The organism is Pyruvatibacter mobilis (assembly GCF_012848855.1).
In the GTDB taxonomy this organism is placed as follows: Bacteria; Pseudomonadota; Alphaproteobacteria; order CGMCC-115125; family CGMCC-115125; genus Pyruvatibacter; species Pyruvatibacter mobilis.
Genome location: NZ_CP051630.1, coordinates 2,445,317 through 2,560,659, shown reverse-complemented (window position 1 = coordinate 2,560,659; position 115,343 = coordinate 2,445,317). Strand labels below are relative to the sequence as shown.

The 115,343-nt window shown below is 62.8% G+C and carries 95 protein-coding genes, 1 tRNA gene, 3 pseudogenes and 1 riboswitch (2 of these 100 running past the window's edge); of the genes and pseudogenes, 56 read left to right on the top strand and 43 right to left on the bottom strand.

What is annotated here, in order from left to right:
• Positions 1 to 62 carry the final stretch of a ParB/RepB/Spo0J family partition protein gene (locus HG718_RS11870; protein WP_045694940.1) on the top strand. 1,711 nt of this gene lie to the left of the window's left edge, so 62 of the gene's 1,773 nt are visible here — the last part of the coding sequence; the start codon falls outside the window, past its left edge; it ends in the stop codon at positions 60 to 62.
• 121 nt (positions 63 to 183) lie between these two features.
• Here HG718_RS11870 and HG718_RS11865 read toward each other — a convergent pair whose 3' ends face one another.
• Together HG718_RS11865 and HG718_RS11860 are read right to left on the bottom strand one after the other, a co-directional pair.
• Positions 184 to 999, bottom strand: coding sequence for a hypothetical protein (locus tag HG718_RS11865; RefSeq protein ID WP_160589040.1), 816 nt, complete (start codon positions 997 to 999; stop codon positions 184 to 186).
• 51 nt (positions 1,000 to 1,050) lie between these two features.
• A complete protein-coding gene (locus HG718_RS11860; protein ID WP_160589039.1) occupies positions 1,051 to 1,524 on the bottom strand; it encodes a hypothetical protein in 474 nt (157 codons plus the stop codon).
• A 361-nt stretch (positions 1,525 to 1,885) separates the two neighbouring features.
• Here HG718_RS11860 and HG718_RS11855 point away from each other — a divergent pair, with 361 nt between their 5' ends.
• The 6 genes and pseudogenes from HG718_RS11855 (at position 1,886) to HG718_RS11835 (ending at position 6,138) form a co-directional block, all read left to right on the top strand.
• Entirely contained in the window at positions 1,886 to 2,209 is a 324-nt protein-coding gene (locus tag HG718_RS11855) for a DUF736 domain-containing protein (protein ID WP_045694945.1), read from the top strand.
• Between the two features lie 150 nt (positions 2,210 to 2,359).
• Positions 2,360 to 2,458: pseudogene (locus HG718_RS15755) on the top strand (transcriptional regulator domain-containing protein); the annotation flags it as partial.
• 45 nt (positions 2,459 to 2,503) lie between these two features.
• The gene (locus HG718_RS11850) at positions 2,504 to 3,199 is read left to right on the top strand and encodes a DUF2285 domain-containing protein (RefSeq protein WP_160589038.1); all 696 of its coding nucleotides are present in this window, start codon (positions 2,504 to 2,506) and stop codon (positions 3,197 to 3,199) included.
• A gap of 74 nt (positions 3,200 to 3,273) precedes the next feature.
• A complete protein-coding gene (locus HG718_RS11845; protein ID WP_045694949.1) occupies positions 3,274 to 3,501 on the top strand; it encodes a helix-turn-helix transcriptional regulator in 228 nt (75 codons plus the stop codon).
• Between the two features lie 41 nt (positions 3,502 to 3,542).
• A complete protein-coding gene (locus HG718_RS11840; protein ID WP_045694967.1) occupies positions 3,543 to 3,998 on the top strand; it encodes a S26 family signal peptidase in 456 nt (151 codons plus the stop codon).
• Positions 3,999 to 4,353: 355 nt separating this feature from the next.
• Complete coding sequence (locus HG718_RS11835; RefSeq protein ID WP_160589037.1) at positions 4,354 to 6,138, top strand: DUF3363 domain-containing protein; 1,785 nt, start codon at positions 4,354 to 4,356, stop codon at positions 6,136 to 6,138.
• A 25-nt stretch (positions 6,139 to 6,163) separates the two neighbouring features.
• Here the strand turns inward: HG718_RS11835 and HG718_RS11830 are convergent, their stop codons facing one another.
• From HG718_RS11830 to HG718_RS11800, 7 genes are read right to left on the bottom strand one after another with little or no spacing between them, the layout of a single operon-like run.
• On the bottom strand, positions 6,164 to 6,922 hold the full coding sequence (locus HG718_RS11830; RefSeq protein ID WP_045694951.1) for an HNH endonuclease: 759 nt from the start codon (positions 6,920 to 6,922) through the stop codon (positions 6,164 to 6,166).
• Positions 6,922 to 8,712, bottom strand: coding sequence for a DUF262 domain-containing protein (locus tag HG718_RS11825; protein ID WP_170080208.1), 1,791 nt, complete (start codon positions 8,710 to 8,712; stop codon positions 6,922 to 6,924). The genes HG718_RS11830 and HG718_RS11825 overlap by 1 nt, the downstream gene beginning before the upstream one ends.
• A 47-nt stretch (positions 8,713 to 8,759) precedes the next feature.
• Complete coding sequence (locus HG718_RS11820) at positions 8,760 to 10,700, bottom strand: coiled-coil domain-containing protein (protein ID WP_244617825.1); 1,941 nt, start codon at positions 10,698 to 10,700, stop codon at positions 8,760 to 8,762.
• 19 nt (positions 10,701 to 10,719) lie between these two features.
• Entirely contained in the window at positions 10,720 to 15,201 is a 4,482-nt protein-coding gene (locus tag HG718_RS11815; RefSeq protein WP_045694954.1) for an Eco57I restriction-modification methylase domain-containing protein, read from the bottom strand.
• A gap of 2 nt (positions 15,202 to 15,203) precedes the next feature.
• Positions 15,204 to 17,969 (bottom strand): DEAD/DEAH box helicase, encoded by a 2,766-nt coding sequence (locus HG718_RS11810; RefSeq protein WP_045694956.1) that lies wholly within the window; start codon positions 17,967 to 17,969, stop codon positions 15,204 to 15,206.
• Positions 17,966 to 23,152: a DEAD/DEAH box helicase gene (locus tag HG718_RS11805; RefSeq protein ID WP_160589035.1), complete on the bottom strand. Its 5,187-nt coding sequence runs from the start codon at positions 23,150 to 23,152 to the stop codon at positions 17,966 to 17,968. Before HG718_RS11805 ends, HG718_RS11810 begins: the two co-directional genes overlap by 4 nt.
• Before the next feature lie 10 nt (positions 23,153 to 23,162).
• Positions 23,163 to 24,029, bottom strand: a complete 867-nt coding sequence (locus tag HG718_RS11800; protein ID WP_160589034.1) for a BrxR family helix-turn-helix transcriptional regulator — start codon at positions 24,027 to 24,029, stop codon at positions 23,163 to 23,165.
• 230 nt (positions 24,030 to 24,259) lie between these two features.
• On the opposite strand from HG718_RS11800, the gene HG718_RS11795 reads away from it, so the two are divergent.
• The 13 genes from HG718_RS11795 (at position 24,260) to HG718_RS11735 (ending at position 36,500) form a co-directional block, all read left to right on the top strand.
• Complete coding sequence (locus tag HG718_RS11795) at positions 24,260 to 26,221, top strand: conjugal transfer protein TraG (protein ID WP_045694970.1); 1,962 nt, start codon at positions 24,260 to 24,262, stop codon at positions 26,219 to 26,221.
• A gap of 2 nt (positions 26,222 to 26,223) precedes the next feature.
• A complete protein-coding gene (locus HG718_RS11790; RefSeq protein ID WP_045694959.1) occupies positions 26,224 to 26,643 on the top strand; it encodes a ribbon-helix-helix domain-containing protein in 420 nt (139 codons plus the stop codon).
• Between the two features lie 203 nt (positions 26,644 to 26,846).
• Complete coding sequence (gene trbB / locus HG718_RS11785) at positions 26,847 to 27,842, top strand: P-type conjugative transfer ATPase TrbB (RefSeq protein WP_045694960.1); 996 nt, start codon at positions 26,847 to 26,849, stop codon at positions 27,840 to 27,842.
• Positions 27,839 to 28,174, top strand: coding sequence for a TrbC/VirB2 family type IV secretion system protein (locus HG718_RS11780; RefSeq protein WP_045694962.1), 336 nt, complete (start codon positions 27,839 to 27,841; stop codon positions 28,172 to 28,174). The genes trbB and HG718_RS11780 overlap by 4 nt, the downstream gene beginning before the upstream one ends.
• A complete protein-coding gene (locus HG718_RS11775; RefSeq protein WP_045694963.1) occupies positions 28,174 to 28,431 on the top strand; it encodes a VirB3 family type IV secretion system protein in 258 nt (85 codons plus the stop codon). Before HG718_RS11780 ends, HG718_RS11775 begins: the two co-directional genes overlap by 1 nt.
• Positions 28,425 to 30,896, top strand: a complete 2,472-nt coding sequence (gene trbE, locus HG718_RS11770) for a conjugal transfer protein TrbE (RefSeq protein WP_160589033.1) — start codon at positions 28,425 to 28,427, stop codon at positions 30,894 to 30,896. Before HG718_RS11775 ends, trbE begins: the two co-directional genes overlap by 7 nt.
• A gap of 9 nt (positions 30,897 to 30,905) precedes the next feature.
• A complete protein-coding gene (gene trbJ, locus HG718_RS11765) occupies positions 30,906 to 31,604 on the top strand; it encodes a P-type conjugative transfer protein TrbJ (RefSeq protein WP_160589032.1) in 699 nt (232 codons plus the stop codon).
• A 6-nt stretch (positions 31,605 to 31,610) separates the two neighbouring features.
• Positions 31,611 to 32,927: a P-type conjugative transfer protein TrbL gene (trbL, locus tag HG718_RS11760; RefSeq protein WP_160589031.1), complete on the top strand. Its 1,317-nt coding sequence runs from the start codon at positions 31,611 to 31,613 to the stop codon at positions 32,925 to 32,927.
• Positions 32,928 to 32,930: 3 nt separating this feature from the next.
• Entirely contained in the window at positions 32,931 to 33,623 is a 693-nt protein-coding gene (gene trbF / locus HG718_RS11755) for a conjugal transfer protein TrbF (RefSeq protein ID WP_045694922.1), read from the top strand.
• A gap of 5 nt (positions 33,624 to 33,628) precedes the next feature.
• A complete protein-coding gene (gene trbG / locus HG718_RS11750) occupies positions 33,629 to 34,666 on the top strand; it encodes a P-type conjugative transfer protein TrbG (RefSeq protein ID WP_045694921.1) in 1,038 nt (345 codons plus the stop codon).
• Between the two features lie 4 nt (positions 34,667 to 34,670).
• Positions 34,671 to 35,948: a TraB/TrbI/VirB10 family type IV secretion system protein gene (locus tag HG718_RS11745; RefSeq protein ID WP_045694919.1), complete on the top strand. Its 1,278-nt coding sequence runs from the start codon at positions 34,671 to 34,673 to the stop codon at positions 35,946 to 35,948.
• On the top strand, positions 35,945 to 36,181 hold the full coding sequence (locus HG718_RS11740) for a DUF2274 domain-containing protein (RefSeq protein WP_045694918.1): 237 nt from the start codon (positions 35,945 to 35,947) through the stop codon (positions 36,179 to 36,181). Before HG718_RS11745 ends, HG718_RS11740 begins: the two co-directional genes overlap by 4 nt.
• A gap of 4 nt (positions 36,182 to 36,185) precedes the next feature.
• A complete protein-coding gene (locus tag HG718_RS11735; protein WP_045694916.1) occupies positions 36,186 to 36,500 on the top strand; it encodes a DUF736 domain-containing protein in 315 nt (104 codons plus the stop codon).
• Between the two features lie 64 nt (positions 36,501 to 36,564).
• On the opposite strand, the gene HG718_RS11730 is transcribed toward HG718_RS11735, so the two are convergent.
• From HG718_RS11730 to HG718_RS11720, 3 genes are all read right to left on the bottom strand, one after another.
• Positions 36,565 to 39,075: an AAA family ATPase gene (locus HG718_RS11730; protein ID WP_244617824.1), complete on the bottom strand. Its 2,511-nt coding sequence runs from the start codon at positions 39,073 to 39,075 to the stop codon at positions 36,565 to 36,567.
• Positions 39,076 to 39,331: 256 nt separating this feature from the next.
• Entirely contained in the window at positions 39,332 to 42,403 is a 3,072-nt protein-coding gene (locus HG718_RS11725) for an AAA family ATPase (protein WP_045694913.1), read from the bottom strand.
• On the bottom strand, positions 42,400 to 43,542 hold the full coding sequence (locus HG718_RS11720) for an exonuclease SbcCD subunit D (protein ID WP_045694912.1): 1,143 nt from the start codon (positions 43,540 to 43,542) through the stop codon (positions 42,400 to 42,402). The genes HG718_RS11725 and HG718_RS11720 overlap by 4 nt, the downstream gene beginning before the upstream one ends.
• 74 nt (positions 43,543 to 43,616) lie before the next feature.
• Between HG718_RS11720 and HG718_RS11715 the strand changes: the two genes are divergently transcribed.
• On the top strand, positions 43,617 to 44,420 hold the full coding sequence (locus HG718_RS11715) for a BrxR family transcriptional regulator (RefSeq protein WP_045694911.1): 804 nt from the start codon (positions 43,617 to 43,619) through the stop codon (positions 44,418 to 44,420).
• A gap of 110 nt (positions 44,421 to 44,530) precedes the next feature.
• Here the strand turns inward: HG718_RS11715 and HG718_RS11710 are convergent, their stop codons facing one another.
• The 3 genes from HG718_RS11710 to HG718_RS11700 are packed head-to-tail and all read right to left on the bottom strand — an operon-like array spanning position 44,531 to position 47,635.
• Positions 44,531 to 45,445, bottom strand: coding sequence for a nucleotidyl transferase AbiEii/AbiGii toxin family protein (locus HG718_RS11710; RefSeq protein WP_045694909.1), 915 nt, complete (start codon positions 45,443 to 45,445; stop codon positions 44,531 to 44,533).
• Positions 45,435 to 46,370 carry a type IV toxin-antitoxin system AbiEi family antitoxin domain-containing protein gene (locus tag HG718_RS11705; RefSeq protein ID WP_244617830.1) on the bottom strand — a complete coding sequence of 312 codons (936 nt, stop codon included), beginning with the start codon at positions 46,368 to 46,370 and terminating at the stop codon, positions 45,435 to 45,437. The genes HG718_RS11710 and HG718_RS11705 overlap by 11 nt, the downstream gene beginning before the upstream one ends.
• Positions 46,370 to 47,635, bottom strand: a complete 1,266-nt coding sequence (locus HG718_RS11700) for a site-specific integrase (RefSeq protein WP_045694906.1) — start codon at positions 47,633 to 47,635, stop codon at positions 46,370 to 46,372. Before HG718_RS11700 ends, HG718_RS11705 begins: the two co-directional genes overlap by 1 nt.
• A 580-nt stretch (positions 47,636 to 48,215) precedes the next feature.
• Here HG718_RS11700 and HG718_RS15750 point away from each other — a divergent pair.
• Both HG718_RS15750 and HG718_RS11690 read left to right on the top strand, forming a co-directional pair.
• Positions 48,216 to 48,536, top strand: a complete 321-nt coding sequence (locus HG718_RS15750; RefSeq protein ID WP_160586893.1) for an HNH endonuclease signature motif containing protein — start codon at positions 48,216 to 48,218, stop codon at positions 48,534 to 48,536.
• A gap of 220 nt (positions 48,537 to 48,756) precedes the next feature.
• A complete protein-coding gene (locus tag HG718_RS11690; RefSeq protein ID WP_160586892.1) occupies positions 48,757 to 49,539 on the top strand; it encodes a DUF6602 domain-containing protein in 783 nt (260 codons plus the stop codon).
• 185 nt (positions 49,540 to 49,724) lie between these two features.
• Here HG718_RS11690 and HG718_RS11685 read toward each other — a convergent pair whose 3' ends face one another.
• Together HG718_RS11685 and HG718_RS11680 are read right to left on the bottom strand one after the other, a co-directional pair.
• Complete coding sequence (locus tag HG718_RS11685) at positions 49,725 to 50,210, bottom strand: YHS domain-containing (seleno)protein (protein ID WP_160586891.1); 486 nt, start codon at positions 50,208 to 50,210, stop codon at positions 49,725 to 49,727.
• A gap of 336 nt (positions 50,211 to 50,546) precedes the next feature.
• Positions 50,547 to 51,386 (bottom strand): isochorismatase family protein, encoded by an 840-nt coding sequence (locus HG718_RS11680; protein ID WP_160586890.1) that lies wholly within the window; start codon positions 51,384 to 51,386, stop codon positions 50,547 to 50,549.
• 249 nt (positions 51,387 to 51,635) lie between these two features.
• On the opposite strand from HG718_RS11680, the gene HG718_RS11675 reads away from it, so the two are divergent.
• Positions 51,636 to 52,739 carry an AraC family transcriptional regulator gene (locus tag HG718_RS11675; protein ID WP_160586889.1) on the top strand — a complete coding sequence of 368 codons (1,104 nt, stop codon included), beginning with the start codon at positions 51,636 to 51,638 and terminating at the stop codon, positions 52,737 to 52,739.
• An 11-nt stretch (positions 52,740 to 52,750) separates the two neighbouring features.
• Here the strand turns inward: HG718_RS11675 and HG718_RS11670 are convergent, their stop codons facing one another.
• The 4 genes from HG718_RS11670 to HG718_RS11655 all read right to left on the bottom strand — a co-directional run bounded on the left by HG718_RS11670 (position 52,751) and on the right by HG718_RS11655 (position 58,794).
• Entirely contained in the window at positions 52,751 to 55,420 is a 2,670-nt protein-coding gene (locus HG718_RS11670) for an autotransporter outer membrane beta-barrel domain-containing protein (RefSeq protein ID WP_160586888.1), read from the bottom strand.
• A 322-nt stretch (positions 55,421 to 55,742) separates the two neighbouring features.
• On the bottom strand, positions 55,743 to 56,783 hold the full coding sequence (locus HG718_RS11665) for an AraC family transcriptional regulator (RefSeq protein ID WP_160586887.1): 1,041 nt from the start codon (positions 56,781 to 56,783) through the stop codon (positions 55,743 to 55,745).
• A gap of 95 nt (positions 56,784 to 56,878) precedes the next feature.
• Entirely contained in the window at positions 56,879 to 57,661 is a 783-nt protein-coding gene (phnX, locus tag HG718_RS11660) for a phosphonoacetaldehyde hydrolase (RefSeq protein ID WP_160586886.1), read from the bottom strand.
• Positions 57,658 to 58,794: a TIGR03364 family FAD-dependent oxidoreductase gene (locus HG718_RS11655; RefSeq protein ID WP_160586885.1), complete on the bottom strand. Its 1,137-nt coding sequence runs from the start codon at positions 58,792 to 58,794 to the stop codon at positions 57,658 to 57,660. Before HG718_RS11655 ends, phnX begins: the two co-directional genes overlap by 4 nt.
• A 177-nt stretch (positions 58,795 to 58,971) precedes the next feature.
• On the opposite strand from HG718_RS11655, the gene HG718_RS11650 reads away from it, so the two are divergent.
• Both HG718_RS11650 and HG718_RS11645 read left to right on the top strand, forming a co-directional pair.
• Positions 58,972 to 60,057, top strand: a complete 1,086-nt coding sequence (locus tag HG718_RS11650) for an NADH:flavin oxidoreductase (RefSeq protein ID WP_160586884.1) — start codon at positions 58,972 to 58,974, stop codon at positions 60,055 to 60,057.
• Positions 60,058 to 60,248: 191 nt separating this feature from the next.
• The gene (locus HG718_RS11645; RefSeq protein ID WP_160586883.1) at positions 60,249 to 60,848 is read left to right on the top strand and encodes a PAS domain-containing protein; all 600 of its coding nucleotides are present in this window, start codon (positions 60,249 to 60,251) and stop codon (positions 60,846 to 60,848) included.
• 34 nt (positions 60,849 to 60,882) lie between these two features.
• Here HG718_RS11645 and HG718_RS11640 read toward each other — a convergent pair whose 3' ends face one another.
• Positions 60,883 to 61,512: an invasion associated locus B family protein gene (locus HG718_RS11640; protein WP_160586882.1), complete on the bottom strand. Its 630-nt coding sequence runs from the start codon at positions 61,510 to 61,512 to the stop codon at positions 60,883 to 60,885.
• Positions 61,513 to 61,515: 3 nt separating this feature from the next.
• The gene (locus tag HG718_RS11635) at positions 61,516 to 62,448 is read right to left on the bottom strand and encodes a pirin family protein (RefSeq protein WP_160586881.1); all 933 of its coding nucleotides are present in this window, start codon (positions 62,446 to 62,448) and stop codon (positions 61,516 to 61,518) included.
• Between the two features lie 259 nt (positions 62,449 to 62,707).
• Here HG718_RS11635 and HG718_RS11630 point away from each other — a divergent pair, with 259 nt between their 5' ends.
• On the top strand, positions 62,708 to 63,565 hold the full coding sequence (locus tag HG718_RS11630) for a helix-turn-helix domain-containing protein (protein ID WP_160586880.1): 858 nt from the start codon (positions 62,708 to 62,710) through the stop codon (positions 63,563 to 63,565).
• On the opposite strand, the gene HG718_RS11625 is transcribed toward HG718_RS11630, so the two are convergent.
• On the bottom strand, positions 63,562 to 64,095 hold the full coding sequence (locus tag HG718_RS11625) for a styrene oxide isomerase (RefSeq protein ID WP_205345628.1): 534 nt from the start codon (positions 64,093 to 64,095) through the stop codon (positions 63,562 to 63,564). The genes HG718_RS11630 and HG718_RS11625 overlap by 4 nt on opposite strands.
• Before the next feature lie 30 nt (positions 64,096 to 64,125).
• A complete protein-coding gene (locus tag HG718_RS11620; RefSeq protein WP_160586879.1) occupies positions 64,126 to 65,091 on the bottom strand; it encodes a metal-dependent hydrolase in 966 nt (321 codons plus the stop codon).
• Positions 65,092 to 65,190: 99 nt separating this feature from the next.
• Between HG718_RS11620 and HG718_RS11615 the strand changes: the two genes are divergently transcribed.
• Positions 65,191 to 65,856 (top strand): TetR/AcrR family transcriptional regulator, encoded by a 666-nt coding sequence (locus HG718_RS11615; protein ID WP_160586878.1) that lies wholly within the window; start codon positions 65,191 to 65,193, stop codon positions 65,854 to 65,856.
• Here HG718_RS11615 and HG718_RS11610 read toward each other — a convergent pair.
• Both HG718_RS11610 and HG718_RS11605 read right to left on the bottom strand, forming a co-directional pair.
• Positions 65,853 to 66,587: an epoxyqueuosine reductase QueH gene (locus HG718_RS11610; protein WP_160586877.1), complete on the bottom strand. Its 735-nt coding sequence runs from the start codon at positions 66,585 to 66,587 to the stop codon at positions 65,853 to 65,855. The two genes, HG718_RS11615 and HG718_RS11610, sit on opposite strands and share 4 nt — an antisense overlap.
• Before the next feature lie 271 nt (positions 66,588 to 66,858).
• Entirely contained in the window at positions 66,859 to 67,695 is an 837-nt protein-coding gene (locus HG718_RS11605; RefSeq protein ID WP_027840870.1) for an SDR family NAD(P)-dependent oxidoreductase, read from the bottom strand.
• Positions 67,696 to 67,937: 242 nt separating this feature from the next.
• On the opposite strand from HG718_RS11605, the gene HG718_RS11600 reads away from it, so the two are divergent.
• The 10 genes and pseudogenes from HG718_RS11600 (at position 67,938) to phoB (ending at position 79,393) form a co-directional block, all read left to right on the top strand.
• Entirely contained in the window at positions 67,938 to 68,930 is a 993-nt protein-coding gene (locus HG718_RS11600) for a hypothetical protein (RefSeq protein ID WP_160586876.1), read from the top strand.
• Positions 68,931 to 68,952: 22 nt separating this feature from the next.
• Positions 68,953 to 70,173, top strand: coding sequence for an acyl-CoA dehydrogenase family protein (locus HG718_RS11595; protein WP_160586875.1), 1,221 nt, complete (start codon positions 68,953 to 68,955; stop codon positions 70,171 to 70,173).
• Positions 70,174 to 70,528: 355 nt separating this feature from the next.
• The gene (locus tag HG718_RS11590) at positions 70,529 to 72,079 is read left to right on the top strand and encodes an ATP-binding protein (protein ID WP_160586874.1); all 1,551 of its coding nucleotides are present in this window, start codon (positions 70,529 to 70,531) and stop codon (positions 72,077 to 72,079) included.
• Positions 72,080 to 72,379: 300 nt separating this feature from the next.
• Positions 72,380 to 73,414, top strand: coding sequence for a PstS family phosphate ABC transporter substrate-binding protein (locus HG718_RS11585; protein ID WP_160586873.1), 1,035 nt, complete (start codon positions 72,380 to 72,382; stop codon positions 73,412 to 73,414).
• A gap of 275 nt (positions 73,415 to 73,689) precedes the next feature.
• Positions 73,690 to 75,075 carry a phosphate ABC transporter permease subunit PstC gene (gene pstC, locus HG718_RS11580; protein WP_160586872.1) on the top strand — a complete coding sequence of 462 codons (1,386 nt, stop codon included), beginning with the start codon at positions 73,690 to 73,692 and terminating at the stop codon, positions 75,073 to 75,075.
• Positions 75,068 to 75,532: pseudogene (locus tag HG718_RS15665) on the top strand (DUF3333 domain-containing protein); the annotation flags it as partial. The gene pstC and the pseudogene HG718_RS15665, both read left to right, overlap by 8 nt.
• A gap of 444 nt (positions 75,533 to 75,976) precedes the next feature.
• Positions 75,977 to 76,879 (top strand): annotated as a pseudogene (gene pstA / locus HG718_RS15660) (phosphate ABC transporter permease PstA); the annotation flags it as partial.
• Between the two features lie 90 nt (positions 76,880 to 76,969).
• Positions 76,970 to 77,716 carry a phosphate ABC transporter ATP-binding protein PstB gene (pstB, locus tag HG718_RS11570; protein WP_244617617.1) on the top strand — a complete coding sequence of 249 codons (747 nt, stop codon included), beginning with the start codon at positions 76,970 to 76,972 and terminating at the stop codon, positions 77,714 to 77,716.
• 172 nt (positions 77,717 to 77,888) lie between these two features.
• Positions 77,889 to 78,632 carry a phosphate signaling complex protein PhoU gene (gene phoU, locus HG718_RS11565; RefSeq protein WP_027843891.1) on the top strand — a complete coding sequence of 248 codons (744 nt, stop codon included), beginning with the start codon at positions 77,889 to 77,891 and terminating at the stop codon, positions 78,630 to 78,632.
• A gap of 59 nt (positions 78,633 to 78,691) precedes the next feature.
• Positions 78,692 to 79,393 carry a phosphate regulon transcriptional regulator PhoB gene (phoB, locus tag HG718_RS11560; RefSeq protein WP_027843890.1) on the top strand — a complete coding sequence of 234 codons (702 nt, stop codon included), beginning with the start codon at positions 78,692 to 78,694 and terminating at the stop codon, positions 79,391 to 79,393.
• Positions 79,394 to 79,521: 128 nt separating this feature from the next.
• Here the strand turns inward: phoB and HG718_RS11555 are convergent, their stop codons facing one another.
• Positions 79,522 to 80,046, bottom strand: a complete 525-nt coding sequence (locus HG718_RS11555) for a GcrA family cell cycle regulator (protein ID WP_027843889.1) — start codon at positions 80,044 to 80,046, stop codon at positions 79,522 to 79,524.
• Positions 80,047 to 80,475: 429 nt separating this feature from the next.
• Between HG718_RS11555 and HG718_RS11550 the strand changes: the two genes are divergently transcribed.
• The 5 genes from HG718_RS11550 to HG718_RS11530 all read left to right on the top strand — a co-directional run bounded on the left by HG718_RS11550 (position 80,476) and on the right by HG718_RS11530 (position 85,421).
• Positions 80,476 to 81,282 (top strand): ABC transporter permease, encoded by an 807-nt coding sequence (locus tag HG718_RS11550; RefSeq protein ID WP_160586870.1) that lies wholly within the window; start codon positions 80,476 to 80,478, stop codon positions 81,280 to 81,282.
• Positions 81,283 to 81,551: 269 nt separating this feature from the next.
• Positions 81,552 to 82,781 (top strand): aspartate aminotransferase family protein, encoded by a 1,230-nt coding sequence (locus HG718_RS11545; RefSeq protein WP_244624794.1) that lies wholly within the window; start codon positions 81,552 to 81,554, stop codon positions 82,779 to 82,781.
• Between the two features lie 13 nt (positions 82,782 to 82,794).
• A complete protein-coding gene (gene argF, locus HG718_RS11540; protein WP_027843885.1) occupies positions 82,795 to 83,718 on the top strand; it encodes an ornithine carbamoyltransferase in 924 nt (307 codons plus the stop codon).
• A 97-nt stretch (positions 83,719 to 83,815) separates the two neighbouring features.
• Positions 83,816 to 84,817, top strand: coding sequence for an Hsp33 family molecular chaperone (locus HG718_RS11535; RefSeq protein WP_244624793.1), 1,002 nt, complete (start codon positions 83,816 to 83,818; stop codon positions 84,815 to 84,817).
• Positions 84,762 to 85,421: a hypothetical protein gene (locus HG718_RS11530; RefSeq protein ID WP_160586869.1), complete on the top strand. Its 660-nt coding sequence runs from the start codon at positions 84,762 to 84,764 to the stop codon at positions 85,419 to 85,421. Before HG718_RS11535 ends, HG718_RS11530 begins: the two co-directional genes overlap by 56 nt.
• Here the strand turns inward: HG718_RS11530 and argE are convergent.
• Both argE and HG718_RS11520 read right to left on the bottom strand, forming a co-directional pair.
• The gene (gene argE / locus HG718_RS11525; protein WP_160586868.1) at positions 85,408 to 86,583 is read right to left on the bottom strand and encodes an acetylornithine deacetylase; all 1,176 of its coding nucleotides are present in this window, start codon (positions 86,581 to 86,583) and stop codon (positions 85,408 to 85,410) included. The genes HG718_RS11530 and argE overlap by 14 nt on opposite strands.
• A 73-nt stretch (positions 86,584 to 86,656) precedes the next feature.
• Entirely contained in the window at positions 86,657 to 86,860 is a 204-nt protein-coding gene (locus HG718_RS11520) for a hypothetical protein (protein ID WP_160586867.1), read from the bottom strand.
• Between the two features lie 47 nt (positions 86,861 to 86,907).
• On the opposite strand from HG718_RS11520, the gene HG718_RS11515 reads away from it, so the two are divergent.
• The gene (locus HG718_RS11515) at positions 86,908 to 88,275 is read left to right on the top strand and encodes an efflux RND transporter periplasmic adaptor subunit (RefSeq protein WP_160586866.1); all 1,368 of its coding nucleotides are present in this window, start codon (positions 86,908 to 86,910) and stop codon (positions 88,273 to 88,275) included.
• A gap of 5 nt (positions 88,276 to 88,280) precedes the next feature.
• Positions 88,281 to 91,523 (top strand): efflux RND transporter permease subunit, encoded by a 3,243-nt coding sequence (locus tag HG718_RS11510; protein WP_160586865.1) that lies wholly within the window; start codon positions 88,281 to 88,283, stop codon positions 91,521 to 91,523.
• 30 nt (positions 91,524 to 91,553) lie between these two features.
• Here the strand turns inward: HG718_RS11510 and HG718_RS11505 are convergent, their stop codons facing one another.
• From HG718_RS11505 to HG718_RS11490, 4 genes are all read right to left on the bottom strand, one after another.
• Positions 91,554 to 93,569 carry an SDR family oxidoreductase gene (locus HG718_RS11505; protein WP_160586864.1) on the bottom strand — a complete coding sequence of 672 codons (2,016 nt, stop codon included), beginning with the start codon at positions 93,567 to 93,569 and terminating at the stop codon, positions 91,554 to 91,556.
• Positions 93,570 to 93,872: 303 nt separating this feature from the next.
• On the bottom strand, positions 93,873 to 95,363 hold the full coding sequence (locus HG718_RS11500; RefSeq protein WP_205345627.1) for a TrkH family potassium uptake protein: 1,491 nt from the start codon (positions 95,361 to 95,363) through the stop codon (positions 93,873 to 93,875).
• Between the two features lie 99 nt (positions 95,364 to 95,462).
• A complete protein-coding gene (gene apaG, locus HG718_RS11495) occupies positions 95,463 to 95,906 on the bottom strand; it encodes a Co2+/Mg2+ efflux protein ApaG (protein WP_160586899.1) in 444 nt (147 codons plus the stop codon).
• A 76-nt stretch (positions 95,907 to 95,982) separates the two neighbouring features.
• On the bottom strand, positions 95,983 to 97,188 hold the full coding sequence (locus HG718_RS11490) for an O-succinylhomoserine sulfhydrylase (protein WP_160586862.1): 1,206 nt from the start codon (positions 97,186 to 97,188) through the stop codon (positions 95,983 to 95,985).
• 77 nt (positions 97,189 to 97,265) lie between these two features.
• A riboswitch (SAM riboswitch) is annotated at positions 97,266 to 97,345 on the bottom strand.
• Between the two features lie 182 nt (positions 97,346 to 97,527).
• Between HG718_RS11490 and HG718_RS11485 the strand changes: the two genes are divergently transcribed.
• The 7 genes from HG718_RS11485 to HG718_RS11455 all read left to right on the top strand — a co-directional run bounded on the left by HG718_RS11485 (position 97,528) and on the right by HG718_RS11455 (position 103,428).
• Positions 97,528 to 98,676 (top strand): 2'-deoxycytidine 5'-triphosphate deaminase, encoded by a 1,149-nt coding sequence (locus HG718_RS11485; protein ID WP_160586861.1) that lies wholly within the window; start codon positions 97,528 to 97,530, stop codon positions 98,674 to 98,676.
• Positions 98,673 to 99,056 carry a CidA/LrgA family protein gene (locus HG718_RS11480; protein WP_244624792.1) on the top strand — a complete coding sequence of 128 codons (384 nt, stop codon included), beginning with the start codon at positions 98,673 to 98,675 and terminating at the stop codon, positions 99,054 to 99,056. Before HG718_RS11485 ends, HG718_RS11480 begins: the two co-directional genes overlap by 4 nt.
• Positions 99,053 to 99,736, top strand: coding sequence for an LrgB family protein (locus tag HG718_RS11475; RefSeq protein WP_160586860.1), 684 nt, complete (start codon positions 99,053 to 99,055; stop codon positions 99,734 to 99,736). Before HG718_RS11480 ends, HG718_RS11475 begins: the two co-directional genes overlap by 4 nt.
• Before the next feature lie 24 nt (positions 99,737 to 99,760).
• Entirely contained in the window at positions 99,761 to 100,780 is a 1,020-nt protein-coding gene (locus HG718_RS11470; protein WP_160586859.1) for an amidoligase family protein, read from the top strand.
• Positions 100,780 to 101,556, top strand: a complete 777-nt coding sequence (locus tag HG718_RS11465; RefSeq protein ID WP_160586858.1) for a gamma-glutamyl-gamma-aminobutyrate hydrolase family protein — start codon at positions 100,780 to 100,782, stop codon at positions 101,554 to 101,556. Before HG718_RS11470 ends, HG718_RS11465 begins: the two co-directional genes overlap by 1 nt.
• A 46-nt stretch (positions 101,557 to 101,602) precedes the next feature.
• Positions 101,603 to 101,676 (top strand) — tRNA-Gly (locus HG718_RS11460).
• Between the two features lie 174 nt (positions 101,677 to 101,850).
• Complete coding sequence (locus HG718_RS11455) at positions 101,851 to 103,428, top strand: VWA domain-containing protein (protein ID WP_160586857.1); 1,578 nt, start codon at positions 101,851 to 101,853, stop codon at positions 103,426 to 103,428.
• On the opposite strand, the gene HG718_RS11450 is transcribed toward HG718_RS11455, so the two are convergent.
• The 7 genes from HG718_RS11450 to HG718_RS11420 form a co-directional block, all read right to left on the bottom strand.
• A complete protein-coding gene (locus HG718_RS11450; RefSeq protein WP_160586856.1) occupies positions 103,425 to 105,386 on the bottom strand; it encodes a glycosyltransferase family 2 protein in 1,962 nt (653 codons plus the stop codon). The genes HG718_RS11455 and HG718_RS11450 overlap by 4 nt on opposite strands.
• A gap of 181 nt (positions 105,387 to 105,567) precedes the next feature.
• Positions 105,568 to 106,092 (bottom strand): hypothetical protein, encoded by a 525-nt coding sequence (locus tag HG718_RS11445; protein ID WP_160586855.1) that lies wholly within the window; start codon positions 106,090 to 106,092, stop codon positions 105,568 to 105,570.
• 85 nt (positions 106,093 to 106,177) lie between these two features.
• Positions 106,178 to 107,152, bottom strand: coding sequence for an NADPH:quinone oxidoreductase family protein (locus HG718_RS11440; RefSeq protein WP_160586897.1), 975 nt, complete (start codon positions 107,150 to 107,152; stop codon positions 106,178 to 106,180).
• 23 nt (positions 107,153 to 107,175) lie between these two features.
• Positions 107,176 to 108,273 carry an alpha/beta hydrolase gene (locus HG718_RS11435; protein WP_160586854.1) on the bottom strand — a complete coding sequence of 366 codons (1,098 nt, stop codon included), beginning with the start codon at positions 108,271 to 108,273 and terminating at the stop codon, positions 107,176 to 107,178.
• Positions 108,274 to 108,318: 45 nt separating this feature from the next.
• Positions 108,319 to 109,029 (bottom strand): TetR/AcrR family transcriptional regulator, encoded by a 711-nt coding sequence (locus HG718_RS11430; protein WP_244624791.1) that lies wholly within the window; start codon positions 109,027 to 109,029, stop codon positions 108,319 to 108,321.
• A gap of 236 nt (positions 109,030 to 109,265) precedes the next feature.
• On the bottom strand, positions 109,266 to 110,660 hold the full coding sequence (locus tag HG718_RS11425) for a flavin-containing monooxygenase (protein WP_160586853.1): 1,395 nt from the start codon (positions 110,658 to 110,660) through the stop codon (positions 109,266 to 109,268).
• A 41-nt stretch (positions 110,661 to 110,701) separates the two neighbouring features.
• Positions 110,702 to 111,538, bottom strand: a complete 837-nt coding sequence (locus tag HG718_RS11420; protein ID WP_160586852.1) for a crotonase/enoyl-CoA hydratase family protein — start codon at positions 111,536 to 111,538, stop codon at positions 110,702 to 110,704.
• A gap of 118 nt (positions 111,539 to 111,656) precedes the next feature.
• Here HG718_RS11420 and HG718_RS11415 point away from each other — a divergent pair, with 118 nt between their 5' ends.
• The 4 genes from HG718_RS11415 to HG718_RS11400 are packed head-to-tail and all read left to right on the top strand — an operon-like array spanning position 111,657 to position 114,626.
• Positions 111,657 to 112,184, top strand: a complete 528-nt coding sequence (locus tag HG718_RS11415) for a PaaI family thioesterase (RefSeq protein WP_160586851.1) — start codon at positions 111,657 to 111,659, stop codon at positions 112,182 to 112,184.
• Between the two features lie 3 nt (positions 112,185 to 112,187).
• On the top strand, positions 112,188 to 112,637 hold the full coding sequence (locus HG718_RS11410) for a PaaI family thioesterase (protein WP_036265105.1): 450 nt from the start codon (positions 112,188 to 112,190) through the stop codon (positions 112,635 to 112,637).
• A 21-nt stretch (positions 112,638 to 112,658) separates the two neighbouring features.
• Positions 112,659 to 113,255 carry a 2-hydroxychromene-2-carboxylate isomerase gene (locus tag HG718_RS11405; RefSeq protein WP_160586850.1) on the top strand — a complete coding sequence of 199 codons (597 nt, stop codon included), beginning with the start codon at positions 112,659 to 112,661 and terminating at the stop codon, positions 113,253 to 113,255.
• Positions 113,256 to 114,626: an MATE family efflux transporter gene (locus HG718_RS11400; protein ID WP_160586849.1), complete on the top strand. Its 1,371-nt coding sequence runs from the start codon at positions 113,256 to 113,258 to the stop codon at positions 114,624 to 114,626.
• Here HG718_RS11400 and arsC read toward each other — a convergent pair.
• On the bottom strand, positions 114,623 to 114,970 hold the full coding sequence (gene arsC / locus HG718_RS11395; RefSeq protein WP_160586848.1) for an arsenate reductase (glutaredoxin): 348 nt from the start codon (positions 114,968 to 114,970) through the stop codon (positions 114,623 to 114,625). The genes HG718_RS11400 and arsC overlap by 4 nt on opposite strands.
• A gap of 38 nt (positions 114,971 to 115,008) precedes the next feature.
• Positions 115,009 to 115,343 carry the 3' portion of a quinone-dependent dihydroorotate dehydrogenase gene (locus HG718_RS11390; protein ID WP_160586847.1) on the bottom strand. Its footprint extends 730 nt past the window's final position, so the window shows 335 of its 1,065 coding nt (coding positions 731-1,065); its start codon lies off the right edge, out of view; the stop codon is at positions 115,009 to 115,011.

The window sequence follows — 115,343 nt, the reverse complement described above, 5'->3', positions numbered from 1 at the left end:
AGCGCGGAGAACACATTGATGGAGCCGGGACGCAAGCCTTCGATCAGCCACACGCCGCCTGACCTTTCAGTCTCCTCGTCAGGCGGCTCTTCAATTTTGTCCTGAGACAGCAATCGGCTGACAGTTGGACGTGCTACTGAACGCGCGCCAATCCCAAAGTCACTTAATGAAGAGAAAGCCAAATCATCCAACGTAGTCGCCGCGTTGAATTGTTTTGTTTTTGATTAGGTATTCGTAGGCGTCTTTCGTCACTCCACGGCATTCTGAACTCAATCCCGTGGAGCCATAGTCGGCAGTGAGCAATGCGTCGTGCATACGATAGAGGATGTATTCGCGAAGCTGACACATTCGCTTTTGGTCGTACGAACAGAGGAAGCCGTGCAGCATTAACTCAGCCTTTTTGTAAGCATCGTCATCTATCGGCACACTGATCTTCTGCTGAATGAAATCAGCCGGATAGAGTTGCAAATACTCTCTTGCAGTCGGGTAGTTTTCGAGTTCATCGAAGAGCCTAATATTATCAAGTTCATTGAAAAAATGGAACTCAAACAGCGGATTGGCACCAAGCGCAAAGCCCCAACTGCCTTCTGGAAGACCAAATGAAACCTCCACAATTCGCATAGCGATATCATGCTCATCGCTTCTCCGGTCGAAGTCAGCTATGAGCTTTTCTCGGATGCCATTTCGATAGTTCCCAGTCATAGCTTCAGCGAAGACAATCTCTTGATCGATCTCGTCCCGAATGAATAGGCGGTCTTTTTCCAAGTCCAAGTCTCTCGCCACCAGAAGGTCTTGGAGTCCCTCCCAGTAGCGGATCCTTTTGAACAATATGCGGGCGCGATTCAGATAAGGTGAAGGATCGCCACGCTCCGCGATGGATTGGGTGTAGAACGTAAATGCTGTTTTGAAATCGCCGTTGTTTGCAGCATGAACCCCTTGCTCAAACAATTCTTTTCCCTTGTGGTAGTCACGAACCTTGCGCTTGATGAACTTATCCAACCACATCATTTCCCCCTAAATCCACCGGCACACTGCCATAAACTAGCCTACTTATTTCTCGACTATTTTTCCATCTGTGGTAATCCACATTCCGTCACTTAAATATACCGCCTCATCATTCTCACTAACCGAAAATTTGTCGTATAGCGCAAGCATTTCCGCCAGAGCCAAGACTTGAACATCGGTTATGCCCAGGGTGAGCAGAACGGTTGATGCCAGATGAACCAGTTCTTCGCGGTCAACGCGATCAAGTGGAATGGGTGTTTCGATGTAGGATCGTTGGGCGTGATCCTCTTTAAGTGTGGGATGGAGCCCCGCATCTTCTAGAACTCTAGCTGTCGCGGCGGTCAGTGTTTTTTGGTCCTCGAACGCCCTGTAACCGCCGCAGTTTTCAGACGCCGTCGCGGTCATAAGCCTTGCTCCGTGCTTATCGAAGATCAAGCGAAAGAAGACATAAGGCTTTGAGCAAATCCGGTATTCTTCCTGATCTGCTGAGAGCTTTCGAGAAGGCTCAATATCTGGCATGTGCATTCCATTGAATTACTTTAGGTCCCAATCAAGCTACATCGCCTTTTGTGTTACGTCGAGCTATCCAGAACGTCGGCCAGCGCCGCTTCATCCGTTTCCACCTGATGCACTCCGAACCCCTTGTTCCCGTCTCATGCCGTGTGACCTGGACGACGCCTGTCGGGCCTTGAAACCGGCCATTCAAGAAAACTTCCCCGCCGCTGCGCGGCTCCTCGCGGACCAAGTTTTCTTGCCTGTCCGGTGCTCCACTACGTTTCGCCCGCGAGCGGTTCAGGCCCGCCCTGCGCCGTCCTTTCGGTCCGGCGTCGACGGGGACAAGGGGTCCTCTCAGACACATGGAAACGAAAGGAACCACACCATGGCCAACGCACTCGGATATGTCTCTGAGACCAAGACCGGCTTCGAAGGCGCTCTTGCAATGATGAACCTCTCGGCTGCCATCCGCATCGAGAAGAATGCGGAGAAAGCCGCCGACGGACAGCCCGACTACCGCATCTTCGCCGGCGAAACCTCGACCGAAATCGGCGGCGGGTGGCTTCGCAAAGCCAAGGCTTCAGGCCGCGAATATGTCTCGATCACGCTCGCAGACCCGCAGATCGGCCCGCGCAAGATTTACGCGAACCTCGCCCCCGTGAAAGGCAAAAAGGGCCGTCACGTGATCCTCTGGAACCCGCGGGATTAGGGGTCCGATCCATCGCCAATGAGCCGCTCCGGAGATCACCTTCGGGGCGGTTTTTGTGTTTGCTTTCATGCCAACAGCTCCTCGCCTAGCCCGCGTGTTGGCACGCATTTTGCTCTTGAAGATTGAAGAAGGCCCAAGGATTTTCAGCGTTTGAATGCAGACGACTACGCCTATCTCAAGAACGTGACGCTGGGCAGCTGGGCCTGGGAATTCGCCCGCCGCTGGCCCGATTATGCAAACGCGCATGCCGATCATTGCGACGGCGCTTTGACGCGAACGAGCCGACCCTGCGGCATGGAAATCCTTGAGCTCTCGAGGCCCGAACCGGATGCGGCGCGTTTTGGTCTTTCCTTCTTCGTCAGCCCCCGACGCAGCTGTCTCGATGCCCCGATCTTCTGGACCGAAGAGGCCAATCATCGGGTGACCACTGTGGATGTCCGCGCGGTTGAACCGAGCCTTCGGGATCGCTGCCTTGAGGGCCTGTTCAACCTTTCGCGGCTGACCTGTCGCCGGTCGCTCTTCATCGATCATGACGGCACGCAGCACCTTCGGATCGTCTATTGCAAGCGCACAATCCAGCTGCGCTGCGAGGGCGACAGCTTGCTTCTGGGCGATGTTGATTTGCGTTTCATGCTGCGATTTTTCGGGCCCGTTGACGCGAAGGTGGAGACGCTTCGCAGGCTGAAAATGGTCTATGAAGGCTTCCTTCCCGAGCCGCCTGCAGGCCCGCAATGGACCAGCACCGCCCTTGGCTTGCGTGATGCCTTGATCGCCCTCGATGTTCACCTTGAAGGCGGCTCCCATCGTGACGCGGCGATGGTGATTTACGGCGAAGAGGATGGGAGCGAGCGTTATAAATCGCCTGATGAGAGCGTGCGAAACCGCATGCGCAGGCTCCGCAAGAAAGGCCTCTCCCTGATGCAGGGCGGCTATCTCGATCTGATGACTCCAGCCCGGTCTGAAGGGGGATCGCTGGCCGCCACCGGCTGAACGATCCCCCTGAAATCTTGCAAGCTGTGCTGATCTTTCCCCGGTCCCGAAGCGACCGGAAAGGACAGATCACAATGACAGACACACATGAAAATGGCGGGCGCAAGAGCCCGTTCTTACGCGCTCAGGAAGCCGCAGATTATCTCGGGCTGACCCGTTCAACTCTTGAGCATTATCGCTGGATCGGAGGCGGGCCGAGCTACCGCAAACATGGTGGACTCGTCTTCTATCACATCGATGATCTCATCGAATGGTCCGAGCGCAGAAAGTTCAAGGATAGCGCGACACGGGTGCGGCCGTGAGGCGAAGATCGGCTCTTATCCTCACGGGCCTCGCCATCGCGATGATGGGTGCAGCAAGCGTTCTGGTCGATCAGAACCGGCTCATCTGGAACCGCACGGAAAGCGCGCCTATTGGCCTCTACTGGCGGAGCGACGGCCCGCTCACCCTGAACGGGTGGGCCGTCGTCTCTGCCAGCTCAGAGGCCGCAAGATGGACTTCTGAAAACGGATTTACAGGCACGGACTGGCCATTGGTGAAGCGGATTGCAGCGCTTCCCGGCGATGAAATCTGCCGCGAAAACGAGACCATCCTGATCAATCAGACGCAAGTTGCCGAAGTGATTTTGCACGCGCCCGGCGGCCTCAGTTTACCGCGCTGGCAGGGCTGTCATGTGCTCCAGGACGGCGAGGTTTTTCTCCTTAATGAGCATCCCCGATCCCTCGATGGGCGCTATTTCGGGATCATGCAGGACAGCGATCTCGAGGGTGTGGCGACCCTGCTGTGGAAACAGCGATGACCGGCGATCTCGCAAGCGCTTGCAAGGATTGGCAAGGAATGGATGTGCGGACCCGGAGGGCAAGATTAAAGGGTTGGCGCCCTCGGCCCCTTAACCCCTTGTCTGCACATCATTTTTTTGGCGCCTCTTGCAAAACCTTGTGGCGCCCTCTTTTTAGAAAAACCCATATATCACAAGGGGTTGAGAGGGCGCCAGAGGCGTTTTCGCCATGAGCGGGGAGGATGAATTCACCCCGCGCCTTGGGCGCCTGCGCGATGCTGGAGCCACAGGCGGCAGGCGGTTCAGGGCCGAGCTCAAACGCGCCGCGCGGCGACTGTCTTCAAGGCCCGGCAAGTCCGCTTTCAGCGGGGCTCAGATGGCCCGTGGCAGCGGCGCGGGACGGGCAAGCCAGTTTCGCCAGACGCCGCACCCGAAATTTCGCATGCGGCGCGTCGTGGTGAAACTCCACATAGCACGCGCTGGGCAAGGCCTCGGCCAGGCCGCCTTCAGAGCCCATCTTCGATACATCCAGCGCGACGGTGTCGACCGGGACGGCGAAGGCGGTGAACTCTATGGCCGGGACGCAAACAGAATGGACGGGTCCCTGTTCGAAGAGCGCAGCGCCGCTGACCGCCATCAGTTTCGCTTCATCGTGTCGCCCGAGGACGCCTCAGAACTCGGCGACATGAAAGAGACCGTGCGCGCCCTGATGGCGCAGGCCGAAAAGGATCTCGGCACAAGGCTCGACTGGGTCGCCGTCGATCACCACAATACCGGCCATCCCCACACCCATATCGTCGTGCGCGGCAAGGATCAGATGGGACGCGATCTGGTCATCGCCCGCGATTATCTGACCGAGGGCCTTCGCGAGCGCGCCAGCGCGATCGTGTCAGATGAACTCGGCCCCCGCCGCGATCTCGAGATTGCCCGCGCTCAGGAACGCGACGTCACAGCGGGCCGGCTGACACGGCTCGATAGGAAGATCGAACGGCTTGCGCGAAACGGCGACATGACACGGCCTGAGGCCTTTAAGAAACTGAGCCGGTTTGAGCGTGCGCTGATCCAGCGAAGGCTGAAGCATTTGCGAGGGCTGGGACTTGCGTCCGCGCGCGGCGATGGAGCCTTCGCGCTTGAAGAGGGCTGGAAGGACCGGCTTCAGGCCATTGGCCGCGACGGTGACCGCATCCGTGAAATCGCCGCCGCCTTCAATACAGGCGACGGCCTCTCTGGCAGGGTCTATGATCCGGGCCATGAACATACCCGCGCGGTTGTCGGACGGGTCGTCACCGACGGCCCCGAGGACGAACCTCGCAATCGCCGCTATCTCATCCTCGAAGCCCTCGATGGCGAGCGCTGGCATGTCAGCCTCGGTGAGACCCTGCCGGGCGCCGTGCCGCCGAAAGATGCTGTGGTGGAGATTTCGCCCGCAGCCGGGGCCGCGCGCGCCTCCGACAGGACCATTGCCCGCATCGCCGCGTTGAATGGAGGGATGTATTCTGAAGCGTCGCACGAGGCTTTCGATCCCGCATCACGGCCAGACTATCGCCTTGCCCATATCCGCCGCCTCGAAGCTATGCGGCGGGCAGGCCTCGTGACCCGTGATCCAGACGGTCGTTTTGCGATTGGTGCCGATTATCTGGCCAAGGCCGCAAGCTTCGAAACCGCACGCACCGGCGGCGTGCGGCTGGAGGTGAAATCCTGGCTGTCTGTTGAAGCGCAGATCGAGCGGCACGCACCTGTCTGGCTGGACGGCGTGGATCACGGAAGTCTGACGGGCAAAGGGTTTGGCCAGGAAACCGCATCAGCGCTCAGCGCGAGGCGCGCCTTTCTGGAGCGTGAAGGCTGGCTCGGAGAGGATGGTCAATTGAAGCCCGGCATGAGGGACCGTCTCGCCGCCGAAGAACTGAAATCCGCCGCTAATGGAATTGAAGGCAAAGGCGCATTCCTGAAACTCGAAGACGGCATGGCTATCAGCGGTGTCTATGAGCGTCCCGTGGACCTTGCCCAGGGCCGGTTCGCTCTGGTGGTGCGCGCGAAGGAATTTACCCTCGTCCCCTGGCGACCTGAACTGGAGCGCTATCGCGGCGCGGAAATCAGCGTGAAAGCCCGCGCAGGCGGCCTCGACTGGAGCGTGGGCCGTGCGAGGGGGATTGGGCGGTGAGGCCCGCCAATCTACCCAGCATCATTCAGCCGGTAACGAAGACATTGCTCCTATGCCATGCCAGCCGGACAGTGTGGCTTTGGGTCAACGCAATCGGCGTTGTCCAATTGAGATTTTCCCGCGCAGACCATCCAAGGATCGAAGAGTATTGAGGCTCTCCACCGTCATCGAAGGTCACCAGACCTCTGTCGAAGGCTGCGTCCCAAAGCGCCGAAAGCAGAAGACCGTTGTGCACATCGAGGCGCTCAGCATCTGACGCACAGTCTTTCCAGGGAATGATGTGAGAGGCGCGCAGCAAGGCAGCATCATCGATCCCAGTGAGAGGGCATTTCCCATCCCAGTATTCCAGCAAGCTCTCGCGGAACACACCCTGTCCGATCCGCTGAACGACGAGTCGCTCGGCTTCCGTCGATCTGGGAAGGCCTTCAATCTCCTTCTCGAAAACCCGAAGCGGCGCATCCGGAAGGCTTGCGGCGAGCGCATAGATACGAGGTAGCACGGCATAGAGTTCCCGGAGCGACTCGAACCTGAAACGCGCTTTGCCCGGGCCATTCACAGCCGCCGTTGCAAGACCTGCTTCAGCGATCACACCGGAATGATCCAGCGCCAAGTACCATGGCCCCGGTGCCCCTTCGGCGGCGAGCCAGATTGTCCCTTGCGCCGTTGTCGACTGGAACGCCGCCCACCCGTCTGTTTCGCCAAGTCGACGACGAAAACCGTTCTGTTCGGCAGCCTTGCTGCACTCGGTTGAAACGACGAAGGATTGGGGCGCGACGATACTCATTATGCCGACGGTCTTGCCCAGATACTTTTCGCATAATCAAAAAGGGTTTTGGCCCGATCGGATATCTGGGTCTCTGTCCACGTTTCTTCTTCACAAAGCTCCCGGTTGAGCGCGAGGGTTGTGTGCTTTTTTAGGTTCTCTCTTTTTCCAACACTTTGCGGAGCTGACAGGTCTTCGCCTACGCAGTCCCATGGTCGATTAGACTGGTATGTGTTGAACTTACCATTCAACAACGTCAGATTTCCAATCGTGTGAATTCTCACATCGCGTTCGTCTGCGCGAACGTTTGATAACACTGCCCAGTTTTCGCGCCAGCCTTGCGGCATGACGTGCTCGACCGTCAGATTCCTCGGAGCCCTATCTGTTTCCGCAAATCCAGTACGGGCGGCCTCCTCCATCGCCTCAAGAAGCATTCTGATCCTTGGGCGCGTCAAGTTTTGATAAAGAGGGTTGGAAGTCCACGCTCGTTCGAACTCTTCGTCTGTCGGGAAGCGATCAACTTCAGCTGTACCATCAAGCAACTCCGCACGAATAGCTGCTTGAATATCGGCATCTGCACTTTTGACGATGCCCGCCAGTTTTGAAAATGCGCTGCCGTAGCCTCTGGTGCTCAAACGACATACCATTCGACGGACCAGATAGCTCTCCAGATCGATGAGTACATTTTTGACGGTGGCTGGCCTGTCCTCGTACTTCTCGTACAGAGCCAAAATAAACGGCCAAGCAGTCACGACGTCTAGGACGCCAAGGCGGTAGAAGAAGTCCGATAGACGGCGATCATATTGAGGTTGTTGAAGTTTGTAAAAGATGTCGCCCAGACGTTTGAACCTGGCCAACATATCCTTGGCGCTTCCTGCTTCTTCAGTGGCAGCGAAATCACGATATGCGTTGTACAAGTGACCAGCACTTACCGCTTCGCCCGTCATCAGCGTCAATGCGTTTTGCAGAAAGGTCTCTATTCGTGCTCTCTGTGCGTGGCCACGGCCGATGAGTTTGCGCCAGAAAGCACCGTTCGCATCAAAGCTCTGCCAGTACATCCGATAGGCGTCCTCCGCCTCGGAAGGCGACAAGTCGCTCAGCAGAGAGTTCTTCACAAGGTCCGCTGACAATAAGGGAGCTCCTCGCGCATTCAGCGTTTCGAAGATCGCCTGGGCGTCGTCCTTATCGTCCAAATCTATCACGACGAGCCTCAGACGGTCGCGGATCGCGCCATATAGTCCCTTCAGACGTTCCTCGATGTTCCCCTCGGAGGCTTCGACCCAGGAAACGATCTCACGGTAAAAGAACAGGTAAGCGTTAGCGATCGCGTGATTTTCCAGAGGATAGGACTGTTCCGGCTTCCCAAGTGCTAGCAACAACCCTGAAGGAGAATGCGCGTCCATCACTTGCTGATAGTCTGACTGATCGGCGCGAGTTGGCCAAAGTTTTTGCTTCTTGGCGTTGTCAACGATCAGTGGGTCCCGGTTTCGAACGAGAGGTAATACGGCATCGCCATAGTTTGGATGGCCCAAGGCAACGGCAACGTCGCGAAATGCTTTTAGAAGTATCTGAAGCGTTGTCATCCGCTGTTGGCCGTCAATAACGCGGCGGACTTCAGTGGTGCCAGCCGGAACCGGGATCACTTCCTGTACCGACGCGCCCAGGAAGTGAGCGCGCCCCTCTTTTCCTTGCGCGACCATATCGGCGAGAGGGCACAAATCATCCCATAGTGGCCGCCACTGTTCTTCTTCGTTCCAGACATAAGGGCGCTGATAGAGCGGGACGGCGTAGTGTACCTCGCGATCAAACAATCTCTGTACTGACAATATTCCAGTTTGCATGGGTTGAGTTCCGTTTTTTACAAATTGCGCCGGAGCAAGCGTTGATCGCCCGGCTCGCCTCGCAATACCTCGCGACGCCACGGCAGTTGATTGAGCGATACTGGGGGCTTCGTTGTGGTCGTGATCACATATTGAAATACTGCACCGGCAAGTCGCTCTTCGATATCGAGCAGTATCTGGAAATATCTTTCGTAGATGGTCTGACCGAGATCTGCTTCGCGTGGGCTGTCATGGATGAAGAATGCGGGGATCCGCGTTCGGCCCTCAATACTTAGACAGAGACAAGCGAGGTCGAACGCAAGAACCTTGAGCGATTGAATAGCAGCCGTCCGGCGGTCTCCTCCGACGTCAACCGTTAAGTCGATACCCTTGCCAGTGAGACGAACGGTGCCTTTCGCCTCTTCCCCGAGTAGCAATCGGATTATCGCAGAGAATTTCTCAGATATCGCATGAATTGCTTTGGCCTGCTTACCTTCGAAGCCCCGAAGCTGTTCGCGCGCGCGCTGCAGGTCGCCATCAAGAGCGCTGATACCGACTTTTGCTTTCTCCAGTTCGTCGACCAGGTCAGCGGAACGCTGGACGTCATCGACGTATCTTGTCGCAGAGCGCCAAGTTGAGTTTCGGGCATCAGCCGCCTGCTCGAGCCGACGAACCCTATCTTCCGCCTGTTGCCTCGCCTGCTGCGCTATAGCGATTTGAGGCTTGCTAGCCTCGATCTCTGATCTCAGGCCATCGATCTTGGCTTGCTGATCACTTGCCTCTCGACGTTGCGCTTCCCAGCGCGCTCGACATTCAGCTTCGTCATGCAGTTTGTGAGACAGTTTACAGCCGTCAGCGAGAACCTTATCGATAGGCACCTCACAGATTGGGCAGACAGGGGTCGCGGCGGTTTGAGCGGCAGCTGAAAGGCCTGGTAGCGCGCTGTTGATTTGTGCCAGGAGTTTCTCTTCGACTGGCTTTTGTGCATTCAGACGTTCGAGTTTCAGTTCGAGTTCTCGCAGCTGGGTGCTTGCGTTCTGAAGATCACGGCGGGCCGCAGCCAACTCACCCTTATCACCCGCGGGCAACTTCGCAGCAGCTGCAAGGCGTTCTTCTGCAACCGACTTTAAGGAGTCTATGAGCAACGGCATCTCTGGAAGGGACTCTCCGTCCAATCCCAGATCACGAATGAGTCGCTCAATCCGGCGTTGTTGATCCCATTCCAGGAAGGACTTCTGCCGCTTCGAATTCTCAAGCTCACTGGCAGTCTGTTGTTCGCGGCTTCGTGCGGCCTGCTCGTCTTCAGTAATCGCGTTAACAAATGCGCGTAGCGCGAGCAGTCGGGGGCCTTTGGCTTCGCCGCTTGCGGGTTGTGGCGCGTCCGACTCCGACGAAGGCGACCGCCATTCGAGTACATTGTTGAACCGGCACTCCTGATCCCGTGAGGCCCAGGCCAGAGCCACTGGCCAAGCTTTTTGCCCTGATGGTAGCCGCGCGAGCTGGGCCGTTTGGTTCCCAAGGATGTTGTTCTCAATGGCGTCCAGTAAAGGTTCGATACCAGATGCGGTACCTTCCATCGAGGCAACGGTATCCAGGTCACCCCCCTCGATCGCAAAGTGTTTTCTGTTAACGCCGAGAGGTCGGGCGACGGCCCAGCAGATACCGTCCAGCATGACTTCAGCGCCGACAACGCCATTCAGGAACGCCGTGGAGATTGCGTCGCGTTGCACCTCATCGGCAAATCGGGTCTCCCCGAGGCAGTAGCGGAGCAGCCGACAGAGCAGTGTCTTGCCGCTGCCGTGGCCAATACCGGCTTGGGACCCAACGGGATCATCACCTCCGTCCGGAGACCAGATGATATTTAATCCGGGCCGAAGCTCGATATCACGGATGACTTCGCCGCCAGGTTCGGCCCAGATCTTCAGACGCCGCACCCAAAGCCTCGGTTGCGTGAGGCCAGCTGGAACCTCAACGCTCAATGGCGGCTCTGGGAAGAGGTCATCCGGCTGCGGCATTGGCGATCCAGTCCCGCACTTCATCAGGTGCTGAGCTTACTGTGACGTCGATATCGAGTGCGCTGAGAGCTGTGAGAACAAATTCCGCGCGACCGTCTGGCCAACCTGCTGTATCGAAACCTTCAAGCCCCGCTCCAGCCGCCCAGGTCCCTGCCGCGCGATCCTCAATCAGTCTTCCATTGCCGCGATGGTTTGTAAGCGCGGTATTCCAACCCGGTGTGGTCCGCGCAGCAAAGCCAATGACATTTCCGGAATGGGGTTCGGCTTCCGGGCCAACGAGGCGGCGCCATTGCGCTTGCTGATCGGTGGCGAGCAGCGGGGTGAGAAGATGAGGCTCCAGCATCATAACTGCAACCAATCTCACCGTCCTAATGGGCGTCGGCTCGTCAAGCGACTTCAGGATTGCAGCCAGTGCGGCTGTCGGATCATGCTGGGGAGACGGCGCGGCACGCGCCCATGCGCCATCCGGCAAGGTAACGAGTGGCGGGAGTTGGATGGGTTGTTGGGCAGGCGTTGCGACCCCGTCGGCAAGGCCGAGTTCGGCGAAGGTGCCGTTCGCTTCCATCCGGTCCCAGGCTTCGAGGACGAGGCGGCGGGTGCGGTATTCGCCGTGGAGGCGGATTTCCTTTTCCATCAGGACACGGAAGGTTTCGGACGGGTAGTCCTCGCCCATGACGTCTGCGGGATCGAGAATGTAGCGCAGCTCGTCGCGGGTCAGGCCGTAGGCGCGGGCGTAGAAGGCGTCGAGATCGGCGCGTAAGGCCGCGCGGCGGTCCTCATCCCAGCCAAAGGGCGGGCCGTCATGGCCCAGATCGCGGGCGAAGGGGGCGAGGCTGTGAGAGGTGTAGGTGAGTTCCAGCACGCGCGGGGTGATGAAGGCGAGGCGGGGGTCGGTGTAGAAGTTCGGAGGGAATACAGGCAGTTGAAATAAGTATTGGAAAGTCAGATTCGTGCCGCCGAGCTTTCTTCGCTCTGCATAGTCCAATGGCAAAGAAGAAAGGTTCGCGATTAGCCCCGGAACCAGTTCGGTTCTTTCGGCTGACAATGCGAGCGGCAGGGAATCGCCAGCCGCGGAACGTGGAAAGACGGCTGAGATAAGGGTTCGCTCATTCGTGGTGTTCGTAATTTTTCGCCATCCATATAGCCACTCACGTCGCCAGCCCTGACGTTCAAGGCGTGTAGCAACTTCTGAGTGTGGAACCCAATATCGTGGAATTGGATCAGTCTCAGGGTCTGCCTTCTGTTCCTTCGTCAACTCCGTCGCTGCATCGTCGGTCATGCCATAACTCGACCATCGATGATCGTAGATGTGCATCATCTTGGCCTCGTAGAGCGGCACATAACGGTTTCCGATGTCGGCTGGATCAATCCAGTCAGCCCCATCTTTGACAAGGCCAAGATTAGCTAAATCATGAGCGGTTCGAAACCACTCAGAGTCTTCGGCCATATGCCATATTCGAGTATAGAATGCAGCTTCCCATGGGTTTCCATCCGGGCCGCTTGACTCATTCAAAAACACATCTGTTGCGGAGTAGAATTTTGATATCAATTCGGCGTCCGCCCGGGACCTCACAACCGGCGCAGTTTTTGTATTCGGATTCAATTTTCCGATGGTTTCCGCAGAGAGTGAGAAGTTTCTCGCCTCATCAATTATTTGGCTTGGATCGGTCAGGAAAAATGCGAAGACCGCTTCTTTTTCCTTTCGCCCCAAGGTCAGAAGCGTGAACTTGAAGCTTCTGTGGACGCCTGAAAAAATCGGCGCTGAGTTCTCGAAATCTATCAACCGCGCAAGTCGCTGAGCCTCAACCAGATGTGCAAAGAATGGCGCGGTCGTCGCATCCGTGGCGATTCCAGTTGGTACAATCACCCCGGCGCGCTTCCGCGAAAGGTTGGCGAACAGTTCCGCGAATAGCGCGTAGGTATTCACGTCGCCCCGTCCGGTCAGGGCGAAACGCCCTCCATCCTCACCCGGCACGCGAGCGAACTCGCTGCTCGCCTCAGCCTCACGCTTGGCCATGGTGAAGGCATCGAACAGCGTGCGATCGGGGGTGCCCGGCTCGGCCTTCTCCAACGCCTTGATCAGCTTTTCCCGCGCGGCTTTGTTCGCTGCGCTTGCAATCTCGGGCGACAGTGTCGCAAAGAACTCCTGCTCCTGTAGCTTGATCCGCTCCCACGGTGGATTCCCCAGCACGACATCAAAACCGCCGCCCGCCATGACATCCGGAAACTCAAGCGGCCAGTGGAAGGCGCGGGCCTTGCGGGCGGCGTCGATGCTGCTGCCGAAAAGCGGGCCGAACAGTTGCACCCCGCGCAGCCATTCCCAGATCGCGCCGGAGGTCGGCACAGTTTCAGTGCCCCGGCGCGGCAGGCCGTCCGGTCCAGCATGGGGGTCTTCTTTTGTTTTGGGCAGGAGGAAGGCCGAGACATAGAGATCGCAGGCGGTCTCCAGCGTCCAGGCTGTCGCGCCTTCCGCCGTCAGTCCACGCAGCTTTTCGGCCTTTGCCTCGATCTGCCGCACCGTGTCTTCCGGCATGGCGCGCAGGCGCGCAAACTCGCGCATGAAATCCTGCTGGCGATTGAAGCCGAAGCCGGTTGCGATCCGGTCCCGCTCCGCCACCTCGCGCTTGTTCTTCTCGCGGTAGTATTTGGCGACGTCCTTATCATCGCCGGTCAGCGGCTTGTAGGCCGCATCCGGAATACCCTCTTCCAGAACGGCCAGATCAAACACGCCGAGCAGCGCATCGCCGCAGCGGATCTGCGCATCGAAGAAGCCCAGCGGCAGGCCGGGATCGACGGTCTCGATCCAGAGCGCGACCTTGGTCAGCTCCACCGCCATCGGGTTGCGATCCACCCCGTGGATGCAGGACCGCGCGACATCGCGGAGGGCATGACGGAAATCCTCCTGCGCCGGTGTGCCATCCGCACGGATACGGGCGACGCGCGTCGCAATCCGTCTTGCCGCCGCGAGCAGGAAGTGACCCGAGCCGCAGGCAGGGTCGATGACGGACAGACTGAGGAGCGCGGCTTCCGGGTCGTCCGCTTCGGCTTCTGTCTTGTCGAGGACGGGATCGAGGGCGGTATCGAGCAGCGCCTGCACGAGGCTGTCGGGCGTGTAGTAGGAGCCGGTGGTCTTGCGCTGATTGCCCTTCTGCTCGGCCGCATCGGAGGCAAAGACGAGCGACTTGCCGTCATCGCCGAGCTGGGGCTGGAGTTCGAGCAGCGATTCATAGACCGACCCCAGTTCCTCGGTCTCCATGGCGCGCCAGTTGACCGGCGCCATGCCGGTTTTGCCCTGCAGCCATGACAGGCGATAGAGCGCCTCCATGAAGGCGCGGTTACGCAGCTTCGCCGTTTCAAGGCTTGGCAGCATGTTTGGCGCAAAGAGCCCGCCAAGCGCGGGCAGCGCCAGGGCTTCCTGTCCGCCCGCCAGTGAGCGGAAGACGATCTTGACCCCTTCATAGCGGTCATGGTGGCGATCCCAGGTCGCCCCGCGAAAACACTGGGCGCGAAGATGGGCGAGGCTGTAGCCATCGGCGTAGAGCTTGCGGGCCTCGGCGCGGGAAACCTCCGGGTGCAGAAGGTTTCGGTCTTCGGCCACCATCAGGAAGATCAGCCGGTAGACGAGACGCAGCAACTCGTTGAACCACTCGGTGAGGTTTTGCTCGCCTGACTTAAGCTTGGCCGCAAGCGCCGGATTGGCCTCAAGGAAGCCCGAACCCAGAATGTTGAGGGCGAGTTTGACCTGCGCCGCGAGCCGGTCACGCGCAACCTCGCCTTCCTTCGTGCCCGTTTCCCGCCAGCGCTCCAGCGCACAGTCTGTCGCGGGGGCACCTGTATTTCCGAAGCGGCTGCGATGAATGAGCAGCCAGAGCAGACCGAACGACGCAGCGTCTTCGTTGGTGAATATCTGGGCAAGGTCGGCTTCTATGAATGCGGGGCGCGTCAGAGAGGCGTTGTCCCGCATCAGGCGGATGACAGTGCCATTGGTCGCGAGGCCCCAGAGCGCGTCATCCTCGTCGTTGAGATAGTCCTGCAACGCAAAGGCAGGCGAGCGGGAGCGCTCGACCGAGAGCGTCGCGCTGCGCCGGTCGAGCCGGTCTTCATCCGGCGGCACGACGATGACAGGAATGCGATGACCACCAGCAGAGAGCGCGATCAGCCCTCCGCCATCCTCGATATCATCAAACCCAAACGTCTCTTTCAGGAAGGCCTTCATGAAGCGGCGCGTTGCGTCGGCAGACGGATTGCTCAGCTTGCTGAAGGCATCGAAATGCGACTGGCCGACCCGGAAGGCGGTGGAGATTTCCTCGCGAAGCGTCAGACCCTTGCGGACGCTATAGTCTTCCGGGCTCTGTTCAGGCGCGGCGCGTTCATCGATCCGCGCCAGCATGGCGGGCGCAATCAGATTGCCTTCGAGGCTGATCGATGGCCAGGCGGAAAGGTCGGTGACAGGACGACGGGCCATGATTAAACCCCGTCCGGGATGAGAACAAAGAGCCCGATCACATCCGGCGGCAGCACGGCTTCGACGCTAACTCTGGACGCTGACCCTGCAGCGGCGCGCAGACGGGCATGATCTTCCACGAGTTCCTCCGCTCGTTGCCTGATAAAGTCCGCAAGCGGACCTTCAAGCATCGCAGGAAGCTCAGCCTTGGCAGCGTCAGACAGGCGTTTACGCGCAATGTCTGCGAGGTCAGCAGTCGCCGGCGTGCCGAGCCAGTCGCGCACCGTGTTGCCGGACGCAACGAGGGTCTGGCCTTGTAGCGCGACAAGCGCAGCTTCCTCCGCAAGAAGAAGCCTTTCCTTCCGCGCATGAATAGTCAGCTTGTACCGGATCCGCAGCAAAGCAATGCGCGTTATGACCGACACCGCTGGCGTCGGCCAGGCGCCGACGCGGCCGATCCCAAGATCGGGCAATGATTCAGGTTCGAGAGAGGCTTCGAGCAGGCTTTCCGCCAGCGAAGATGTCAAGGGATGGGTCCGCGTCAGAAGACTGGTTCCCGAAGGCGCCGGTTCGGCAGTGGCAAGCCTCACTGATCCCTTGAGTCCGCGCTGATCCAGTTTCTCTTTCAGGCTCGGCTGCAATGCGTGGACATGGGCGAGATGGACCGCGCCCTTCTTCTCGAGCGGTACGCCGAATTTCCTCATGGTCAGATCAACAAATACCCTGGCATCATCCGGCGAGCCGAGCAGGTCTTTCACCTTATTCCATTCCGGTGCGACTTCACTCGGCTTCATGGCGTTCTGGGCAAACCGTGCGCGTGATTTCTTTTCATTTTCACTGGCATCGCGCCACCGCGCCTCGATGGCGCGCGTGCCGTCATCGAGGCGCAAATCCAGAGCAAGCTGTTGCTGTCCGCCGCGACGCAGCATCATCGACGCCATTAGGGCGTCTGTGACCGCTCCGCGTTCTTCCGGTAGCGGAACAGTGACGCCGGTTGCTTTCCTGATCTCTTCTGCCTTTCGCAAGATGACGTCCAAAACCGCGCCGTCGATTGCGCTGTCAGGCGAGAACATCATGATTGACCGAACCAGTTCAGCAGGCTGCCCAAAGCGGTCAACGCGACCCTCTCGCTGCTGGTGGCGTGTCGGGTTCCACGAAAGATCGTAGTGAACCACGGTGTCGAAGAGTTGCTGGAGGTTGATGCCCTCAGACAGGCAATCGGTGGCCACAAGAATGCGCTGGGTTTGCTTTTGTGAATCTTCGGACGCCATTTCGGCAACCCGATCACGGCGCTCATCGGGTGTCAGTTCACCGGTGACCGCTTCCACAGTGACCTTGTTGAACGCCTTGCGGAGCCGTTCCTTCACATATTCCGCAGTTGCCAGATAGCGGCAAAACACGACCGGGTTTGCCCCGTCTTTGATAAGAGGTTTCAAGGCACTGACGAGCGCGTCAATTTTCGGGTCTGTCTCGGTTGTGAGCCCTGATGCTTTATCAAGCAGCGCTAGCAGTTCAGGGTCCGACGTGAAGACCGTGCCCGGCTCGAGGTCCACTGCATCTTCGTCATCGCCGTCTTCATCGTATATCTGGGGTTCGAGGCGCTCAGTCTCATTGCTGGCGCGGTTCCTCAGGGCACTGAGCGCCGCGGCCGGTGACGACCCAACGCAGCGCATAAGCGCGAGCGTTCCCCAGAACGCCAACCTTTGATCGCGCCGCTGACTTCCCGCGCGTGACACCACGCCAAGGCAGTAGTCGATAACCGCCTCCTGAAAGTCCAGGTGCGGTCCCGTCAGCCGGTAGGAAAACTCCGTGGTCTCATGTTTTGGAAAGGACCGCGTCTCATCCCAGTCACCTTCAATCAGGTCCACGCGTCGGCGCTGAACAAAATGCCGCGCGAGGCGCTCCCGATAGCGCACATTGTCAAAGTCTGCGCTGGCGAATTCACCATCGATGAGTGATAGGAGCCGCGCGAAAGCCTCTTCATCGCCCGAATGCGGCGTTGCAGTCAGCATGATCAGGCGACGACTGACGTCTTTTGCAAGCCCCTGAAGGAGATCAAAGCGCTGCTGTTTGCCCTTGTGAGTGCCGACGCAGGCGTGAGCCTCATCCACAATAACGAAATCGGGGCAAGCTCTTGCAAACCCATCCCGGCGCTTCTCAGCTTTGATGTAGTCAAGACTGACAACGGTAAAGGGAAATGCGTCAAACAGCGTCTGGGCCAGGGGCAGATTGCGTTCAAGACGGGCTGCTGTTCCCGAGGTCACCGGAACCGCATCAATCCCGAACCGGTCCTTGAGCTCAATGATCCATTGATCCACGAGGTGCGGCGGGCAGAGTACAGAAAACGAGTCTACCTCGCCCCGGTCCATGAACTCTCGGAGGATTAGTCCGGCTTCGATGGTTTTCCCAATCCCCACATCGTCAGCAATGAGAAGTCTCGGAACCTGAAGCCTCAGAGCCATTAGCAAGGGCACAAGTTGATAAGTACGAGGCTCGAAGGCCAGATGAGCCGCCGACCTGAACGGGCCGGCGCCGCGACGCAGTGTAAGTCTCAGCGCGTCGCTGAGCAGGGCCGCCTTCGATTGAACAGTTGGCACCGCATCGGTTGGCAGATCGAAACGAGCAGGCTCCACTGTCGTCAGTTCGAGTTCGGGGTTGAGCAGAACGATGTCGTTTTCGTTCCCAGAAAGCGGACGTAGTGCCAGAACGTCACTATCAGGTGCAGGGAGTGCGACCCACTCCCGTCCTCTTGCCCGGACAAGATCTCCCGGTGATACGTTGAAACTCATGCGTCGCCCCCCAACAGTGTCACCAGCTGAGATGGGAGGCCATCGTCAGGACTAGAGGGCAGAGAGACGATCTCCCAACCCTTTTCCAGGGCCTCGCCTGCCAGCTCATTTGTCACCGCTTGCAGAGTTGCCGCGACACGATGTGTTTTCCAGCCAAACTCGATCGTCGAGTCACCGAGTTCAAGATGCAACGCATCTGGTTTAGGCAGATTGGCTGCGGCAAAGGCATTGAGCCATAAATGCGCCCCCGCATCCGGCTTTATCCTTTGCAGAACAATTGTTTCGCCACGGGCAAGGTCAATCAGAAACTGCTTCACTTCATCGCTCGCCCGATCAATCTGCTCGTGATCGGGCTGGTTGAAATATGAGAGCAGGCACCGATAGCAGCCTCTGACGCAGGCCTCATGGTCTGCGTCAGCGAGCAACGCGGCATCACCTGCGCCAATCGCCTTGTCGATATTTTGAAAGTGCATCAGCTCAAGCGCCGTCTTGGCCACCAGCGCGATTGCCTTTGGGTCATCGATAAGGCGCGTCAGAACGCCCGCGCCGCCTTCGGTCGCTTCATAAGCAAGGATTGCCCGGCGATTGTCCCGTGCGGGCAAGGGCTCGCCCAATACTTCACCTTCCTCCAGCTGGTAGACGACCTCAATGCCCCTGAGCAGGGCATGCTGCAGGGTGGTGATTGTTTCAGGAGTATAGGCTTGCGGATCTGTGATCCGGAGCAAAAGCGCATTCTTGTGGTCCCTGACGATCGGCACAATCCGCACGGGCCTCACAACGTCCGGCGCCGCGTCAGTCTCTGCGTCTTCATCCTCGGATTTGGCCCAATACCCTGTTCTTGGATCAATATAAAAGCCGAAGACGGTTTGATCCCGTCGGCGCTTGAGACCCTTGTTCAAACGACTGATCTCGGCACTGTTGGCATACTGCAGCGCCAACAGACTTTTCTCACCACACCGGAAATCAGCATCGGTGACCTGAATCTGTCCTTCCTTGCGAGGCCAGGAGAAGACCGTCTGAATGTCAAAACCCTGACGCACCCGCTCTTCATCATTTGCCGAAATGCGCTCGGTGGGCATGGCCTCGACATTGTCGATCCGCAGTGTCTTCTTGATCGGCACTTCACCTGCCATGTGCGCGTTGCAGCCATGACAACGTTCCACCTCATTTTCATGGCAAGCGCCACAATCCTGGCAGATAAAGATATCCTTAGTTGCAAGCTCCGAACCGTCACCACTTCGTGCTTCCGGGGGCAGCTTCGCTTTCATGACACGATAGGCGCGGCCCTCATGATAAATCAGACTCCGTGGGCCGAACTCGGAAATCGCCAGGAACCGAGCTCGTGATAAAAACGATCCGGTTTTGTCTTCACCCGGAATAAAAGCGTAAAGTGGCAGTCGTGGAAAATTATATCCCGGCAAAAAGCCCTCAGTTGCCAGATACCGATATGAGTAGAAATCCGAACCATTCGATGCCTTGCCTTGCTCAAGGATGGCGATCTGATCACTCGCCTGAATTTGCGCCGACTTGATCTTCCGTCGATCAGCTCCTGAGAGTCCCGTTATCTCTGATCGAGCATTGGCCTCTGACAGTTGGCTGCGCGCTGACTTATAGAGGTCCCGCCATCGACCAAACGCCTGGTCAAACGACCTCGGCGCTTCCATGGCCACGCTGAGGACGAAGTCATCGGCATCATCCATCCATGTTGGGAGCGCTCCGCCATCAGCCGCCAGAATGGCATGAAATACGCGCTTCATGGGGACCATTGCGGAGGAAACCAGCGATGGTTTGCTAATGGCGCTCAGGATGTCGTCTTTGAGCGGGAATTTCTCCGCTTGCAAATCGAGTATTTCTGGGATGTCCGGAGACAGGGCCAGCTTGGATTCTGCAAGCCAGACAGCATGAAGATGGGAGCGAACGAGTTCTTCATTTGTGATGTCGAGAGCTGGCGGCCTCACAACACCGGCAACCATATCGTTGCGGCGATCAAAGAAATACTGATCGTGTGGCGACCCTGAAGCACAATACGCGACCACCACCGCAGCCTGACCAGAGCGCCCGGCACGTCCAGCGCGTTGCGCATAGTTGGCCGGCGTTGGCGGCACGTTGCGTAGGTAAACGGCGTTCAGTGCTGAGATATCAACACCGAGTTCCATTGTCGGTGAACAAAAGAGCGCCGGAAGGAACTGGTCTGACTCACCTGTCGCCTTTATCTCGGTCCTGTATTCAGAACCCTGCAGATTGCTCTGGTCGTCGCTTTCGAACCGGAAGCGCCATTCGCGCCACTCGCGCTGTTTTTGAGATACCTGTGCGGTGTGCTCCCGGCCTTCCAACCCCCAATATGCGCTCCGCCCCAAGGCGAGATCATTCGCAATGGAGAGATACAGGTTATGGAAATACTCATTTCCCCGCGCAGCCACGTCCCGTAGCGCTGCCCCTGGCACGAGCCTGACAGCCGACGGCGTAAGCCGCCAGCCCATGACATTTGTGTCGATCTCGACGGGGACAACGAGACCTTCATCGGAAAGAAGTTCGAGAAGGCGCCCGAGAAAATCCAGGTAGTCATTTTTGCCCAGTTTTGTTCCGATGACGCTATTCTTGTTGATCAGTCTGGCGATACGAGAATTATGACCCGCGCGGAGTAGCGTTTGTTCTTCGCGTAGGCTGACCACGCCCTTGCCGGGTGCGCGCTGAACCAGCGCAGACCTCCCGCGAGGCTTTTCCTTACTGTCGATGGCCCAGGGCGAACGGAGCAGCGATCTGGATTTCTGCGCCACGCCGTCGAGCACCGCGAGGTCGAGAGACTCTGTGTTGACCGCAAGACCAGCGAGCATTGCGCTCAGCAGTTCCTTGATGAGTTGTTGACGTTGGTCGGCGGAGACTTCTCCCAACTCCGGCAGCACAGCCATCATTCGTTCGCGGTCGTTGGCAATTTCCTCAAGACCAACAAATCGCACATCAATCAGATTGAGAACTGACAGGCTGGGATTCGTGTAACGCCACCCGCGACGGAGATCTGTCCAGACTCGATGGGCAAGCACTTTGGCGAGGGCGCGCTGCGCATCCTCACGAATGACGGCGCCCGCAGATGGATCCAGCATCCAATGAACCCGCGCGCCAGCATTGGATGAGACGAAGCCAAGCGCCTTGACGACTCTGAGGCCGAATTCATCCTCACTCAGGCCGTCATGGCCATCGTCAAGTATTGCCCGCAATATGGCGCCGCGCAAAAGACTGACGAAAAGAAAATCATTGAAATGACCGGACTGAAGCGCCGCGTCCTGGCGGTTATCCGTAAATCCGAGAAGCTTTCGCTTCGTATCCGGAACGCCACTCTCGGCCGAATTCATCCATTCAAGGGTGCTCGACACCAATAGCGTTGTCGCCGAACTCCGGCCTTCGCCCGATAAGCCAGCAAGTTTGCTGCGTTCCCGCATGCCCTGATTAGGTTCATCCTGACAGCAAAGGCAGAACGCGAATTTGCCCGGCACAAAGAAGAACTCCCGGCCGCCTGAACTGTGACGTCCATCGGGTTCAACAAAAAACGAAACAGGTGCACGCGCTCTGCGATAGGACCGCAACCGCTCCATGCCATTGCGTTCCTCAAGCCAGCTCTCGGGAAACGTGCTCAGGTCTCCGTTGAATACAAAATCGGCGTCGCCTTCTGGCACGGGGCAGAGATAACCAGCGACCTCAGAACCGTCTTCGGACTCAAGTGGTGTATCGTCGATTCCTCGCGGCAGAAATCTGGTATGGCCGTCATCGTCAGTCTTCGTAACGACATGATATTCGTGACCGCAGTTTCTGCAGAAGCGTGTTGGATACAGTCGGTTTCCGGGCGCGTTTGGATCCTCCAGCTGCCCTTCGAACAGGACGGTTCGCGGATGTTTTGTCAGCGTCGTGAAGACCTCACCAGCGCCGGAGATGAAGCGGTGAAGTTTGAACGCAAGAAATGCCCGTTCTCCGCTTCCGCCTCTGTCACTCTCCGGGAGGCTGACCTTGGTCAGGAAATCCTGAAGAACCCGTTTGCAAACTTCAGAGCTTGAACCGCTGTCTGCAACGAGCCGATCGACAGCACTTTGGAAAGGAACCGGCTTTTGCCGTTTGAGCTCGAGCCCATCGTCAAGGCCAAGAGCAAGCTCCGTCCAGACCGCTAATGGATGCGTTCTGAGTGTCTGATCGTCCAAAACATTCGGAACGCCCTCGGCAAGAGCGGATGGCAAGGCAGAAATAGCTTCTGCCAAACTGATATTGTCATCCGTAGCTCGCTGAAGAGACTCATCAATGACGGCATCGGGACCGATATCCGCGCCGAACAGACGGGAGGCGACTTTTGCCACGGCAACAGCTCTGCTTTCATCTGATCCCTCGGATGCCATCGTGGCCGAAGTACCGATGCATACAGGCGCCCCGTCGGGCGCGCATCTGTCCCGAAGTCGCCGGACAAGAACGGCCACGTCTGCGCCTTGTCGCCCCCGGTAGGTATGCAGCTCATCCAGAATAATGAATTCCAAGCTGCTCGCATTCTCGACCACCTGCGCGTCCAGCTTATCCTGACGCGTCAGAAGGAGCTCAGCCATCATATAGTTTGTCAGAAGTATATCCGGTGGATTCGCTGCGATCTTCTGGCGCTCTTCCTGACTTTCCTGTCCGGTATATCGCTTGATCACTGGGCGCATCTTGTCCGGAAGGTCCGACTGGCTGATGAATTTATCAATCTCCTTCAACTGGCTATTAGCCAGCGCGTTCATTGGATAAACGATGATCGCCCTGGTTTTTCTTGGTTTTCCTGCGCGTAAGGCCCGGATAATCGCGTCCACCACCGGCACAAAAAAGCACATGGATTTTCCTGATCCCGTGCCGGTCGTAACGACGAAACTCTTACCCGCTTTCGCCTTGGCGATGGCTTCGGCTTGGTGCCGATAAAACGTCATCGGGACGTCACCAAAGCGGAAAACCTTGCCAGTGGCGCTATCCAGATCGCCCGACGCTACAAGTTCATCGATATTCTTGTCCGACCGATAGCGGGGATTCAGTGACAACAATGCCTCAGGCCAAAAACGCCCTTCGTCATACTGGCGATCAATTTCAGATCGCAGGTCATTTGACCGAATGGAGGTGAAGGAACGCGAGAACCGTTCATAGGCCGTGATCAAATGCTGGTCGAATTCAAAAGCTTTCATTGCATTTCACTCACGACAGATTGGTGTTTGCCGAATCAAGGACCCGACTGCGGTTTTGCAAAATTATGTGCTGATCCTGGGGTTTGCGGGCGTCGGGATCAGTGTCCAGTCCCAGGCGGCGGAGTGTGTAGTAAAGCATAGCGCCTCTGACCAAGAGACTGGCGCTGCCATTGGTCATGCCATAGTCGAGCGCGATTGCGGCCCGCTGGGCTTCGGACAGGGCCGGATGCGGGACGACCTCCAACTCGACTTTCCTGTGCCAGTCGAGGTCAGCCTGCGGATCTATTTCTGAAGGTTTGCGCCTTCGTTCCTTGAGCATGCGCGAAAGCACAAAGTCCTTGAACACCTCGTCCTTCAGGCACCAGGCCCGGGCATGCCAGCGGAACCCGTCAAAACCGAGCGCATGTGGCGCGATCCAGCGCCAGACGGGATCCGGGTTTGACATGGACCGATATCGCACCTCGATCGCTTCGCTGTTTTCGATGGCCTTGAGAATTGAACGAAGGATCGGGGCCTCGACCCCGCGGGCTGGTGTTGGCGACGCTTCAAATTCCGGGAGATGGCCCAGCCAGGCATCGGACCGCTCCAAGATCCCCTGATCAAGCAAATGAAGCTGTGAAAGATAACGACCCGCATCCGGTTGTAGAAATTTCGGCGAGAAGTGATCGCCGCGCACATAAGTGCGTTCGCTCTTATCGTAGAGCATGTTGCCCGGCGCGAGCTCCAGATAACGGTTGAGATCGGTCGAAGCCTGATTCACCGAGACGCCAAAAACTTCCATCAGATCGCCGCGGTTCACATGCCCCTCCCAGTACAGCCGGAACTCGATAAACTCGAGACGCCGCTCGACGCCCCAGCGAAGCTCCGACTTGTTCATTGCGCCCATGTCCTCCTGCCGACATGATTGATCCAGTAACTTTGCTCACACAGAAACTGGTTGCACGCAGACCGTAGTCGGGTTGTTCGATTCCCGCAATCCGGAAAATGACGCTCCGGAGTTGAAAAGGTCCAATCTCGGATTTGCGAATTCTTGCGCCTTTCCCGTCTGGGCGAGGGCTTCGCTTTGGCTGATGCTTGAGCGCTCCCCTTGTCTGTTCGGACCGCATGATGACCGGCACAAAAGTTCTTATCGGCACCTTCTGTCTGGTCTGCCTGATCATCCTGTTCTCGATGTGGGGCGCGACCCAGTGGACCGCAGAGGCGCTTGGCTTCCAGCCGGGGCTTGGGCGACCCTGGTTCATGCTTGGCGATACGCCGGTCTATCGGCCCTGGCGTTTGTTCCAGTGGTGGTACGCTTACGAAGCCTATGCGCCGGGCGTGTTTGCGCGCGGCGGACTGATTGCCGCTGGTGGCGGGTTTTTGGGGGCGGTGGTCGCCGTGATCGGCTCGCTCTTGCGGGCGCGATCGAAGAAGCATCTGACAACTTATGGGTCGGCGCGCTGGGCCAGTGCGCATGATGTCCGCAAGGCCGGACTTCTGGTCGAGGATGGTGTCTTTCTCGGGCGCTGGAAATCCGCCTATCTGCGCCATGACGGCCCGGAACATGTCATGGCCTTCGCGCCGACCCGCTCCGGCAAGGGCGTGGGGCTCGTTGTGCCAACCCTTCTCGGCTGGACCGGCAGCGCGGTCATTCATGACATCAAGGGCGAGAACTGGGACCTGACCTCAGGCTGGCGGTCACGCTTTTCCCATTGCCTGCGCTTTGAGCCGACGGATACAGGTTCGGTTCGGTTCAATCCGCTCATGGAGGTGAGGCGCGGCGACAATGAAGTGCGCGACGTGCAGAACATCGCCGACATCCTGGTCGATCCCGAGGGCTCGCTGGAACGCCGCAATCACTGGGAGAAGACCGGGCATGCGCTCCTGGTCGGTGTCATCCTGCACGTGCTCTATGCCGAAACAGACAAGACGCTGGCCGGTTGTGCGCGGTTTCTGTCTGACCCGGACCGCAGCTTCGAGGCGACCCTGTCCGCCATGATGAATACCCCACATCTGGGCAGCGCGGTGCACCCGATCGTCGCGCAGGCTGCCCGCGAACTCCTGAACAAGTCCGAGAATGAGCGATCCGGCGTACTTTCCACCGCCATGAGTTTTCTGGGGCTGTACCGCGACCCGGTCATTGCCAGCGCCACCAGCGCCAGTGACTGGCGGATCGCCGATCTGATCGAGGGCAAGCGGCCATGCTCGCTCTATCTGGTCATCCCGCCATCAGACATTTCACGGACAAAACCGCTGGTGCGGCTGATCCTCAATCAGATCGGACGCAGGCTGACCGAGGACCTGCCACGCAAGGGAGAGCGGCGTCGCAAAGTGTTGCTGATGCTGGACGAGTTTCCGGCGCTCGGGCGGCTCGATTTCTTCGAGAGCGCGCTCGCCTTCATGGCGGGCTATGGCATGCGCGCCTATCTGATCGCCCAGTCCCTGAACCAGATCGAAAAGGCCTATGGGCCAAACAATGCCATTCTCGACAATTGCCATGTGCGCATCGCCTTTGCGACCAATGATGAGCGCACAGCGAAACGAATTTCCGACGCCCTCGGAACAACCACCCAGCAACGCGCCCAGCGCAACTATGCCGGCCACCGCCTCGCGCCCTGGCTCTCCCACGTCATGGTCTCGGCCCAGGAAACCCAGCGGCCCCTTCTGACGCCGGGCGAGGTGATGCAGCTGCCCTCTGACGAAGAACTCGTCATGGTCTCCGGCGCGCGGCCCTTGAAGGCGAAGAAACTCCGCTATTTCGAAGACCGGAATTTCACCGCGCGGGTTCTGCCGCCGCCAACCAATCCGTTTCTTCCGGAGAGGCGGGGTCATGACTGGGATGGCGTATTGGCCAGCGTGGAGCCTGTGCCGCCAACTGTCAGCCCGACCGGGTCAGACGAGGGCGGACTGCAACACAGCCAGACGCCGAGCCTCGATCCGCCAGAAAAAGAAACGCCCGCACGCGAGGAGGTGCCTGACCTGCCGAAAGAGGATGGGGAACTTGATGCGGCAGCTGTGAAATCCCTCAAGCCAGCCCAGCGCGCCCTTGGCATGGACCGCGCGGACGGCGACTTCTTTCCGAAATTCTGATCATGAAGCCACGCGTCAATATCCGCCTCTCCCATGAGTTGCATCGCAAGCTGGACGAGATGGTCCTTGCGCCCGGCGCAACAAAATCCGCGATCATGGAAGATGCGCTACGGGCCTATCTCGATCCGCAGCGGACCGCGGCGCGCGATGACATTCTGTTGCAGCGCCTCGACCGGATCGAGGCGCGCCAGAACGCCATGGAGCGAGACCTCGCCCTATGCCTAGAAACCCTCGGCCAGTTCGTCCTTTACTGGCTCACTCGGACAGACCCGATCCCAGAAGCCGAACGTGACGCCGCCCAGCTCCTCGGCCAGCGCCGTTTTGAATTCTTCATCGATCAGGTCGCCAGGCGCGTGGCCTCGGATGAACCGCTATCGAAGCGGGCTTTGTCTGCCTCGGCTGCCGACGACCTTAATGATTGAGTTTTGACGCATACAGCGCATTTTCCAGGGCTATTGAGTGATATCCGACGCATTAGTGCTGCATCTTTTATGCAGCCCTTAGACGGCCCGATCTTGCAAGACCTCTCGATCCGTTCCGACCGTTTGCGACTTTCCCAGCTATCAGAAACTGGCGTTAAATCAGAGGATTGGACCTGTCAGCAACTACAGGAGCCTTTCCCCCGATGTCCGCACCCGCCCGAACGCTTGAGACCGACCAACGACGCGTATCCATGCTGCGGTCTGCCTGCGAAGGCGCGGTGCGGGCAGCGCTGGAAGCTGACGACGTCATCGAAATCCTCGCCAACCCTGACGGCTCGATCTGGATCGAGCGGGCGGGGCGAGGGGTCGAGGTCAGTCCCGAAATCATTTCAGCCACCGCGCGCGAACGGATCATCCGCCTTGTCGCGAGCAGCATAGGCGAGGCCTTTGATCGGTCCGCCCCGATTGTTTCTGCCGAACTCCCAGGTAGCGGCGAGCGGTTTGAGGGGCTTCTCCCACCTGTCTCGACCAGCCCATGCTTTTCGATCCGCAAGCCTGCGACAACGCCGTTTGAACTCGGTGACTATGTCACCCAGGGCGTGCTCGCGCCTGCGCTGGCTACGGCGCTGAAAGACGCGATTGCGAGTCATGCGAACATATTGATCGCGGGCGGCACGTCCTCCGGCAAGACGACCTTCACCAACGCGCTGCTCGCCGAACCCTCCCTGCGTGGTGACCGCATCGTCATCCTCGAAGACACGCGCGAGCTTCGCTGCGCCGCGCCCAATGTGGTGCAGCTTCGCACCCATCGCGGCAGCACCAGCCTGCAGGACCTTGTGCGCTCGACGCTGCGGCTGCGGCCAGACCGGATCATTGTCGGCGAGGTGCGCGGGGCTGAAGCACTCGACCTGCTAAAAGCCTGGAACACCGGCCATCCGGGCGGGATCACGACGCTGCACGCCAACTCGGCACACGGCGCGCTGGCGCGGCTTGAACAGTTGACACTGGAAGCCACACCGCGCGCGCCCTTCGACCTCATCGCTGAAGCGATTGACGTGGTCGTGTTCATGAGCCGCGCAGGCGGCCAGCGCCGCGTTGAAGAGGCGCTACGCGTCACAGGTTTTGACGGCGAGGGGTATCAGACCGCCCCGCTCGTCTCCCGTTCCCTGTCCCTCGTCCAACATGGAGAAACCCAATGACGCTCTATAATCACCTCCAGACGGTGAACCGAACGGTCCAGGTCGCGGCCTGTATCGGTATCGGCCTCATGATCGCCGGTCCGGCCCATGCAGCAGGCTCCGGCATGCCCTGGGAAGGCCCGCTCGATCAGATCCTGACCTCGATTGAGGGTCCGGTCGCGCGCATCGTTGCGGTGATCATCATCACGATTACCGGCCTGACGCTGGCCTTTGGCGAGACCTCCGGCGGCATGCGCAAGCTGATCCAGATCGTATTCGGGCTGTCCATCGCCTTTGCCGCGACAAGCTTCTTCCTGACCTTCTTCAGCTTCGGCGGCGGAGCGCTCATCTGATGTCTGCCGAAGGCTATGAGATCCCGCTCCACCGGTCCCTGACCGAGCCGATCCTGATGGCGGGCGCGCCGCGCACGGCCGCCATCGCCATCGGGACGCTCGCTGCCGCGGTGGGCCTTGGCCTGCAGCTCTGGATACCGGGCCTCGTGCTCTGGGCCGTCGGGCATTCGGCAGCGGTGTTCATGGCCAGAAGCGATCCGGATTTCATGGCCGTCGCGGGCCGCTCGACGCGCCACAAGGAGCATCTGACATGCTGAACCTCAAAGAATACGCAGAAACCCCGGTCCTCCTCGCGGATTACCTGCCCTGGGCCTGTCTCGTCGCGCCGGGCGTGGTGCTCAACAAGGATGGCAGTTTCCAGACGACATTCAAATATCGCGGCCCTGACCTCGAAAGCTCCACCGAGGAAGAACTCGTTTCGATCAATGCCCGTGTGAACAATGTGCTTCGCCGGTTCGGCTCGGGCTGGGCGCTCTTCTTCGAAGCGCAGCGCCATGACGTGCATGACTATCCGGAGGCGGAGTTCCCCGATGCGCTGTCCTGGCTTGTCGATCAGGAACGGGCATTACAAGCCGAAGAATCCGGAACCCGCTTTGAGAGTGCTTACTTCCTGACCCTGCTCTGGCTGCCGCCCGCCGACGCCACAGGCCGTGCCGAAAAGGCCCTGATCCAGCGTGCCGAAACGGAAGACGCCGCGACCTGGCGTCACCGGCTGGAGACCTTCCAGCAGCATGCGTCTCGCGTTTTCGATCTCCTCTCCACCTGCCTCGCCGAGATCGCAAAGCTCACTGACGACGAGACGCTGACCTATCTGCATTCGACGATATCGACCAAGCGCCATCCTGTGGTGACGCCGGAACTGCCCGTCTTCCTCGACGCCATACTTGCCGATGAACCCTTCGCCGGCGGGCTCGAACCCATGATCGGCGAGGCTCACCTTCGCACACTGACCATTCTCGGCTTCCCGGCCTCGACCCTGCCGGGCATTCTTGATGAGCTCAATCGCCAAGGGTTTGCCTATCGCTGGGCGACCCGGTTCATCGCCATGGACAAGGCGCAGGCCGAGAAGGTGCTCGGCAAAAAGCGCCGCCACTGGTTCGCCAAGCGCAAATCCATCGGCACGGTGCTGCGCGAGACAATGTTCAACGAGCCCGCCGCGCTCGTTGACAATGACGCCGACAACAAGGCCGCCGATGCCGATGCGGCGCTGCAGGAGCTTGGCAGTGATCTTGTTTCCTATGGCTATGTCACCACGACCATCACGGTTGCCGATCCCGACCGGCGGGCGGTTGACGAGCACATCCGCGTGGCCGAGCGCATCGTCAATGGCCGCGGCTTTACAGCGATCCGCGAGACCCTCAATGCCGTGGATGCCTGGCTCGGCTCATTGCCCGGTCACCCCTATGCCAATGTCCGCCAGCCGATCCTGCACACGCTGAACCTTGCCCATATGGTGCCGCTCTCGGCGGTCTGGGCGGGCGAGGAGACGAACCGGCACCTGGGCGCCCCCGCGCTCATTCAGGCGCAGACCGACGGCACAACACCGTTCCGCCTAAATCTCCACATTGGCGATGTTGGTCATACGCTTGTCGTCGGTCCCACCGGCGCGGGCAAGTCCGTGCTCCTGTCCCTGCTCGCCCTGCAATGGAAGCGCTACACAAACGCCCAGGTCTTCATCTTCGACAAGGGCCGGTCCGCGCGCGCTGCAACGCTTTGCATGGGCGGCGCGCATATCGACCTTGGCAGTTCGAACGCCCCAAGCCTCCAGCCCCTGAAGGACATCGACACCGAACATGGCGCGAGTTTCGCCGCTGACTGGCTGACAGGTCTCTGCACAAATGAAGGCGTCAGCATGACGCCGGACCTGAAAGCCCGGCTCTGGGAAGCGATCCAGTCTCTCAGCTCAGCGCCTGAAAACGAACGCACGCTGACAGGCCTCAGCCTGATGCTGCAGGACGACACGCTCAAATCGGCGCTCCACCCGTTCACGCTGGAAGGCCCGCATGGCCGCCTTCTCGATGCCGATCAGGAGAGCCTCGCCCTCGCCGATACAGTCTGTTTCGAGATGGAAGAGCTGATGCACGCGAAAGGCGCGGTCGCCCCCGTCATCACTTACCTGTTCCACCGACTTGAAGCCCGGTTCACCGGCAAACCAACGCTGCTCATCCTAGATGAAGCCTGGCTGTTCCTCGATGATCCGATGTTCGCGGCGCGCATTCGCGAATGGCTCAAAACCCTGCGCAAGAAGAACGTGTCTGTCGTGTTCGCAACACAAAGCCTGGCCGACATCGCGAACTCAAGCATCGCGCCTGCACTCGTCGAGTCCTGTCCGACACGGATCTTCCTCCCGAATGAACGCGCGCAGGAACCGCAATCGAAAGAGACCTATGAGCGCTTCGGACTCAATACCCGCCAGATCGAACTGATCTCAAGAGCCACGCCCAAGCGCGATTATTATTACCAGTCGCCGCTGGCCGCGCGCGTCTTCGATCTTGGCCTCGGCCCCATCGCCCTCTCAGTTTGCGGCGCGTCATCGCCGGAAGACCAGGCCCGCATGGATCGCATCTGGGCCGAGACGGAAGGCGACGGCTTTGCCGCCTGCTGGCTCATCGAGAAAGGCCTGCCCTGGGCGGCGGAATTGCTCGCCCGCTGGCCCGGCGATGCGCCGGAACCCGAGGCGAAAACTTCCTTCCATCCCGCCCAATTCCTCGCCGCCGAATAGGAGCCCCCGATGAAATGTTTCCTTGCCTCCGCCCTCATCTGCGCCGCGCCGCTTTCCATCCTCATCGCACCACCCGCAACCGCCCAATGGACGGTCTACGACCCCGCCAACCATATCCAGAACATCTACCAGGCCATCCGCTCGCTTCAGGAGGTGAACCAGCAGATCCAGCAACTCACCCATGAAATTGAGATGCTGGAGAACATGGCCCGCGATCTCGAAGCCCTGCCGGACAGTATCGCCGACGACATATTGCGCCGTATGCGCCGCATCGAATACCTGATGCGCGAAGCCGAAGGCATCGGCTACCGCGTCGAAGAAATCGAGCGCGAGTATGAAGAGGTCTACCCGGAAGACTATGGCGCCGAACCGCCGCGTCAGGCCGTCCTCGTCGAAGAGGCCCGCGCCCGCTGGCGTCAGTCCCGCACGGCTTACCGGGAAAGCCTCACCGTCACGGCGCAGGTCGTCTCAACCGCGCGCGCTGACAGTGACAGCCTCGACCGGCTGATCGCAGACAGCCAGTCCGCCGTCGGCAATCTCCAGGTCGCGCAGGCGGGCAATCAGATCGAGGCCCTGCAGACTGAGCAGCTGATGCAGATGGAAGCGATGATGGCGGCCCATTACCGCGCCGAGGCGCTGGAGCGCGCCCGCCAACTCGCCGAGGCCGAACGTGGCCGCGCCCGTACCCGGGCCTTTCTCGGAGAGTAGCGGGCCATGGACGTGATCGACACCTTCCTCGCGACCTTTATCGCTTACATAGACAGCGGGTTCGGCCTGCTGGCGGGCGATGTCGCTTACCTGTCGACCACGCTCATCGCCATCGACATCACCCTGGCGGGCCTGTTCTGGGCGCTGTCTCAGAACACCGACGTCATCGCGGGGCTCCTCAAAAAGGTGCTCTATGTCGGTTTCTTCGCCTTCGTGATCGGCAACTTTTCGCTCCTTGCAGGCATCGTCTTCGACAGTTTCGCCGAACTCGGCGTGACCGCAGGCGGCGGCACGATGACCGCCGATGATCTCCTGCGCCCCGGCTTCATCGCCAGTGTCGGCCTCGATGCCGGTCAGCCGCTTCTGGAAGAGATCGGCGACATGCTGGGGCCAATCTCTTTCTTCCATAACTTCATCATGATCGCGGTGATGTTCATCGCCTGGGCCATCATCATGGTCGCCTTCTTCGTGCTCGCCGTGCAGCTCTTCATCACGATCCTGGAGTTCAAGCTGACGACGCTGGCCGGGTTCGTGCTCGTGCCGTTCGCGCTCTGGAACAAGACGACGTTTCTGGCTGAACGCGTGCTCGGCAATGTCATCACCTCCGGCATCAAGCTCATGGTGCTCGCCGTCATCATCGGTATCGGCTCGACGCTCTTCTCGTCTGTCACCGACGCATTCCGCACCGGCGATGATGTCACGCTCGCTCAGGTCATGGGCACGGTGCTGGCCGCGATTGTCTTCTTCTGGATGGGCATCTTTGCGCCCGGCATTGCCTCCGGCCTCATTACCGGCGCGCCGCAGCTTGGCGCAGGCTCCGCTGCAGGCGCGGCGGCCGGTGTCGCTGCCGGGACGTATGTCGCCGGGATGGGCGGGCGCGCCGCCGTCGGCGCTGTGGCAGGCGGTGCTTCAAGCGCCGTCAAGGCCGGTGCGAGCATGGCGGGCGCGGCGCGCACCTCCTATACGCTGGGCTCTGTCGCCTCCGGCGCATCCGGCGCGGCGGGTGTCGCCGCAGGCCTTGCCGGTGTCGCCCGCGCTGGCGGGGACGCCATGCGCCGCGCAGCAAGCCGTCCCGCCCAGTCCATGCGTGAGGCCTACCAGCGCGGCAGTCAAGGCGCCTGGCGCGCCACCGGCGGTTCGCCGACCGCATCCATGCAAAACCCTGCCTCCGCATCATCCTCTGCCCAAAGCCCCGGCTGGGCGCGGCGCATGCAGACCAGCCAGCGCATGGGACAGGCAGGGCAGATGGCCGCGCACTCGATCCGCGACGGTGATCGCGGCGCTTCGGGCGCGAACCCCACCCTCAAAGACAAGGACGATTAGACAATGGCTTTCAGGCGATCTTCCTCCAGCTATGGGCCAAGCCCGTTCCCCGAAACGCCTTATCAGAAGGCCGGACAGGTATGGGACGAAAGAATTGGTTCCGCCCGCGTGCAGGCGAAAAACTGGCGGCTCATGGCGATCGGCTGTCTCGGGCTTTGCTTCGTCACCTCCGGCGCGCTGGTCTGGCGCTCGATGCAGTCCACCGTCACGCCCTATGTCGTGGAAGTCGATGAGACCGGCGCGGCCCGCGCCGTTGCTCCGGCGACGGAACGCTATACGCCGACCGATGCCCAGATCGCCCATCACCTTGCCAACTTCATTGAACATGTCCGGGGCCTTTCCGTCGATCCTGTCGTCGTGCGCGAGAACTGGCTGCGTGCCTATGACTTCGTGACTGACCGCGCCGCGACCACGCTCAACGAATACGCCTCGGCCAATGATCCCTTCGCCGATGTCGGCCGCAAGTCCCGCACCGTGGATGTGGTCAGCGTGGTGCGCGTCTCGGACGACAGCTTCCAGGCCCGCTGGATCGAGAAGACCTATGAGAATGGCGCGCTGGTCCGTGCCCAAAGGTTCACCGGCAATTTCACTCTCATCACCCAGCCGCCGACGGACGCAGAGACCCTGCGCGCCAATCCGCTCGGCCTTTATGTCCATGCCCTGAACTGGGGTCAGGACCTTGTCACAGGAGAATGATCCCCATGCTTCGTATTCTGCTTGCCACTTCGGCCCTCGCACTCACCACGGCCTGCGCCACGACGGAACTCGAACCGATTGATCCGGCGGCCTTTGTCGCGGCCACGCCCGTCGAGGACCGCGCCGACTATCCCGTCGAAATCGTCGAAACCGCCGTGGCACTTCCGCTGCCCGGCCAGATGATGCCAATCGGCGCGCGGGTCACCACCAATCCCGATGGCAGCGTCACGCGGACCTATACAAGGACCGTCAGCGCGCCCTCGGTTTCACCGGCAGAAGCGATAAGACAAGGCCGCACCAGCGCGCTGATCGAACCTTCGGTCGATGGATACGTCAACGCGATCCAAGTCTATCCTTATACCGAGGGCGCGCTCTACCGCCTCTATGCCAGTCCCGGTCAGGTCAGCGACATCGCGCTTCAGCCGGGCGAAGAGTTGGTGTCGGTCTCAGCGGGTGACACGGTCCGCTGGGTGGTCGGCGACACGATCTCAGGATCGGGCGCAACGGCCCGCGCCCATGTGCTGGTCAAGCCGATCTCATCCGGCATCCGCACAAACCTGATGATCGCCACCGACCGGCGCACCTATCACCTCGAACTGGAAAGTACCGAAGGCGGCTACATGGCCGCGCTCTCCTGGCGCTATCCGGCTGATGAACTCGCGGGCCTGACCGCCCGCAATGAACGCGCCATCGCACGCGACGCTGGCAGCATTGAACGCGGCCTTACCCTTGAAGGCCTCAACTTCGATTACCGGCTCTCCGGCGACAGCCCCGACTGGAAGCCGGTGCGGGTCTTCGATGATGGCCGTCAGGTGTTCATCCAGATGCCGGAGGACATTGCCACCACGGACATGCCGCCGCTCTTTGTTCTGGGCGCGGATGGCGACGCGGAACTCGTCAACTATCGCGTGCGCGGCAATTATTATGTCGTCGACCGGCTGTTCCGCGCGGCCGAGCTGCGCCTTGGCGAGCGCAATCAGACCGTTGTCCGCATCTCGCGCAATGAGCGCCGTCCGCCGCTGGCCGCGATCTTCGGGGGCTAGGAAGATGTCCGAGCCCATTCCCTTCGACGAGCATGCCGAGCGGCTGAAGATCCGCTCCAGCCCGAAGCCGGTTACACGGATCAATCGCAAGGTCCTGATGGTCGGCGCAGGCATTGGCGTGCTCGCCCTGTTCGCCGCCATGAGCATTGCCCTGAAGCCGCCAACTGCGGTCGACCCCGATGCCCGCCGCGAGCTTTACAACACGACCAACACACGCAAGCCCGAAGGCCTCTCCACACTCCCGACAAGCTATAGCGACATCGCGCCGGTCGAAGACCGCATAGCACGCCTTGGCCCGCCGCTGTCGGGCGATCTCGGCGCGACCATGCTGCGCGCTGAACGCGAGCTTGGCATCGAGCCTGAATACGTGACCCGCTTCGAAGACGATTTCCGCCCGAACCCGGCTGACGAGGCCGAACGCGCCCGGCGCATGCGCGAGGCAGCGCTCGCCGATGAAGCCGCCCGCGCGCCGGTCTTCTTCCGGCTCGACTCTCAGAGCGGCATGGCAAGCACCACCGGGGCTCGCCCCGCTTATCGCGACCCAGCACTTGATCTCGGCTCGGAGCTTCTTGCACTCGCGGCCCTGCCGCAAGGCGCACCGTCAGCGTTCGGTCAGCCCGCCGATACCAATCTCCAAAGCCGCAAGCTCGCCTTTGCGAGCGAGGGTTCTGCCAGCGACATCTACAATCCGCATGGGCTGCAGGACCCGGCCTCGCCTTATCAGGTGATGGCGGGCACGCTGATCCCGGCCTCGCTGGTCACCGGCATCAACTCGGACCTGCCCGGCACAATCGTCGCGCAGGTGACGCAGCCCGTTTATGACACCGTGACCGGGCAGTATCTCCTGATCCCGCAAGGCTCACGCCTCATCGGACGCTACCAGTCCGAAGTCTCATTCGGGCAGGACCGGGCTCTGGTGACCTGGGACAGGATCATCTTCCCTGACGGGTCCTCCATCCTCATCTCTGCGCCCGGCGCGGACGCGCAGGGCTTTGCAGGCCTCTCAGACAGAACCGATCATCACTGGGATCGCGTGTTTGTCGCGGCCGGTCTTGCGACCATCCTCGGCGTCGGGGCCGAACTCGGCGCAGACGGCGACGGCGATCTCGAACGCGCCATCCGCCGCGGCACGACGGACACCATCAACCAAGCCGGTCAGCGCGTGGTTGAGCGCAACCTTGGCATCCAGCCGACCATCCGCGTGCGCCCCGGCTGGCCGGTGCGTGTGGTCGTCACCCGCGATCTCATCCTCAGACCCCATCCCCAAGGAGCCACACGATGACCCTTCGTCTCGACAAATTACCCGACCGCACGCCGGTGCGCATGAGCCTCTCGGTTGATCCCGACCTCGCCAGCGCGCTCAGCGACTATGCCGAAATCTACCGCCAGACCTATGGCGCGGAGGAAAAGCCCGAAGCGCTGATCCCCGCCATGATCGAAAGCTTCCTGGCTTCAGATGCCGGGTTCAAGCGGGCGCGCCGCGCCCTTCATTCCAATGCCAGCAAGGAGACCTAAACCAATGGCACAGATCGGCACGTTCACCCTGAAGGATGGCAGCTATACCGGCACCATCCGCACCATGACCATCAACGTCAAAGCCCAGCTTGTCCCCAACAGTGACAAGACCTCAGAGGGCGCGCCCGACTTCCGGCTCTATGCCGGCGGGGCAGAACTCGGCGCGGCCTGGCGTCAGGAAAGCAAGGACGGCGAGACGCCCTACCTCGCCGTCAAACTTGATGATCCGAGCTTCGCCAGCCCGATGCGCGCGGCCTTCTTCGAGAATGAGAAGGACGGCACCGGCGTCATGATCTGGAACCGGGCGAAAGCTAGCTGAGCAGCCGTGCGCTGGCGGCGTTAGCCATCAAATGAAACCGAAGCCATAAACACCTCAAAACAAATCAATATTTTTTTGGTTTCATCTGCGGCCTCGCTGCCTCGGCGGACTTGCTTGCAGCCTGGAGGTCTGCGACGAGCTTCTCCAGTGCTGCGATGTCAGCCGTAAAATCATCCGGTTGAGGAATGCCTACAGTATCTGAGGCTGGATTATCATGGCTGTAGGTGTTGGCGCGCGTCATGCCTTCATGGAACCGGATCGCGAGCGCGTCCGACAAGGTGACATAGCGGAGTTCCTGCGTCTTGATAACGTCGGTGCCTCGGCGCACGATATCCCTGAAAATTACCTCTTCGACAACACGCTCATAAGTATCCCGCAAGCGGCCATAAAGGTTCTTCACTTGGTACTCGTAATCGGCCGGACTCGTGGTGAGCAATTTGGGTAGTGGTGCAAAGTCGTTCTTGAGTTTGCCGATACGCTTTGAAACGTTGAGGCCTTTCCAAATCATGCCGGCGGGATCAATCTTTCCTGCAGCCTCTTTATCCCCGAAAAGCGCAATCGTTACTGGCTCAATACCCTTGTTCTCGGCAGCACCGCACAATTCGTTGAAAAAGATAATATCATGGGTGAACACGATCACCTGCCGTTGACATGCTTCTTCGGCGAGGCGTTCTGCAACGCGCGCGCTCCGGTCGCGGTCGAGCGATGATACTGGGTCGTCGACGATTATCGGTCCAGACCCCTCGGTCAAAGCTACTTCCGTGAGAAAGCCAGCTAGCGCGAGTGCCCGCTGCTCTCCTTCGCTGAGAATTTCCGAAGTAACCTTGGTAAGTTTTGTCTGTGGATCGACTTCGAATTCGGCTTTGGTCTGACCGCTCTTGCGCGAAAGTCCGACTTTGAGGTGCATGATGTCGAACCGCCCGCGCTCGTCGTCGAAACGCGTCACCACCGCATTTGTGAGATGCGAATCGACCAACTCGTTTGCGCGCCGCGTGATCCCCGTAGTCTGTAGTTCGGCCGACGCTTTTTCGAAAGCTGCGTCAGTTTCAAGGAGATCCCGCCGCGTGACCAACTTTTCCCGGTTGGCCGCAAGTATCTTCTTGTCTTCAAGTTCGGCCTTTTCGCTGGCGAGCCTCTCGCGCTCCTGCGCCTCGCCAGCCTTGACACGCTTGTCCTTTTCGTCGCCGAGGTTTCGAGCTAATTCTTTCAACTCGGCATGCGGCGAGACAAGCGCCGAAACGGGCGCACTGTCGTCGCCTGTCAACCGCGCAGCGGCCTCTTCGCGCCGCTGGGTCGCTGACACCTGAAAACATGATAGGGCATCGGCGAGTTTCGGGTCGCGCTGACGAATCTGCTCGACCCGTTCCGAAAATCCGTCCGCGCTCAGATGCGTCAGAGCCGGCAGTGTGTCGGCAGCATCGGAGACGGCCTTCTCTGCCTTTGCGGCAGCCACATCGAGGGTATCGTCGATGTAATTCTTAAATCTCTGCATTCGCTCGGTGCCAGCGGGAAGCAGCGGCTGCTGGCAAAGCACGCAACTTGCCGCTTCAGTGACCGGGAAGTCTGCGCCGACATACGCCTCTTTGACAGAATAATCGCGCGCTGCGGCCCATAGAGCGCGCCAACTCTCGCTTCCTACGCCGGGAAGTGGTTCATCTGTAAACAGAGCGCTTGCCGAGAGCTGCGCTGTCTGGCGTGCAGTGACGGCGCTTTTCCACAAGGTTGTGAATCCGGTCAGGGCCGAGTCTGAGAAAGCAGTCGCAGCGATTTCGCACTCGCTTGCGACCGCCTGTACCCAGCCGATGAGAGAGGTCAGGTCGGCGACCGCCGCTGCACTTGCCGATAGGATCGCGATGACCTCGTCGAGCCGCTCTTGATCTGCAGTCGAAAATGTTGCCGCCACTTCAATCGCATTGTCGGATGAGTCTTTATTGAGTGCTTTGTCAAACAGCTGGCTCTTTGTTTCTCGCTGGATGGGGAACATGATCGTCGTTAGACTGACCTTGTTTCCGACCGTTGTCTCTCGCTCTGCGTCGAAGTTTTCTTTGAGCTTAAGGCAAGCTCCGTTGAGTCGATGAGGTAAGGCGAGACCGAAGGGCAGATATCGAATCTGGTTGCCGCTATCGACATAAATCTGCGCGGAAAGTGTGTCGAACACAGAAATTTGCGAGAGTTCGGGTGCTGCCGTCATCCCTGTCGTCCAAGGGATCGGCGTTTCCCCATTGCCCGTATCAATGATTATATTGGCTGACTGCGGATCAGTGCCGCCGCCGTAAACATCAGAAAGAACCTTGAGTTTGGCGGGATTTTCCACCCGCGTGCGGCACGCCGTGCGCAATATGCGAACGAACCCGCTTTTGCCGCTGCCGTTTCGACCGTAGACCACTGTCAATGCGTTTGGACAAAACTCAAGCTCAGCATTCGCTGCCAGTCGATTGACATTCTGAACATTGCTAATTTTTTTGAGGGTGACAGGAGTTCTATTTGCACCGCCAAAATGAGATTTGTTAAAGGGGACCGCCGAAGGTGCAGGCGTTTCCAACTTGAAACCAGCTTCATCTTTGATCATTGCCATCAGATCGGCGAAATCATTGTCAGTAAGTTGATCACTTATAGCCAAGCGTCGTAAAGCGTCTTGTCTCCATGGGGACAGCTTCTGTGACCAAGCTTCGATGTCGTCAATTGGCTCCTTCAATTTCTACCCCTTGCAGTTTCAACATTATATGGAAGTTCGACCTGTCTCAGGTTCAGAATGATTCGCTGCATATCAATCGTATTCAGCTTATCCCGGACCTTAATCTGTCTTTGGGTTGAGTTGATTTCCGCCGTCATTAACTAATGCTTCTCTCTTCAATGGCGCTGCCTGTGAGACCTTTGCGAACATAGAATCCGTTCGGAATAGCTTCCTGGACAAGCGGGACGTGCGAAATCAGGCCGACGGCCCGCGAGTTTTTCACCAGACTGTTTAGGACGTTCAGGACCTGATCGAGGGTGCCTGAACCGTTCTCGGTGTCGAGGCTTCCGAATCCCTCATCGATGAAGATCGTATCGAGGCGGACTTTGCCGCTTGCAGATTCGACAACATCAGCAAGCCCCAGCGCGAGGGCGAGCGCCGCGATGAACGTCTCGCCGCCGGATAGGGTGTCCGTTCCTCTCGACTTTCCCGTGTGCACATCAAAGGCCTGGATGCCGAGGCCGCGGCTACCACGACCACCCTCGGTGTCACGTTCGAGCTGGTAACGAGAAGATGTCATCGGACCAAGCCGGAGATTGGCGGCTTCGAGCACGCGGTCGAACATGGCCCCGATCGCATAGGTTTCCAGCTTAAGGCTTAGCGGATTATCGCCATTCGTGAGCGCCGCGATCTTGCGGAGGGGGCCAGATTCAGCTTCGGCCTTGTCCAGTTTGCGCATCGTGTCTTCGAGACTTTGCCTCAGCTTCTCCAGCTGACCGACACGGTTGCTGGCAGCGATCCGATCTTCCGTTGCTTTGGTCAGGGCGGCTAGGGCGGTTTCATGAGCTTCCTTTACCACGGGAAGATCCGGGCGCGTCAGATCGCCAATCGCCGAGGCCGCAGCGTTTGCGGCACCCTGCGCCTCGTTCAACTCAGTCTCGTACCTTCTGACAGCTTCACTGTCTGAATCGATCGTCGCGATAGCGGGTTTGAGAGACTGGTATACTTCCTCCGTGAGCCCTTGCTCAGACAGACGCGTGCGGAACGTCGCTTCCGCTTTTTCGAGCCGGAGTTTGCAAGTGGCTACCGATTCCTCAGCGCCCTTACGCGCGGCATCGGCGGAGAGGACGGCCTCGCGGGCCGCCTTGAGCACGGCTTCGGCCTTGTCTTTCGCTTCGACCAGTGCGGTCAGTATACGCGACGTCTCATCCATGGCGGACGTGACAGCGCTCTGCGTGCGGAGCGCTTCGGGGACAGCCTCGAGTTTTCCATCGCGGGCGGCTCTGGCTTCGGTCGCAGCGTTGCGGCATTTATCCGCTTCACTGCGGAGGCGTTCGGTCTCGGTTTCTTGGGTTTCAATCTGCTCGTCGAGCGCTTCGATAGCCGCCTCGACTTCCTCAAGATTGACGGCGGGGCCCAGTGCTCCGAGGTCAGCCTCAATCTGTCTGACGTTCTCGAGAATCGCCGCGAGCGTGTCTGTCGGCTGTTCCAGTGATGAGAGAGTTTCCTCACGGGCCTCGAGCGTGGCTTTCAGCCCGGCTAGCTTTTCACTGGCCTCGCGGGCAGCGCGTGCAGCCGTTTCAAACCGGTCGCGGGCTTCGCGGAAGGCCTGATCACGCCCCGCATTCTCGATATCGCCCGTGGCGGGTTTCGGATGGTCGGTCGATCCGCACACAGGACAGGGCGCATCTTTTTCCAGCTTGGTTGCGAGATGCAGGGCTTGCGCGGCGGCCAGGGCTTGCTCCGCTGCTGCATAGGCGGCGCGCGCCTCGGTTTCATGTTCTAGCGCCTTGGCTGAGGCTGCGCTTTCTTTTTCAAACGCCGCTTTCGCCGACCGGGCCGCCGCTTCTGCTTTCCCGTAGTCTTCGGCGGCTTTCTTCTGGGTCAGGAGATACGTTTGCGCTTTCATAAGCTCACCGCGTGCGCTCTCAGCGCTCCGGGCTGACTTGAGTGCGGTGGCGCGCTCTGCGCGAGTACTGCGCAATTGGTCGAGCCGATCTTTGCTCTTCCCGAACGCCGCTTGGGCTATCCGCTGCGCCTCGAGCGCCGCCTGCACGGCTTCGGCGCTGGCTGACGCTGCCTCAAGAACCCTGGCAAATCGCTCAAGATCATCCTTGCGTTTGCGCGCGGTTTCGATCTCGGGGGCTCTGGCCTCTTCTCTTGCCACAGCCTCGATGGCGTCTTTGACTTTTTGTTGGGCCTCGCTCTGCGCTTGTGTGGCTTCGGCGAGCTTTGTTTCGGCGTCCTTTACGTCTTCCCGCGCGGTGACGAGTTGCTCTTCCACATCCACAATCAGCCGGGCGCGCGCCGCCTGTTTCATCCGGTCAGCGATGGCGGCGAATTCCGCCTTGCGACCCATCAGGATGGTGAGCTTCGCCTGCGCCTGTGCCGATGCCACGAACTTGGCCTCAACCGCTTCGGCAGTCCGAAACGCGGTCTCCGCTGCCTGAGCCTGTTGCTTTGCTCCCGCTTCGACGACCGATCGCTCCTCAACCGCAGTTTGGGCTACGTTTATGCCGTCGAGCAGGGCGTCCGTGCTTTCGAACCCTTCGGCATTGAGCCGCGCGGCGCAGACCGCCCGTTCTTCGCGCACCTGCCGTTCGGCCTCAGCGGCCTTGTCCTTCAGGTCAGCCATCAGGGCCTGATAGAGCGAGACGTCGAACAGGTCCCGCAGGATCGTCACGCGTTCATTGGTTTTGGCGGACAAGAACTTCTCGAACCGGCCTTGCGGCAGCAGCACGATTTGCCGGAACTGTTCAGCGCCGTAACCGAGAAGCTCCGAAACGGCAGCATCGACATCGCGGACCTTCTTTTCCGCAATGATTTTGCCGCGTTTGTTAGCTGTGATCTCATCGAGGGCGAGCCCGGTTGCGTCGAACAGATGGGCTTCATGCGCGCTCTTGGTTTCACCTTCGCCGCGCTGTTTCGGGCGCATCTGGTCCGGCTGGCGAACCACCACGAAGCGCCGCTCGCCCACGTCGAAGACGAACTCGACTTCGGTCGCGACGTCAGCGGCGGCATGGTCTGAACGAAGGGAGGTGCGATCCTGTTCCGACTTCGACGCCTCGCCGAACAACGCGAAGGTCATTCCACTGAAGATTGTCGATTTGCCCGAACCGGTCTGTCCGTAGATGCCGAACAGACCTGCTTCAACGGCGTTGCGGAAATCGATGACTTCCCTGTTCGCATAGGGACCAAAGGCCTGGAGTGTGAGTCGGACCGGTCTCATTCCGCATCCTCCCTCTGCCGCAAGCGCGTGAGGGAAGCTTCAACAACGTCCTGTTCGGCATCCGTGATGTTTTCGAGACCGACTTCGCCGAGGAAGTTTCTGACCACGTCCGCTGGCTCAGCAGCGGTGACAGCCGGGCCGTCCACGGACTTCGTCTCAAGCGGGCGCTCATTGCGAACATAAACCAGCTCGCAGGCGTTCGGAAACACGTCCCTCAGGCGCTTCATGCCGTCGATGACGGGTACATCATCTGTCAGCTCCGCCTTGATGAAATCACTCGACGGATCGGAGAGTAGGAGTTCTGCATGTTTGCCGCGCAGAACCCGGGTACGCCTGATCGGCTTGAACGCCACGACCTCGACCGAAACCTGACCGGCCGCATCCATCTCGATCAGGCCCATCGATTTTTCCGAGTCGGCCTCGTCGAAGCCGAAGGCGAGAGGCGAGCCGGAATAACGAATGTGTTCCGCGCCTACCGACTGGGGTCGATGAAGATGCCCGAGGGCGACATAGTGCGCCCCGTCAAAAGCGGAGGTCCTGACCGTCTCTATGCCGCCAACCCGCGTCAGAGACCGCTCGCTTTCGCTGACCGAACCCCCGGTGACGAAGGCGTGCGCGACGATGATCCACCGCGCGCCTTCAGGAATCCGGGCGCGGGCGGCTGCGACTTGCGCCACCAGCACATCCTCGGGCGTATCAATGGTCTCGCTCTCAAAGCACTCGCGCGCCGCATACTCGTATGCGAACGGCAGCGCCGAGATTGCGACCGGGCCATGCTTGTCTGAGAGCAGAAGCGGTGCTTCCTCAGCACTGATCGCACCGCGGATGAGCCAGCGCGAGCGATCCGCCGCGATGGCGGAAAGGTCGATACGGTCCCCTGAGTCGTGATTGCCAGCGATCATGGCGACCGCGGCGGTGGTCTCGGATTTGATTCGTTGGAGAAACCCGTTGAACTGCCGCACCGCACTTTGCGGCGGCGACGCCCTGTCGAAGACATCGCCGGCGATGATCAGCGCATCGACGCCATTCGCCTTCACCGCCTCGACGATCTGGTCGAGCACCGCTGCGTGATCCTCCTCCAGGGAGATCCCGTTGAACTGACGACCGAGATGCAGGTCGGAGGTGTGCAGCAGCTTCATGACTTGTTCCGTATATTTTTTATACGTATACTTTTTTGATGTATAGGTTAACAGGAGTCAAGAGAGGACATTGGATGACGCTCGACGAGCTCAAACATGCCCAGAGACAGCGCCTATTGTTTCTCGACCGGTGCTTCACCTGGCGCGGCGTTGCGCGGCGGCGTGATCTCACTGAGCGATTCGGAATCTCGACGGCACAGGCCGCAAACGATTTTCGGGCCTACCTCGCTCTGATCACTCAGAACGCGCCGGAATATGACGCCCGCCTGAAAGCCTATGTTGCAGCGCGAGATCATCAGCCGATTGCGCCTTCTTCGATGCTGGACGTATTCGGCGTTCTCGACACGACCTCGGATGATGAGTTGCCCGCTGCGCTGCCCCGCGCAAAGCGGTGGCTGGACCCATACGTCGCGACCGTGCTTCACGACGCCATCTCGAACCATCGAAAAGTCAGAATCGCCTACACGTCGATGAGCTCTGGTGAAACGGCTCCGCAATGGGTCGCGCCAACACGGTTTATTTTCGATGGCGAGAGCATTCATTTCCGGGCCTACAGCTATAAACGCGGCGAGTACCGGAACTTTCATCCCGCCAGGATCGAACCTGAGAATGCGTTCCAAGCAGGAGAGATCGAGGCGCCTTTGCCTTTGGATTCCGAATGGCACACGCTGAGCATCATCTGGCTCAGGCCAAGCGCGCGGCTCAGCGCTGCGCAGGCCGCTGTGGTCAGGAGAGAGTATGGCTTCAGCGACGATCTCCTGAAAGTCGAAGTGCGCAAGGCACTCGAGTTCTATCTGGACCGGCGCTGGGGCCTGAATGAAGCGGGTGCGAGACTGGAACGCGTGCGTACGGAGCATCTTCCAATCGAAGCAGGTTGACTAGAATATTCCCGATCGGGAATTTTGTTCGAATGTCACGCGTTCTCGAAAGAAATCTTCCCGAACGGGAATGCAGATTCAAGCTCTATCGAGCTGTATGGGAACATCCATTAACGCAGCAGAGTGTCCAGGCTTGTCCGCTGCCCAGCGTGCTTTTCCGGATTCGTGTCTCGCAGTTTCAGGATGTTCTGCAGCTTCCACTGGACGGCGGGTAGGTCTGCCGCTGACGCTAAATCAATGGCGTCGAAGTCCGGTTCGCCTTCGACCAGCGTTCGCAGAAATTGCGCGGCATTGCCGGTCAGACGGGACTGGACGTCTTCAATTAGCCTGACCCGCTCGTGTTCCAGTTCAGCGACGCTGACCGCATCGACGGTCATGCCGGAAAACTCAACCTCGAAGACGTTTGTTAACGGTGCGAGGTTCGGATTCAACAATTCATGTGGCGGTCGGCTGGAGCTCGCGACATAGACGAGGAAGGCCCTGAAAAGATCATCCGTGATGCCCTCATTCTCGTAAAGCAGCTTCACGTCGAACAGATCGCGCGGGTGCTGACGGTCAAGCGCGGCATGGAGTTTTCCGGCATAGAGATCCTCGAACGCGACCAGTTTTGTCTCTGCGAACCCGAATTCGTCCTCGACCGTTGGTGTGACGCGTTTGGTTTCGGGCTCGAAGACCACGCCGCGTGTCACAGGGGAGGTTTCGACCTTCACGGTCGCAGACCCCCGCCGGAACAGGACGCGGGTTGCGCCGCCGCCACCGCCCGCGATCCGGGTTGCCGTCACGCCTCGCACCTTTGAACCCGCCTTGGCGATGCGGTCCATCGCGACGTCGATGTCCGCTAGCGACTGCACGCGGTCCTTGATCGGCAGGAAGGTGAGATCGACATCGACCGACAGGCGCGGCAGATCACGATAAAACAGGTTGATCGCCGTGCCGCCTTTCAGGGCGAAGTCTTCCTCTGTCGCCACCGCTGGCAGAAGATCGACCAGCAGCCGGACCTGATCCACATATCGCTCACGCGCCATGGCGCGCCTCACTTTGCGGCATCAGCTCCGGCGGCACGGAGATCGCGTAACGCGGATGAAACTGTCCCTTGTCAAAGAGGGCACGAGGTCCCGAGCCGAGGTCGAACCGCTCGGGCGAGAGATGTCGGCGCCAGGCATGGCCATGCTTGTCGGCAAAGACGAAGAAGAGCCGCTTGACCTTGATGCTGGTGCAGCACGCCAGCAGCTTCTCCAGACGGCGGGGGCGCGCGGAGGCGAGGCCTTCGAAGACCGTATCGACGATATGAACGCTCTCATGCTTGGGCAGCTCGTCCAGCAGTTCGAGGATGGCGCGTTCCGGCGTTGAACATTTCAGTGGGCCAACCGGGGAGTCGACATCCGTCGTTTCCTCATCAGCGTGCATGTCGAACAGTTTGGTGCTGCGCAGCCGGTAGCGGCCAGCCTCATCCAGCCGCTTGAGCCAGGTCGGATGCGCTTCGCCATAGAGGTGGACATCCTGATCGCCGCGCAGCGGCAGATAATGGGCGAACCCCTGCAGCTCCAGCGCGGTCCGTCCGCCGACGACCGATGAATAGTCCATGACGTGCTGCAGCGAGCGTACGACGAGTTGCCAGTCTGCGCTGCGAGCGTCAGCCTTCGGGCGTCGGTAGAGGCCGCGCACGACCGGTTCGAGCCAGCCGCTGTCTATGTATTTGTGGGCGAGCATGCGCGTGATGCCATGACGCTGCAGTGTCTGCGTATCGACCAGCCGACCTGGCAGGACGGTCTCCAGCAGCCATTTTAGCTTTGTCTCGTTTTGTCGCCTCATGGGATACAAAATAGACAATTTTCGAAACTTGGCAAGCAGATAGTTTTGAGCGCAGCTTACTTGGTATACCTTGGGGATACGAAATTCATTGAACTCGAAACACGCCGGGTCGAACAAACATGCCAGCACACCCGCCATCACTCACGGCCTTCGAGCGCGTTCATGACGGCGAGGCCGACGCTCTTGGCGGCCTCCATCGCATGACGATCCGACAAATGGGCATAGCGCTGCGTGGTCTCAGGACGGCTATGCCCGAGCAGTGTACCGATGATCGGAAGCGACAGGCCGTTGGCCAGAGCAAAACTCGCAAAGCTGTGCCGAAGATCGTGCTTCCGGACATCCGGCAGGCCCGCTTCCTCGCGCACCAGTCTCCAGACCGCCTGCGTCCCGCAATAAGGACCTGTGCCCGCATTATTGAGAAAGACCCAGGTCGGGTGCAGTCGCGGCAAAGCCTTGAGAATATCCAGGACTTGCGGCGAGATCGGCCGGATCGACCGGCCTGACTTGGTCTCTTCAAACCGGAAGAAGGAGCGGTCGAAATCGATCTCAGACCATTTCAGCTCTTCGATCTCTTTGGTCCGCGCGCCCGTCATCAGCAGCAGGCGGATAATTGTGATGCCAGTCACACGACGATCCATATGTTCCCACTCATCAAGGCATTTACCGAGACGGTGGGCCTCAGCCACAGAGAGGTAGCGTTCCTTCTTGCCATCCGGCGCGAGCCTGAGATTGGCCGCAACATTCTGATCCACGAAGCCGATATCTTTCATATAGGCGAGGACGCTCTTGAAGCTGACCATTGTCCGCTTCGCTGTCCCGGTCCCGCCCGTGGCGCGGCGCACCCCATGCTTCTTCGTCTTCTGAACCACAGCTGTCCGGCCAGCGGTGATATCGTCACGCAGCAACTCGACATCCCGGCGTGTCAGTTCACGAAGCTTCTTGTTGCCGATTGCAGGGATGAGGTGAGCATCCATCCGGCTCATCTCATTCCGGATGTTACGCGGGTCTCTGGCTTTGCCTGTTCGCCGGTTGCGGTGCGCCGCTTCGGCGTGCCAGATCTCGATGGCTTTTGCGACGGTGATGTCTGCTTTGGCCTTGGCGGCAGCGTCAATCTCTTCCCGGCGATCCTCACCGAGGCGGGCATTGGCAAGATAGACCTGAGCCTCCTTGCGCGCCATCTCGCACGTCATCGTATTGGAGGCGGCAATGCTCACCCGTCTCTGTTTTGCGCCGCGCCCGACACCAACCCGATAGGACACGATGTAGGCCTTGCGTCCATTCGCTGCGACCCTGAGACCAAAGCCGGGAAGCTCCAGGTCCCAGATAATGTAGGGCGACGTTTTCGGCGCGGCCAAATCGACGACACGCTTCGTAATCTTGACCTTTTTTCCTGTTTTTGACATCCAATCCTCCGGTTTGTCCGGTGGCGACTGGGTTTCCTGACTTTTGAGTCAGCACGGAGTCGGACAAATAAATCCAAAAACTCCAGCAACTGCGGGCCATTGAGCCCGAATTTGAGTCAGCACCATGTCAGCACCGCGAGCCGTAAACGGCTCCAATTTCTCGCAAGGTCTCGCAAAACCGCGACCCTCAAAAGTCATCATAAACCGCGCTAAGTGCTTGTCGTAGAACGTTTTTTCGCAAGAACTTGCAAGGTGCCGCTGACTCTCGCAAACATGGTAGGGTCAAACTCCGAAGGCAGAGGTCATAGGTTCGAATCCTATCGGGTGCGCCATCTCCTCTACAAAAGTGGGCACCATTGACGGCACGAGCGGTTTGTCGCTTGCTAGCTGTTGGGCGAGCACGGCTTTCGAGCCCTTGAGGTGCACAGTGTCCTTGCCCCCGACCACCTCACTCAGCAGCAGCGTCAGATAGACTTGGCTGCCAAGCGCCCGGTCGCTTCGGCTGAGCACTCGAGGGCTGCTTAAAGTTGTACGGGTGTAATGTATCGAGAGTTCGTCGAGTTATTGAGCATGGGGCGGAATGGCTGCTTATTCGGGCCGTTGTGCATCTAACGGCTGCAACGTAACCGAGGCTCCGGATGTAGCACACATCTCACCTTGCCGGCGCAAAGCCGCAAATGACGTCCGGAAAGGGCTCCTGCTACGCGCTGACATCCATGACCTCTTTGATATTGGCCTAATAGCTGGGGACACAGAAACGATGTCTGTTGTTTTGTCGATTGAAGTTCGAGCGACCAAGTATTCGTACCTACACGGTAAAGAAGTGCGTCTGTCGGGCGATGAAAACCTTTGGCCGAGAAAGGAGGCACTAGCATCATACAAATCATGGTCGCAGTTATAGGCCAACATAAAGGCAAGCTGATGAGCCGCCCAAGATCCAGCTTGGCCTATCTAAGACTGAGGGCCAGCTGTCAGCCCGTAAATTCAATTTCGCAGGCGCGCTACACTTTTTCGGAGGCTGGAAGATAACCTGCTTGCTGATGCAAATTGCCTTGTGCCGCAGGGTACAAACCCGAATATGTTGATCTACAGGGTGAGAGAGTTCTTTCCGGAAGCTGCGTATGACGAAACGGTCAACTAGATCATCTAGCCAAGTGTTCAAAAGAGTTCTTGAGCAAGCCAGTGAACGGTTGCGCCTTGATGCTGGGGCCGCCGAAAACCTTCAGCACAGAGGGCTCAGGGGAAACGAACGGGCAAATGCTCTGCGAGAGTTTCTCGCCAATCACTTACCTAGGGTTTTCGAGGTGGGGAATGGTGAGGCAATCGACTTCAGGGACGATCGGAGCGGCGAGTTAGACCTTTTCATTTTTGATCGAGCAACCGCGGCAGCATTGCAGACGTCCTCGGAGAGTGCACTTATTCCAGCTGAGGCGCTCTATGCCGTTATTGAGGTCAAAACAAAGCTTACGCAGGAAGAGCTGGATAAATCGACCGCGGCAGCCGCCAAACTGAGAAGACTTAAACCCTTCAAAAAGGCTTTCGTGGCGGCGCGGACAGGCGGGCGCGCATCCTTTAGTCGTTGTCGATGTCCCTACTTTGTCTTTGCCTATGAAACGAATCTTGCGGAAGAAGATTGGGCGAGCAAAGAGTACCGCCGAATTTACAATGCCGCAGATAAAATGGGCGTTGCGATAGACGTAGTTGACAGGGTTATTGTGCTTAACCGCGGAATTATTCTACCGAATAAGCGGCAATCTCTTTTGGAAGAAGACTCTGATGGCATATTTCTGGAGTTCTATCTTCACCTGATCAACTTTCTGATGCGCGAGCGAGGGCGACGCCCCGTAATTGATTGGACGGCGTATACGTCGCGCAAGAAGTGGAAAACCATAAGCAAGCACTGAGAAATGTCATCATGGTGTTTTGCAAACGGTGTTTATGATCCGCTGACCTCGACGTATGCTCGCAGATGTCGATAGTAAGGCGATGCGCTGCCCTCGAGGTTCAAAGTCCCAGTACTCACGTGCTCCATCCCCGGTGCGCCATTTCAGGGCTGGCCACCAATCGACTGAGTCGCCCGCCACCCGGCCTACAAATCCTCCACCGGCGTGTGCTGGATCTCCGGCCACGTCGCCTCGGCCTTGGCGAGGACATTCGCCTTGTCCTTCAAATACTCCGCAAAAATCTCGGCGTTGACGAACAGATAGAGCTTGCCGTCGACGATGTCGGCGAAGCGCGGGTCGCCGTCGAACTTTTTGCCCAGCGCCACCGCATAGGCGCAGAAGCCGCCATATTGCGGCATGTATTTCGCCGGCGCCTGCATGAACAGGCGGGCGCTTTCAGCGGATGCGAAGTAATAGGCCACCCCGTCCTGCACCACGCTGTGGTTAGCGTCGCCCGGCGCGATGGCCTTGAGCAGCGACAGCGCCACCGCGTCCACCCCGTGCAGGGCCAGGGGCGCGCCGGAGGTGGTGATGCCGGAGGTCACATTGTGTTCGTCGGCCGCCTGCCCGCTGGTGGGCGTTACAAGGGCGATGGCGGCGGCAGCGGCGGCAAGGGGAAGGCGGTTTTTCATGGTCGTGCTCCTTGAATGATTGTCCGGAGGCGGATCAGAAGAATCATCCGCAGACGGACGGAGGGTGGTTGGTGGGGGATGGATGCGCTGAGAGAAAAGGGAGGCACCCGGCCGGCCACGCCCCGGCTGTCGGGGGATGGAGAGAGGGGGTGGCCGGCCGGGCGCCGTGGGCCGTCTGTCCGTCCCATGCCGATCCGCGCAAGGCCCTGCGGGAGAAATCCTCCGAAGTGGTCCGGGGGGTGGACCTTGGGGGAGGGAGGGGCCTTGCCGGGTGCGGCTACGCGGGGTGCGGCGCAGACGGAGTCTTCGGGTGTGCGCGTGGTAGAGGGCGCAGGCCTAGTAGGGGTGATACAGGGCCGGAGCCGGTGTGCGCGTGCCGGAGACAAGGCGGAAATCGGCCGGCCCGGGGTCTGCCATCGTCACCGCCATCACCTCGAAGCCCGCACCGGTCAAGCTGCGCATGCGGGCGTCCGTGCACGGAGCAGAGGACAGTCCCGCCAGGATCACCTTGCTGATGCCCGCCTCGTGCAGCTCCCGCGCGAGGGCGGTGCTGTCAGGCCCATGGCCGTTATGCGGCGAGAGAACAATCGTGCGGCCGTCATTGAGGCGCTGCGTATAGCGCGCCAGCCAGTCGGCGTCGCCGCCCGTCCCGTCGGCACCCGTCCCGTGGGCGTCTGTACCGTCGGCACGTGCGGCCGGACTGCCGCCAGGCCAGCCGTGGTCATGCTGATAGTAATAGCGCGGAGACACGAAGACCGGCATGTCCGTCCCGTCGGCGGCGGCGAACAGGGCCTCCAGAAAGGCCACCGTCCCGGTCTCCGGGGTACGCCGGCCCACCACGCGCCAGGTCCTGCCGTCTGCCGACAGGAAGTAATTCTGAGGGTCCGTGATGATGAGGGCCGTATCGCCCGGTGACACCCCGAAACCCCCGGTATCGCTCAGGTTGAAACCCGGCACAGACGCCGGGGCCAGGCAGACGGAAGCATTCCCTTCCGTCTGCGGATCATTGGCCGTCTCATTGGCTGTTCCACTGGCAGTCCCAGCGCCCGTCCCAGTGCCCGTCCCGTCGCCGTCGTCATTGGCGGCGTTGCCGGGCAGGGTGCATAGGGCGATGACGGCGGCGGTGAGAAACACGAGGCTGACAGCAGCCTTGATGGATGTGGTGCACGGACGCATGAAAAGCCCCTCTTGCAGAAATGTTTGTCACAGCGTCCCGGCTTGCAGGCAGCCGGTGGGAGGAGGGCCCGGTGCCGTGACGCGATGCCACCCTAGGTCTGTGCAAGTCCCGTGATATTGACACCGCGCGTCACCCTTTTGACCGGGGACGCCAAAGCGGGTCAGGCGGGGACTCCCCCATCCGGTGCAGCGGGGCTAGACTGCACGAGACATCAGGGCATCAACGGGTGGGGCGGGGGCCGGACCGGGATGGCACAAGTATCAGCGTTTTTCGTCGCGCGGATGATTGAGCAGGCCATGGCGAGCATCCCGCCGGAGCGGCTGGGGCCGCACACGCGCGGTGATCTTTACCGCGTTGCCGGCTTGCCGGAAGAAGGCCTCCCCGACAAGGGCACGCCCGAGACCTGGCTGATGATCCCCGACAGCAGTTATCACGCCTTGCTGGTCGCCATCGCCGCCCTGGAAACACCGGATGTGAGCTTCCACCTGCGCACGGCCTCGGCCTTCCGCTGCGATGATTTCGGCGCCGTCGGCTTTGCCTGGAAAGCCGCGCCCACCCTGCGCGCGTCGTTCTCGCGCATGAACCGCTACACCCGCCTCTACAACACGGCCGCCCCGGCCTTCAGCCTTGAGGAGCGGGGCGACGAGATCTGGTGGGTGCATAACCGGCAGACGCCGCCGCGCACCGGGCTATACCTCTCCAATGAAGGTGCGATGGCCACCTATGTGGCCCTGTGCCGCGAGGCAACGTCCGAGGCGTTCACGCCCCTGCGCCTGCAGTTCCACCATTCAGACCTCGGCAGCACCCGCGCCGCGGAAGCCTATTTCCGTTGCCCGATCGACTATGACCGCGAGGTGGACGCGCTCATCATGCCCGCCGCCCTGCTGGATGAGCCCAACAGCGTCGGAGATGAAAGCATCTGGCGTTTCCTCACCGCCCAGGTGGAAGAAACCCTGCCGCCGGATGATGACGGTGCGGCGGAGGCAGCAGCCATCGCAGGCCGCGGGTCATCCCCTCAGGGGGCGGACAATGCCATACGCCGGACAGTCCTGAAGCAGGTCACGGATGTGCTCAGCGACGGCGTGCCCGGCATCGCCGACATTGCCGCAGGCCTTGCCATGAGCCCGCGTACCCTGCAGCGTCGCCTGGCGGAAGAAGACTGCACCTTCCAGGCCGTGGTGGACGAGGCCCGCCACAGCCTCGCCACCCGCCTCCTGTCAGAAACACCCTATTCGCTGGCCGAGATCGCCTTCCTCACAGGGTTTTCAGAGCAAAGCGCCTTCACCCGCGCCTTCAAGCGCCGCGAAGCCCAGACGCCGGGCGCTTATCGCGCCGCGCACGCAAGCGGGTAGGGCAGCCCCGGCTAGAAGCGTACGGCAAGCCGCGCGGTCACGCCGTGGTTCTTCACAGTGTCGCCCAGTTCACCATCATAGCTGGCAACAAGGCTGATGCCGTCCCCGAAGGAGACGGTCACGCCCGCCTCGATCAGAGCCACGTCTCGGTCAAGCGGCGCGCCGGAGATCGTAAACGCGTCGCCGGTGGCAAACTGCATGGAGGTGTCGGTCTCAAGGTCACCATAGGCATGCGCCCAGCCCAGCGACCCGTTCAGCGACGTCGTAATGTCGTCTGCCGCCGCCACCTGCCGGTCAGCCCGCACACCAAGGGTGGTGACCCCGAGTGTCCGCTCCGTGGACCCGACACGCAGCGCCGCAGCGCCCCCCGTCTCCGAGAAATCATCACGATACTGATGGATCACTGACGCACCGGCAAAGGGTTCAAACCGCGCAATACCTGTGTCGATGCCGTGGCCCAGCTCACCGAAAAGCTGCGCTGTGTGTGCTGAATAATCCGCGGTCAGTGAATTTGTCAGCGCCCCTGCGGTTGCTGTACGGCGGCTGGTCACATCATGCACGGCAAAGCTCGCGCCCAGATGCAGGCCCGTGGCACCGGCCTGATGGCCTGCATAGGCGCCAATCGTGTAGCTGTCCGCATCGGCTGAAGAGGTGCGGGCATCCACATCGAAGCTTGTGTCGCCATAGCCCGCCATAAGGCCCCCGCGCCACCCGTCAAAGATCTCGGCGTCGGCACCAAAAAAGACACCACCGGTCGTCTGGTCCATCGACGCGGCATTGCCGTCGCCATCGGTGTCGCCCCAATTGCCATAGCCGTGCATCCAGACCCCGGCGCCGCCCGCGCGCTTTTCCGGAGTATTGAACGAAGCGCGGACCCGGTTGCCGGCTGCGGTGCGTGCGAACCGACTGTTCTGGAGGAACAGACCCGCAGCCGACGCATGGATCTCGCCCGACAGGCTGTCAAACGCCGCACGCGCATCGGCCTGGCTCAGCACAATCACGGCATCGCTGATGGCATTGCCTGTGCCCAGGCCGCTCACGCCGCCGGCAGCAGCGCGCTGGTTGGCGGTGGTGGCGGCTGAGGCAAATCCCGATGAGTTGCGGGTGAGCGTCAGGATAACGGTGTTGGCGCCATAGCCGAGGCTGGCATCAAGGAACGCGAAGTTCTCGGTCACCGACCCGAACGTACCCGTCACACCGCCGCCTGCGGTGATGATCGTATAGGCTGTGGAAACGGCATAGGTGGAGCCGTCATCCGTGCCGTTTTCGGCCGTCACGGTCACCGTCGCACCGGGGTTGATGGTCACCGTGCCCGTGGCCGCCAGCCTGTCGGCATTGCCGTTCCTGTCCACCTCAACGGCATATACCGAGCCATTTGCAAACCCGGCATTGCCCGCAACGTTCAGCGTGCCGATGGAATTGCCCGGCGCAATCGTGCTGCCGGCATTGGCGGTGAGGTTGCCGACGGTGCCCGAGCCGCCCAGCGTGCCGCCATTGAAAATGAGGGTGCCGGTGGTGCCGTTGACGACAAGGAGGCCATCGCCGGACTTGGTCAGTGTCGTGCCGCTCAGCGTGCCCGCAACGGTCAAGGTACTGCTGCCCACCGTGTTGACATTGATGCCGCCCACATTCGGGTTGATGTTGCCGGTCAGTGTCCAGCTCGAAGCGTCGTTTGCCGTGAGCGTCCCGACACCAGTGAAATTGGCGTCTTCCGTTCCGTTTCCATCAAGCACAAGCGTGCCGTTCGACGTCCCCAGATTGACATCACCAACCAGGCTGCTGCCGGTGAACATCCGCAGCGTGTTGCCCGAATTATCCAGGAGGATAGCAAAGTTCCGGGTGGTGCCGTCGCCGCCCAGCCCGCCGGAAATGGTGCCGCGATTGACGATTTCCATACCCGGCAGGCCTGCGCCGTTGAGGCGAATACCGACACCGCCCGCGCCGTCCGTTCCGTCGGCGCCGCCGCCGCTGCCGGCACCGCCCGCGCCGCCATTGCCGCCGCCTATGACAGTGGCCGTGCTCGACAGTTCCACCTGCGTCACCGGCCCGTTGATGACAAACCCATGGCCGCCCGCGCCGCCATTGCCGCCATTGGTCGGGGTCAGGTTATAGGCCGTGGTGCCGCCCGCCCCGCCATTGCCGCCGATGCTGCCGCCGGCCCCTATAAAGCTGAAGGGAAGGCCCGTGGTCGAGGCGTCAGCGCCATCGGTCGCGTTCCCGCCCGGCGTCGTATCGGCAGTAATTATCCCTGGGAACCCGGGGATTGTAACGCCCGTGGCCGACAGCGGTGTACCAGTCACATTGGCGAGTTGAATGCGCGTGTTGACGTCCTCCGACGTGATGCTGATCGTGTCATTCGTGCCGGTGGCCGTCGCTGTAGCCCGAACACCGTTGAGCGCGGCAAGCTTTGCCGCAAGGTCCTGGAGTGTATCGCCGGTATTGACCGAGACATTGGCAACGAAAGTGCCGTTCACGCGGACCTGAAACTGGTCGCCATTGTTGACCCCGGCCAGAGTGGTCAGGTCCGTCACGCTGCCATTGATGCCGGTCGTCGTGCTGGTGCGCACGACAGTGTCATTGAGGCCGACTGACGTCCCGTCGGTGCCGTTCGCCCCAACAACGGCGAATGCCGGAATAGATATGCTTGTCGCGAGGGATGCCAGCGCCGTTGTGAGAAGCAAGGACCGGTATCCGGATGGTTTGACGAGCCCTGAAGCGCTCCTGCGCGCTTGAAACCCATTACCCGAACCCATTGTGCTTCGACCATGAAGCACCTCACCACGACCCAACACCACGACATCCCCCGCACGCGTCACTGAAAAACCTCAGGCTCTTGAGAGCCAACTTGTCTCCGGGGCAAAAAAGAACGCACCCGGAACAAGTGCCGCGTGTGGGAAGTAAGGAAGTGCGGTCAAGTCCGCTATCCGATTTCCGCAAACGGGGGAGCGTGCGGTGATCGGTCAGGCCCGAGGGGTGATTGGGGGGAGTGGGGGCGCAGCCGCCTCAGGCGTTGAGCGTCTCTGACGGCGCAACGCCGAACATCCTCTTGTAGTCGCCGGAAAAGCGGCCCAGATGCGCAAAGCCGAACCGCATGGCGACCTGGGTGATGGTGGTGCTCAACGGATCGGCGGCCGCCAGTTCAGCCCGCACGCGGTTCAGCCGCCAGGCGCGCAGATAGGCAATCGGCGACAGGCCGATATATTCGCGGAAGGCATATTGCAGGGTCCGCTCGGAGACGCCGAGCGCCATGCAGATATCCACCACGGTCGGCAGCGTGTCCGCCGTCAGATGGCTCTCCACGAAGTCGCGGGCGGCCCGCCCGATCTGCAGTGCACGCCGGCGCTCCGCATGGGAGGGGCCGGGTGCCTCGCGCGTGTCCGCGGCGATCTGCAGAACCGAGTGCAACAACTGGCTGCGCATAACGGCCTTGTCCAGCACTTCGCCGCGGTGCCGCGCGTCGCGGGCGGCATCGAGCCAGACATCGATCAGTGCCCTGAATGCCCGGGGGCTGCCGGTCGCCAGCGGCACCACCTCCTGCGGCGGCTGATCCCACAGGGGCGGGTTGAGAGCCCGGACGCCGCGCAGGAAATCGTCCTGGTTGAAGCCGACATATATCGTCTCACCGCCTGCCGTCACATGGATGTCGAACTCCACATTGCCGGGCATGAAAAAGACGGTATCACTGTCTTCGCTCGACCGGTCGGAGAAGCGCATCCCCGGCCCGCCGCTCGATACGGACAGGGTGCAGAAATCCGCGGGCGCACGGCCCAGCTTCTGAATGGTCGCTCCCTGGTGCTCCCGCATGATGATCTGGCTGCCAAGGTTGAGGCTCTGCATCTCCACCACATGGCGGCCATGGCCGAGCTGGTAGCACTCCATCTCCACCCAGGGCTGCAATTGCGCCTGGTGCGCCGGGTCGTCGATCTGTTCTGCGTGCAGGGTCGCGCCACGGGCAGACGACGCACCGCCGCCGGCCGCCTCCCGGCTGCGCCGGGCTGCCGCCGTGTCGGGCCACTGCCAATGATCAGGGTCGAACTGTCCCATGTTCCGCTACATGCTTGATCTGAAGGGGCCGGATTATCGGCGCAAACGGGCGGAAGCGCGATCCGTCGCCGTTGTTAGTCTTACCGGACCCACCCTCACGCGCCCTCCAGCGTCTCAACAAGCGCGGGCAGGTCCGCCACCGTGTCGATCAGATGGTCGGCCCCGGCCTCCGTCAGGAGTTTCCCGGCGCGGGCGCGGATGGCGTCTTTTTCGTCCTCGCTCAGCCCGGCCAGCTGGTCCGGCGTCAGGCCCGCCTCGTTGCCGGATAGGGTGACGCCCACGGTCACGCAGCCGGCGGCCCGGCCCTCGGCAATGCCGGGAGCAGTGTCATCCACCTTGATCACCGTCTCCGGCGGGTAGACCGCAAGGTCGATGAAGCACTGATACATGCCCAGCGGTCCGGGCCGACCCTCGGAGAGATCATCCGCACACACCAGATTGTCCGGCGCAAAGCCCTGCTCGGCGGCCAGCGGTAGAATGCGTTCCATGATCGAGCGGGTATAGCCCGTGGTGGAGCCGATCTTCATGCCCCGCTCGCGCAGCAGCCGCACGGTCTCCGCCGCGCCCAGCACGAGTGTCGCGTAATCCGCCACCACCCGTTCATTCATCGGCACGAACACCTGGTAAATGCGATCCACATCCGCGCGCGAGGCGGGCTTGCCCGTCTTCACCGACCATTTGGCGGCGATGTTCGGCGCCTGCAGCATGGCGTTGATGTGGTCCCATTTCGGCAGCCCCATGGGCTTGCGCGCGTCCTCGACCGTGACCTCGATGCCGAATTGCGCAAACGCTTCCACGAACACGCCCATGGGCGCGAAGGAGCCGAAATCGATCATTGTCCCCGCCCAGTCGAAGATGGCGGCCTTGAACCTGGTCATGCTGCTTTCGTCCCGTAGAGCTCGGCAAGGGTCTGCTCGCCGATAGAAAAGGCGGTCGAGGCGCCGCATCCGGCAGTTACCATGACGATGCGGGTCGCGTCATCCGGCGCGTCGGTAAAGGTCCAGCCCTGGGGCGACACCGCATAGGTGCCCAGCCAGCGTTCCTCGATCCGGTAGTCCGGGCATGCCAGCACCGCGTCGAATTCATCAAGGATCAGCCGGTCCACATGGGCGGGCTGGAAGGGGGTTACCTCATCACCGTAATGATGGCTGTCGCCCACCACCAGTGATCCGTCAGCGGATTGAACGCAGATGAGATGCACACCATTGGCCCGCTGCGCGGGTTGCTCCCTGTCCAGCCGCGCCTTCAGCGCCGCTGCTTCGGGAAGGTCTGCATAGCCGTGATAGCGCGCCAGTCCGAGATCGGACATCACCGGCGTCGTCAGCGGCAGCGATGCGCCCGGCCGCAGCCGCAGCATGTGCAGCTTGCAGCGGGAGACCTCGCGGGCGGCGATCCTGCCGGCAAACAGTGTCGTGCCGTCATCACCCGGGCAGACGATCACGGTTTCCGCGTGGATGACCTCCAGCGTGGTCTCCACCTGCGGTGCCGCCACGCGGTTGACGGCGCAGCTAAACCGGAAATCCACCCCCAGCCCGTCCCGCAGCCAGGCAATGAGCGCGGGCAGGGCGGTGCGGGATTCAACGCGCAGTTCATGCGGTGAAAACAGTGCCGCCGTCACGCCTGAGGGGGTCAGTGCCGGGTTCATCTCCAGCGCCTCGGCCCGCGTCAGGCGGCGGCACTCCGCACCCATGTCGGTTGCCAGAAACGCATCCACCACGGCTTCCGCCTCCGGCCGCCGCGCGGCGACCACAAGGCCGCGTTGCAGCACCTCGATGCCCGCGGCCTCCGCCACCTCCGCCCAGATGTCGCGGGCGCGGCGCGCATGGTGCCAGCACGCCCCGGCCTGCTGTCCGGTTACCGTGACGAAGCCGAAATTGCGGATCGAGGCGCCAAGCGGCTGGGCGTCACGCTCCAGCACAATGACGGATTTGCCCCGCCGCCGGGCGGCCAGCGCATGGGCCAGCCCCACGATTCCCGCCCCGACAACTGCCACGTCATAGCCTGCCGTCACCTGTATCTGTCCCCCTGCTTCGAGTGCCGCGCAGCCTATCCGCGCCGCCCGCCTGCACGCAATCGGCAGATGGCCCGCCTGCGTGCAGGCAGTCAGCAGATAGATTGACGGCGGCCCGGTCAGCCCCCACCTTGGGCGTGTCCTGACATTTCACCTACCCCATCCGGAGACATTGCGATGACTGACCTCACGCAGCCGCTGGCCTTTGCCAGCGGGGCTACGATGAAGAACCGCTTCATGCTTGCGCCGCTGACCAATTGCCAGAGCCATGCGGACGGCACCCTGTCCGACGACGAATACCGCTGGCTCACCATGCGCGCCGAGGGCGGCTTCGGCCTCACCATGACCTGCGCTGCCCATGTGCAGGCCATCGGCCAGGGCTTCCCCGGCCAGCTCGGCATCTGGGATGACAAGCACATCGAGGGCCTCACCCGCCTGGCCGAGGGCATCAGGAAGAACGACAGCATCGCCCTGGTGCAGCTTCACCATGCGGGCATGCGCTCGACCCTGGTGAAGGACCTGCTCGACGGCCAGCCGGTCTGCCCCTCCGACAATGAGCGCGACGGCGCGCGCGGCCTCACAAATGCTGAAACCAAGCAGCTGATCGAGGATTTCATCCGCGGTGCCGAACGCGCGCAGGAAGCGGGCTTCGACGGCGTCGAGATCCACGGCGCCCACGGCTACATCCTGTGCCAGTACTTCTCCGACAAAATCAATCACCGCGACGATGAATATGGCGGCGACCTCGACGGGCGCTTCCGCATCCTGTTCGAGATCATCGACGGTGTCCGTGCCCGCTGCCGCAAGGATTTCATCCTCGGCGTCCGCCTGTCGCCGGAGCGTTTCGGCATGAAGCTGGCGGAGGTGAAGGAGATCGCCGGCCGCCTGCTGACCGATGACCGGGTCGACTTCCTCGACATGTCCCTGTGGGACAGCTTCAAGGAGCCGGAGGAAGACGAGCACAAGGGCAAGTCCCTGATGGCGCATTTCGCCGAACTTAAGCGCGGCACCACGCGCCTCGGCGCTGCCGGCAATATCCGCACGCCGGAAGACGCCGAGAAGGTCATCGCCGCCGGATATGACTATGTGCTGCTGGGACGCGCGGGCATGTGGAACCATGATTTCCCGGCGCTCTACGCCGGCAATGCCCGCTTCGAGCCCACCCCGACACCGATGACCCGGGCGCAGCTCCTGGATGAAGGCATCTCCGATACCTTCGCCACCTATATCAAGGGCAACTGGCCGCAATACGTGGCCGACTGAGCAGCCCGCATCGGGCCCCCTAAGGGTCCCGCATCCACTGCCACGGCGCGGTGCATCCCCCACGGGGTGCGCCGCGTCTGTCGTTCAGATTTTGTGCAGAGCGTCCGGAAAAGAGCTCCGTACACGGCCCATCACAAAGCCGTCAGCGCAACGTCCCGTTAGGAAACCTCTCCCGATAGTTTCCCCGGCGCATGGCTATGGCAACCGGGGTGCGCGAGGAGGAAATGGCGATGGGTATGTGGGACGCGGACCCGGACAGGCAGCAGGCGGTCATTCCGCCGCGGGAAGATGCGATCGGCCGGGTGTCGCCCGGCTGGGTCACCGGCGCGGTCGAACTGCCGCTGACCGACATACCGGCCATAAGCGCGGAGATAAACCGCGCCCATGCCTATTGGTGCAAGCTGGCCGGTGCTGGTGATCTGCCCTTCTGGGGCGACTTCAATCCCCTGCGCCTGCGCAGCGTCCTGCAGCAGGTGATGCTCTATCGCTGCCAGCCCGGCGGGCGGCGCTTCCTCATCAAGGTAATGGGCGAGCACGTGGCCGACATCATGCAGTTCCAGGGCAATGGCCGCATGCTTGACGAGGTGATGGGCGAGCCGAACCTGACCGATGTCACACGCTGGCTGAAGGAAGTGCAGGCCTCCCGCCGCCCGCGCTTCATCTCCAAGTCCCTGGCCTGGCAGTCACGCTCCTATGTGGATTACTGGGTGCTGATGCTGCCCTTCCACAATGGCGAGGACGGCATCTGCCACATCCTCTCCACCTTCCATTTCGAGTACCGGCCTGTCTGAAGCATTCAGGGCACGCACGGGCAGGGGAGGGGGCTCATTCCCCCGGCGCGCGGAAGGCGTCCATCCACATCATCGCCTTGGTCAGGCCGATCAGGGAGAAGGGAATGGTCTGCGCTTTGCCCGTCTCATCGGTGAAGGCAAGCTCCAGCTGCTGCCCCGCCGCCATGGCCGGGATCACGTCGAGATTGGCGCGCGACTGGCCGAAGGTGAACTCGTTGACGACATTGCCATCCTGGTAATAGCCGTCATCCGCCCCGTAGCTGAATTCGCCCAGCATTTCTCCGTCCACGGACAGGGTGATCGGCTGGCTGACATCCGCCATCACCTTCACCGGCACGAACATCAGCTGATAGTCCATGCCCGGATAGCCCGAATGCAGGAACAGCTGGAAGTCTCCCACATGGCCGACATCCCCCGCATAGGTAACCGTGCGGCAGGCATCTTCGCCCGGCGTGCAGATGGCCAGCCAGTCGGAGAAATAGGCGCGCGTCTCGCCATATTTGGTGGTGATGCTGTCCGGCACCGGCGCGGAGAGATAATCCTGCGCCCGTGCAGGCACCGACGCCGTGAGGATTGCGGCCACAAGCGCGGTGATCATGGCCGCGAGGAGAAAGGCGGGGGACATGCCGCGAACGGCGCGTGTCAGGCGGCAGGCGGTCGTCATCGCTCAATCCTCCGGAAGCGGAATAAACTCGTCTTCATCGCCGGGCACCTTGGCAAAGCGGCCCTCGCGCCAGTCATCCTTTGCCTGCTCGATGCGCTCGGGCCGGGTAGAGACAAGGTTCCACCACAGCTTGCGCGGACCGATAGGTGCCCCGCCGATCAGCATCAGATGCGCGCCCTCGGCCGAGGTCACGCTCGGCGTCGCGCCCTCGTCGATCAGCAGCATCTGCCGCGCGCCGAAGGTCTGTCCGGCGATCTCCATCGTGCCGGAGACAACGTAAAGCGCCCGCTCCTGCGGCCCGGTCGGCACACCGAATTGCGCCCCCGCCGACAGGCGCACATCGGCGTAAAGCGTGTCCGAATGGACCTTCACCGGCGACACCATGCCGAACGCTCCGCCCGCGATCAGTGCCACGCGCACACGCCCCCCGTCCGCGCTCTCATGCGTCACCACGGGAATGTCGTCGGCTGAATAATGCTGGAAGTCCGCGTCGATCTCTTCCATCTCGGTGGGCAGGGCATGCCAGGTCTGGATACCCTCGATCCGCGCCTCGCCTTCGCGGAACCAGTCCGGAGAGCGCTCCGAATGGACGATGCCCGAGCCTGCGGTCATCCAGTTGACCTCGCCGGGACGGATCTCCTGCACCGAGCCCAGGCTGTCGCGATGCATCAGCGCCCCGTCAAACAGCCAGGTAAGGGTGGACAGCCCGATATGCGGATGCGGCCGCACATCGATGCCGTCGCCCTCCGGGAAGGTCGCCGGACCCATGTGATCGAAGAAGATGAACGGCCCCACAGACCGCGCCTCAATGGCCGGCAGCACCCGCCTTACCTCGAAGCCACCCAGATCCTTTGCCTTGGGCACGATGACGGCAGAAACCGGCGCACACCCGCTCTCGGTCGTGCAATCGGCCTCCTGCGATGGTTGCCAGCTCATTCAGGGCTCCCTGCCGGGCTGCGGCGTCGCTTCAGGTGATTTGCCGCATATTGGCCGGAGACGGACGATTTGGAAAGGAAAAGGGCCCCGAAGCCCACACTTCCCGTCTAGCTGAACCGCCGTTCATTCTGTCTCTGCACCTCTCATCTCTTACCTCGGGGGTAAGTGTCCGGCGCTCATCTATGCTTATCTTCCTCCAGAGCCACGCAGCGCCGGGGCGGTACCCCTGTGCTCGCGACGGACATCAGGAGACTTTGCCATGAACGAGCTGAGCACCGATCCGCGGGCCCTGTCCGGCACCGAGCCGGAGACCTTCGGCGACCATATGCGCCTGTGGCGGCGCATTCGCGGGCTGAGCCAGCTGCAGCTCAGCGTCCGGGCGGATGTTTCCTCGCGCCATGTGTCCTTTCTCGAATCCGGCCGCTCAAAGCCCAGCCGCCCGATGGTGGACACCCTGGCCGATGCCCTGGACATCCCCCTGCGCGCCCGCAACCCCATCCTGATGGCGGCGGGTTTTGCGCCTGTCTATCGCGAGACCTCGCTGGATGAACCCGATGCCCGCCACATCCGTCATCTGCTCGACATGGTGCTGAAAGGCGCCGAGCCGTTCCCCGCCCTAGTGGTGGACCGGCACTGGAACGTGCTGATGACCAATGCGGGCGGCGCGCTGATGCTGTCGGCTGCAGGCGGCGAGAAAGGGGCCGGCGAAACTGGGGCCGGCAAGGCGGGGGGCCTCAACATGGTCGATGTCATCCTCGCCCCCGGCCCCATGCGCGACCTGATCGTCAACTGGGACGAGGTGGTGAACGACCTGCTCAAGCGCGTGCGCCGTGAGGCGGACCACGCGGGCGATGAAACCGTGCTCAATCGCATGCTCGCCCTGCTGCCTAAGGGCTGGAAGCCTCCGCGCCGCGACACCACCGATGTGCCGCTGGTGATCCCGCTCCATCTCCGCCTGCCGGGTGCGGATGGCACGCTTGTGGACCTGCGCTTTGCCTCCATCATCGGCAGCCTCGGCACCCCGGCGGATATCGGCCTCGCTGAACTCGCGGTCGAGACCTTCCTGCCCGCGGATGAAGCCACCGAAGCCTTCCTCAAGGCGGCAACGGCGGCCTAGGCCGTGCGTCCCTGCCGAAGCCACGCCAGCGCCCCCAGCAGGATCAGCACCAGCATCACATGCACGCCGATCACCGGCGGCCAGCCCATGAGGTAGAGCACGTCATTGGCAAGTCCCGGCTTGAACGGCCCGCCGCCAAAGGCAAGCCCGCGTGTGCCGAAAAATGTGTGCGCCATGGCAGGCAGGGTGAACAGCCACGCGGTGATGATCGCCGACCAGAACAGAACCCGCTGCAGGGCGGGCGTCAGCAGCAGGTAGCGCCCGCCATAAGCCAGCCCGATCAGCATCAACCCCTGGGTGATGCCTTCCATGTGCCCCATGCGGAAGGCGCGCGCGTCACCGGGAATGTTCACATCAATCTGGATGGGCAGCGGCCACAACACGATTTCTCCCAGCAGGTGAAACATCCACACCCAGCCGAACAGGCAGGCCGCCGCAATCAGCCCGAAGCCGTTGAACACCAAAAGCGCCGCCGTCCGGTCACCCAGGGCGCTCTTCATTGTACCATCCGTATACGTTGTATCCGTCATCATTCCCCTCCCTTTGGTCTTAATTTTTTGTCAGGCTGCGCGCAGCGCCGGTTCCGGCTTGTGAAGCTGCGTGGTGTCGAGATCACCCAGTGCCTCTCCCATCTCCATGGGGTGCGCCCCATAGGCCGCCCACCAGGCCGTCACCCAGTCCGGGTCGGGCACCTTGCGGGGATGGTAGGTGGGCGACAGGATGCGCAGCAGCTTCGGCGTCAGCTTGCTGAAGATGCGCAGGAGCAGCACCGCCAGCCGCAGCCGCAGGCGCCAGTCCCCCCACAGCCCGTCTTCCCTCAATAGCGCCCGGTAGCCCTGGCCCGTGCGCAGGAAGATATGCGCCGTCGCAAAGGCCAGCCCGTAAAGCCGCCACCCATAGGTGCCGCCGGCGGCGTGGAACACATCGAAAGCTGCTTCCTTGTGCTCGATCTCTTCAACGAAGTGCCACAGCACCAGCGAGGCAACGGCGCGGTCGGAACCGCCGAACAGATGCACCCGGTCCTCCACCAGCATGTGGCCGATCGCCAGCGCCATGGATTCAAACCCCTCCGCATAAGCGAGGTTGAACATCAGCGATTTCGTCTTGCCGAAGCGCCCATAGTCTTCCGCCAGCACCGCCTCGATGCGCGGCACGCTCGCATAGCCGCAGGCCGCCAGCTCGTCATTGAAGACCCGGTGCTGCCGGTGATGCGTCGTCTCCTGCGCCACATAGGCGTTGAGCTCATGCACCAACGCGGGGTCATCGCTGACCATCGGCCGGGCCTTCGCCATGGTGCGGATCAGATAGGGCTCGAGATAGGGCATGGCCAGCGACGCCGCATTGACGATGTGGCTGAACTCCGGCCGCGCCGCATTCCAGTGCGCTGCGCGCGGTCGGGCCGGGGCCCGGGCGCGGGCGCCGCGCGGAAAGCGGAACAGCATCTTGCGGATCGCCTTGATGCGCCCGTCTCCGATCCGCGTCCCAATCTGCGTCCCGGTGCGCCCGCTTGTCGCGTCCTGCGTCATCCCGTGCCTCCCGCGGCGATTAGAGGAAATAATCTAGTTTAGATGTTTTCCTCTAATTTCCGGTGGGCGTCAAGCAATGGCCCGTGTATGGTCGGGCGCATGGCAGGAAACCGGGAAAAAATCATCGAAGGCGCGCGGCAGCTGATGAACCGCGAGGGCGTGTCCGCCACCGGCACCACGCGCATCGCCGAGGCGCTGGGGGTGAGCCCGGGGAATCTCTACTATCACTTCAAGAGCCGCGAACAGATCGTCGCCGAGATCTATGCCCGCTTCGAGACGGGCTTCCGCGAAAGCCTGATTGCGGGGCTTGATCGCGGCATCACGCCGGACCGCTTCGCCGCCTTCTATATCAATGCCGTCGATTTCGCCTGGACCTACCGCTTCTTCTTTGCCGGCCAGACCGACCTGCTGGCCGCCGACCCCGCGCTGGCACGCCGCCACCGGGCCTTCCAGATGTGGAGCCTCGAGGCGCTTGAGGACATCGTCTCCATGCTGGCGAAACAGGGCACGGCAAAGCTGCCCCGGGGGCGCGCTGAGGCAGCCCGCCTGCGGGCCTCCATCGCGCTCAACACCTGGCTCACCTGGAGCGGCTGGATCAGTTTCCTGAAAGTGGAGAAACCCGAAGGCGCCCTGGTGCGCGGCGACATGGCCCGCGGCGCGCTTCAGATCTTCGACGTCTTCGCCCCCTGGCTCGACCCCGCCTTCGAGCAGGCCGCCCGCAAGCTGCTTGTGAGGGAACTCACCCGCGAGGAGGCGGTAGCCTAGCGGTCCTGCTGGCCGGTATCCCCGGCCTGCTGCGCTTTCTCAGCCATCGCCTGGGCTTCGTAATCCGTTTCCGGCTTGCCGTAATACTTCACGCCGTGGCGGATCGGCGGGCGGCCCTGGTCCATGCGGTGCTTGTTGGTGTCGCGCAGGGAATAGACGCAGCCGCAATATTCCTGCTGATAGAACTCTTCTTCCTTGGACACATCCAGCATCCGCTGGCTGCCGCCGCCCTTGCGCCAGTTATGGGTCCAGTAAACCATGTCCGGATAGCGCGCAGCGGCCCGCTCGCCGGAGCCGTTGATCTGGTTGAAGTCCTTCCAGCGCGAGGTGCCCAGCGTCGAGCAGATGGTGGAAAACCCGTGCTCATGCCCGTAAAGCGCCGTCCGCTCGAACCGCATGTCGAAGCACAGCGTGCAGCGGTGCCCGCGCTCCGGCTCGTCTTCGAAGCCCTTGATGCGCGTAAACCAGTTGTCCTTGTCGTAATCGAGGTCAACGAAGGGCACGCCCAGCTTCTCCGCGTAGCGCATGTTCTCCTCCTTGCGGAGGTCATATTCCTTACGCGGATGAATATTCGGGTTGTAGAACAGGATCGTGTAGTCGATGCCTGACCGCGCAAGCTCGTTCATCACGTCGCCCGAGCACGGCGCGCAGCACGAATGCAGCAGCAGCTTGTCGCCCGCCGGCAGCACCAGCGGCTCGATCTCTTTCTTCCTGTTGGTCTTGTGCGTCATGGCCCTTCATCCTCAAGGGCCCGCGTTATAGAGAAAAACCCAAGCCGCGCCAACCACTTGCGGGGCACGCGTCTGCTGCGGCGAGCGGCGCTGTGAGTAGGCCCTCCGGTCAAGCCAAAGGGATGCCGGGGAGGGCGAAACAAAGTCACCTCTCCCCTCGAGGGAGAGGGGCAGGAGCGCAGGCCTTTCACGAATAACCAATAGCCGCCATCCCTCCGGCTTGACCGGAGGGTCTCAGGCTGAGGGCACGCAGAGCCCCCCGCGCTGCCGCTCAGTCCTCGTTGCGGCGGAACAGCCGGCCGAGGATGTTCTGGTACTTCACCGGCATCAGCCGCTGGATGCGGTCCATGAAGCGGGCGTCGCCGCCGATCAGGATACGCGGGTTATCCTTCTCGATCCCGGTGAAGATCACCCGTGCTGCCTCTTCGGGCGTCGTGCGGGCGAAATCGTCAAAACCTTGCGTGATCTCTTCCTTGCGCGCCAGCAGCTCCTCGTTCTGCGCCAGCCGGGCATTGCGCGCCACATTGGTCTTGATGCCGCCGGGATGCACGCAGGAGATCTTCACATTGGTCGCGTCCGCCGTCATTTCCGCGCGCAGGCTTTCGGTAAAGCCGCGGATGCCGAACTTGGCCGCGTGATAGGCGGAATTCCCCGGCACCGCGATCATCCCGAAGATCGACGACACATTCACGATGTGCCCGCGCTTGCGCTCGATCATCTGGTTGAGGAAGGCCTTGGTGCCATAGACCATGCCCCAGAAATCGATGTCCATCACCCACTCGAAATCCTCATAGGCCATTTCCGAGACCTGGGCGAACAGGGCAACGCCCGCATTGTTGATAATGATGTCCGGCGTGCCGTAATCAGCCGTCACCTGCGCGGCCAGGTCATAGACCGCGTCCTTGCTGGCCACGTCCAGCATATGCGTCTCGACCGCGCCGGACCCCAGGCCCCGCGCCTGCGCAGCGGTTTCCTCGAGCCCCTTCATGTCCACATCAGTTGCGATCACCCGCGCGGCGCCGTGCTGGATGGCATGCTTCACCAGGGCCCGACCGATGCCCGAGGCACAGCCGGTGATGAAAATGGTGGAGCCTGAAATCTGGGTCATGATGCGCGTCCCTGAACCTTGATATGACTTTTTGTCAGTATTGGTGCGGAAGATAAGCACACCTTACGGACCCGGCGCAACAACCGCACGAGGCCTGCTTGGGGCCTGCCTGCTGCCTGTCATCACATTCCTCCGCTCGGCCACACATCATTAACCCTGCGGGCGGATAGTCATCCCGAACTCTGAAACCCGTGGCTGTATCGCGGGTGTGCACGGCAGGACGCGAAGGACATGGGCGCCCCATGGTCAAGGCACTCTTCTCAGGTGCGGCAGGTCCGCTGCAGCGCCAGCCCTCGGTGGCCGATCTGCTCAAGCAGCGGGCGGCAACACCCTCAGGCGCCCTGACGGGAGCCGAATCCGCTGGCCGCCGGGACCCGGCGGATGCCCTGCTCGGCGCGCTCAAGAAGGCCGGTGCCACCAACACCGAAGCGCTGGAAAAGAAACTGGCCGAGGACAAGGAGACCAAGGCCGGGCTTGATGCCTTGCGGAAGCAGGCCGACCCGTCCGAAGCCCGCAAGGCCCGAGCCAAGCAGAAGATCGAGGAAATCAAGAAGCAGCTTGAAGCCCTGCGCGTGCTCGCCGCCGTCAATCCGGAAGCCGCCGCCCGTCAGGCTGCCCGGCTCAGCCGCGAACTGGCGACCGCCGTGAAGGAATATGCCAGTGCCGGCGGCGACACCTCATCCCTCACCGGCACCGAAGCTCCGAGCATCGATGATGCAGGCGCAACGGCTCCTGCGGACGCGCAAGCAACCAGGACGGCAACCGAGACAGCCACCGAAACAACTACTGCGACAGATGCGCCTGCAGCAACACCGGACACTGCCGCGGCAGATCAGACCACCGGCAATGACACCCCCGAGGCTCCGGGTACGGAGCAACAGGGCGAAGCCGCCGGGACATCCGGTGAAACGTCCGACGAAACCCCCGGCACGGAAGACACCCACCCCGACCGGGCCCGCGCCGAGGCCTATCAGTCCCTGGCAGCGGAACAGCAGAAATCCCTCGACGCCGCCAAGTCGGAGGATGAGTTTGTCAATACCATCCGCCAGCTCAAGGCCGAGCTGGAAAGCCTCATCAAGCGTGGTCAGGACACGCAGGAGGATGAGGCCGGCGCTCCCCGGAACGGCGAGGAAAACCGCCGCGCCCTGCGCGCGCTTGAGGATGTCGATCAGGCGCTGCTTGCCATCTCCTCACCCACATCGGCTAGTCTTGGGGCGATAAACATAATCGCTTAAAGAAAAGTCAGGTGAGGACCCCATGGAAATCGCGCCGATTCCCGGCCTGTCGGATGACGTCAACGACATCCGGCTGAGGACGGCTGACATCGTCAATGCCGAAATCATTCCCGCAGAACCCGTGCTCTTCAAGGGCGGCAAGGAGGCGGAACCCGTCCGCGCCCATATCCGCGAGCTGGTAAAGGAGCGCGGCCTCTGGGCGCCGCATCTGCCGACGGAATATGGCGGCATGGGCATCGGCTTTCTCGCCCATGCCTACATGAACGAAGTGCTGGCCTGGTCGCCCTTCTCCGCGCGTCTGTTCGGCGTCGTCGCGCCCAATTCCGGCAACCAGAAAGTGCTGCTCAAATACGGCACCGAAGAGCAGAAGAAACAATGGCTCGAGCCGCTCATCTCCGGCGAGATGGAAAGCTGCTTCTCCATGACCGAGCCGGGCAATGCGGGCTCCGACCCCCGCTCGATCCAGACCCGCGCCGTGCGCGACGGGGATGAGTGGGTCATCAACGGCCACAAATGGTTCACCTCAAATGCCCGCCGCGCCGACTTCGCCATAGTCATGTGCCGCACGGCGCGCGAAACGCCGGAGGCAGGCAAGCCGGACGACACCATGGTGCAGATCATCGTGCCCATGGACACGCCCGGCCTCGAGATCGTCCGCTCGGTCCCCGTCTGGGGCCACACCAACGGCGATCATTGCGAGATCACCTATAAAGATGTGCGCGTGCCGGTGGACAACGCGCTCGGCCGCGTCGGCTCCGGCCACCAGGCCGCCCAGGACCGTCTGGGCGCGGGGCGTGTTTTTCACTGCATGAATTCCATCGGCGCCATGTGGCGTGCCTTCGACATGATGGTGCGCCGCTCCATGGACCGCGACGTCCATGGCGGCAAGCTGGAAACCAAGCAGTTCGTCCAGGGCTTCATCGCCGACAGCTACATGGACATCCAGGCCGCCCGCCTGATGACCATCAACTGCGCCCGCGTGATGGATGAAGGCGGCGACGCCCGCACCGATATCTCGGCCATCAAGGTCTTCGTGCCCGCAGCCTTCGAGCGCGTGGTGGACAGGGCGATCCAGGTGCACGGCGCGCTGGGCGTCTCAGGCGATACGCCGCTGGCAGGCATGTATACCGGCGCCCGCACGCTCAGGCTCGCCGACGGCCCGGACGAAGTGCACCGCATCCTCATCGCCAAGAATGTGCTCAAGCATTATCACTCCGGCGGCAGTTGGGATTTTGGGACCTGACCCAAGGCGCGGTACACTGCGCACCGCGACTCCGTTCTGGATGACGTGACATGCCACCGGCACAGACCCTGAGCGCCATGCGCGCGGCAGGGGCCGGTGATCTTCAGGTGCTGTTTCGGTGTTACTGACCGGTGCTACTGAAGTGTCACGAAAGACGCGTATGCGGTGGTCCTTCGTGCTCCTGCACGTTAAAGCGCCTGTCGCTGTCCTCACTGTGAAACGGGGTGGCGGCCACGGCGCGGCGCATCTTGATATGCGCCCGGGCCCGGCCCTGGTCTGATGGGGGCGGACTCGCCCCTGATTCGGGGGAGGCCGGCCCGGCATGCAGGATCCTGCCTTGAGGTGTGGAGTGAAGATGGCGGACGACAAGCCGGGAACCCCGGAAAACGACTCCTTCCTGTCCCGCGGGTTGCGGCCCGCCGCGTCGGAAGATCACGTGCGCACCCGCACCCTGGATGTGGGCGTTGTCGCCTTCGGCGGCATGGCCATCATCGGGCTGGGGGCGTTTCTCGGCGCGCTCAAGGCAAGCTCCGCTATCCTCATGGCCGGTGCCGTCGCGGGGCTTGCTGCCCTGTGGCTTAAGTATGCCCCCCGCGCCAGCCGTACCGTGCGGCGGGTGGAAATGCCGCTCACCCAGCCCGCCACCGTGCGCGCCCAGTTCCCGCTCACCCCTGAGACCGGCGTCGCCATCATCGAGCGCCTGCCGGACCCGATCATCCTGCTCGACCGTTCCGGCCGCATCGTGCTGCACAACCGTGCCGCCACGGGCATTGTCGGCGAGGCCGCAGCCCGGCGGCACATCTCCACCGTCATGCGCGTGCCGGAAGTGCTGGAGGCGGTGGCGCAGGTGGTGGCGGGGGAAGCCGCCCAGGTGGTGGAATACACCCAGCCCGTGCCGATCGAGCGCCACTACCACGCCTTCATCGCGCCGGTCATCGCCGCAGCCGAACCGGGGCGCGACGGCGCCATGTCCGGCTCCCGCGACCGCCAGCGCAACGTGCTGATACTCCTGCACGACCTCACCACCATCAAGCGCGCCGAACAGATGCGCGCCGACTTCGTGGCCAATGCCAGCCATGAGCTGCGCACGCCGCTGGCCTCCATGTCCGGCTTCGTCGAGACCCTGCGCGGCCCCGCCCGCGATGACCCGGAGGCGCGCGACAAGTTCCTCGCCATCATGCAGGAGCAGGCCGAGCGCATGGGCCGCCTGATCAACGACCTCCTGTCCCTGAGCCGCATCGAGCTCAACGAGCATGTGCGGCCCGCGGGCCATGTGGACATGGGCGCCATCGTCAATGACACGGTGGACATGCTGACGCCGCTGGCCGAGCGCGAGGGCGTCGAGATCGAGGTCTCCGTCGAGGACGGCCTGCCCCGGCCCCTGGGTGACCGGGACGAACTGGTGCAGGTCTGCCAGAACCTGCTGGCCAATGCGATCAAGTATGGCAGCACCGGCGGGCGGGTGGAGGTCACCCTGCGGCGCGACCGGCCGTCGGCAGACCCGAACCCGGCCAACGACCGGATGGACGACGAAAGGCCGTCCAGCCTGCCCGGCAGCATTGTCATGAGCGTGCGCGACTGGGGCCCCGGCATCGAGCGGGAACACATTCCCCGCCTGACCGAGCGGTTCTACCGCGTCGATGTCGAGCAGAGCCGCCGCCGTGGCGGCACCGGCCTCGGCCTTGCCATCGTCAAGCACATCGTCAGCCGCCACATGGGGTCCCTGTCGATCGACAGCCGCATCGGCCAGGGCTCAACCTTCAAGGTCTTCCTGCCGGTGGACCCGGCCACCCGCAGCCTGCCCGCCGGAACGCCCGCAACGGACGCCGCAGACGCTGTCACGGCGGGTGACACAAAAGAGTCGCCCTCAGGCCGTCGCCGCCCCCGCGTGGACGCGGCCCAATAGGCAAACTGCCTCAAAAACCGGCGGATTTCCTGACATTTCAGTCACATTCCAGACCCCATAACGGGTGTCACCGAACCGTCATATGTCCGTAATAAATCGGTCGCGCGTCAGCCCTACGGTCCGCGCAACCGATCCACTGAGACGGTCGGCTTGGGATGGTGTCACCCATTTTGGGGCAAGCGCGTTCGGCGTATTTCGGGCGTGTGCAGTCCCAGTTCTTTGTCTCAGGATCGTTGCCAGGTCGCCATGAGGTGACCCAGGGGGGCGGTCTCAAAAGATTTCCAACCGGATGGAGAAATCATGAACATTCGCAATATGACCATCGCTGCTGCAGCGGTTGCGTCGATCGCGTTTGCGGGTGCTGCGCAGGCCCGCGACCAGATCCAGATCGTCGGTTCCTCGACGGTCTTCCCGTTCTCGACCCTCGTGGCCGAGCAGTTCGGTAAGACGACCGAGTTCAAGACCCCGGTGGTTGAGTCCACTGGTTCCGGCGGCGGCATGAAGCTGTTCTGCGCCGGCATCGGCCTTGAGCACCCGGACATCACCAACGCTTCCCGCCGCATCAAGAAGAGCGAGTTCGAGAAGTGCACGGCTGCCGGCATCACCATCACCGAGGTGAAGATCGGCTACGACGGCATCGTCATCGCCAACGCCAAGTCCGCTGACCAGTTCGAGCTGACCCGTCAGCAGCTGTTCCTGGCCCTGGCCGCTCAGGTTCCCAACGAGGAAAACGTTCTCGTCAAGAACCCCTACACCAAGTGGTCCGAAATCGATCCGTCCCTCCCGGACCTGGAAATCGAAGTTCTCGGCCCGCCCCCGACCTCCGGCACCCGTGACGCCTTCGTTGAGCTCGTGATGCGCAAGGGCGCCCGCAAGTTCGACTTCCTGAACGACCTGCGCGGTCAGGACAAGAAGGCCTTCCGCGCCATCTCCGACACGATGCGCGAAGACGGCCGCTTCATCGAAGCCGGTGAAAACGACAACCTGATGGTCCAGAAGGTCGAAGCCAACCCGGCCGCTCTCGCCATCTTCGGTTTCTCCTTCCTCGAAGAGAACCGCGACAAGGTGCAGGGCTCGATCGTGGAAGGCACCCAGCCGACCTTCGACTCGATCGCTTCCGGCGACTATCCGGTGTCCCGTTCGCTCTACTTCTACGTGAAGAACGAGCACGTGGGCGTCGTCCCGGGCATCAAGGAATTCGTTGCCGAGTTCGTTGCTGAGAAGGCGATTGGCGAAGAAGGCTACGCCATCGACAAGGGCCTGATCCCGCTTCCGGACGCTGACCGCGAAGCCATGCGCGAAAATGCGCTGAACCTGGCTCCGCTGTCCATGTAAGACCGACCGCCAGTGGGGCGGCGTTCCGGACGGAGCGCCGCCCCATCGGCATTTGATTATTCGATTTGCTGAATTTCTGAGGCCCGCAGGTCCTGCATAAAGGACGCGGAGCATTGGGGGGCCGGGTTACCTCGGCCTGTAACTGGGGCCCGCAACGGGGAAAAGCCGGATTGGAGCAGGGGGCGCACTGATTGCGCCTCGCGCGGGGGCCGCTTGCGCTGGTGCAGGCATCCGGTCCATACCCGCCGCAGATCCGGCGACACACGAGTAAACGCATGAGCGCGACGACCCTGATCCTCATCATTCTGGTCCTGAGCTATATCGGCTATCTGATGGGCCGCAGCCGGGCCGGCGCTGTCTCCGGCGGCAAGCTTGCCTCCCTCCATTCCCTGCCCAGCTATCACGGGGCCTATGTGGCCGTGTGGTGCGGCCTGCCGGCGCTGGTGCTGCTGGCGCTCTGGCTGTCGCTGGAGCCGCAGATCGCCGACATGATCCTGCGCGCCAACCTGCCTGAAGCCACGGTGGCAAGCCTGTCCACCGCTGAGCTCAACCTGCTCATCACCGACATCAAGAACCTCGCCACCGGCAATATCGTCAGCCGCGAGGTCGATCCCGCCCTGCAGGCAGCCGCCGACGGCTACCGGGGCGCGCTCACCATCTCCAACATGGCGCTGATCGTCGTTACCCTGACGCTCGCCATTCTCGGCATCGGCTATGCCCGCGCCAGGATCGCGCCGGACCTGCGCGCCCGTAACCGGGTCGAGCGCGTGGTCCGGGTCATCATGGTGGTCGCCTCCACCATCGCGATCTTCACCACCATCGGCATTGTCGCCTCGCTCATCTTCGAGGCCGCCCGCTTCTTTGCCCGCGTCTCCTGGTACGAGTTCCTGTTTGGTCTTCAGTGGAGCCCGCAGACCGCCATCCGCGCCGAGCAGGTGGGCTCCTCCGGTGCCTTCGGTGCGGTGCCGATCTTCGCCGGTACCTTCCTCATCACCATCATCGCCATGTGCGTGGCGGTGCCGGTGGGCCTCTTCTCGGCCATCTACATGTCCGAATATGCCAGCCCCCGCTTCCGCGGCTTCGCCAAGCCGATCCTCGAAATCCTCGCCGGCGTGCCGACGGTGGTCTACGGCTTCTTCGCCGCCCTGACCGTCGCCCCGCTGTTCCGCGGCCTGGGGGAATCGATCGGCCTCGACGTATCGTCCGAAAGCGCCCTGGCCGCCGGTATGGTCATGGGCGTGATGATCATCCCCTTCGTTTCGTCCCTGTCGGATGACGTGATGAACGCCGTGCCCCAGACCCTGCGCGACGGCTCCTACGCGCTGGGCGCCACCAGGTCTGAAACCATCAAGCAGGTCATCCTGCCCGCAGCCCTGCCGGGCATTGTCGGCGCGGTGCTGCTGGCGGTCTCCCGCGCCATCGGTGAAACCATGATCGTGGTGATGGCCGCAGGCCTTGCCGCCAACCTCACCGCCAACCCGCTGGAAGCGGTGACCACGGTGACGGTGCAGATCGTGACCCTGCTGGTCGGTGACCAGGAATTCGACAGCGCCAAGACGCTCGCCGCCTTTGCGCTGGGCCTTGTTCTCTTCTTCATCACGCTCTGCCTGAACGTCTTCGCGCTCGGCATCGTCCGCAAGTACCGAGAGAAGTATGACTGACGCCACCTCCGATACCGGCTCCGTCGTCAACCGGAAGCCCGACCTCTCCGCCAAGCGGGTGCGGCGGCGCTATGCAGCCGAGGCGCGTTTTCAGGCCTATGGCCTGATCGCCATCTTCATCGCGGTGGCGGTGCTGGCCTCGCTTATCGGGTCCATCGTGTCCCAGGGCCTGCCGGCGTTCACCCAGCACAAGGTGACGATCGAGGTGGAATTTCCGGCAGATGAGATCGACCCGGACAATCTCCGCGCCGCCAACTTCCAGGCAATGGCCCGCCGCGCGCTCTATGAGCGCTTCCCGAGCGTCACCGCCCGCCGCGACAAGCGTGAGCTGGCCGACATTCTTTCAGGCGGCGCCGACGTGACCTTGAAGGAATTCGTCGAAGCTGACCCCTCCGTCATCGGCACCCGCCAGCAGGTGACCGTGTCCGTCTCCGACAGCATGGACACCTTCCTCAAGGGCCAGATGACCGACATCGACGAGTACCAGCCGAAGGCGGAACTGTCGCCCACCGGCGCCGAGGGCGAGCTCAGCCTGCTTGCATCCGGCAATGTCTTTGCCGACATCCTCGCCGACGTGAAGCAGACGCTGGAAGCGCAGTCCGACAAGATCGGCCAGACCGCCAACCGCGAACGCCGCGGCATCACGGTGCTGGAAAACGACGTGAAGGCCCTGCGCGCCCGCGCCGCCAACGCGGTGGGTGCCGAGCGGGAGAACCTCGAAGGCCGCATTAAGAGCCTTGAAAGCTCCATCAACAGCCGCATCCGCAAGGCGGCCAATCTCGACAAGGAAGCAGCGGCGCTGTTCGATGCCGCCCGCTCCGGCGGCGGCACGCTGGACCTCACCGAGGCCATGCCGTCGATCCTCATCGAGATCAATGGCGGCATCGTGAAGGCGCTGCGCGTCAGCAACGAGACCATCGAGGGCGAAGCCTTCGTGCCGCTCGACAGCGACACACCGGCCCAGGCCGGCGAGTGGACCGTGGTGAAGCTGGTGACGCCGGAAACCGGCCGCCAGATCAAGGACCGCACCGCCACCTGGCTGCTTGAGCTTCAGAAGGACGGCTCCATCGAGAGCACCTTCGCCGATGTGCTGTTCTCCAAGGGCGACAGCCGCGCCCCTGAGCAGGCAGGCATCTGGGGCGCCGTCGTCGGGTCCTTCCTGACCCTGACGATCACCCTGCTCCTGTCCTTCCCGATTGCCGTTCTGGCCGCCATCTATCTTGAGGAATTCGCGCCGCAGAACCGCATCACCGATCTGATTGAGGTGAACATCAACAACCTGGCCGCCGTGCCTTCCATCGTGTTCGGTCTGCTCGGTCTTGCCATGTTCCTCAATTTCTTCGGCCTGCCGCGCTCCGCCCCGCTGGTCGGCGGCATGGTGCTGGCGCTGATGACGCTTCCGACGATCATCATCGCCACCCGCGCAGCGCTCAAGGCGGTGCCCCCGTCGATCCGCGAAGCAGCCCTCGGCGTCGGTGCCTCCAAGGTGCAGGTCATCACCCACCACGTGCTGCCGCTGGCGATGCCGGGTATTCTCACCGGCACCATCATCGGCATGGCGCAGGCGCTGGGCGAAACAGCACCGCTCCTGATGATCGGCATGGTCGCCTTCATCGTGGACGTGCCCGGCGGCTTTACCGATCCGGCCACCGTGCTGCCGGTGCAGATCTACATCTGGGCCGACAGCCCCGAACGGGCCTTCGTCGCCAAGACCAGCGCCGCCATCATGGTGCTGCTCACCTTCCTTGTTCTGATGAACGCGCTTGCCGTTCTCCTGCGCCGCCGCTTCGAGCGCCGCTGGTAGTTTTCAAAAGGGGATAGACCCATGTCAGTAGCTGAAGACATCGCACAGCACGCCCGCGGTCAGGCCTCACCCGCCGATGCGCAGGTGAAGATGGAAACCCGCAACGTCAACGTGTTCTACGGCGAGAAGCAGGCGCTGTTCGACGTCAATCTCGACATCCGCCAGAACCAGGTGACCGCGCTCATCGGCCCGTCGGGCTGCGGCAAGTCCACCTATCTGCGCTGCCTCAACCGCATGAACGATGTGGTGGATATTGCCCGCGTGTCAGGCTCCATCAAGCTCGATGGCGACGACATCTACGACCCCAATGTGGACGTCGTGGAAATCCGCGCCCGCATCGGCATGGTGTTCCAGAAGCCGAACCCGTTCCCGAAGTCGATCTACGACAACATCGCCTACGGCCCGCGCATCCACGGCATCGCCAACAACAAGAAGGAGATGGACGAGATCGTCGAGACATCCCTTCAGCGTGCAGGCCTGTGGGACGAGGTGAAGGACCGTCTCGGCGAACCGGGCACCGGCCTCTCCGGCGGTCAGCAGCAGCGCCTGTGCATCGCCCGCGCCATCGCCGTGTCGCCGGAAGTGATCCTGATGGACGAGCCCTGCTCGGCGCTTGACCCGATCGCCACCGCGCGCATCGAGGAACTGATCGACGAGCTGAAGGAAAACTACACCATCGCCATCGTCACCCACTCCATGCAGCAGGCCGCCCGCGTGTCGCAGCGCACCGCGTTCTTCCACCTTGGCATCCTGGTGGAAGAGGGCGACACCGAGCAGATCTTCACCAACCCCACCGACGAGCGGACGCAGGATTACATCACCGGCCGCTTCGGGTAAGCCGCGTCAGCCGGGGCGGATCTGCCGATTGGCTTTGCAGTGAATTGGCATAGACTGGCACTTTCCGCCCGCTGGCAACCACGCCACCGGCAAGGCAACAACAGGTGCGGCGGGGCCTGTGCGGCATGACATCCATGCCGCTCCGCCCCATTGCGTTTCGGGAGAAACCCACGTGCAGGGACATATCGTTTCATCCTTCGAAGAGGCCCTTGACCGGATCAATGAGAGCCTCGCGCGCATGGGTGGCCTTGCGGAACGGCAGCTTGCCGATTCCATCGACGCCATCACCCGCCGCGACCGCACCCTCGCCGAACAGACCATTGCCTCTGACAAGCAGATCGATGAGCTGGAAGTGGACATCGAGGCTCAGGCCCTGCGCCTGATCGCCCTGCGCCAGCCCATGGCGATCGACCTGCGCGAAACCATCTCCGCCATCAAGATCTCGTCTGACCTCGAGCGCATCGGCGACCTTGCCAAGAACATCGCCAAGCGCGCCCAGGCCGTGGACCAGGCCAGCCCCGGCCGCGCCATGCAGGGCCTCGGCCGCATGGGCCGCCAGGTGCTGACCCAGCTCAAGGAAGTGCTGGATGCCTATGCCCAGCGCGATCACGAGCGTGCCATGGTGGTGTGGCGCCGCGACGAGGAAATCGACGAGATGTACAATTCGCTGTTCCGCGAATTGCTTACCTACATGATGGAAGACCCGCGCACCATTTCTCTGTGTACGCATCTTCTCTTCGTGGCCAAGAACCTCGAGCGCATCGGGGATCACTCCACCAATATCGCCGAGACCATCCAGTTCCTGGTGAAGGGCGAGAATATCGGCCAGAACCGGCCCAAGGGCGACACGACGAGCGTCACCACGCTCGAATATCCCAAGGACATGCCCTCCAAGGACGCAGGAACAGCTGAATGAACCTCGCCTCAGCATCCATGTCCGGCGCACCCGGCTCCAGCTCAACCGGTACACGACCCATGAAGACACAACCGCAAGTGCTTGTCGTCGAGGACGAGGCCGCGCTGACGACGCTGCTCCAGTACAATCTGGAGAAGGAAGGCTACCGCGTCACCACGACGGCGGATGGCGAAGAGGCGATGATGATCGTCGACGAGCAGCAGCCGGATCTGGTGCTGCTGGACTGGATGCTGCCGCAGGTCTCCGGCATCGAGCTGTGCCGCCGCCTGCGCGGCCGCAGTGAAACGCGCAACATCCCCATCATCATGCTCACGGCGCGCGGCGAGGAAGCCGACCGGGTGCGCGGGCTTGATACCGGCGCGGATGACTACATCACCAAGCCCTTCTCGATGACCGAGCTTCTGGCGCGCGTCCGCGCGGTGCTGCGCCGCATCCGCCCGGCCCTTACCGAGGACATCGTTACCTTCGGCGACGTAGCCGTTGACCGGGCTGCCCACCGGGTGCGCCGCGGCGACCGGGAAATCCATCTCGGCCCCACCGAGTTCCGCCTGCTTGATCACCTGATCCAGCATCCCGGCCGCGTGTTCAGCCGCGAGCAGCTTCTGGATGCTGTCTGGGGTTCGGATGTCTATGTGGAGGCCCGCACGGTGGACGTGCATATCGGCCGCCTCCGCAAGGCGCTCAACAATCCCGGCGAGCAGGACCCGATCCGCACCGTCCGCTCCGCGGGCTACGCGCTGGATGAGCACTTCCGCGACTGACCACGCCTCAGCAGACCGCGGGGGGCTTCCGGAAAGACCCCAAATGAAAAGGCGGACCCTTGGGAGGATCCGCCTTTTGCATGTGGCATATCGGGTTTTGAATGTGAAGGCCCGGAAACCGGTGCCCCTTAGCCGATCATACGGTTCGGGAACTGGCGCTGCGGTGCCTTGTCCTTGCGCTCACGGCGCGACGGCAGCGGCTGGTAGGCCATCTTGGCGTGGGCTGCGCAATAGGGCAGGCCAGGGGCCGAACGGCGGCCGCAGAAATGGAAGTTCTCATCGCCCGGGTCGCCGATCGGCCACTTGCAGGTCTGCTCGTTGAGTTCCAGCAGATTGGCCTGGGTGGCGGGATCGCTGAGGAGCTCGGCTTCTTCCGGTTCCGGCGCAGGGACAGGTGCCGGCTTCTTGGCGGCTTCCCGGCGTGGTGTGGCCGTCGTTGTGCTGGCTGTTGTGGCGCGCGCCGTGCGCGGGCTCGCCGGGCGGCGGCGGGTCACGCGGGTCGGCGCGCCGCGGCCGGACAGGCCCAGGCGATGCACCTTGCCGATCACTGCGTTGCGGGTGACGCCACCCAGCCGGGCCGCGATCTGGCTGGCGGAAAGCCCGTCCATCCACATCTGCTTCAGCTGCTCAACGCGTTCATCTGTCCAGGACATCGCCGGCTCCCCCTAAACCATTCCGGAATTTGTGGTGTCCAGCGGGTGGCAACCACAACATCTCGTGTTAACGTGTCGTTAACCTACAATATCGCTTGAGCCGGCGGCAAGAGATGTTGTGGTTTTATAGGGGGTTATCCACAATATATTGATTTTCGTGCGTCGCGCCGCCTTCCTCTGTGGATAAAGCGGCGCCCTTGCATGACGGCGTCCGCAGGCTTACTTCCGGCGGGACCGTTTTTGTCTTTCCTCCCGGCCAGAGCCGCAGCCCGCTTGGGCGTGCGGCTCACCCCGTCCGGGCCAGCCCGACCACACCGCCACCTCCGTACCCGCCGCAGAGCGGGGCAGGGCATCGGCGGTCTGGGAAATCATCGGGCCGGCCAGGCATGCCGGGACCGCGTTTGGGGGCCCGTTCGGCGGGTGATCATCATGAGCGATGTGCAATTTGAGCCCGGCGAGCGCCGGTTTGGCTCCGTCAACTGGCTGGGCCTGTGGACCCTCTACCTCAAGGAAGTGCGCCGCTTCATGAAGGTGTTCACCCAGACGGTGGCGGGCCCCGTGGTGACGGCACTCCTGTTCTTCGCCGTCTTCGCCGTGGCCATGGGCCGGGCCGACACTGTCGTCGCGGGCGTGCCCTACCTGGCCTTTCTCGGCCCGGGCCTCATCATGATGACGGTGATCCAGAACGCCTTCGCCAATACGTCGTCCTCGATCCTGGTTTCCAAGGTGCAGGGCAATGTGGTGGACATGCTGATGCCGCCGCTGTCCCCCGGCGAGCTCAATGCCGCCTTTGCCTTTGGCGGCGTCACCCGCGGCGTGGTGGTGGCGCTGGCCTCGGCCATCGTCATTTCCTTCTTTGCCCCCATGGGCGTCGCTCACTGGTGGGCCGTCCTTTTCTTCGTGCTGGCCGCCTCTCTGGCGCTGGCCCTGATGGGCGTGCTGGCGGGCGTCTGGGCAGAGAAATTCGACCACATGCAGGCGGTGACCAATTTCATCATCACCCCGCTGGCCTTCCTGTCAGGCACCTTCTACTCGGTAGAGCGCCTGCCGGAAGTGGCTCGCGGCATCAGCAGCTACAACCCGTTCTTCTATATGATCGACGGTTTCCGCTACGGCTTCACCGGCCATGCGGACGGCTCCATCACCACCGGTGTCATCGTGCTGGTGGCCCTCAACGCGGTGTTGTGGGGCCTGTGCCATTACGTCTTCAAGAAGGGCTACCGGCTCAAGGCCTAGGGCATAGCATCCGGGGGCGCGCCGGGACCCGGTCCCCGCGCCCCTGACTGCCCGGAAAAGCAGCGCAGAAAACTGCGATTTTCCGCCCCTTTTTCCGTCCCAAGCGGCATATTGACATGGCCGTGCTGAAAAGAAACAATCCGCGCTTTCCTGATCTGGCCCCGCCGCCGCCCGCCGGCGGCGTTTTGTGTTTCTGGGCCTGATTTATCGGGAGCATTCCTGTCCAGGCCCGCCCGCGTGAAGCGCCGGGCATTCTCGGAGACCCCGTGGTGAGTACCGCCGCCAAGACGCCCATCAGCCCTGTCCTGCCCACCTATGCGCGCGCCGACATCTCGTTCGAGCGCGGCGAGGGCGCGTGGCTGATCGCCAGTAATGGCGACCGGTATCTTGATTTCGGTGCCGGCGTCGCCGTCAACGCGCTCGGCCATGCCCACCCGAAACTCATCGAGGCACTGACCGGGCAGGCCCAGAAGGTCTGGCACGTTTCCAACCTCTACCAGGTGGAAGGCCAGACCAAGCTCGCCGAAAAACTGATTTCCCTCACCTTCGCCGACACGGTGTTCTTCACCAATTCCGGTGCCGAGGCGCTGGAAGCCTCAATCAAGATGGCGCGGAAATATCATGCAGCCTCCGGCAACCCTGAGCGCTACGAGCTGATCACCTTTGAGGGTGCCTTCCACGGCCGGACCCTGGCGACCATCGCCGCCGGCGGCCAGGAAAAATATCTTGATGGCTTCGGCCCCCGGATGCCGGGCTTCGTGCAGGTGCCGCTCAACGACATCGAGGCCGTGAAGGCCGCCATCGGCGACAATACCGCAGGCTTCCTCATCGAACCCATCCAGGGCGAGGGCGGCATCCGCGAGGCCTCCAAGGACTTCATCAAGGCCCTGCGCAAGCTGGCCGATGAGCACGGCCTTCTTTTGGTCTTCGACGAGGTGCAGTCCGGCGTCGGCCGCACGGGCCATCTGTTTGCCTATATGGATCTGGGCGTCGTGCCCGACATCATGGCGTCCGCCAAGGGCATTGGCGGCGGCTTCCCGCTGGGTGCCTGCCTCGCAACGGCTGAAGCCGCCAAGGGCATGACGCCCGGCACCCATGGCTCCACCTATGGCGGCAACCCGCTGGCCATGGCCGTGGGCAACGCGGTGATCGATGAAGTCGCACAGCCTGAATTCCTTGAGCATGTGCGCCGCGTTGCGGGCCGGCTCACCCAGGGGCTGTCCATGCTGGCCGACGAATATCCCGACGTGATCGAGACCGTGCGCGGCCGCGGGCTGTTCCTCGGCCTTAAGTGCAAGGCCCCCAACACCGATATCCAGAAGGCCCTCATGGCGAAGGGCCTGCTCACCGTGGCGGCTGGCGACAATGTGGTCCGCCTGCTCCCGCCGCTCATCATTTCCGAGGACGAAGCGGCCGATGCCGTGTCGCGTATCGAGTCCGTCTGTGCAGCGCTGTCGCAATCCCGGGAGGGGGACGCATCCGGCGCAGCCGCAACCTGAGGTGCCCTGAAACATGGCCCACAAGAATTTCATCGACCTCAACACCATCGACAAGGCCGCCCTGCGCTCGATCCTTGACCGCTCGCGCGATGCCAAGACGGCGCGCACCGGCTGGCCGAAAGGCCGTCCGGATGCGGATAAACCGCTGGATGGCTACCTGCTGGCGATGATCTTCGAGCAGCCCTCCACCCGCACCCGCGTCTCCTTCGACGTGGCGATGCGCCAGCTGGGCGGCGAAACCCTGCTGCTCAATGGCGGGGAAATGCAGCTGGGCCGCGGCGAGACGGTGGCCGACACCGCCCGCGTCCTGTCGCGCTATGTCGACATCATCATGCTGCGCACCGACGACCACGCCAAGATGGTCGAGCTTGCCGAGCACGCCACCGTGCCCGTCATCAACGGCCTGTCAGATGCCGGCCACCCCTGCCAGCTCATGGCCGACATCCTCACCTTCGAAGAGCATCGCGGCCCCATCGCCGGCAAGCGGGTTGCCTGGGTGGGCGACGGCAACAACATGGCCCGCTCCTGGATCGAAGCCACCCATCGCTTCGACTTCGAGCTGATGCTGGCCTGCCCGCCGGAACTGTCGCCCCCCAGCCAGTGCATCGAGGAAGCGATTGCCGCAGGCGGCAAGGTGCGCCTCGTGCATGACGCCGAAGCAGGTGTCGAGGGGGTGGACGCGGTGGTGGCCGACACCTGGGTTTCCATGGGCGACGAGGAGGCCGAGCGCCGTCACAATCTGTTGATGCCCTATCAGGTGACCGAAAAACTCATGGCCCGCGCCAACAAGGACGCGATCTTCCTGCACTGCCTGCCCGCCCATCGCGGCGAGGAAATGACGGCGGGCGTGATCGACGGCCCGCAATCGGTGGTGTTCGACGAGGCGGAAAACCGCCTCCATGCCCAGAAAGGCATCCTTGCCTGGTGCCTCGACTGACCACATCTAGGGGGCCCGCGCTGCTGCTGCCCCGGGCAGCCATGGCGCGGACCTCGTAACCGATCCCCTTTTGGATACCCATTTCGGACAAAGCCCCGTGGACGTGACCCCCAACGAACCGGCCCCCCGTGACCTGACGGCTCCGGGCGACGACCTCGTGCTGCCCTTCGCCATTGAAGGCATGGATGTGCGCGGCCGCCTGGCCCGCATCGGCCCGGTGATCAGCGATATTCTCGGCCGCCACGATTATCCGGCCGCCGTGTCCCGCCTGCTGGGCGAGGCCCTGCTGCTTGCCTCCATGCTCGGCACGGCGCTGAAGCTCGATGGCCGCTTCACGGTGCAGATGTCGAGCAACGGCCCGGTGGACATGCTGGTCGCCGACATGACCAAGGATGGGGGCCTGCGCGGCTACGCCCATTTTGACCGTGACAAGGTCGAGGCACTCGGCAGCGCGGCCCCGAAGCTGGCTGACCTTGTCGGCACCGGCAGCCTGGCGCTCACCGTTGATCAGGGCCCCGGCCGCAATTCCTATCAGGGCGTGGTGCCGCTCGAGGGCGACAGCCTGTCCGCCTGCGGGGAAGCCTATTTCCGCCGCTCCGAGCAATTGCCCACCCTGATCCGCCTTGTCGTCGCCGAGACCATGCAGCGTGATGCCGACGGCCATGCGGGCGGCGGCTGGCGTGCCGGCGGCATCATGATCCAGCATATGCCCGCCGATGGCGGCTATGTGCGCGATGCCCATCCCGGCGACGCGCCGGACGGCTCTGAGCCCGCGCAGGACGATGCCGAAGAGGACGACAACTGGAACCGCGCCCGCATCCTCATGGAGACGGTCGAGGACCATGAGCTTGTCGATCCCGGCCTTGCCGCTGAAACCCTGCTCTACCGCCTCTATCACGAAGACGGCGTGCGGGTGTTCTCCGAGCACCCCTTGAGCTTCTCATGCCGCTGCTCGCAGGAGTACATTGCCGGTGTCCTCAAGGGATTCGGCGAAGATGAGCTCGCCGACATGTACACGGAAGACGGTCTGATCGAGGTGCGATGTGAGTTCTGCAGCAGCAACTACACCTTCAAGCCGGAGGAAGTATCCGGCGCTTGAACGGCTGGTGGTGATGCTGGCGGCAAGCCTGCTGCTGGCGGGCTGCCTGGCGACCACGGCCCCGCCGCAGGGCCCCGTCAACGCCACGCTCACCTTCGGCCACACCGAGGTGATGGCGCTGGACGTCGCCGAGATCGACCTCGCGGAAGCCTGGCAGCAGCCCGGCCAGCCGCCCCATATCGGCCATCTCGTGCCCAACAACCCGGTGCGCATCATCCGCACCTGGACGCGTGACCGCCTGCGGGCCGTGCCCGGCGGTCCCGGCGCCGCCGATGGCAGCCTGCTGCGCGTCACCCTGCTCGATGGCTCGGTGACGGAAAAGCCCTTGCCGGTGGAAAAGGGTGTTGAAGGCTTCTTCAAGGATCAGGCGGACACGCGCATCGAAGCCGTCTGTGAAGTGGCGGTTGATCTCATCGACCCGGTCACAGGCCGTATCGGCGGCATCAGCGTGAAGGTGGAAGGCAAGCGCGACATCCTTGAAAGCGCCAGCCTCAATGAGCGCGACCGCATCCGTTTTGCGCTGATGGAGGAGATTGCCACCTCGCTCAATCAGGAGCTTGAAAACGGCATCCGCGCCGAGTTGGGCTACATCATCCGGCGCTGATGTGGTCCACCAGGCGGCTCAGGAAGTCGTCACAGGCCTCAAGCTGTTTCGTCTCGACCCATTCATCCGGCTTGTGCGCCTGCAGGATGCTGCCGGGCCCGCATACCAGCGTGGGAATACCGACTTCCTGGAACAGCCCGGCCTCCGTGGCATAGGACACAGCCTCCCGGTCATTGCGTCCCGCCAGCATCATCACCGCCGTTTCCAGCGGCGACGCGTCGTCGCTGGGCTTTAGGCCCGGTGCCTGCGCCAGCGTCTCGATGCGAATGTCCGCCTGCGGATAAACAGCCCGCATGTCCGGCAGCAGCGTTTCGTCGGCGAAGCGGCGCAGGCGCGTGCTGATCTCGTCCACGTCCTGGTCGGGCAGGGTGCGGTGCTCGAAAGTAAACCAGCAATGGCGCGGCACGATATTGGTGGCGGTGCCACCGCCGATGCGGCCCACCGACAGGGTGGTGTAGGGCGGCTGAAAGCGGCCTGAGGCATCCCCCCGCGCTTTCATCTCTTCGGCGATCTCACCCAGGAACGCGATCATCCGGGCTGCCGCCATAATGGCGTTCACGCCCTTGTCGGTCTGGCTTGAATGATATTCGAGGCCTGTCACTTCCACCCGGAAGGAGCGGATGCCCTTGTGCGCGTCCACGACAGCCATGTCCGTCGGCTCGCCGACAATGACAAGGCCCGGCTTGGGCAGGTGCCCGGCCAGATGCTCGATCATCGGCCGCACGCCCAGACATCCGATTTCCTCATCATAGGAAAAGGCGAAATGGACGGGCCGCGACAGCTTTGCCGCTGAGAGTTTCGGCAACTGCGCCAGCGCGCAGGCAATAAAGCCCTTCATGTCCGACGTGCCGCGGCCGAAATACTTGCCGTCCTTCTCCACCATGTCGAACGGGTCGCTCGACCAGTCCTGATCTTCCACCGGCACCACATCCGTATGTCCGGACAGCACGATCCCGTCCGGCCCGTCGCCGCCGATGGTGCCGTACAGATTGGCCTTTGTGCCGTCCTCATTGGGGATCAGCTCGTAGCGCATGCCGTAGCGGTCCATCAGCCCGGTCACGAAGTCCACCAGCGCCAGATTGCTCAGATGGCTCGTCGTGTCGAAAGCGATGAGCTGGCGCAGCAGTGCCGGCGCGGTCATGGAAATGTCGGACCCGGTCATGAAACAACCCCGTTTGCCGTCAAAAAAGCCGGATCCGGCCTCATCGCCCCTTCAGCAAGGGAAAGGCGACGGATCATGCCGGATCGCGGCGTTCAATACGTCTGAAAGCCCCCAAATTCCCGGAAAAACCCGTGAATTTGCTGAAACCATTGGTGGGCTTTGGGTCGTATACCATGTCTGATGGCGTGAATGCCGGGTGCATTTGGGCCGGGATGCGGCTTTCTGGCGGCTTACGGTTCATCTTTGCCGCCGCATAATGCGTGCGATCCGCCGCCATGCGGCCGCCGGAATGGCAGCAGAAGACGCCTTTGGGAAGGAAGACGGATGAGTTTGGGCCGGTATGAGGATGACGACCGCAGCCCCCGCGGCGATGCCCGCGCGGTGGAGCGCCGGCGCCCCGGCTATCCCGATGAGGCGCTGACACCGGAAGACGCCCCCCGCCGCCCGTGGTGGCGCCGCTTCATGCCGCTGCTCATCCTCGCGGGCGCCATCGGCATCTTCATGGTGCTGCGCGCCACCCAGCCGACGCTCACCCCCGAGCCGCCGGAGGAGCGCAGCTGGACCGTGCGCGCCGCCGCCGTCACCTTCACCGACATCCAGCCGCAATTACAGGTCTTCGGCGAGGTTGTCGCCGGTCGCAAGGTGGAGCTGCGCGCGCTCGTCGCCGGCGAAATCCTCGAGACCGGCGAAAACTTCCGGGAAGGCGGCATCGTCTCCACCGGTGACACGCTGGTGCTGATTGACCCGTTCGATTATGAAGCCGCCCGCGATGACGCCGTGGCTTCCCTTTCAGAGGGCAAGGCCCGCCTTGCCGAGATCAAGGCCCGCGCGGCCTTGGAGGACGAAGCACTGGCCAATGCCCGCCAGCAGCTCACCATCCGCCAGCGCGACCTCAACCGCGCCGTCCGCCTGTCGAAGTCCGGCAACATCTCCCAGGCCACGGTGGACGACCGCCGCCTCGCTGTCGCCCAGCAGCAGGCGCAGGTGGACCAGCGCGAAAGCAATGTGGCGCAGGAACTGTCCCGCGTGGAGCAGCAGGAGGCCGTGATCCAGCGTCTCGAAGTGGCCCTGCGCCGCGCCGAGCGCGATCTCGGCAACACGCGCATTGTCGCGCCGTTCACGGGCTTTGTCGGCTCCGTCGCTGCCGAGCAGGGCAAGCGCGTGGGCCTCAACGACCGGCTGGCAGATCTGACGGATGCGGATCGTCTGGAAGCCCGCTTTACCCTGACCGATGCCCAATATGGCCGCATCATCGCCGCCGAGGGCCGGGTCACCGGCCGCCCGGCCACCGTGCTGTGGCGCGTCGGCGGGCGCACGCTGGAATACACCGCCACCATCGAGCGCGTGGGGGCGGAAATCTCCGCAGCCTCCGGCGGCGTTGAAGCCTTTGCCCGCCTCGAGACCAAGGGAACCGAAACCCCGCTGCGCCCGGGTGCCTTCGTTGAAGTGCGCCTTCCCGACACCCGCTACACCCAGGTGGCCTTGCTGCCGGAGACCGCGCTGTTTGACGGCGACACCATCTACGCCATCGTCGACGGGCGCCTCGAGCCGCGCAAGGTAGAGGTCGCCACCCGCACGCCGGAGGGCATCCTGGTGTCCGGCAACCTGGCCGAGGGCGACCAGGTGCTGGTCACCCGCTTCAACGAGGCCGGCCCCGGCGTCCGTGTCGATATCCAGTCCGGCGGAGCCTGAGCGCCATGAGCGACCATCAGCCCTTCGGACCGGACCAGGCCCCGCGCCGCATTGCCGATGCGGACCGGCCCAGCGGTCTGCTCGGCTTCTTCGTCACGCACCGCAATGCGGCCAATCTGCTGATGGGCATGCTGCTGGTGGCGGGCTTCTACGCGCTCACCCAGCTCAACACGCAGTTCTTTCCGAAGACGGAAATTCCGACCATTTCCCTTTCCATCATCTGGCCCGGCGCCAGCGCCGAGGACGTGGAAGGCAACATCATCGATGCCATCGAGCCGGAGGTGCGCTTCCTCGACGGGGTGGACAAGGTGCAGAGCTATGCCCGTGAGGGCGTCGCTCAGGTGGTGATCGAATTCACCTCCAGCACCGACATGCAGAAGGCCCAGGCCGATGTGGAGCAGGCCGTCTCCAGCATCACCACCCTGCCGGAAGACAGCGAACGCCCCACCATCAGCCGCGCCATCTTCTATGAATCCGTGGCAGCGCTCGCCATCTCCGGCCCCTTCACTGAAAGCGCCCTGCGCGCCTACGCCAAGGACATCCGCGACGTGCTGCTAGATGCCGGTGCCGACCGCGTGGTGATGACCGGCGTGCGCGACCCGGAGCTGGTGGTGGAGATCGCCGAGGCGGACCTGCGGCGGCTGGACCTGTCCGTCGCCGATGTCGCAGGCCGCATCCGCCAGATAAGCCAGGACCTGCCTTCCGGCACGCTGGAAGGCGCGCAGGAAAAGCAGCTGCGCTCCATCGGCCTTGCCACTGATGCGGGTGCGCTCGGCAAGATCGAGCTCAAATCCCTCGGCACCGGCGAGAAGGTGCGCCTCGAAGACGTGGCGATGATCCGCGACGGCTTCGATGAGGATCAGCCCACCGGCCTGCGCAACGGCGATCTCGCCATCAAGCTCGATATCCAGCGCGCGCTGACCGCTGACACGCTGGAAGTGCAGGCAAGTGTCGAGACGGCCCTGAAGGAGCTGAAGCCCACCCTGCCGCCGACCCTGCGGATCGAGATGTTCGACGTGCAGGCGGACCTGGTGGTGGACCGCATCATGCTGCTGGTGAAAAACGGTGTCGGCGGTCTCGTGCTGGTGCTGGTCATCCTCTTCGTATTTCTCAATGCCCGCGTCGCCTTCTGGGTCTCCGCCGGCATTCCCGTGGCGATGATGGCCACCCTGGCGGCCATGCTCGCCACCGGCCAGTCCATCAACATGATTTCGCTCTTTGCGCTGATCATGACCATCGGCATCATTGTCGATGACGCGATTGTGGTGGGCGAGCATGCCACGACCCTGAGAGAGCGCGGCTACCCGCCCACCGTCGCAGCCTATCTCGGCGGTCGCCGCATGTTCGGCCCCGTGCTCGCGGCCATTCTCACCACGGTCGCGGCCTTCGCGCCGGTGCTGCTAATCGGCGATATCATCGGCCAGCTTCTTTCCGCCATGCCCATGGTGGTTATGGCGGTGATGGCCGCCAGCCTCATCGAATGCTTCCTGGTGCTGCCCGGCCACATGCGCCACGCGCTGGAAGGCCCGATGACGCAGAGCCGGTTCCATATCTGGTTCAACCGCCACCTGGATGCGTTCCGCACCGGCCCCTTCCGCCGCCTGATCGCCAGCGCCTACGACAACCGCTACACCACGGTATCGCTCGCCATCGCCGCCTTTATCATCTGCATCGGCCTGATGGTGACAGGCCGCGTCGGCTTCCAGTTCTTCCCCTCGCCGGAGGCCGACACGGTGACCGCGTCGGTTGTCTTCGCCCCCGGCACGCCGCGCGAGGTGACCGCCGACGCCCTCGGCCAGATCGACGAAGCGCTCGCCCGCGCCGAAGAGAAGCTCGCCGGCGAGCGCGGCGCGCTCACCCGCATGGCCTATGGCACCGTCGGCCAGACCGGTGGCTCCTTCAGCGTCACGTCCGGCGACAATCGCGGCAATCTGCAGGTGGAACTGCTCGCTTCCGAGCTGCGCACCGTCCGCACCCGCGACGTGATTGAGGCCTGGCGCGCTGAGCTGCCGGACCTGCCGGGCATTGAGCGCATTGCCCTCACCGAGCGCCAGGGCGGGCCGCCGGGCCGCGACCTCGACATCCGCCTCACCGGCGGCAATCCCCGCACCCTCAAGGAAGCCGCCCTCGAAGTGCGCGACCTGCTGGCCACTTTTGAGGGCGTGTCAGACATCGAGGATGACTTGCCCTACGGCAAGCAAGAGCTGGTGCTGGAAGTCAGCCCGCGCGGGGCGGCCCTCGGCTTCACCACCGAAAGCGTCGGCCGCCAGGTGCGCAACGCGTTCGAAGGTGCCATCGCCAAGCGCTTCGCGCGCCAGGAAGAGGAAGTGACCGTCCGCGTACAGCTGCCGGAAGGTGAGCGCACCCGCGCGCTGGAGGAGCTTTATCTGCGTACGCCCACGGGCCAGGAGGTGGCGCTCACCGAAGTGGTCACCATCCGTGAGCAGCAGGGCTTCTCCCGCCTGCGCCGGGAAGACGGCAAGAGCTTCGTGTCGGTAACCGCCGAAGTGGACGCCACCGTCACCAATTCCAACCAGGTCGTCGCCGCCTTGCGCACCAGCGGCCTGCCGGAGATCGCCGCGAAATACAATCTCGCCTTCGATTTCTCCGGACGCGCCGAGGAGCAGGCGGAAGCCTTTGGCGATCTCGGTCTCGGCGCGCAGATGGCGCTCATTGCCATCTACATCATCCTCGCCTGGGTCTTCGCCTCCTATGTGCGGCCGATCGTTGTGATGTCGATCATTCCCTTCGGCCTTGTCGGCGCGGTGCTGGGCCACCTCGTCATGGGCTTTGACCTCACGCTCCTGAGCTTTGTGGCCCTGCTCGGCCTTGCCGGCATTCTGGTCAACGACTCCATCATCCTCGTGGACCAGATCGACAACCGCATGGATGAGGGCGACGACGTGCGTGCGGCCGTGATCGGCGGCGTGCAGGACCGTCTGCGCGCGGTGCTGCTCACCTCGCTCACCACCGTTGGTGGCCTCGCACCGCTCCTGTTTGAAACCAGCCTGCAGGCCCAGTTCCTGCTGCCCATGGCCATCACGCTGGCCTGGGGTCTGGCCACCGCCACCTTCCTGGTGCTGCTGGTGGTGCCGGCCGTGCTGGGTATCCAGGAGGATGTGCGCCGCCGCTTCGGCCGCAAGCGTTCGGCCCGCGTCATCGACGTGGATGCGGAAGCCATCGAGGATGCTGAAAACGGAACGGGGGATAACGGCAATATCCGCCGCATCCCCCGCCCTGGTGAGTAGTGTCCTGGTGAGTAATATTCCGTATGCGCCCTACCAGTGAATGCCGCGGGTAAGCGCGGCCAGCGCCACGGCTTCGTTGCTGGGCGTATGCGGCTTGCCTTCCCCGGGCTCGCCCTTGGCGGCGGCAGAATCCGGGAACAGCCGGTAGGTCGTGTTGAACACCGTGTTCATCGCCTTCGGCGCCAGCGCCCACAGCACCTGCGCAAAGGTACCCAGGCGGGTGCTCACGCTTGTCGGTTTCTCGACGATGGCCTTGGCGATCAGCCCCGCCGCCTCGTCCGGCGACAGGGTGGGCACGTGGTCATACATCTTGGTGGGCGCGATCATCGGTGTACGGACCAGCGGCATATAGACATTCGAGAAGTGAATGTTGTTGTGCTGGAACTCCGGTGCCGCGCAGGAGGAGAACGCCCCCAGTGCCGCCTTCGATGCCACATAGGCCGAGAAGCGCGGCTGGTTGGCCTGCACGCCGATCGACAGGATGTTCACGATGGTGCCGCCGTTCTGCTCCACCATGTGCGGCAGGAAGCCCATGATCAGCCGCAGCGCGCCGAAATAGTTGAGCTGCATCGTGCGTTCGAAATCATGGAAACGGTCATAGGACAGGTGCACCGAGCGGCGGATTGACCGGCCGGCATTGTTGACCAGCACATCCACCCGGCCCAGATCGTCGATCACCTTCTTCACGAAGGCATCACAGCTGTCGATCTCCGCAGCATCAAGCTGGTAGGCATGGACCTCGCCGCCATTGCCGCGCGCCTTTTTCTTCAGCAGCGCTTTTGTCTCCGCTAGGTTCTCCGGCGTGCGGGCGGCAATCACGGTGACGGCACCGGCCGCCACCAGCTTCTCGGCAATTGCCAGGCCGATGCCGGAGGTGGCACCGGTCACCACCACCACCTTGCCCTTCACGGCACCGGACAGGGTGCGGTTCTGGAACAGGGACGGGTCGAGATTGCGCTCCCAGTAATCCCACAGCACCGGCGCATAGTCGCGCAGTTGCGGACAGGAAATGCCCGACCCCTTCAGTGCCGCCTGGGTGTCGCGGCTGTCGAACTTGGTGGGGTAGTTGAAGAATTTGAGCGTGGCCCGCGGAATGCCGAGATCCGACAGCACCCCGTCGGTGATGGTGCGTACCGGCGGCAGGTTCTTGATCCCGTCGCGCACCGCCTTGGGAATGAAGCCGAACAGGCCTGCGTCGATCCGCATGGCGAATTCCGGCCCGTGGCCCGCCCGCGCAAATGTGTTGAGCACGTCACCCACCGGCATGCTGTCCGGGTTGGTGAGGTGGAAGGTCTTGCCGTTGAGGCCCGCCTTGTGGGCGATGTGGTCCATGGCGTCGGCCACGAAATCCACCGGCACGATGTTCATGTGCCCGCCTTCAAGCCCCACCAGCGACAGCCAGCGCGGCAGCGCGTTGCGCAGGCGCTGCAGCATCTTGAAGAAGAAATAGGGCCCGTCGATCTTGTCGATAAAGCCGGTCTTGGAATGGCCCACCACGATGCCCGGCCGGTAGATGCGCCAGGGGACGGTGCATTCCTCGCGCACCACTTTTTCGGAATCATGCTTGGTGCGGAAATAGGGATGGTTGTCCTCTTCCCACTCCTCAAACATGTCCTCGCGCCAATAGCCCCTGAACAGGCCAGCCGCGGCGATGGAACTTGTGTGGTGGAAGCATTTGGCCTTCACCGCCTCCGCGAAGGTCACCGCATTGCGCGTGCCGTCCACATTGGCCGTGATCTGGCTGGCGGCGTCCTCATTGGCGATGTCGTAGATGGCGGCGAGGTGGAAGACATTGCCGATCTTCCCCGACAGGGCCGTGATCTGCTTGGGGCTCACTCCCAGCCGCGCCTTGCCGAGGTCACCGGTCACCGGGATGATGCGCTTGTCGGCGTCGGGATACTTCTCCGACAGCTCCTCAATCAGTGCTTTCAGCTTGCCCTTGGAGCCGGACCGTACCAGCACGTGGATCTTGCCCTTGCGCGCAAGGAGCTTCTCCACCAGGTGTCGGCCAATAAAGCCGGTCGCGCCCGTTACAAAACTGTCCATCAAAGCCTCCCCGATGCGGACATATGTCTGGGGGCAGGCTCTTCACGGCACCACCTCCCGGTTCTTGCCTGAAAGACTAGAGCAATTGCAGGAAAAGTGGCCACCGGTTTTCCGTCCGCGATTGCGACAAGGGGGAAAAGCGCAATTGCAGGAAAAGTGGCCACCGGTTTTCCGTCCGCGATTGCGACAAGGGGGAAAAGCGCAATTGCAGGAAAAGTGGCCACCGGTTTTCCGTCCGCGATTGCGACAAGGGAAAAACTGCAATTGCAGGAAAAGTGGCCACCGGTCTTCGGTGAGCGTGTGTCAGGAGCGCCAGAACACCGGCGACAGCAGGATGAGCACGGTGAACAGCTCAAGCCGCCCCAGCAGCATGCCGAGCGACATCAGCCATTTGGCAGCGTCCGGAAGTCCGGCGAAATTGCCTGAGGGGCCCACTTCCGCGCCGAGCCCCGGCCCCACATTGGCGATCGACGTCGCCGCCGCCGACAGGGCCGTCACCGGGTCGAGGCCGGTGAAGGTCAAAAGCAGGGCCAGCGTGCCGAAACAGGCGATAAACAGGAAGAAGAAGCTCATCACCGAGGCGGAGACATTCTCCGGAATTGCCCGGCGGTTGTATTTCGGGATGAACACCCCGTGCGGATAGATCATCCGGCGCAGATGGCTCAGCGCCACCGCCGTGATTACCTGCACGCGGAAGATCTTGAGCCCGCAGGATGTGGAGCCTGAGCAGCCGCCGATGAACATCAGTGTAAAGAACACGATGCTGGCAAACGGCCCCCAGGAACCATAATCCTCGGTGGCGTAGCCCGTGCCAGTCAGGATCGACACCACGTTGAAGATCGACGCGCGCAGCCGCTCTTCAACATCCACCCCCGGCTGCTGCAGCATCTGGTAGGTCACCATCGCCGCTGTGGCCACCAGGATGATGCCGATGAAGGTCTGCACCTGCGTGTCGCGGAAAAGGGGTGATGCCTTGCCGCGCAGCGCCTGGATATAGAGCACGAAGGGCAGGCTGCCGAAGATCATGCCGGCGGTGATGATGTAGTGGATGAGCCCGCTGTCGAACGCGCCCACCGACGCGTCGCGAGTGGAATAACCGCCCGTGGCGATGGTTGTCATCGCGTGGTTGATGCCGTCAAAGAAGCTCATCCCCGCAGCCCACAGGGCGATTGCGGCCAGCACGGTGAAGCTCACATAGACAACGGTGATCGAGCCCGCTAGGGCGGCGGCGCTGGGCAGCACCTTTTCCGGCGTGTCGAAGGCTTCCACCTTGAACATCTGCATGCCGCCCACCTGCAGGATCGGTAGGATGGAGACCGCCATCACGATGATACCGATGCCCCCGAGCCATTGCAGCAGCGACCGCCACAGCAGCAGCCCCGGCGGCGTCGTGTCGAGGCCGGAGATGACCGTCGAGCCCGTCGTGGTGATGCCCGACATGCTCTCGAAAAACGCGTCGGTGATCGACAGCTGCAATTCGGAAAACAGGAAGGGCAGGGCACCGAAGGTCACCAGCGCCACCCATACCGCCGGCACCAGCACGAAGGCCTGCTTCAGCGTCATGGTGCCCGCGCTGCCCCAGGTCATCAGCGCCATGGAGACACCGAAGAACGAGGTCACCACGGCGGAGGCAAGGAACACCTTCCAGTCCGGGTTGGAGACCGCCGCGTCATACAGCGCCGGCAGCAGCATCGCGATGCCCAGCGTCACGAGCAGGATACCCACCACCAGCACGATGGGGCGGATGTCGAACAGGCCGACGCCGAGAGTGTTGTTGTTGCTGGCAGCAGTCATGACGCGTGATTCATGTGGGCGGCCAGTCTAGATCATCGGACGGGGGCAGCGCATCCGGTCTTCTGCGCCGGGCGCAGGCCGCATGAAGGCTGCGCGCCGTCAGTTCACGCTGCGGTAATCGTGCGGGCTGTCCAGCGAAAACGCCGGGATGGTGACGTCGAACCGGTCGCCATTGCCCGCAACCATGCCATAGGTGCCCGACATGATGCCCGACGGGGTCGGCAGCGGCGCACCGGAGGAATACTCGAAGCATTCCCCCGGCTCGATTACCGGCTGCTCGCCCACCACGCCGTCGCCGCGCACTTCCTGCACACGGCCGAAGGCGTCGGTGATGCGCCAGTAGCGGTCGGTGAGCTGCACCGTCTCGCTGCCTTCGTTTTCGATCTCCACCTCATAGGCCCACACATAATGGTCCTCGGAGGGTTCCGACTGGTCGTCCAGATAGATCGGACGCACGCGCACGCGGATGCCGCGCGTCAGCGCATCGTAGAAGAACTCCTGGTCCTCCGCCGCGCCGTCGAAGTCCGCATCGGCGAATTCCATGAAAATCGGGTCTTCCATATCTGCAGGCGTCCTTTGTATCCGTCGGACCGGGCAGGCTGCCCCCACGTGGTGCGGGTCAGGCAGCATCCAGCGCCAGGCCGAGATCCTCTGTCAGGTCAGCGGCATCTTCAAGACCGACCGAAAGGCGCAGCATGGCATCAGAGATGCCCAGTTCCGCACGCGCTTCCGGCGTCAGCCGCTGGTGGGTTGTGGTGGCGGGATGCGTGATCAGGCTCTTCGCATCGCCGAGATTGTTGCTGATCTTGATGACTTCAAGCCGGTTGGCGAGACGGAATGCCGCCTCCTTGCCGCCCTGAACCTCGAAGGCAATCATGTTGCCGGGCATGTCCATCTGCGCCTTGGCGAGATTGTGCTGCGGGTGATCCGCCCGGCCCGGATAGATCACGCGCGCGATCTTTTCCTGGCTGCCGAGGAAATCGGCGACCGCAATGGCATTCTCGCAGTGACGGCGGACTCGCAAATCCAGTGTCTCCAGGCTCTTGAGCATGACCCAGGCGTTGAACGGGCTCAACGCCGGCCCGGTCTGCCGCAAGAAGTTTGCCAAGTGGTCCGTCACGAATTGATCCGATCCCAGAACCACGCCGCCTAGGCAGCGGCCCTGGCCGTCAATGTGCTTGGTGGCCGAATAAACCACCACATCCGCGCCGAATTCCAAGGGTTTCTGCAGAACCGGCGTCGCGAACACATTGTCCACCACCAGCCGCGCGCCCGCCTCATGTGCGATTTCGGCAACAGCCCTGAGGTCGATCACGTCCAGCGTCGGATTGGTGGGTGTTTCGAGAAAGAACACTTTGGTGTTCGGCTTCCGGGCAGCGCGCCACTGGTCGAGGTCGCAGCCATCCACCAGCGTGCTCTCGATACCGAACCGCGGCAGCAGGTCTTCCACGATGTAGCGGCAGGAGCCGAACAGGGCGCGCGCCGCCACCACATGGTCGCCGGCGGACAGCTGGCACAGCATCGCCGCCGTCACCGCCGCCATGCCCGTGGCCGTGGCGCGGGCCGCTTCCGCCCCTTCCAGCGCGATCATCCGCTCCTCGAACATCCGCACCGTCGGGTTGGCGAAGCGCGAATAGACAAAGCCGTCATCCTCGCCTTTGAAGCGCGCTTCCGCCTGCTCGGCCGTCTCATAGACATAGCCGGAGGTCAGGAACATGGCCTCGGAGGTCTCGCCGAAGGGAGTGCGCAGCGTGCCGCCGTGAACCATCTCGGTCTGCGGGCGCAGCTTGCGGTCTGAGGAAGTGGTGGTGCTGGACTTGCCCATCGGGCCATCTCCTTCAAACGCCCAAAAGAAAACCCGGCCTGTTGCCTGCCATCTGGCGGACCAACATAAAAAGGCCGGGGGGCGCCCGTCCGACCTTTTAGCACGGTTGTTTAACGTGGCCGCAAGCCGGTCGGCTCAAATCACCACGGGATACGCTTGTGAGGGGTCTCGATGGACCGCCCAAGCGACGGCGTGTCATACGCCTCAGCGCAAATTGGGTCAAGCACAGGTGAATCGGTCTATGCTAGAACCCTCATCGACCCACCATTTCTCGCCATTTCCGGGGATTTCGCCCCCAGAGCGTTCATAATCAGCGCCCACATCATCAAAGCCCGCCTCATGACAGCCGCCCCGCGCCCCCTCACCGACACGCCCCCCGGCATCCTGCCCGCGCAGGAGATCGCAGCGCTCGTGGACGAAGGCGTCATCACCTTGGCCCGGCCCCTGGCCCCGCGGCAGATCCAGCCAGCGAGCCTTGACCTGCGCCTGGGCGAGAAGGCCTATCGCGTGCGCGCCAGCTTCCTGCCCGGCCCCGGCGAGCCCGTGGCCCGCAAGCTCGACAGCCTGAAGCTGCACGAGATCGACCTGCGCGACGGTGCGGTGCTGGAAACCGGCTGCGTCTATCTGGTGCCGCTGCTTGAAAGCCTCACGCTTCCGCCGGGCCTTGCCGCCGCCGCCAATCCCAAAAGCTCGACGGGCCGGCTTGATGTCTTTACCCGCGTCATCACCGATGGCGCTGTCGAATTCGACCAGATCGCCGACGGCTATTCAGGCCCGCTTTATGCCGAGATCAGCCCGCGCACCTTCTCAATTCTCGTGCGCACCGGCTCGCGCCTGTCCCAGCTGCGCCTGCGCCAGGGCGAGGCCGCCGTCGCGCCGGACGAGATGCTGCGCCTGCAGGCCGATGAAGGGCTTGTGACCGTGCCGGACGGCTCGCCGTCAGACGCCATCAACGATACCCGCGGCATTGCCCTGAGTGTGGATCTTGTGGGCGAGGGGCCCGAGGGGCTCGTCGGCTATCGCGCCAAACGCCATTCCGGGCTGATCGACGTGGACGCCGTCGGCGCCTGCGACCCGCTTGAGTTCTGGGACCCGGTCCATGTGCGCGGCCAGAACCGCATCATTCTGGACCCGGACGAATTCTACATTCTCGCCAGCCGCGAGGCCGTGCAGATCCCCGCTGACTATGCCGCCGAGATGGTGCCCTATGACCCGCTGGTAGGTGAGTTCCGCGTGCATTATGCGGGCTTCTTTGATCCCGGCTTCGGCGCCGCGGAAGCTGATGGCGCAGGGTCCCGCGCGGTGCTTGAGGTGCGCAGCCACGAGGTGCCCTTCATCCTCGAGCACGGCCAGATCATCGGCCGCCTTGTCTATGAGCACATGACCGCGCGCCCCGCCTCGCTATATGGCCAGGAGCTTGGGTCCAACTATCAGCGCCAGGGCCTCAAGCTCTCCAAGCATTTCGCGGTGCCGGGCCGGTCCCGGTGAAGCGCCGTGCCACCACGGCCACGGGCCTTGCCGCCGCCGCGCTGGCGCTCATCCTCGCGCAGATCATCGGCACCGCCGCGATGCAGGGCCTCGGCCTGCCGATCCCCGGCCCCGTCGCGGGGCTGGTGCTGCTGCTCGGCGTGCTGGCTGTCTCAGGCGGCATCCCGGCGGGCCTCGGGCGTCTGGCCGATCTGCTGCTGCGTCACCTCAACCTGTTCTTCGTGCCCGCAGGCGTCGGGCTGATGGCGCATCTGGCGCTGCTGGCGCGCGACGGGGCGGCGCTCACGGTGGCGATCATCCTGTCGACGCTGGCAGGCCTCGTTGTCGCCGCCGCCGTCTTTCTCTGGGCACGGAACAAAAGCAGCGGGCACGCACCATGATCGCCCTTGCCTGGATCATCGTCACTCTCGTGAGCTATGCAGCCGCCCGCGCGCTCGCCCGCCGCGTCAACGGTCACCCGCTCGCAAACCCGGTGCTGGTTGCGTCCCTCCCGGTGATCGCGCTGATGGTCGCGACCGACACCCCGCATGAGACCTATGCCGAGGGCGGCATCTGGCTGCTGCTGCTTCTCGGCCCGGCCACCGTGGCGCTGGCCATTCCGCTTTACCGCAACTGGCCCAAGGTGCGCGCCGCCGCTGGCCCGCTGCTGCTCGGCATCGCCGCAGGCTCCGTCACGGCGGTCAGTGTCGCGCTGATCTCCGCCTGGGCGCTGGGGGCGAGCATCCCGTCGCTCCTGTCGCTGGCACCCAAATCCGTCACCACCCCCATCGCCATGGGCATCGCGCAGGTGACCGCAGGCCTGCCGTCACTCGCTGCTGCCATCGTCATCGTCACCGGCATTGTCGGCGCGGTGCTCGGCCCCTGGCTGCTCAACCGCCTCGGCATCCGCGACCCGGAGGCCCATGGCGTGGCGCTGGGCACTGCCGCCCATGGCATCGGCACCGCCCGCGCCTTTCAGGAAGGCGAGGAGACGGGCACCTTCTCCGGCGTCGCCATGGGCCTCAACGGCATCGTCACGGCGCTGCTGCTGCCCTGGCTGCTGCTCTGGTTGTTTGGCTGACGCTCCCGCCCTATCTGTTGGTCCATGAGCAAACCCAAGGGCCCAGCCGATTTGCCGCTTCCGGAAACGGAACAGGGTGCCGTCCGCCGCCTCGGAATCGAGCTCGAGTTCGGCGGTCTCACGGCAGCGGATGCCGCTGCCATTGTCGCGGCCAATCTGGGCGGGGACATCGCTGCCCGTGACCGCCACCACAGCAAGGTCATGGGCAGCCGCATCGGCGACATCACTGTCGAGCTGGACACCCGCTGGGCCAAGCCTGATTTCCTCCGCGCCGTCGGGCCCGACTGGCCGGCCCTGCTGCCTGACAACACGCCGGACGACATCCGCCGCGAGCTTGAAGCCCTGCCGGATACGGCCGGTCCGCTGATCGGCGACCTGCTGGATTTCTGGCTGCCCATCGAGGTCATCACCCCGCCCATGCCGCATCCCCATGTGGCCATGCTGCCCGGCCTGTGCGACGCGCTGGCCTCCGCCGGGGCCACGGGCACATCCCGGTCCGTGTTCGGCGGCTTCGGCCTGCACCTCAACCCGGAAGTGGCGCGGCGCGACGCAGCCTATCTCACATCGGTCCTGTCGGCCTATTTGCTGCTGTCCCACTGGCTGCGGCAGCAGACCGGCATCCCGCTGATCCGTCAGCTCGGCCCCTTCATTGATCCGTTCCCGGATGAGTACACGGCGCTCGTCACCGCCGACGATTATGCGCCGGACCTCGAGACCCTGATCGCCGACTACATCGCCCACAACCCCACCCGCAACCGCGAGCTGGACATGCTGCCGGTCTTCGCCTTCCTGAGGGAGGACCAGGTGCGCGATGCCCTGCCGGACGAGAAGATCAACGCGCGCCCCACCTTTCACTACCGCCTGCCCAATTGCCGCCTGGACGAACCGGACTGGTCACCCATCACCGAGTGGAACCGCTGGGTGATGGTGGAGATGCTGGCCGCCGATGACGGGCTGCGCCATGAGGCGGCAGAGGCGTGGCGCAGCGCCCGCAGCCTGCCCGCCCATGTGGTGGCCGCCCTGTCGGGCCGGGAGGGTGCCTGATGCCGGCCGCCCGCACCGGCCCCCGTCGTCCCGCCCGGCCTCGTATCGGCATCACCGGCTCTGTCCGCCGCTGGCCCTTCAAGCGCTGGGTGGATGCTTTCGCCGTCCGCCTGACGGGCGGTGTACCCGTCTCCATGCGGCCGGACTGGGTGGCCGATGTGGAAGCGCTGGACGGGTTCGTCATTACCGGCGGGCTTGATGTGGCGGCGGCCGTCTATGCCGGGACGGCCCGCCCCGACCCGGAAGCAGGCCACAGCCGCGACAGGTTCGAGCTGGCGTTGCTCGACCACGCACTTGAGTGCGGCAAGCCTGTGCTCGGCATCTGTCGGGGCATGCAGCTTCTCAATATCCATGCGGGCGGCACCCTGCATGACAATGTGGCCGACGCCTATCCCCACGCCCCGCCCGTGCGCACCCTGCGTCCGCGCCGCCTCGTCCATGTTACCGCCGACAGCCATCTTGAACGCATCACCGGCACCCGCGCGCTCAAGGTCAACGCTCTGCACGACCAGTCTGTGAAGCAAACAGGCGCGGGCCTGCGCGTCTCAGCCGCCGACCCCTACGGCATTGTCCAGGCGGTGGAAGCCGTGCCGGACACAGACGGCCCGTTCCGCCTCGGCGTCCAGTGGCATCCGGAATGGCTCGTCTGGCAGCACCGCCACCGGGCGCTTTACCGCCATTTCATTGCCGAGGCCCGCGCCCACGCGCAGCACCGCGATGGATCTCAAACCGCCGGTTCCCCGCGCAATCCCGCTTGTCAGACGCCCGCCCGCTGACGTAGGTTCTCGCTCCGCGCTGCCGCGGCGTCGGCGCTGACCGGCCGCGGGTGTAGCTCAATGGTAGAGCAGCAGCTTCCCAAGCTGACGACGAGGGTTCGATTCCCTTCACCCGCTCCAGCGCGCCCCTTTTAAAAAATCCCCGCCCGTAAATGACCATGGCATTGCCTTGGACGCGCCACATTGCGTCCCGCGCATCGCCCCATTGGACGCCCATACCCGGACCCCTGATGTGACGCGCCGGGGCAGGGCTGCCTGCTCCCCCGGCGCATGCCAACAGGGGAGGAGACGTTCATGGTCCTGCATGAACTTGACGGCCGCCTTGCGCGCGCCGGGCTGTTTGCCGCCATCGCCTTTGCCTTGCTGCTGGCGCTCGGCGCCTTCGCCGCGCCGGCTCACGCGAAGTCCGATGCCCTCACCGCCACGGTGAGCTATGACCAGCCGGTCATCCCGCGCGGCGAGCGCGCAACCATCCACATGATGATCGAAATCCACGCCCCGCGGGCTGCCTGGCCGGGTCTTGCCGAACGGCCGCCGGTGAACCTCGCCCTGGTGCTCGACCGCTCCGGCTCCATGGAGGATCGCGGCAAGCTTGATTATGCCAAGCGCGCGGCGAAGAAGATCGTCGACCTGCTGGATCGCCGCGACCGGGTGGCGATCGTTGAATATGACGACGAGATCAATGTTCTCTGGCCGTCCGCGCCGGTGGAGAATGCGCGCGAGATCCACCGCCGTATCGACCGGCTGACCCCGCGCGGCAGCACCAACCTCACAGGCGGCATGCTGCGCGGCGCCGATGAAGTGCTGCGCACCTATGATGCCGACGACCTCACCCGCGTCATCCTGCTGTCCGACGGCCTGGCCAATCAGGGCATCACCGAGCCGCGCGACATCGCCCGCGAAGTACGCCGCGCCCGCCGCGACGGCGTGCGCATTTCGACGATCGGCCTCGGCCTTGATTATGACGAGGACCTCATGCAGTCGATCGCCGAAAACGGCGCCGGCCAGTATCACTATGTGGAGCATCCCAACCAGATCGCCCGCATCTTTGAAGAAGAGCTGTCGACCCTGATCCGTACCACGGCGCGCGACATCCGCCTGCAGCTCGAGGGAGGCGGCGTCATCGAGAAGATCGAGATCCTTTCCGACGACGTGGACGATGCCCGCGATATGGCCCTGGGCGACATGTTCGCCGGGGAGACGCGGACCCTGCTGCTGCGCCTTGAGCTGGATGCCGCCGATGTCGCCGCTCTTGCCTTGGGCGACATGGACGTCACCTTCACCGATGCCCGCACCGGTGAGACGCACGTCCTGTCCGTCCCGGTGACCCTGCGTACCAGCGATGATGCTGAGGTGATCAGGAAGGCCAGCAACGAGGCCGTCGCCGTCGAGGCCGCCCTCGTCAAGGCGGAGCGGGCGCATCTTGAAGCTGTTGCAGCCTTCGAGGCCGGAGACCGCGCCAAGGCCGAAAGCCTGATGACGATCCTGTCCGACACGGTTTCCGGCCAGGCCGCCGCCTATGATGACGGCCGCCTTGCCGCCAAGCTGGAGGCGCTGGACGTGGAGCGCGAGCAGATGGCAAGCGCGGCCGCGCCCGACGCGCAGGCCGCCTACCTCAAGAGTACCAAGCAGCGCCTCTACCAGGCCAAGTCCGGCAAGCGGGCGGGCTATCAGCTGGAGGTGGGCGATGAGGGCCTTGAGGTCGAACGCCTGCAGCAGGCGCTGGCCGATGCGGGCTATTGGGCCGGTCCCGTCGATGGGACCTATACGGAAGATCTCAAATCCGCGGTCGACAGCTACCAGGCCGCCCAGGGCCTGAAGCGCGACGGCGTTGCCGGACCTTCAACACTGCAGGGGCTGGGGCTCTACTAGTCAGCCGGCACCCGGACTGCCTGGTCCGTATCCACCCCATCCTCCTGCAGTGCTGAATGCCGGGCCAGTTGCGCCAGTTGCGCGCGGCTGGCCCGGCTTATGGCATGCCGGGTCTTCTCCCAGTAATGCGGCTTTGTCGCGAGCTGCCACATGGCGAGATAGGCCCCCGCCGACAAAAGCGGCCAGTAGAAGATGATCGAAAACACGTAAGGAATGAGGTCGCGGTTTGCCCGCTGGCGCACCGCCACGATGCCCGCCGCCACCGATACCAGATAGCCGCCGGTCAGCAGCGTCATGTTGAACAGGATGAGCAGCATCGGCACGCCGGGTGCGGTCATCAGCGCCAGTGCCGAGCCGTTGAGCATCAGCCCGACGGCGGCGGCGATCCACACCAGCGGGTGGGCGAGGGCGGAGATCAGCGACCCGCCGATCATCAGCTGGAAGCCGAGAAACCCCGTCGGCCCGAGGCTGCGCCACAGGCCCGCAGGATCGCGCATATGCACCATCCATGTCTGCGCATAGCCCTTGAGCCAGCGTGACCGCTGCCGCAGCCAGTTGCCCAACTCGCAATTGGCTTCTTCATAGGTGGTCGAATCCAGGATCGCGCAGCGATAGCCGCGCTGCGCCAGCCGGATGCCGAGATCCGCGTCTTCGGTCACGTTGTACGGGTCCCACGCGCCCACCTCGCGCAACGGCTCGATACGGAAATGGGTGGATGTGCCGCCCAGCGGGATCGGCATGCCCAGCCGTTCGATGGTCGGCAACAGCAGGTCGAACCACATGTTGAACTCGATGGTGAACTGCCGTGTCAGCCAATTCTCCGAGGCGTTGAAGTAGGTCAGCGGTGCCTGCAGACAGGCAATCTCCGGCCCCGCGCGGGCAAACATGGCAACCGCCTTTTTCAGCTGCTGCGGCTCGGGCTGGTCTTCCGCGTCGAAGATGACGACATAGTCGCCGCGCGCAAATTGCAGGGCGTAGTTGCACGCCTTGGGCTTGGTGCGCGGCTGCGACGGTGGCACCAGCACCAGCTCCACATAGGTCTCGAGCCCCAGCTGTTTTGCCATGGCGACGGTATCGCGGTCATCGGCCTCGAGGATCAGCTTGATGTCGAGCTTGGCGCGCGGATAGTCAAGCCGCCGCAGGGCGCGCGCCAGCAGCGGCAGAACCTCCGCCTCCTGATAAAGCGGCACCAGGATCGTATAGACCGGCAGGTCCTGGTCCTCCGGCAAATCATGATCCCGCTGCCGCAGTGCCTGCGCCGCCAGGCCGACGGGGATGGAAACGCCGCGCAGGATCAGGAACGCCAGGAAGAACAGCCCCAGCACCGTGTTGACCACGACCGCCGTCAGCCCCGGCGCTGCCATGACGCCTATAAGCACCGCCATGGCAATCACACCGAACACCATGCCCTGCGCCGGGGTCAGCCCGCTGCGGGCGGAGAATTCCGGTTGCCGCTCATCCAGTGTCAGCTGGGCGCGATGCTGCAGCACGGTTTCAAACTGCCGTTGCAGCGTCCACAGCACATCCAGCCGCGCAGTGATGGCAAAGCCGAACTCGTCTTCCGGCACTGCCAGGCCCAGTGCCCGCCGTTCGGCAATCACGCGTGCCGCCATCAGCGGGTCGGGCGTCGCCAGAACCAGCCGCGTTCCCTCCCGGCGGATGGGGATCGCTTCTGCCGCCTGATAGAAATCAAGATGCTCGGCCTTGAACAGCCGTGTGTCCGGCGGGGTCTTCAGCACGTCGATGAAGGGAAGGTGCAGATGCCGCGCCAGCGCCCCGTAGAGCGCCTGCGGGGAGACGAAGCCCAGCGCCAGCACCGCCTGACCCAGCGGCACGTCCCATGCCGCCGCCGCGTCCAGCGCCTGGACGAGTTGTTGTTCGGAGATCAGCCCGGCGTCCCGCAGCACCGCCCCCAGCGGTTGCCGCAGCGTATCGCCGGCCACGGGTCGGTCCGCCACGGCCTACCTTCGCATTATTGCCTGCCTGCCCGCGCAGCCTAGCCAATAATCGCAAAAGTAGCAAAAGGTTGTGTAAGTCAAAATCCGCCTTAAAGACGGCCCCGCGCACGAAAAAGCCCGGCTCCGCGCCCTTCAGGGGCGGAACCGGGCTTCATGCCTGTCAGACAGGAATGGGGCTGGCTTACTGAGCCTGGCCTTCCATCGCGTCCTTGGTCTCTTCGGCAGCTTCCTCGACTTCCTCGGCAGCAGCTTCAGCGGCGGCTTCGGTCTCGGCAGCGGCCTCCTCGGCAGCTTCCTCAGTCGCAGCAGCGGCGTCCTCGACAGCGGCCTCGGCTTCAGCAGCGGCGTTTTCCGCCCCGGCTTCGACGTCAGCGGCAGCTTCTTCGGCACCGGCTTCGGCGTCAGCGGCCATATCCTCGGCAGCTTCTTCAGCTTCGGCAGCCTCGTCGGACGCGGCATTCATCGCGTCATTGACGGCTTCCTCGGCGGCATCCGCGGCGTCGCCCGCGGCTTCCATGGTGGCGTCAACGGCGTCGCTCGTGGCTTCGGCAGCGGAATCAGCTGCTTCGCTCACCGCTTCCGAGGCGCTTTCCACGGCGTCGGAAATGGCGTTGCCGGCGTTTTCTTCGTCATTGCTCGCGTCACATGCGGCCAGGCCCAGAGCCAGCGCCGCAGCAGCGGTCAGCGTAAGAGTTTGCTTGATCATCCTGTTTCACCATGTCTCCACCCCGCTCTGGCACCCCGCGCGGTATGGGCATGGCCCCCTGTTGATGTGAAAAAAGCCGCAATACTCACGGCGTAACGACCACTTTGCCGATGACCCGCCTGTCGCGCAACTGGCACATCGCCTCCGCAGCCTGATCCAGCGGGAAACTGGCGTAAACATATGGCCGAATTGTGCCCTTTGCGGCCATCGCATCGATGGCGGCGATGTTTTCGGCACCCTTTTCCGGGTCGCGGCGGCCATATTCGCCCGCCCTTACGCCGACCACGGAGAAACCCTTGATCAGCGGCATGTTGACCGAGATGTCGGGGATGCGCCCGCTGGCAAAGCCGATGACCAGAAGCCGCCCGCCCCAGGCGATGCAGCGCACGCTTTCATCGAACACGTCACCGCCGACCGGGTCATAGATGACATCCGCCCCGCGTCCGCCGGCCAATTCCTTGACCCGGTCCTTGAAGCCGTCCGCCACATTGATCACGTGGTCGGCGCCGCGGTCAGCCAGCACGTCCAGCTTCTCCTGCGAGCTGGCGGTAGCGATCACGGTTGCGCCCATCTGCTTGCCAAGATCAACCGCCGCCATGCCCACGCCGCCGGCCGCGCCATGCACCAGCAGCGTTTCGCCCGCCTCAAGATGGCCGCGCCGCACCAGCGACACATAGGCGGTGAGATAGGCGGTCGTGTAGCCCGCCGCTTCTTCATAGCTCATGGCCTCAGGCATCGCCCGGCAGCTTGCGGCAGGTGTGTTCGCGCCTTCCGCCATGCCGCCGGTGCGCAGCCCCGCCACCACCTTGTCGCCGGGCGCAAAGGCCGAGACGCCGGGGCCGACGGCCACAATATCGCCCGCAGCCTCCATGCCCGGCGTGAACGGCAGCGGCGGCTTGAACTGATATTTGCCCTGCACCATCAAGAGGTCAGGGAAATTGACCGCACACGCACGAATGCGGATCTGCACCTCCCCCTCGCCGGGGGCGGGCAGGTCAATCTCTTCCATGTCCACAGCGGTAATGTCTTCGGACAGCGCGTTGACCCGCACCGCCCGCATCCGGCCCAGCCCTGCGTCCCCGCTCATGAGGCCGCCTGGTCCTGCGTGGCGGCTGTCTGGGAGGGGGAAGGCGAGGGGCGCGTGGAAGCTTCGGCCGCGGCCAGCGCCGTACCGAGATCATCGACGATCTCGATATTCACGTCCTTTGCCCGGCGCGACACCCCGCTCATGGCGGTGAAGCCATGCGGCAGGTCGCCATATTCGCGGAAGGTCACCTTCACGCCCGCGTCTTCCAGGCGCCGCGCATAGGCTTCGCCCTGGTCGCGCAGCGGGTCGAAGCCTGCCGTGTAGATGAGGGCGGGGGGCAGGCCCGCAAGGTCTTCCGTGCGGCCGGGCGAGGCATAGGGCCCCGCCTTGTCCACGTCGCCTGCCATGTAGAGGCCTTCGAAATATTCCATGGTCTGCGTGTCCAGCGGCACGCACTGCCCGCAGCTCTCCATGGAACCGGTCCGGTCAACCGTGTCGACCCACGGATAGATGAGAAGCTGCACGCTCGGGCCCTGTTCGCCCAGCCGCTTCATTTCCTGCGCAACGACGGCGGAGAGATTGCCCCCGGCACTGTCGCCGCCCACGGCCACATTGTCCGGCCGGCCGCCGAACTGGGCCGCGTTGTCACGCACCCATTTGAAGGCGGCGATGGCATCCTGCGCTGCTGCGGGAAACACATGTTCCGGGGCCAGACGATAATCGACGGAAATCACGCCCGCGCCGGTGCGCGCGGAAATCAGCGAACAGAAATGGTCGCAGGTATCAAGATCGCCGATGACGCAGCCGCCCATGTGGAAATAGACCACCAGCGCGTCACTCTGCTTGCCGGTAAGCGGCCAGTAGTGCCGTGCCTGCAGCGGGCCGTCAGGCCCCGGCAGGGTGAGTTCCGTCACCCCCACATCGGAGGAGCGCTTGGCGTTCATCATGGCAAAGCCGGCGCGGGTGGCTTCGCGCGCGTCGGCGGCAGGCATGGTGTGGATGCCCGGACCCTTGCCCGCCTGCGCGGTAAGAAAGCCGACGCCGGGGTCGATTTCGCGGCCATCCACGGTCAGCACCGCGCCCTTGGACATGGAGCGCAGCATGCCCGCAGGCAGGCGCATCATCATGCGTGCAATGAATTGTTGGGCACTCATCAAGCGCCTCCTTCCCGATCAGATCATTCTTGTTCGGGAAGCAGTCTACTTGGTTTCAGGCAGCCTTGGCAGGGCGTTTACGCCGCCGAGGAACAGTTTGGTGGCGAATTCCGCCGCCTCGTCCGCATCGAACGGGTCGCGCGTCTGCATGATGTCGCCCACTTCGAAGGCAATGCCCACGAAAGCGGCGGTCAGATAGTCCGGGTCCACATTGGGCAGCACGCCCTGGGCAATGGCGCGCTCGATGTCGAGATGCAGTTCATCGAACACCGCCACCACTTCCGGCGTATCCATCCGCACACGCATCGCGCCGGACTTGCGGCGGATGATGCGGTGCATCTCCTCGTCCTGGGCGATGTAGTCGAAATAGGCCCTGAAGCTGGCGGAGATGAATTCCTCGAAATTCGCCGCCCGGATACGTTCGGCGCGGATGCGCGGGCGCATCCGCAGGGCGCTGGCGTCCATCAGCGCCTGGAACACTTCTTCCTTCGACTTGAAGTAATTGTAGAAGGTGCCGGAAGCGAGGCCCGTGCGGCGGATGATGTCGCGCACCGTGGTTTCGCCATAGCCGAGCTCGGCAAACACCAGCCGCGCCGCATCAAGAATGGCCTGCCGGTTTTCAGCCTTGGTCCGCTCGCGCTTGCCCATCTGCGACAGCGGACGGGACGGACGGCTGGCCGCACTGCCTGCCGCCGGGCTGGCGGCCGCGCTTGTGGCCGCAAGGGTGGCGTCGGCTGTTTTTGTCGTTGTGCTCACGAAACGCAGGCTCTCTCGGCGATATGTCGGACTTGGAGATCGTCGGACGAGGATAACGTGTCAGGTCTGATACCAACACGCCCGAAGCCTGCTTACATACTTGTCAGTAAGTTTCGGGCTGGTCCTGATGACTCGCGGCCATTCTAGACCGCGTGCCGCATAGCATCAAACCACCGGCCCGCCCGCTGGCGCATAGCTGCCTTTACGCGGGCGGCGGCGGTGCATGGCATGGCCGCTTACTCGGCGGCCACCCCCATCTGGGCGGCGCGCGGCGGCACCGGCAGGCCGGGCTTTGCCTGAGCCCGCTTCGCCCCGCGTTTGATCTCCTTGTCCATCTCCCAGACATAGCGGTTGAAATCGAGCTGCATGGTGTGGCGGGCGGATTTGTAGAAATGGCCCGTATACATGTGGTCGTCCGCTGCGATGGTGCGCTTCATTTCGTCCGCATCAGGCAGCGCATACTGCCCGGTGAGATAGCGGCCGATGAGCTTCATCTGCTGCTCGGCAAAGTTCACGAGCGTCGGCAGCGGCTGCGCCAGCGCCATGAAGAACAGGCTGGGATTGCCGGGGTCGAAGATGCGCTTGTAGAGCGGCACGTGGTTGTCGACGACCTTCACCACATTCTCGTCCATGAAGGGGAAGGACACGTTGTAGCCCGTGGCATAGATCACCACGTCGATCTCTTCGCGGCTGCCGTCGGCAAACTCCACCACGCCGCCGTCAAACCGCTTGATGTTGGGTTTCGGCGTGATGTCACCACAGCCGACGCGGGTGAGGAATTCTCCGGACACGGACGGGTGTGCATCCAGCGGCTCGTGATCCGGCTTCGGCAGGCCATAGTTTTCCGGGTTGCCGATCAGCTTCTTGATCATCCGCCGCCCAAGCGCGCGCTGCACGCTCAGGGGAATCCACGCCGGCATCGCGCCTTTGTCGGCCACCTTGCCGTTGATGTATTTCGGCATCACCCACACACCGCGCCGGGTGGAGACGAACAGCTTCTCGGCAATCGGCCGCTGGGCCAGTTCCGAGGCAATGTCCATGGCGCTGTTGCCCATGCCCACCACCACGATGCGCTTGCCGCGCATGTCATGCGGCTCGAACGGGGTGAGGTAGGAGTGCGAATGCATCTGCACCCCGGTGAAGTCGTTCATGCCCTCGAACTCGGGCCAGCGCGCGTCCCAGTGATGTCCGTTGCATACAAAGACCGCATCGTAATAGCGCGTCTCCGACGACGGTCCGCCCTCCGCCGAGCGGTCGATGGTGACGTGCCACAGGCCGTCCTTGTCCTGCGTCACATGGGTGACGGCGGTGTTGAAGGTGATCTTCTCCCGCAGGCCGAAATGGTCAACATAGTCGTTGAAATACCGGAAGATCTGGCTGTGATGCGGGAAGTCCGGGAAGTCGGAAGGGATCGGAAAATCCTCGAACGACATGCGGAACTTCGACGTGTCGATATGCAGCGACTCGTAGCAGGCCGACAGCCCGTTCTTGTTCTTGTAGGCCCAGGTGCCGCCGACGACATCCGACATCTCGAAACAGTCGAACGGGATGCCACGGTCCTGAAGCGCCTTGGCGGTGGAAAAGCCGGAGGGGCCGGCGCCGATCACGCAGCATTTGGGAAGTGCGGCCATCTTTCTCTCCTGAAATGCGATTGGGGTGAATATGCCGGGGCCTAGCGGCCCTTGAAATTGCCTGCCCGCCGCTCGATGAAGGACTGAACGCCCTCCGCGGCATCTTCCGTGTTCGCCAGTTTCGCCTGCACCTGGTCGAGCACGGCCTTGGCCGCGGCCTCGCCCTCTTCGACATAGAGCATGGCCGAGCGCTTGGTTTCCTGGATCGCCAGCGGCGCCAGCGTGGCGATCCGGTTCGCCAGCTCGATGGCGCGCGCAACCTGCGTGCCGGGCTCCACCACTTCCTGCACGATGCCGATGCGCAGGCCTTCGTCGGCGCTGAATTCCCCGTCGCACAAGAGCAGGTGATACATGCCGTTGCCCCAGCCGCAGCGCTCGATGAAGCGCAGCGTGCCGCCGCCCGTTGCCATCAGCCCGCGGCGCGGCTCAAGCTGCGCAAAGCGGGTGTCCTTCGAGGCGATGACGATGTCCGACGCCAGCATCATCTCGATGCCCGCCGTGTAGCAGATGCCCTGCACGGCGGTGATGACGGGCTTGGAGCATTTGCGCTTCAACGCAAACGGGTCAACGCGCGCCTGCGCCTTTTCCTCGGTGACGCTGTCGCCCTTCTTCATGCCCTCGGCGAACTTGGTGAGTTCGAGCCCGGCGGTGAAGTGCTTGCCGAAGGAATGAAGCACACCGACGCGCAGCTCCGGGTCTTCGTCGAGCTGCGTGAAGGCATCCGCCAGCTCCGAGAACATCTTCGGCGTCAGGCCGTTGTATTTTTCCGGACGATCGATCCCCATCAGCAGCACATGGCCCTGGCGCGTGACGGTGATGCGGCCATCGGGCTCCGCCGATGCGTCCCGGTCCGAAACCGGTACTGTGACCTCACCCATGCTGCATTCTCCCTGACTTTGCCGATTGCTTTTGCCTGAGTCATACAGCCAAAACTGTACCTCGGTCTAGTTTCTATGCGCTTGCTCTCGCCCCCGCTCCCGCGCCATACCATTGCCCATGAGTACCAAGGAACAGGATCAGGCCGAGGCGCTCAGGCATGCCCTGATCGACCATGTGCCCCACGCCCAGGCCATCGGCCTGGAAGTCGTCTATGTGAAAAAGGCGAAAGCCTGCCTCAAGGTGCCTTATGCACCGCATCTGGTGGGCAATCCGGACACCGGCGTCGTCCATGGCGGCGTCATCACCACCATGCTCGACAATGCCTGCGGCGTCGCCGTGCAGATGGCGTTGGACGAGCCGTCCTCCATCGCCACGCTGGACCTGCGGATCGACTATATGGGCCCTGCCACGCCCGGTCGCGACATTCTGGGCGAAGCCCACTGCTACAAGGTGACGAAATCCGTCGCCTTCGTGCGCGGCGTTGCCTTCCATGATGACCGCGACGACCCCATCGGCACCTGCCACGGCGCCTTCATGCTTGCCGCCAACCGGGCGGTGGCGCCCTCATCGCAGATCCGCCGGCACGTGATGAAGGGCGAGCGCCCGAACGCGCCGGATTCAGGTTCCACGGGCGGGGAGGGCTGAGCCATGCGTGACCTCGAAGCCCTGGCCGAAGGCACGGATGTGAACGCCGTCCTCGACAAGCTGCCTTACGTCAAATTCCTCGGCATTTCCTTCGAGCAGCCGTCGGGTGATCTCATCGGCAAGCTCACCTTCAAGCAGGAGCTGATCGGCAACCCGGCGCTGCCGGCGCTGCATGGCGGTGTCATCGGCGGGTTCCTCGAGACGGTGGCCATCGTGCAGGTGGCCCGCGACAGCAAGATCCGCGTGCTGCCCAAGACGATCGACATCACCATTGATTACCTGCGCTCGGGCCGTCCTATGGACACCTATGCCCGCGCCACCATCACCAAGCATGGCAGGCGGGTGGCCAATGTGCAGGTCATCGCCTGGCAGGACGACCCGGAAAAGCCCATCGCCGCCGCCCATGGCCATTTCCTACTCGAGCCTGTCAGCGACGACGACAGCGCCGCCTGAGGCCACCCCCGGAGTATCCCGATGCCGCGTCTCACCTTCTGGTACGATTTTGCCTCCACCTATTCCTATATCGCCGCCCACACCGTCGGCCCGGCGGCGGAGAAGGCAGGCGTCGATGTCGTCTGGCGGCCCTTCCTGCTGGGCGCGGTCTTCGCACCGCAGGGCCTGACCGACAGCCCCTTCAACATGTTCGAGCTCAAGGGCCGATACATGTGGCGCGACATGCAACGCCTGGCGGATGACAACGGCCTGCCCTTCAAGCGGCCGGAGGAATTCCCCCAGCGCAGCATCCTGGCCAACCGCGTGGCTGCTGTGGCCGGTGACCGGGTGGGGGATGTGACCCGCGCCATCTACAGCGCCGAGTTTGGCGAGGGCCGCCCCATAGCCACCGATGAAGATCTGGCCCCGGTGCTAACGGGCCTCGGCCTTGATGCCGCAGCCCTGCTGGCGGATGCCGTATCGCCCGAAGGCAAGCAGGCCCTGCGCAGCAACACCGATGCCGCGCTTGAGGCCGGTGTCTTCGGTGCGCCCACCTTCACCACCGAAGATGGTGAAGTGTTCTGGGGCAGCGACCGGCTGGCGCAGGCGCTGGCCTGGGCCACCTCGCACACGGCCTAGATGTCCGGCGGGTCATCTGCCGGCACGGCCTCTGGCGCAGCGCCGCTTGCACCCATCACCCACGCCCGCGTCTGGGCGGTGGCGGGGCCGATCATCATTTCCAATTCCACCGTCCCCCTCATCGGCATTGCCGATACGGCGGTGATCGGCCATCTGGGCGAGGCGGATTTCATCGCCGCCATCGCGCTCGGCGCCATCATCTTTTCCACGCTCTACTGGATCTTCGGCTTCCTGCGCATGGGTACAACGGCGCTCGCCGCCCAGGCCCGCGGCCGTCAGGACCCGGACGAGATCCGCGCCGCCATCCAGCGCGCCTGCCTCGTCGGCGTGACGGTCGGCGCGGCCATGATCGTTCTGCAGCTGCCGCTCGGCTGGCTCGTCTTCGAGGCGTTCCCCGCCGGTGACCGGGTGGAGGCGCTGGCAGGGGACTATTTCGCGATCCGCATCTGGGGCGCGCCCGCCATGCTGATGAACTTCGCCATCCTCGGCTGGTTCATCGGCTTGCAGCGCGCTGATATCGCGCTTTATCTCCAGCTCTATCTCAACCTCGCCAATCTGGCGCTGGACGTGCTGTTCGTCACGGGCCTTGGCTTTACCGTGGATGGCGTTGCCTTCGGCACCATCATCGCCGAATGGACCGCCATGGTGCTGGGCCTCGTTCTTGTGCTGCGCCACGCACGCGCCACCACCGGCGCACTGTTTGCCTCAGGCGACCGGGTGCGGCTTTTGGATCGGGCCGCGCTTGCCACCATGCTCAGCGTCAACCGCGACATTTTTATCCGCTCCGCCTTCCTGATGGCGGCGTTCGTATGGCTCACCATGCAGGGCGCCGCCCAGAGCGACCTGATCCTCGCCGCCAACGGCGTGCTGCTGCACTTCTTCTATCTGACCGCCCACGCGCTGGACGGGTTCGCTTTTGCCAGTGAGGCTTTTGTGGGGGAGAGCAAGGGCGGCGGCGACAGGCAGCGCCTGCGCCACGCTGTCCGCCTCACATCCGTCTGGGCGGTGGCGGCGGCGCTGCTGTTCGCGCTCGTCTTCTGGCTGCTGGGCGGCTGGTTCATCAGCCTGCTGACCAATGTGGCCGAGGTGCAGGAAACAACCCGGACCTATCTGCCCTGGGCGATCCTGTTTCCGCTCGTCACGGTGGCGAGCTTCCAGCTCGACGGCATCTTTGTCGGCGCCACCCGCACGGGCGACATGCGCAACATGATGGCCCTGTCCTTCGCCGTCTATATCGGTGCCTGGTGGGCGCTCCAGCCCCACGGCAATCACGGCCTGTGGGCAGCGTTCATCCTATTCAACGTGGCGCGCGGCATCACCCTGGCAGCGCGTTACCCGGCCCTTGAACGCTCGGTAGCGGCAAGCCGCTAGAGAATGTCCAGCACGCCCTCCGGCGGGCGGCCGATCTTTGCCTTGCCGCCGCTGACCACGATGGGCCGCTCGATGAGGATCGGGTTGGCCACCATGGCGGCGATGAGCTGGTCGTCGCTCAGGTTCTCATCCGAAAGCTTGTTGTCCTTGTAGGCAGCCTCGCCCGTGCGGATGACGTCGCGCGGGCCAAGCCCGAGGGCTGCAAGCACCTGGCGCAGCTCATCTTCCGTCGGCGGCGTCTTCAGATACTCCACCACTACCGGCGCGTGGCCGTTTTCCTCCAGCAGCGCCAGGGTGGCGCGCGACTTGGAACAACGCGGATTGTGGTAGATGCGGACGCTCATCGCGGCTCTCCTTCTTGGTGTCTTTCTATACCCGGGCCTCAGAGGTCGGCGCCGACCGCATCCCCCACATGCTGGAAACCGTCGCGGCGCAACAGCTCCGCCAGGTCCCGCTTGATCTTGGGAATGAGTGTCGGCCCCTCGAAGCCGAAGGCAGTATAGAGCTGCACCAGCGAGGCACCTGATCGAATCTTCGTGTACGCGTCCTGGCCGGAGGCAACCCCGCCCGCGCCGATCAGCACCAGCCGGCCGCGCGCCGCGGTCGCTGCGATCTTCAGGGCATGGGTCGAGGCCTCAAACAGCGGCGCACCGGAGAGCCCGCCGGCCTCGCCCCGGTTGCGGCTCTGCAGCGTGTCGGGCCGGGCGATGGTGGTGT

Excerpts from the sequence above, each read along its gene's own strand:
- HG718_RS11860 (WP_160589039.1), bottom strand. The coding sequence starts at position 1,524 with ATGCCAGATATTGAGCCTTCTCGAAAGCTCTCAGCAGATCAGGAAGAA.
- HG718_RS11855 (WP_045694945.1), top strand. The coding sequence starts at position 1,886 with ATGGCCAACGCACTCGGATATGTCTCTGAGACCAAGACCGGCTTCGAA.
- HG718_RS11850 (WP_160589038.1), top strand. The coding sequence starts at position 2,504 with ATGGAAATCCTTGAGCTCTCGAGGCCCGAACCGGATGCGGCGCGTTTT.
- HG718_RS11845 (WP_045694949.1), top strand. The coding sequence starts at position 3,274 with ATGACAGACACACATGAAAATGGCGGGCGCAAGAGCCCGTTCTTACGC.
- HG718_RS11840 (WP_045694967.1), top strand. The coding sequence starts at position 3,543 with ATGATGGGTGCAGCAAGCGTTCTGGTCGATCAGAACCGGCTCATCTGG.
- HG718_RS11835 (WP_160589037.1), top strand. The coding sequence starts at position 4,354 with ATGGCCCGTGGCAGCGGCGCGGGACGGGCAAGCCAGTTTCGCCAGACG.
- HG718_RS11830 (WP_045694951.1), bottom strand. The coding sequence starts at position 6,922 with ATGAGTATCGTCGCGCCCCAATCCTTCGTCGTTTCAACCGAGTGCAGC.
- HG718_RS11815 (WP_045694954.1), bottom strand. The coding sequence starts at position 15,201 with ATGGCCCGTCGTCCTGTCACCGACCTTTCCGCCTGGCCATCGATCAGC.
- HG718_RS11810 (WP_045694956.1), bottom strand. The coding sequence starts at position 17,969 with ATGAGTTTCAACGTATCACCGGGAGATCTTGTCCGGGCAAGAGGACGG.
- HG718_RS11805 (WP_160589035.1), bottom strand. The coding sequence starts at position 23,152 with ATGAAAGCTTTTGAATTCGACCAGCATTTGATCACGGCCTATGAACGG.
- HG718_RS11800 (WP_160589034.1), bottom strand. The coding sequence starts at position 24,029 with ATGAACAAGTCGGAGCTTCGCTGGGGCGTCGAGCGGCGTCTCGAGTTT.
- HG718_RS11795 (WP_045694970.1), top strand. The coding sequence starts at position 24,260 with ATGACCGGCACAAAAGTTCTTATCGGCACCTTCTGTCTGGTCTGCCTG.
- HG718_RS11790 (WP_045694959.1), top strand. The coding sequence starts at position 26,224 with ATGAAGCCACGCGTCAATATCCGCCTCTCCCATGAGTTGCATCGCAAG.
- trbB (WP_045694960.1), top strand. The coding sequence starts at position 26,847 with ATGTCCGCACCCGCCCGAACGCTTGAGACCGACCAACGACGCGTATCC.
- HG718_RS11780 (WP_045694962.1), top strand. The coding sequence starts at position 27,839 with ATGACGCTCTATAATCACCTCCAGACGGTGAACCGAACGGTCCAGGTC.
- HG718_RS11775 (WP_045694963.1), top strand. The coding sequence starts at position 28,174 with ATGTCTGCCGAAGGCTATGAGATCCCGCTCCACCGGTCCCTGACCGAG.
- trbE (WP_160589033.1), top strand. The coding sequence starts at position 28,425 with ATGCTGAACCTCAAAGAATACGCAGAAACCCCGGTCCTCCTCGCGGAT.
- trbJ (WP_160589032.1), top strand. The coding sequence starts at position 30,906 with ATGAAATGTTTCCTTGCCTCCGCCCTCATCTGCGCCGCGCCGCTTTCC.
- trbL (WP_160589031.1), top strand. The coding sequence starts at position 31,611 with ATGGACGTGATCGACACCTTCCTCGCGACCTTTATCGCTTACATAGAC.
- trbF (WP_045694922.1), top strand. The coding sequence starts at position 32,931 with ATGGCTTTCAGGCGATCTTCCTCCAGCTATGGGCCAAGCCCGTTCCCC.
- trbG (WP_045694921.1), top strand. The coding sequence starts at position 33,629 with ATGCTTCGTATTCTGCTTGCCACTTCGGCCCTCGCACTCACCACGGCC.
- HG718_RS11745 (WP_045694919.1), top strand. The coding sequence starts at position 34,671 with ATGTCCGAGCCCATTCCCTTCGACGAGCATGCCGAGCGGCTGAAGATC.
- HG718_RS11740 (WP_045694918.1), top strand. The coding sequence starts at position 35,945 with ATGACCCTTCGTCTCGACAAATTACCCGACCGCACGCCGGTGCGCATG.
- HG718_RS11735 (WP_045694916.1), top strand. The coding sequence starts at position 36,186 with ATGGCACAGATCGGCACGTTCACCCTGAAGGATGGCAGCTATACCGGC.
- HG718_RS11730 (WP_244617824.1), bottom strand. The coding sequence starts at position 39,075 with ATGGCAATGATCAAAGATGAAGCTGGTTTCAAGTTGGAAACGCCTGCA.
- HG718_RS11725 (WP_045694913.1), bottom strand. The coding sequence starts at position 42,403 with ATGAGACCGGTCCGACTCACACTCCAGGCCTTTGGTCCCTATGCGAAC.
- HG718_RS11720 (WP_045694912.1), bottom strand. The coding sequence starts at position 43,542 with ATGAAGCTGCTGCACACCTCCGACCTGCATCTCGGTCGTCAGTTCAAC.
- HG718_RS11715 (WP_045694911.1), top strand. The coding sequence starts at position 43,617 with ATGACGCTCGACGAGCTCAAACATGCCCAGAGACAGCGCCTATTGTTT.
- HG718_RS11710 (WP_045694909.1), bottom strand. The coding sequence starts at position 45,445 with ATGGCGCGTGAGCGATATGTGGATCAGGTCCGGCTGCTGGTCGATCTT.
- HG718_RS11705 (WP_244617830.1), bottom strand. The coding sequence starts at position 46,370 with ATGGCGGGTGTGCTGGCATGTTTGTTCGACCCGGCGTGTTTCGAGTTC.
- HG718_RS11700 (WP_045694906.1), bottom strand. The coding sequence starts at position 47,635 with ATGTCAAAAACAGGAAAAAAGGTCAAGATTACGAAGCGTGTCGTCGAT.
- HG718_RS15750 (WP_160586893.1), top strand. The coding sequence starts at position 48,216 with ATGGCTGCTTATTCGGGCCGTTGTGCATCTAACGGCTGCAACGTAACC.
- HG718_RS11690 (WP_160586892.1), top strand. The coding sequence starts at position 48,757 with ATGACGAAACGGTCAACTAGATCATCTAGCCAAGTGTTCAAAAGAGTT.
- HG718_RS11685 (WP_160586891.1), bottom strand. The coding sequence starts at position 50,210 with ATGAAAAACCGCCTTCCCCTTGCCGCCGCTGCCGCCGCCATCGCCCTT.
- HG718_RS11680 (WP_160586890.1), bottom strand. The coding sequence starts at position 51,386 with ATGCGTCCGTGCACCACATCCATCAAGGCTGCTGTCAGCCTCGTGTTT.
- HG718_RS11675 (WP_160586889.1), top strand. The coding sequence starts at position 51,636 with ATGGCACAAGTATCAGCGTTTTTCGTCGCGCGGATGATTGAGCAGGCC.
- HG718_RS11665 (WP_160586887.1), bottom strand. The coding sequence starts at position 56,783 with ATGGGACAGTTCGACCCTGATCATTGGCAGTGGCCCGACACGGCGGCA.
- phnX (WP_160586886.1), bottom strand. The coding sequence starts at position 57,661 with ATGACCAGGTTCAAGGCCGCCATCTTCGACTGGGCGGGGACAATGATC.
- HG718_RS11650 (WP_160586884.1), top strand. The coding sequence starts at position 58,972 with ATGACTGACCTCACGCAGCCGCTGGCCTTTGCCAGCGGGGCTACGATG.
- HG718_RS11645 (WP_160586883.1), top strand. The coding sequence starts at position 60,249 with ATGGCTATGGCAACCGGGGTGCGCGAGGAGGAAATGGCGATGGGTATG.
- HG718_RS11640 (WP_160586882.1), bottom strand. The coding sequence starts at position 61,512 with ATGACGACCGCCTGCCGCCTGACACGCGCCGTTCGCGGCATGTCCCCC.
- HG718_RS11635 (WP_160586881.1), bottom strand. The coding sequence starts at position 62,448 with ATGAGCTGGCAACCATCGCAGGAGGCCGATTGCACGACCGAGAGCGGG.
- HG718_RS11630 (WP_160586880.1), top strand. The coding sequence starts at position 62,708 with ATGAACGAGCTGAGCACCGATCCGCGGGCCCTGTCCGGCACCGAGCCG.
- HG718_RS11625 (WP_205345628.1), bottom strand. The coding sequence starts at position 64,095 with ATGACGGATACAACGTATACGGATGGTACAATGAAGAGCGCCCTGGGT.
- HG718_RS11620 (WP_160586879.1), bottom strand. The coding sequence starts at position 65,091 with ATGACGCAGGACGCGACAAGCGGGCGCACCGGGACGCAGATTGGGACG.
- HG718_RS11615 (WP_160586878.1), top strand. The coding sequence starts at position 65,191 with ATGGCAGGAAACCGGGAAAAAATCATCGAAGGCGCGCGGCAGCTGATG.
- HG718_RS11610 (WP_160586877.1), bottom strand. The coding sequence starts at position 66,587 with ATGACGCACAAGACCAACAGGAAGAAAGAGATCGAGCCGCTGGTGCTG.
- HG718_RS11605 (WP_027840870.1), bottom strand. The coding sequence starts at position 67,695 with ATGACCCAGATTTCAGGCTCCACCATTTTCATCACCGGCTGTGCCTCG.
- HG718_RS11600 (WP_160586876.1), top strand. The coding sequence starts at position 67,938 with ATGGTCAAGGCACTCTTCTCAGGTGCGGCAGGTCCGCTGCAGCGCCAG.
- HG718_RS11595 (WP_160586875.1), top strand. The coding sequence starts at position 68,953 with ATGGAAATCGCGCCGATTCCCGGCCTGTCGGATGACGTCAACGACATC.
- HG718_RS11590 (WP_160586874.1), top strand. The coding sequence starts at position 70,529 with ATGGCGGACGACAAGCCGGGAACCCCGGAAAACGACTCCTTCCTGTCC.
- HG718_RS11585 (WP_160586873.1), top strand. The coding sequence starts at position 72,380 with ATGAACATTCGCAATATGACCATCGCTGCTGCAGCGGTTGCGTCGATC.
- pstC (WP_160586872.1), top strand. The coding sequence starts at position 73,690 with ATGAGCGCGACGACCCTGATCCTCATCATTCTGGTCCTGAGCTATATC.
- pstB (WP_244617617.1), top strand. The coding sequence starts at position 76,970 with ATGGAAACCCGCAACGTCAACGTGTTCTACGGCGAGAAGCAGGCGCTG.
- phoB (WP_027843890.1), top strand. The coding sequence starts at position 78,692 with ATGAAGACACAACCGCAAGTGCTTGTCGTCGAGGACGAGGCCGCGCTG.
- HG718_RS11555 (WP_027843889.1), bottom strand. The coding sequence starts at position 80,046 with ATGTCCTGGACAGATGAACGCGTTGAGCAGCTGAAGCAGATGTGGATG.
- HG718_RS11550 (WP_160586870.1), top strand. The coding sequence starts at position 80,476 with ATGAGCGATGTGCAATTTGAGCCCGGCGAGCGCCGGTTTGGCTCCGTC.
- argF (WP_027843885.1), top strand. The coding sequence starts at position 82,795 with ATGGCCCACAAGAATTTCATCGACCTCAACACCATCGACAAGGCCGCC.
- argE (WP_160586868.1), bottom strand. The coding sequence starts at position 86,583 with ATGACCGGGTCCGACATTTCCATGACCGCGCCGGCACTGCTGCGCCAG.
- HG718_RS11520 (WP_160586867.1), bottom strand. The coding sequence starts at position 86,860 with ATGGCGGCGGATCGCACGCATTATGCGGCGGCAAAGATGAACCGTAAG.
- HG718_RS11515 (WP_160586866.1), top strand. The coding sequence starts at position 86,908 with ATGAGTTTGGGCCGGTATGAGGATGACGACCGCAGCCCCCGCGGCGAT.
- HG718_RS11510 (WP_160586865.1), top strand. The coding sequence starts at position 88,281 with ATGAGCGACCATCAGCCCTTCGGACCGGACCAGGCCCCGCGCCGCATT.
- HG718_RS11505 (WP_160586864.1), bottom strand. The coding sequence starts at position 93,569 with ATGGACAGTTTTGTAACGGGCGCGACCGGCTTTATTGGCCGACACCTG.
- HG718_RS11500 (WP_205345627.1), bottom strand. The coding sequence starts at position 95,363 with ATGACTGCTGCCAGCAACAACAACACTCTCGGCGTCGGCCTGTTCGAC.
- apaG (WP_160586899.1), bottom strand. The coding sequence starts at position 95,906 with ATGGAATTCGCCGATGCGGACTTCGACGGCGCGGCGGAGGACCAGGAG.
- HG718_RS11490 (WP_160586862.1), bottom strand. The coding sequence starts at position 97,188 with ATGGGCAAGTCCAGCACCACCACTTCCTCAGACCGCAAGCTGCGCCCG.
- HG718_RS11485 (WP_160586861.1), top strand. The coding sequence starts at position 97,528 with ATGACAGCCGCCCCGCGCCCCCTCACCGACACGCCCCCCGGCATCCTG.
- HG718_RS11475 (WP_160586860.1), top strand. The coding sequence starts at position 99,053 with ATGATCGCCCTTGCCTGGATCATCGTCACTCTCGTGAGCTATGCAGCC.
- HG718_RS11470 (WP_160586859.1), top strand. The coding sequence starts at position 99,761 with ATGAGCAAACCCAAGGGCCCAGCCGATTTGCCGCTTCCGGAAACGGAA.
- HG718_RS11465 (WP_160586858.1), top strand. The coding sequence starts at position 100,780 with ATGCCGGCCGCCCGCACCGGCCCCCGTCGTCCCGCCCGGCCTCGTATC.
- HG718_RS11455 (WP_160586857.1), top strand. The coding sequence starts at position 101,851 with ATGGTCCTGCATGAACTTGACGGCCGCCTTGCGCGCGCCGGGCTGTTT.
- HG718_RS11445 (WP_160586855.1), bottom strand. The coding sequence starts at position 106,092 with ATGATCAAGCAAACTCTTACGCTGACCGCTGCTGCGGCGCTGGCTCTG.
- HG718_RS11440 (WP_160586897.1), bottom strand. The coding sequence starts at position 107,152 with ATGCGGGCGGTGCGGGTCAACGCGCTGTCCGAAGACATTACCGCTGTG.
- HG718_RS11435 (WP_160586854.1), bottom strand. The coding sequence starts at position 108,273 with ATGAGTGCCCAACAATTCATTGCACGCATGATGATGCGCCTGCCTGCG.
- HG718_RS11425 (WP_160586853.1), bottom strand. The coding sequence starts at position 110,660 with ATGGCCGCACTTCCCAAATGCTGCGTGATCGGCGCCGGCCCCTCCGGC.
- HG718_RS11420 (WP_160586852.1), bottom strand. The coding sequence starts at position 111,538 with ATGGGTGAGGTCACAGTACCGGTTTCGGACCGGGACGCATCGGCGGAG.
- HG718_RS11415 (WP_160586851.1), top strand. The coding sequence starts at position 111,657 with ATGAGTACCAAGGAACAGGATCAGGCCGAGGCGCTCAGGCATGCCCTG.
- HG718_RS11410 (WP_036265105.1), top strand. The coding sequence starts at position 112,188 with ATGCGTGACCTCGAAGCCCTGGCCGAAGGCACGGATGTGAACGCCGTC.
- HG718_RS11405 (WP_160586850.1), top strand. The coding sequence starts at position 112,659 with ATGCCGCGTCTCACCTTCTGGTACGATTTTGCCTCCACCTATTCCTAT.
- HG718_RS11400 (WP_160586849.1), top strand. The coding sequence starts at position 113,256 with ATGTCCGGCGGGTCATCTGCCGGCACGGCCTCTGGCGCAGCGCCGCTT.
- arsC (WP_160586848.1), bottom strand. The coding sequence starts at position 114,970 with ATGAGCGTCCGCATCTACCACAATCCGCGTTGTTCCAAGTCGCGCGCC.